At 60.0% G+C, this 114,623-nt stretch carries 105 protein-coding genes and 1 pseudogene (1 of these 106 cut by a window edge); 81 read left to right on the top strand and 25 right to left on the bottom strand.

The window, feature by feature from the left end; genetic code table 11:
- Positions 1-117, top strand: partial view of a methionine synthase gene (gene metH / locus ACFO3S_RS06825; RefSeq protein ID WP_378093678.1) — the 3' portion only. The gene continues 3,339 nt to the left of window position 1, outside the view; the window shows 117 of its 3,456 coding nt (coding positions 3,340-3,456); the start codon falls outside the window, past its left edge; its stop codon occupies positions 115-117.
- 102 nt (positions 118-219) lie between these two features.
- Here the strand turns inward: metH and tlp are convergent, their stop codons facing one another.
- Positions 220-441: a small acid-soluble spore protein Tlp gene (gene tlp, locus ACFO3S_RS06820; RefSeq protein WP_378093676.1), complete on the bottom strand. Its 222-nt coding sequence runs from the start codon at positions 439-441 to the stop codon at positions 220-222.
- Between the two features lie 189 nt (positions 442-630).
- Between tlp and ACFO3S_RS06815 the strand changes: the two genes are divergently transcribed.
- From ACFO3S_RS06815 to ACFO3S_RS06755, 13 genes are all read left to right on the top strand, one after another.
- Positions 631-1,599, top strand: a complete 969-nt coding sequence (locus tag ACFO3S_RS06815; RefSeq protein WP_378093674.1) for a metal-dependent hydrolase — start codon at positions 631-633, stop codon at positions 1,597-1,599.
- 303 nt (positions 1,600-1,902) lie between these two features.
- Positions 1,903-4,182 (top strand): DEAD/DEAH box helicase, encoded by a 2,280-nt coding sequence (locus tag ACFO3S_RS06810; protein WP_378093672.1) that lies wholly within the window; start codon positions 1,903-1,905, stop codon positions 4,180-4,182.
- A complete protein-coding gene (locus ACFO3S_RS06805) occupies positions 4,179-5,486 on the top strand; it encodes a ribonuclease H-like domain-containing protein (protein WP_378093670.1) in 1,308 nt (435 codons plus the stop codon). The genes ACFO3S_RS06810 and ACFO3S_RS06805 overlap by 4 nt, the downstream gene beginning before the upstream one ends.
- Entirely contained in the window at positions 5,470-6,306 is an 837-nt protein-coding gene (locus tag ACFO3S_RS06800) for an HAD-IIA family hydrolase (RefSeq protein ID WP_378093668.1), read from the top strand. The genes ACFO3S_RS06805 and ACFO3S_RS06800 overlap by 17 nt, the downstream gene beginning before the upstream one ends.
- Before the next feature lie 134 nt (positions 6,307-6,440).
- Positions 6,441-7,259, top strand: coding sequence for a bifunctional DNA-formamidopyrimidine glycosylase/DNA-(apurinic or apyrimidinic site) lyase (mutM, locus tag ACFO3S_RS06795; RefSeq protein ID WP_378093666.1), 819 nt, complete (start codon positions 6,441-6,443; stop codon positions 7,257-7,259).
- Positions 7,260-8,108 (top strand): deoxyribonuclease IV, encoded by an 849-nt coding sequence (locus ACFO3S_RS06790; RefSeq protein WP_378093664.1) that lies wholly within the window; start codon positions 7,260-7,262, stop codon positions 8,106-8,108.
- Positions 8,101-8,445, top strand: a complete 345-nt coding sequence (locus ACFO3S_RS06785) for a cyclic-phosphate processing receiver domain-containing protein (RefSeq protein WP_378093662.1) — start codon at positions 8,101-8,103, stop codon at positions 8,443-8,445. Before ACFO3S_RS06790 ends, ACFO3S_RS06785 begins: the two co-directional genes overlap by 8 nt.
- Complete coding sequence (locus ACFO3S_RS06780; protein WP_378093660.1) at positions 8,438-8,758, top strand: thioredoxin family protein; 321 nt, start codon at positions 8,438-8,440, stop codon at positions 8,756-8,758. The genes ACFO3S_RS06785 and ACFO3S_RS06780 overlap by 8 nt, the downstream gene beginning before the upstream one ends.
- Positions 8,755-9,534 carry an ABC transporter ATP-binding protein gene (locus ACFO3S_RS06775; protein WP_378093658.1) on the top strand — a complete coding sequence of 260 codons (780 nt, stop codon included), beginning with the start codon at positions 8,755-8,757 and terminating at the stop codon, positions 9,532-9,534. Before ACFO3S_RS06780 ends, ACFO3S_RS06775 begins: the two co-directional genes overlap by 4 nt.
- Positions 9,531-10,553, top strand: coding sequence for an SAM-dependent methyltransferase (locus ACFO3S_RS06770; protein WP_378093656.1), 1,023 nt, complete (start codon positions 9,531-9,533; stop codon positions 10,551-10,553). The genes ACFO3S_RS06775 and ACFO3S_RS06770 overlap by 4 nt, the downstream gene beginning before the upstream one ends.
- Before the next feature lie 108 nt (positions 10,554-10,661).
- Positions 10,662-12,269, top strand: coding sequence for a serine/threonine protein kinase (locus ACFO3S_RS06765; protein WP_378093654.1), 1,608 nt, complete (start codon positions 10,662-10,664; stop codon positions 12,267-12,269).
- 79 nt (positions 12,270-12,348) lie between these two features.
- Positions 12,349-13,047 (top strand): response regulator transcription factor, encoded by a 699-nt coding sequence (locus ACFO3S_RS06760; protein WP_378093916.1) that lies wholly within the window; start codon positions 12,349-12,351, stop codon positions 13,045-13,047.
- Positions 13,044-14,396 (top strand): sensor histidine kinase, encoded by a 1,353-nt coding sequence (locus tag ACFO3S_RS06755; protein WP_378093652.1) that lies wholly within the window; start codon positions 13,044-13,046, stop codon positions 14,394-14,396. Before ACFO3S_RS06760 ends, ACFO3S_RS06755 begins: the two co-directional genes overlap by 4 nt.
- Before the next feature lie 73 nt (positions 14,397-14,469).
- Here ACFO3S_RS06755 and ACFO3S_RS06750 read toward each other — a convergent pair whose 3' ends face one another.
- A complete protein-coding gene (locus tag ACFO3S_RS06750; RefSeq protein ID WP_378093650.1) occupies positions 14,470-14,955 on the bottom strand; it encodes a C40 family peptidase in 486 nt (161 codons plus the stop codon).
- Between the two features lie 289 nt (positions 14,956-15,244).
- On the opposite strand from ACFO3S_RS06750, the gene ACFO3S_RS06745 reads away from it, so the two are divergent.
- Genes ACFO3S_RS06745 through ACFO3S_RS06735 form a run of 3 tightly spaced genes read left to right on the top strand, consistent with a single transcriptional unit; the run spans position 15,245 to position 17,385 of the window.
- A complete protein-coding gene (locus ACFO3S_RS06745; RefSeq protein WP_378093648.1) occupies positions 15,245-15,910 on the top strand; it encodes a GNAT family N-acetyltransferase in 666 nt (221 codons plus the stop codon).
- A 3-nt stretch (positions 15,911-15,913) separates the two neighbouring features.
- Positions 15,914-16,585: a GNAT family N-acetyltransferase gene (locus ACFO3S_RS06740; protein ID WP_378093646.1), complete on the top strand. Its 672-nt coding sequence runs from the start codon at positions 15,914-15,916 to the stop codon at positions 16,583-16,585.
- A 26-nt stretch (positions 16,586-16,611) separates the two neighbouring features.
- Positions 16,612-17,385 carry an MBL fold metallo-hydrolase gene (locus ACFO3S_RS06735; protein ID WP_378093644.1) on the top strand — a complete coding sequence of 258 codons (774 nt, stop codon included), beginning with the start codon at positions 16,612-16,614 and terminating at the stop codon, positions 17,383-17,385.
- On the opposite strand, the gene ACFO3S_RS06730 is transcribed toward ACFO3S_RS06735, so the two are convergent.
- Positions 17,382-18,035, bottom strand: a complete 654-nt coding sequence (locus tag ACFO3S_RS06730; RefSeq protein WP_378093642.1) for a thiamine diphosphokinase — start codon at positions 18,033-18,035, stop codon at positions 17,382-17,384. The genes ACFO3S_RS06735 and ACFO3S_RS06730 overlap by 4 nt on opposite strands.
- 167 nt (positions 18,036-18,202) lie before the next feature.
- Between ACFO3S_RS06730 and ACFO3S_RS06725 the strand changes: the two genes are divergently transcribed.
- Positions 18,203-18,841, top strand: coding sequence for a trimeric intracellular cation channel family protein (locus tag ACFO3S_RS06725; protein WP_378093640.1), 639 nt, complete (start codon positions 18,203-18,205; stop codon positions 18,839-18,841).
- Positions 18,831-19,307, top strand: coding sequence for a low molecular weight protein-tyrosine-phosphatase (locus ACFO3S_RS06720; protein WP_378093638.1), 477 nt, complete (start codon positions 18,831-18,833; stop codon positions 19,305-19,307). Before ACFO3S_RS06725 ends, ACFO3S_RS06720 begins: the two co-directional genes overlap by 11 nt.
- Before the next feature lies 1 nt (position 19,308).
- Here ACFO3S_RS06720 and ACFO3S_RS06715 read toward each other — a convergent pair whose 3' ends face one another.
- Positions 19,309-20,061 carry an alpha/beta hydrolase gene (locus tag ACFO3S_RS06715; RefSeq protein ID WP_378093636.1) on the bottom strand — a complete coding sequence of 251 codons (753 nt, stop codon included), beginning with the start codon at positions 20,059-20,061 and terminating at the stop codon, positions 19,309-19,311.
- Between the two features lie 244 nt (positions 20,062-20,305).
- On the opposite strand from ACFO3S_RS06715, the gene pdhA reads away from it, so the two are divergent.
- From pdhA to ACFO3S_RS06665, 10 genes are all read left to right on the top strand, one after another.
- The gene (pdhA, locus tag ACFO3S_RS06710) at positions 20,306-21,409 is read left to right on the top strand and encodes a pyruvate dehydrogenase (acetyl-transferring) E1 component subunit alpha (RefSeq protein WP_378093634.1); all 1,104 of its coding nucleotides are present in this window, start codon (positions 20,306-20,308) and stop codon (positions 21,407-21,409) included.
- Positions 21,410-21,470: 61 nt separating this feature from the next.
- Positions 21,471-22,448 carry an alpha-ketoacid dehydrogenase subunit beta gene (locus ACFO3S_RS06705; RefSeq protein ID WP_378093632.1) on the top strand — a complete coding sequence of 326 codons (978 nt, stop codon included), beginning with the start codon at positions 21,471-21,473 and terminating at the stop codon, positions 22,446-22,448.
- Between the two features lie 89 nt (positions 22,449-22,537).
- Entirely contained in the window at positions 22,538-23,851 is a 1,314-nt protein-coding gene (locus tag ACFO3S_RS06700; RefSeq protein WP_378093630.1) for a dihydrolipoamide acetyltransferase family protein, read from the top strand.
- 3 nt (positions 23,852-23,854) lie between these two features.
- Positions 23,855-25,276 carry a dihydrolipoyl dehydrogenase gene (gene lpdA, locus ACFO3S_RS06695; protein ID WP_378093628.1) on the top strand — a complete coding sequence of 474 codons (1,422 nt, stop codon included), beginning with the start codon at positions 23,855-23,857 and terminating at the stop codon, positions 25,274-25,276.
- A gap of 146 nt (positions 25,277-25,422) precedes the next feature.
- The gene (locus ACFO3S_RS06690; protein WP_378093626.1) at positions 25,423-25,914 is read left to right on the top strand and encodes an acyl-CoA thioesterase; all 492 of its coding nucleotides are present in this window, start codon (positions 25,423-25,425) and stop codon (positions 25,912-25,914) included.
- An 85-nt stretch (positions 25,915-25,999) separates the two neighbouring features.
- Positions 26,000-26,794: a thymidylate synthase gene (thyA, locus tag ACFO3S_RS06685; RefSeq protein ID WP_378093624.1), complete on the top strand. Its 795-nt coding sequence runs from the start codon at positions 26,000-26,002 to the stop codon at positions 26,792-26,794.
- A 47-nt stretch (positions 26,795-26,841) separates the two neighbouring features.
- A complete protein-coding gene (locus ACFO3S_RS06680; protein WP_378093622.1) occupies positions 26,842-27,333 on the top strand; it encodes a dihydrofolate reductase in 492 nt (163 codons plus the stop codon).
- A 128-nt stretch (positions 27,334-27,461) separates the two neighbouring features.
- Positions 27,462-28,952, top strand: a complete 1,491-nt coding sequence (locus ACFO3S_RS06675) for a glutamate synthase subunit beta (protein ID WP_378093620.1) — start codon at positions 27,462-27,464, stop codon at positions 28,950-28,952.
- A gap of 80 nt (positions 28,953-29,032) precedes the next feature.
- Positions 29,033-29,359, top strand: coding sequence for a hypothetical protein (locus ACFO3S_RS06670; protein WP_378093618.1), 327 nt, complete (start codon positions 29,033-29,035; stop codon positions 29,357-29,359).
- A gap of 119 nt (positions 29,360-29,478) precedes the next feature.
- Positions 29,479-30,570, top strand: coding sequence for a hypothetical protein (locus ACFO3S_RS06665; protein WP_378093616.1), 1,092 nt, complete (start codon positions 29,479-29,481; stop codon positions 30,568-30,570).
- Between the two features lie 204 nt (positions 30,571-30,774).
- Here the strand turns inward: ACFO3S_RS06665 and ACFO3S_RS06660 are convergent, their stop codons facing one another.
- A complete protein-coding gene (locus ACFO3S_RS06660) occupies positions 30,775-31,527 on the bottom strand; it encodes an HAD family hydrolase (protein ID WP_378093613.1) in 753 nt (250 codons plus the stop codon).
- A gap of 134 nt (positions 31,528-31,661) precedes the next feature.
- On the opposite strand from ACFO3S_RS06660, the gene ACFO3S_RS06655 reads away from it, so the two are divergent.
- Positions 31,662-31,799 (top strand): hypothetical protein, encoded by a 138-nt coding sequence (locus tag ACFO3S_RS06655; protein WP_378093611.1) that lies wholly within the window; start codon positions 31,662-31,664, stop codon positions 31,797-31,799.
- Between the two features lie 32 nt (positions 31,800-31,831).
- On the opposite strand, the gene ACFO3S_RS06650 is transcribed toward ACFO3S_RS06655, so the two are convergent.
- On the bottom strand, positions 31,832-32,062 hold the full coding sequence (locus ACFO3S_RS06650; RefSeq protein WP_378093609.1) for a hypothetical protein: 231 nt from the start codon (positions 32,060-32,062) through the stop codon (positions 31,832-31,834).
- Between the two features lie 134 nt (positions 32,063-32,196).
- Here ACFO3S_RS06650 and ACFO3S_RS06645 point away from each other — a divergent pair, with 134 nt between their 5' ends.
- Positions 32,197-32,925, top strand: coding sequence for a phosphonate ABC transporter ATP-binding protein (locus ACFO3S_RS06645; RefSeq protein WP_378093607.1), 729 nt, complete (start codon positions 32,197-32,199; stop codon positions 32,923-32,925).
- Positions 32,926-33,017: 92 nt separating this feature from the next.
- Here ACFO3S_RS06645 and ACFO3S_RS06640 read toward each other — a convergent pair whose 3' ends face one another.
- Positions 33,018-33,155 (bottom strand): DUF6254 family protein, encoded by a 138-nt coding sequence (locus ACFO3S_RS06640; protein WP_378093605.1) that lies wholly within the window; start codon positions 33,153-33,155, stop codon positions 33,018-33,020.
- A 107-nt stretch (positions 33,156-33,262) separates the two neighbouring features.
- Here ACFO3S_RS06640 and ACFO3S_RS06635 point away from each other — a divergent pair, with 107 nt between their 5' ends.
- The 4 genes from ACFO3S_RS06635 to ACFO3S_RS06620 all read left to right on the top strand — a co-directional run bounded on the left by ACFO3S_RS06635 (position 33,263) and on the right by ACFO3S_RS06620 (position 38,136).
- Positions 33,263-33,934: an MOSC domain-containing protein gene (locus ACFO3S_RS06635; protein WP_378093603.1), complete on the top strand. Its 672-nt coding sequence runs from the start codon at positions 33,263-33,265 to the stop codon at positions 33,932-33,934.
- A 496-nt stretch (positions 33,935-34,430) separates the two neighbouring features.
- Positions 34,431-35,435, top strand: a complete 1,005-nt coding sequence (locus ACFO3S_RS06630) for a 2-oxoacid:acceptor oxidoreductase family protein (protein ID WP_378093601.1) — start codon at positions 34,431-34,433, stop codon at positions 35,433-35,435.
- 67 nt (positions 35,436-35,502) lie between these two features.
- A complete protein-coding gene (locus tag ACFO3S_RS06625; RefSeq protein WP_378093599.1) occupies positions 35,503-37,809 on the top strand; it encodes a thiamine pyrophosphate-dependent enzyme in 2,307 nt (768 codons plus the stop codon).
- A gap of 18 nt (positions 37,810-37,827) precedes the next feature.
- Positions 37,828-38,136, top strand: a complete 309-nt coding sequence (locus tag ACFO3S_RS06620) for a hypothetical protein (RefSeq protein WP_378093597.1) — start codon at positions 37,828-37,830, stop codon at positions 38,134-38,136.
- Between the two features lie 97 nt (positions 38,137-38,233).
- On the opposite strand, the gene ACFO3S_RS06615 is transcribed toward ACFO3S_RS06620, so the two are convergent.
- Positions 38,234-38,746, bottom strand: a complete 513-nt coding sequence (locus tag ACFO3S_RS06615) for a hypothetical protein (protein WP_378093595.1) — start codon at positions 38,744-38,746, stop codon at positions 38,234-38,236.
- Between the two features lie 160 nt (positions 38,747-38,906).
- Here ACFO3S_RS06615 and ACFO3S_RS06610 point away from each other — a divergent pair, with 160 nt between their 5' ends.
- From ACFO3S_RS06610 to ACFO3S_RS06600, 3 genes are read left to right on the top strand one after another with little or no spacing between them, the layout of a single operon-like run.
- Positions 38,907-39,431, top strand: coding sequence for an ADP-heptose synthase (locus tag ACFO3S_RS06610; protein ID WP_378093593.1), 525 nt, complete (start codon positions 38,907-38,909; stop codon positions 39,429-39,431).
- A 57-nt stretch (positions 39,432-39,488) separates the two neighbouring features.
- The gene (locus ACFO3S_RS06605; RefSeq protein ID WP_378093591.1) at positions 39,489-41,453 is read left to right on the top strand and encodes a tetratricopeptide repeat protein; all 1,965 of its coding nucleotides are present in this window, start codon (positions 39,489-39,491) and stop codon (positions 41,451-41,453) included.
- A gap of 25 nt (positions 41,454-41,478) precedes the next feature.
- A complete protein-coding gene (locus tag ACFO3S_RS06600) occupies positions 41,479-42,483 on the top strand; it encodes a CobW family GTP-binding protein (protein WP_378093589.1) in 1,005 nt (334 codons plus the stop codon).
- A gap of 36 nt (positions 42,484-42,519) precedes the next feature.
- Here ACFO3S_RS06600 and ACFO3S_RS06595 read toward each other — a convergent pair whose 3' ends face one another.
- The 3 genes from ACFO3S_RS06595 to ACFO3S_RS06585 are packed head-to-tail and all read right to left on the bottom strand — an operon-like array spanning position 42,520 to position 46,313.
- Positions 42,520-43,680, bottom strand: a complete 1,161-nt coding sequence (locus ACFO3S_RS06595) for a Ger(x)C family spore germination protein (protein ID WP_378093587.1) — start codon at positions 43,678-43,680, stop codon at positions 42,520-42,522.
- A 1-nt stretch (position 43,681) separates the two neighbouring features.
- Positions 43,682-45,238, bottom strand: a complete 1,557-nt coding sequence (locus ACFO3S_RS06590) for a spore germination protein (RefSeq protein WP_378093585.1) — start codon at positions 45,236-45,238, stop codon at positions 43,682-43,684.
- Positions 45,213-46,313: a GerAB/ArcD/ProY family transporter gene (locus ACFO3S_RS06585; protein ID WP_378093582.1), complete on the bottom strand. Its 1,101-nt coding sequence runs from the start codon at positions 46,311-46,313 to the stop codon at positions 45,213-45,215. The genes ACFO3S_RS06590 and ACFO3S_RS06585 overlap by 26 nt, the downstream gene beginning before the upstream one ends.
- A 186-nt stretch (positions 46,314-46,499) precedes the next feature.
- Between ACFO3S_RS06585 and ACFO3S_RS06580 the strand changes: the two genes are divergently transcribed.
- From ACFO3S_RS06580 to ACFO3S_RS06570, 3 genes are all read left to right on the top strand, one after another.
- The gene (locus tag ACFO3S_RS06580; protein WP_378093580.1) at positions 46,500-46,943 is read left to right on the top strand and encodes a GNAT family N-acetyltransferase; all 444 of its coding nucleotides are present in this window, start codon (positions 46,500-46,502) and stop codon (positions 46,941-46,943) included.
- Positions 46,944-47,067: 124 nt separating this feature from the next.
- Positions 47,068-49,029: a copper amine oxidase N-terminal domain-containing protein gene (locus ACFO3S_RS06575; RefSeq protein WP_378093578.1), complete on the top strand. Its 1,962-nt coding sequence runs from the start codon at positions 47,068-47,070 to the stop codon at positions 49,027-49,029.
- 168 nt (positions 49,030-49,197) lie between these two features.
- Positions 49,198-49,998 carry a hypothetical protein gene (locus ACFO3S_RS06570; RefSeq protein WP_378093576.1) on the top strand — a complete coding sequence of 267 codons (801 nt, stop codon included), beginning with the start codon at positions 49,198-49,200 and terminating at the stop codon, positions 49,996-49,998.
- Here the strand turns inward: ACFO3S_RS06570 and ACFO3S_RS06565 are convergent.
- Together ACFO3S_RS06565 and ACFO3S_RS06560 are read right to left on the bottom strand one after the other, a co-directional pair.
- Positions 49,995-51,494 carry a sensor histidine kinase gene (locus tag ACFO3S_RS06565; protein WP_378093574.1) on the bottom strand — a complete coding sequence of 500 codons (1,500 nt, stop codon included), beginning with the start codon at positions 51,492-51,494 and terminating at the stop codon, positions 49,995-49,997. The two genes, ACFO3S_RS06570 and ACFO3S_RS06565, sit on opposite strands and share 4 nt — an antisense overlap.
- A complete protein-coding gene (locus ACFO3S_RS06560; protein ID WP_378093572.1) occupies positions 51,491-52,177 on the bottom strand; it encodes a response regulator transcription factor in 687 nt (228 codons plus the stop codon). Before ACFO3S_RS06560 ends, ACFO3S_RS06565 begins: the two co-directional genes overlap by 4 nt.
- A 204-nt stretch (positions 52,178-52,381) precedes the next feature.
- Between ACFO3S_RS06560 and ACFO3S_RS06555 the strand changes: the two genes are divergently transcribed.
- The 22 genes from ACFO3S_RS06555 to ACFO3S_RS06450 all read left to right on the top strand — a co-directional run bounded on the left by ACFO3S_RS06555 (position 52,382) and on the right by ACFO3S_RS06450 (position 80,057).
- Complete coding sequence (locus ACFO3S_RS06555; protein ID WP_378093570.1) at positions 52,382-53,785, top strand: efflux RND transporter periplasmic adaptor subunit; 1,404 nt, start codon at positions 52,382-52,384, stop codon at positions 53,783-53,785.
- On the top strand, positions 53,785-54,498 hold the full coding sequence (locus tag ACFO3S_RS06550; RefSeq protein WP_378093568.1) for an ABC transporter ATP-binding protein: 714 nt from the start codon (positions 53,785-53,787) through the stop codon (positions 54,496-54,498). Before ACFO3S_RS06555 ends, ACFO3S_RS06550 begins: the two co-directional genes overlap by 1 nt.
- Positions 54,495-55,670 carry an ABC transporter permease gene (locus ACFO3S_RS06545; protein WP_378093566.1) on the top strand — a complete coding sequence of 392 codons (1,176 nt, stop codon included), beginning with the start codon at positions 54,495-54,497 and terminating at the stop codon, positions 55,668-55,670. The genes ACFO3S_RS06550 and ACFO3S_RS06545 overlap by 4 nt, the downstream gene beginning before the upstream one ends.
- Before the next feature lie 154 nt (positions 55,671-55,824).
- Positions 55,825-56,511, top strand: coding sequence for a response regulator transcription factor (locus ACFO3S_RS06540; protein ID WP_378093564.1), 687 nt, complete (start codon positions 55,825-55,827; stop codon positions 56,509-56,511).
- A complete protein-coding gene (locus tag ACFO3S_RS06535; RefSeq protein ID WP_378093562.1) occupies positions 56,508-57,884 on the top strand; it encodes a sensor histidine kinase in 1,377 nt (458 codons plus the stop codon). Before ACFO3S_RS06540 ends, ACFO3S_RS06535 begins: the two co-directional genes overlap by 4 nt.
- 169 nt (positions 57,885-58,053) lie before the next feature.
- A complete protein-coding gene (locus tag ACFO3S_RS06530; RefSeq protein WP_378093560.1) occupies positions 58,054-61,146 on the top strand; it encodes an efflux RND transporter permease subunit in 3,093 nt (1,030 codons plus the stop codon).
- A 28-nt stretch (positions 61,147-61,174) separates the two neighbouring features.
- Positions 61,175-62,368 (top strand): efflux RND transporter periplasmic adaptor subunit, encoded by a 1,194-nt coding sequence (locus ACFO3S_RS06525; protein ID WP_378093558.1) that lies wholly within the window; start codon positions 61,175-61,177, stop codon positions 62,366-62,368.
- Positions 62,365-63,015, top strand: a complete 651-nt coding sequence (locus ACFO3S_RS06520; protein ID WP_378093556.1) for an RNA polymerase sigma factor — start codon at positions 62,365-62,367, stop codon at positions 63,013-63,015. Before ACFO3S_RS06525 ends, ACFO3S_RS06520 begins: the two co-directional genes overlap by 4 nt.
- Before the next feature lie 76 nt (positions 63,016-63,091).
- Positions 63,092-64,249, top strand: a complete 1,158-nt coding sequence (locus ACFO3S_RS06515) for a metallophosphoesterase (protein ID WP_378093554.1) — start codon at positions 63,092-63,094, stop codon at positions 64,247-64,249.
- Positions 64,250-64,710: 461 nt separating this feature from the next.
- The gene (glpX, locus tag ACFO3S_RS06510) at positions 64,711-65,676 is read left to right on the top strand and encodes a class II fructose-bisphosphatase (RefSeq protein WP_378093551.1); all 966 of its coding nucleotides are present in this window, start codon (positions 64,711-64,713) and stop codon (positions 65,674-65,676) included.
- A gap of 462 nt (positions 65,677-66,138) precedes the next feature.
- Positions 66,139-68,208 (top strand): bifunctional aldolase/short-chain dehydrogenase, encoded by a 2,070-nt coding sequence (locus ACFO3S_RS06505; protein ID WP_378093549.1) that lies wholly within the window; start codon positions 66,139-66,141, stop codon positions 68,206-68,208.
- A gap of 20 nt (positions 68,209-68,228) precedes the next feature.
- Positions 68,229-68,600 (top strand): sensory rhodopsin transducer, encoded by a 372-nt coding sequence (locus tag ACFO3S_RS06500; protein WP_378093547.1) that lies wholly within the window; start codon positions 68,229-68,231, stop codon positions 68,598-68,600.
- A 25-nt stretch (positions 68,601-68,625) separates the two neighbouring features.
- Positions 68,626-69,888 (top strand): L-rhamnose isomerase, encoded by a 1,263-nt coding sequence (rhaA, locus tag ACFO3S_RS06495; protein ID WP_378093545.1) that lies wholly within the window; start codon positions 68,626-68,628, stop codon positions 69,886-69,888.
- Positions 69,889-69,910: 22 nt separating this feature from the next.
- Positions 69,911-71,386 (top strand): rhamnulokinase, encoded by a 1,476-nt coding sequence (locus ACFO3S_RS06490; protein ID WP_378093543.1) that lies wholly within the window; start codon positions 69,911-69,913, stop codon positions 71,384-71,386.
- Positions 71,387-71,412: 26 nt separating this feature from the next.
- Complete coding sequence (locus ACFO3S_RS06485; protein ID WP_378093541.1) at positions 71,413-72,177, top strand: DeoR/GlpR family DNA-binding transcription regulator; 765 nt, start codon at positions 71,413-71,415, stop codon at positions 72,175-72,177.
- 257 nt (positions 72,178-72,434) lie between these two features.
- On the top strand, positions 72,435-73,157 hold the full coding sequence (locus ACFO3S_RS06480; RefSeq protein ID WP_378093539.1) for a (Fe-S)-binding protein: 723 nt from the start codon (positions 72,435-72,437) through the stop codon (positions 73,155-73,157).
- Position 73,158: 1 nt separating this feature from the next.
- Complete coding sequence (locus ACFO3S_RS06475) at positions 73,159-74,688, top strand: LutB/LldF family L-lactate oxidation iron-sulfur protein (protein WP_378093537.1); 1,530 nt, start codon at positions 73,159-73,161, stop codon at positions 74,686-74,688.
- On the top strand, positions 74,675-75,406 hold the full coding sequence (locus ACFO3S_RS06470; RefSeq protein WP_378093535.1) for a LutC/YkgG family protein: 732 nt from the start codon (positions 74,675-74,677) through the stop codon (positions 75,404-75,406). Before ACFO3S_RS06475 ends, ACFO3S_RS06470 begins: the two co-directional genes overlap by 14 nt.
- 19 nt (positions 75,407-75,425) lie before the next feature.
- On the top strand, positions 75,426-76,133 hold the full coding sequence (locus ACFO3S_RS06465) for a FadR/GntR family transcriptional regulator (protein WP_378093533.1): 708 nt from the start codon (positions 75,426-75,428) through the stop codon (positions 76,131-76,133).
- 245 nt (positions 76,134-76,378) lie between these two features.
- Entirely contained in the window at positions 76,379-77,389 is a 1,011-nt protein-coding gene (locus ACFO3S_RS06460; protein WP_378093914.1) for an ABC transporter substrate-binding protein, read from the top strand.
- Between the two features lie 3 nt (positions 77,390-77,392).
- Entirely contained in the window at positions 77,393-78,142 is a 750-nt protein-coding gene (locus tag ACFO3S_RS06455; RefSeq protein WP_378093531.1) for an IucA/IucC family C-terminal-domain containing protein, read from the top strand.
- Between the two features lie 178 nt (positions 78,143-78,320).
- On the top strand, positions 78,321-80,057 hold the full coding sequence (locus ACFO3S_RS06450; RefSeq protein ID WP_378093529.1) for a helix-turn-helix domain-containing protein: 1,737 nt from the start codon (positions 78,321-78,323) through the stop codon (positions 80,055-80,057).
- A gap of 54 nt (positions 80,058-80,111) precedes the next feature.
- Here ACFO3S_RS06450 and ACFO3S_RS06445 read toward each other — a convergent pair whose 3' ends face one another.
- Positions 80,112-82,181 carry a bacterio-opsin activator gene (locus tag ACFO3S_RS06445; protein ID WP_378093527.1) on the bottom strand — a complete coding sequence of 690 codons (2,070 nt, stop codon included), beginning with the start codon at positions 82,179-82,181 and terminating at the stop codon, positions 80,112-80,114.
- Between the two features lie 141 nt (positions 82,182-82,322).
- Here ACFO3S_RS06445 and ACFO3S_RS06440 point away from each other — a divergent pair, with 141 nt between their 5' ends.
- Complete coding sequence (locus ACFO3S_RS06440) at positions 82,323-85,676, top strand: S-layer homology domain-containing protein (RefSeq protein WP_378093525.1); 3,354 nt, start codon at positions 82,323-82,325, stop codon at positions 85,674-85,676.
- Here the strand turns inward: ACFO3S_RS06440 and ACFO3S_RS06435 are convergent.
- Together ACFO3S_RS06435 and ACFO3S_RS06430 are read right to left on the bottom strand one after the other, a co-directional pair.
- Entirely contained in the window at positions 85,666-86,037 is a 372-nt protein-coding gene (locus ACFO3S_RS06435) for a DUF4180 domain-containing protein (protein WP_378093522.1), read from the bottom strand. The two genes, ACFO3S_RS06440 and ACFO3S_RS06435, sit on opposite strands and share 11 nt — an antisense overlap.
- On the bottom strand, positions 86,034-86,594 hold the full coding sequence (locus ACFO3S_RS06430; RefSeq protein ID WP_378093520.1) for a PadR family transcriptional regulator: 561 nt from the start codon (positions 86,592-86,594) through the stop codon (positions 86,034-86,036). The genes ACFO3S_RS06435 and ACFO3S_RS06430 overlap by 4 nt, the downstream gene beginning before the upstream one ends.
- Positions 86,595-86,809: 215 nt before the next feature.
- On the opposite strand from ACFO3S_RS06430, the gene ACFO3S_RS06425 reads away from it, so the two are divergent.
- The 6 genes from ACFO3S_RS06425 (at position 86,810) to ACFO3S_RS06400 (ending at position 93,715) form a co-directional block, all read left to right on the top strand.
- A complete protein-coding gene (locus ACFO3S_RS06425) occupies positions 86,810-87,442 on the top strand; it encodes a TetR/AcrR family transcriptional regulator (RefSeq protein ID WP_378093518.1) in 633 nt (210 codons plus the stop codon).
- On the top strand, positions 87,432-88,523 hold the full coding sequence (locus ACFO3S_RS06420; protein WP_378093516.1) for a serine hydrolase domain-containing protein: 1,092 nt from the start codon (positions 87,432-87,434) through the stop codon (positions 88,521-88,523). The genes ACFO3S_RS06425 and ACFO3S_RS06420 overlap by 11 nt, the downstream gene beginning before the upstream one ends.
- 153 nt (positions 88,524-88,676) lie before the next feature.
- The gene (locus tag ACFO3S_RS06415; RefSeq protein ID WP_378093514.1) at positions 88,677-89,159 is read left to right on the top strand and encodes a hypothetical protein; all 483 of its coding nucleotides are present in this window, start codon (positions 88,677-88,679) and stop codon (positions 89,157-89,159) included.
- Positions 89,160-89,306: 147 nt separating this feature from the next.
- Positions 89,307-89,849, top strand: coding sequence for an AIM24 family protein (locus ACFO3S_RS06410; protein ID WP_378093512.1), 543 nt, complete (start codon positions 89,307-89,309; stop codon positions 89,847-89,849).
- A 289-nt stretch (positions 89,850-90,138) separates the two neighbouring features.
- Positions 90,139-92,370 (top strand): accessory Sec system translocase SecA2, encoded by a 2,232-nt coding sequence (secA2, locus tag ACFO3S_RS06405; RefSeq protein WP_378093510.1) that lies wholly within the window; start codon positions 90,139-90,141, stop codon positions 92,368-92,370.
- Positions 92,371-92,398: 28 nt separating this feature from the next.
- Positions 92,399-93,715 carry a deoxyguanosinetriphosphate triphosphohydrolase family protein gene (locus ACFO3S_RS06400; RefSeq protein ID WP_378093508.1) on the top strand — a complete coding sequence of 439 codons (1,317 nt, stop codon included), beginning with the start codon at positions 92,399-92,401 and terminating at the stop codon, positions 93,713-93,715.
- A gap of 38 nt (positions 93,716-93,753) precedes the next feature.
- Here the strand turns inward: ACFO3S_RS06400 and ACFO3S_RS06395 are convergent, their stop codons facing one another.
- Together ACFO3S_RS06395 and cdaS are read right to left on the bottom strand one after the other, a co-directional pair.
- Positions 93,754-94,980: an MFS transporter gene (locus tag ACFO3S_RS06395; RefSeq protein WP_378093506.1), complete on the bottom strand. Its 1,227-nt coding sequence runs from the start codon at positions 94,978-94,980 to the stop codon at positions 93,754-93,756.
- Positions 94,981-95,097: 117 nt separating this feature from the next.
- Positions 95,098-95,715: a sporulation-specific diadenylate cyclase CdaS gene (cdaS, locus tag ACFO3S_RS06390; protein ID WP_378093504.1), complete on the bottom strand. Its 618-nt coding sequence runs from the start codon at positions 95,713-95,715 to the stop codon at positions 95,098-95,100.
- Positions 95,716-95,813: 98 nt separating this feature from the next.
- On the opposite strand from cdaS, the gene ACFO3S_RS06385 reads away from it, so the two are divergent.
- The 3 genes from ACFO3S_RS06385 (at position 95,814) to ACFO3S_RS06375 (ending at position 97,359) form a co-directional block, all read left to right on the top strand.
- Positions 95,814-96,455, top strand: a complete 642-nt coding sequence (locus tag ACFO3S_RS06385; RefSeq protein WP_378093502.1) for an HAD family hydrolase — start codon at positions 95,814-95,816, stop codon at positions 96,453-96,455.
- 228 nt (positions 96,456-96,683) lie between these two features.
- The gene (locus ACFO3S_RS06380) at positions 96,684-97,193 is read left to right on the top strand and encodes a GNAT family N-acetyltransferase (RefSeq protein ID WP_378093500.1); all 510 of its coding nucleotides are present in this window, start codon (positions 96,684-96,686) and stop codon (positions 97,191-97,193) included.
- 22 nt (positions 97,194-97,215) lie between these two features.
- The gene (locus ACFO3S_RS06375; RefSeq protein ID WP_378093498.1) at positions 97,216-97,359 is read left to right on the top strand and encodes a hypothetical protein; all 144 of its coding nucleotides are present in this window, start codon (positions 97,216-97,218) and stop codon (positions 97,357-97,359) included.
- Positions 97,360-97,454: 95 nt separating this feature from the next.
- On the opposite strand, the gene ACFO3S_RS06370 is transcribed toward ACFO3S_RS06375, so the two are convergent.
- On the bottom strand, positions 97,455-99,011 hold the full coding sequence (locus ACFO3S_RS06370) for an ABC-F family ATP-binding cassette domain-containing protein (RefSeq protein ID WP_378093496.1): 1,557 nt from the start codon (positions 99,009-99,011) through the stop codon (positions 97,455-97,457).
- A gap of 136 nt (positions 99,012-99,147) precedes the next feature.
- Here ACFO3S_RS06370 and ACFO3S_RS06365 point away from each other — a divergent pair, with 136 nt between their 5' ends.
- Positions 99,148-100,089 (top strand): hypothetical protein, encoded by a 942-nt coding sequence (locus ACFO3S_RS06365; RefSeq protein ID WP_378093494.1) that lies wholly within the window; start codon positions 99,148-99,150, stop codon positions 100,087-100,089.
- On the opposite strand, the gene ACFO3S_RS06360 is transcribed toward ACFO3S_RS06365, so the two are convergent.
- Positions 100,082-100,447 (bottom strand): GIY-YIG nuclease family protein, encoded by a 366-nt coding sequence (locus ACFO3S_RS06360; RefSeq protein ID WP_378093492.1) that lies wholly within the window; start codon positions 100,445-100,447, stop codon positions 100,082-100,084. The two genes, ACFO3S_RS06365 and ACFO3S_RS06360, sit on opposite strands and share 8 nt — an antisense overlap.
- Before the next feature lie 18 nt (positions 100,448-100,465).
- Positions 100,466-101,221 (bottom strand): DUF2087 domain-containing protein, encoded by a 756-nt coding sequence (locus tag ACFO3S_RS06355; RefSeq protein WP_378093490.1) that lies wholly within the window; start codon positions 101,219-101,221, stop codon positions 100,466-100,468.
- A gap of 170 nt (positions 101,222-101,391) precedes the next feature.
- Here ACFO3S_RS06355 and hisC point away from each other — a divergent pair, with 170 nt between their 5' ends.
- On the top strand, positions 101,392-102,450 hold the full coding sequence (gene hisC / locus ACFO3S_RS06350) for a histidinol-phosphate transaminase (protein WP_378093488.1): 1,059 nt from the start codon (positions 101,392-101,394) through the stop codon (positions 102,448-102,450).
- Between the two features lie 53 nt (positions 102,451-102,503).
- Here the strand turns inward: hisC and ACFO3S_RS06345 are convergent, their stop codons facing one another.
- Together ACFO3S_RS06345 and ACFO3S_RS06340 are read right to left on the bottom strand one after the other, a co-directional pair.
- Positions 102,504-103,241, bottom strand: a complete 738-nt coding sequence (locus tag ACFO3S_RS06345) for a response regulator transcription factor (protein ID WP_378093912.1) — start codon at positions 103,239-103,241, stop codon at positions 102,504-102,506.
- A 98-nt stretch (positions 103,242-103,339) separates the two neighbouring features.
- Positions 103,340-107,116 (bottom strand): response regulator, encoded by a 3,777-nt coding sequence (locus tag ACFO3S_RS06340; protein WP_378093486.1) that lies wholly within the window; start codon positions 107,114-107,116, stop codon positions 103,340-103,342.
- Positions 107,117-107,358: 242 nt separating this feature from the next.
- Between ACFO3S_RS06340 and ACFO3S_RS06335 the strand changes: the two genes are divergently transcribed.
- Positions 107,359-107,649 (top strand): hypothetical protein, encoded by a 291-nt coding sequence (locus ACFO3S_RS06335; RefSeq protein WP_378093484.1) that lies wholly within the window; start codon positions 107,359-107,361, stop codon positions 107,647-107,649.
- Between the two features lie 65 nt (positions 107,650-107,714).
- Here the strand turns inward: ACFO3S_RS06335 and ACFO3S_RS06330 are convergent, their stop codons facing one another.
- Both ACFO3S_RS06330 and ACFO3S_RS06325 read right to left on the bottom strand, forming a co-directional pair.
- On the bottom strand, positions 107,715-108,788 hold the full coding sequence (locus ACFO3S_RS06330) for a HAMP domain-containing sensor histidine kinase (protein WP_378093482.1): 1,074 nt from the start codon (positions 108,786-108,788) through the stop codon (positions 107,715-107,717).
- Positions 108,789-108,892: 104 nt separating this feature from the next.
- Complete coding sequence (locus tag ACFO3S_RS06325; protein WP_378093480.1) at positions 108,893-109,567, bottom strand: response regulator transcription factor; 675 nt, start codon at positions 109,565-109,567, stop codon at positions 108,893-108,895.
- Positions 109,568-109,808: 241 nt separating this feature from the next.
- Between ACFO3S_RS06325 and ACFO3S_RS06320 the strand changes: the two are divergent.
- The 5 genes and pseudogenes from ACFO3S_RS06320 to ACFO3S_RS06300 all read left to right on the top strand — a co-directional run bounded on the left by ACFO3S_RS06320 (position 109,809) and on the right by ACFO3S_RS06300 (position 114,616).
- A pseudogene (locus ACFO3S_RS06320) lies at positions 109,809-110,477 on the top strand (HD domain-containing protein).
- Positions 110,478-110,479: 2 nt separating this feature from the next.
- Positions 110,480-111,034, top strand: coding sequence for a GNAT family N-acetyltransferase (locus ACFO3S_RS06315; protein ID WP_378093478.1), 555 nt, complete (start codon positions 110,480-110,482; stop codon positions 111,032-111,034).
- Complete coding sequence (locus ACFO3S_RS06310) at positions 111,031-111,870, top strand: VanW family protein (protein WP_378093476.1); 840 nt, start codon at positions 111,031-111,033, stop codon at positions 111,868-111,870. The genes ACFO3S_RS06315 and ACFO3S_RS06310 overlap by 4 nt, the downstream gene beginning before the upstream one ends.
- Positions 111,871-111,997: 127 nt before the next feature.
- Entirely contained in the window at positions 111,998-113,005 is a 1,008-nt protein-coding gene (locus tag ACFO3S_RS06305) for a phosphotransferase (RefSeq protein ID WP_378093474.1), read from the top strand.
- A 33-nt stretch (positions 113,006-113,038) separates the two neighbouring features.
- Entirely contained in the window at positions 113,039-114,616 is a 1,578-nt protein-coding gene (locus ACFO3S_RS06300; protein WP_378093472.1) for an NAD(P)H-hydrate dehydratase, read from the top strand.
- Positions 114,617-114,623 lie beyond the last annotated feature (7 nt).

The raw sequence follows: 114,623 nt of genomic DNA, 5'->3' as shown, positions 1-114,623 counted from the left end.
CCGGAGGATATCGGCGTTCATCTCACCGATGGGTTCATGATGGACCCCGAGGCCAGCGTGTCGGCGATGGTGTTCGCTCACCCGGAAGCGCAATATTTCAACGTCGAGAAGGCTTGACCGAACGACCGAACGACCGAACGAACAAGCCGAACGACTGAACGATAGAACCCCGATACGGTTTTGCCGCTGCCGGCTCGTATCGGGGTTCTTCGTCCTGCATTATTCCGCGTATTCCTGTTCGTCCTTAATTTCGCTGCGCAGGCTGTCAAGCGCCTCGCGGCGATTTTCGTTTTTCTGTCTGAGCGTCTCGGACTCCTCCGGAGACAGCTCGACGGCATGCTCGTCCAGGTAATGCTCCGATTCCTCCAAATTCCGAACGGTGTTCTGTACTGCCTCTTTCAGTTTCTCCGCGTTATCCGAGCGGTCGTCGGGCTTGGCCATGTCATCTTCGCTCCCTTATCGATACGATGCGGGCGTGACGCCCGTCGAATAGTATGGTTGACCGGCAGAAGCGTTATTCGCAGCCGTCTGAAAATAATACGTTCCTTACGCCGCGCTGACCTCTCGTTAACATAGCTGCTGTACGCTGGAGCCGTAGTTCAGTAAAGCATTCGAGAGGAGACGTTCGTCTTGGATACGGGCTCGCATCTTTTATTCGGGGTTACGCTGGCAGGCACTTCGCTGTTCTGGCCTTCCGTCGCCGCGGACGCGCAACTGGCGGCTGCGGTGCTGACCGCCTCGGTGGCGGGCTCGCTGGCCCCCGATTTCGACGCGGTCGTGCGGCTCAAAGGCAAGGACGCTTATTTGAAGCATCATCGCGGAATTAGCCATGCCCTGCCGGTATGGCCGGTCTGGGCCGGGATGGTCGCAGCGCTGTCTTCGTGGCTATGGGGAGCGGGCGAGCATGCGCTTCTGCTGCTCGGGTTCGCCCTGGCGGCCGTCGCGCTTCATGTGCTGTTCGATTGGACGAACGCGTACGGAGTTCAATTTCTGCTGCCTTTTCGCCGGGAATGGCTTCATCTGGACGCGGTATGTCTCACCGATCCGTTCCTCCTCGCCGTCCACGCCGCTGCCGTCGCAACCGCGCTGTTCGGCGGAGCCTTCCCGGCTCCGTGGGCGTTCGCGGGCGCCTGGGCGGTTACGGCGGCTTATGTCGCATGGCGAATCGTCCATCATGCGATCGTCGTCCGGAGAGTGAGAAGAAGGTATCGCCGGGCGCTGGCCGTCCACGTGCTGCCCGGGCTGTGGTGGTTCCGCTGGCAGTTTCTCGTTCAGACCGGCGAGGGCTACGAGATGGGCAGCATCGACGGGAGGCGGTGGCTGCCCTGCAAGCATCTGCCGCCCGGCGCTTCCCACGAGTGCATCGAAGCGAGCCAGCGCTCTTCCTCGGTCCAGACGCTTAGAGGGTTTGCCAAGCGCGCTTATGCGAGCTGGAGGGAAGCGGAGAACGGGGACTACCTCGTCACCTGGACCGATCTGCGCTTCTGGCGGCCGAAGGATTGGCCTTATCGCGCCGAGGTCCGGCTGGACCGGCAGCTGAACGTCGTCGCCGAAGAGATCGGCTGGCATAAGAAAGCCTGGGAAGCTCCATACGTATAGCGGCTTTCCGGCACACCGCACCGCAAGCTCCCCGCACGCAGCCTGAAGGCTCGTCGGGGAGCTTGCGCGCTTGCGGGGCGGGAAATGATACTTTCCCGGGAAAGCGCAGGAGCCGACACGAAATGTCGCAACAAGCCTGATCGTTGCGAATCGGGAGACCTCGTTCGGGCCCAGGGCCCGATTTGTCGAATGTTGGCCGCATTCGGCCATTGCCGTGCGAACATGTATTCTGTACAATGGAGCTATTAGCGGCATGGATTAGAAAAGCGCTGCAAGCAATCGATACATAATGGGAGAATGGCTATGAATCCGTATACGCAAAAGGCGGAGTCCGTAGAGGAATGGCTGACGCTGCTGAGAAGCCGTCCGGAGCTGATGGAGAATGTGACGTTCTGGCATACCGAGCCTGCGAAGCCCGCCCGGTCCGTCGATCTGCCGGCATCGGTTCATCCGAAGCTGGCCGAGGCGCTGGGCCGGAAAGGCATTCATCGGCTCTACACGCACCAGGCCGCATCCTTCCGCGCCGCGGCGGACGGTCGTCACGTCGTGACCGTGACGCCGACTGCGTCGGGCAAGACGCTCTGCTACAATCTTCCCGTCGTCCAGCGGCTGCTCGAGGACGACAGCGCCAGGGCGCTGTATCTGTTCCCGACCAAGGCGCTGGCGCAGGATCAGGTGGCGGAGCTGCAGGTGCTGGCCGATCTGATGGAAGCGGACCTCAAGACGCATACTTACGACGGCGACACGCCGCCGACGGTTCGGCAGGCGATTCGCAACGCCGGCCATATCGTCGTGACGAATCCGGATATGCTGCATTCGGCGATCTTGCCCCATCATACGAAATGGGTTAAGCTATTCGAAAATATCAAATACATCGTAATCGACGAAGTGCATGCCTATCGCGGCGTGTTCGGCAGCCATGTGGCGAATGTAATCCGCCGGTTGAAACGGATATGCCGGTTCTACGGCAGCGATCCGCAGTTTCTGTGCGCCTCCGCGACGATCCGCAATCCCCGCGAGCATACGGAGCGGCTGATCGGCGAGGAAGTCGCTCTCGTCGACGACAACGGGGCGCCTAGCGGCGACAAGCATATGGTGTTCTACAATCCGCCCGTCGTCAACAAGCAGCTCGGCATTCGCAGAAGCAGCGTGCTCGAATCGCAGAAGCTGGCGGCGTTGCTGCTGAAGAGCGGCATCCAGACGATCGTGTTTGCGCGCAGCCGCGTACGCGTCGAAATTTTGCTCACCTACCTGCAGGAGACGGTCAAGCGCGAGCTGGGCCCGAAGACGATCCGCGGCTATCGCGGCGGTTATCTGCCCAAGCTGCGCCGCGAGATCGAGCGCGGCTTGCGCAGCGGGGAAATTCGCGGCGTCGTCAGCACGAACGCGCTGGAGCTCGGCATCGACATCGGTCAGCTGCAGGCGTGCGTGCTGAACGGCTATCCCGGCACGATCGCCAGCACATGGCAGCAGTCCGGACGCGCCGGCCGCAGGCAGAGCAGCTCGGTCACGTTTCTCGTCGCCAGCAGCAATCCGCTCGATCAGTATTTGATTCAGAATCCCGATTATTTTCTCGGCCGCCCGCCCGAAGAAGCCCGGATTCATCCTGACAATCTGCTCATTCTGCTCGACCATCTGAAGTGCGCCGCCTACGAGCTTCCGTTCGAGGAAGGGGATACGTTCGGAGGCGAGAAGCTGGTCGATCTGCTGGAGTTTCTGGTCGAGGAGAAGGTGCTGCACAAGGTCGGAACCCGCTGGTATTGGATGGAGCAGGCGTTCCCGGCCCATAACATCTCGCTCCGTTCGGCGGCTCAGGAGAACTTCGTCATCATCGATCAGACGGAGGGGCAGCGCGTCATTGGAGAGGTCGACCGCTTCAGCGCTCCGACGCTGATCCACGAGGAAGCGATCTATATTCACGAAGGGGTGCAGTACCAGGTCGAGAAGCTCGATTATCCGGAGAAAAAAGCGTACGTGCGGGAAGTGAACGTCGACTATTTTACCGATGCCAGCATGGCGGTGGAGCTGAAGGTGCTGCATGTCGACATGGAAACGACCTCGGGCGCGCTGCAGCGGCAGTTCGGCGAAGTGACGGTGATGGCCAAGCCGACGATCTTTAAGAAGATCCGGCTGCGGACGCACGAGAACATCGGCTCCGGGCCGATTCATCTGCCCGAGGAAATTTTGCACACGAGCGGTTACTGGTTCGCGTTCTCGGAGGAGGAGTCGGCCAAGCGCAGCGCCAACGACATGCAGACGGCGCTGCTCGGGCTGGCGAACGTGCTGATCCACCTGGCGCCGCTCCATCTGATGTGCGATCCGCTCGATATTCGCGTCGTGCCTCAAGTGAAGGCGACGCATACGAAGCGGCCGACGATCTATTTCTACGACCGTTATCCCGGCGGCATCGGGCTTAGCCGGAGATTGTACGAGATCCACGGCGAGCTGCTGCAGGAAGCGGAGCGGCTCATTCGCGGCTGCGGCTGCTTAAGCGGCTGCCCGGCTTGCGTGGGGCCGATCGAGGAAGTCGGGCTGCTGGGCAAGGAGCTGGCGCTGGCGCTCCTGCAGGGGACGAAAGCATGAGCGGGCTGCGGGACAGGCTGAACCGGCTGCGCGGGACGCCGGAGGCCGTCGCTCCGAAGAGCGAGCCGGCTCCGCCGGGCGGGACGGAAGAGGGCGCCCTGCCCGCCGGCTTCGGCGCCATCGGCGTCGGTCTGGAGCAGAACGAAGCCGGTCCGTTCCTGCTTCGCCGGATCGTCTATCCGCTGCCTTATCGGCACGGAAAGCACGAGCTGGGCGAGCTGATGTCCCGGGCGGGAAGCCTGCATCCGATCGCCGCGCGCCAGAACGGCGGCAGCGGGCCGATCGAACCGCACCGGCTGCTGTTTCTCGACACGGAGACGACGGGGCTTGGCGTCGGCGCCGGCAACGTGCCGTTTATGGTCGGCATCGGCTGCTATGAGGGCAGCGCCTTTGTCGTCGAGCAAGCGTTGATCCGGCATCCGGGCGAGGAGAGGGCAATGCTGACCTATCTGCTCGGAAGAATGCAGGACAAGACGCACATCGTCTCCTATAACGGCCGCACGTTCGATTGGCCGGTGCTGGCCAACCGGTTTATTCTGAACGGCTGGCGCAGCAGCGGCCGGCAGCCCGGACATCTCGATTTTTTGCATCCCTCCCGGGCTTTGTGGCGCAACACGCTGCCTTCCTGCAAGCTGGGCACCGTCGAGGAAGCGAGACTGGGGGTACTCAGAGAGGAGGACGTGCCGGGCTCGCTCGCGCCGACGCTCTACTTTCAATATTTGAGCGACGGCAACCCGGCGCATCTGCACGGCGTATACGCTCATAACGAGAAGGATATTTTAACGCTCGCATCGCTCGCCGTCCATTTCGGCCGTCTGCTGGACGGAGAGGGCGAAGAGGCGGCAGCGCTGGGGAGCGAGGAGCTGTTCCGAACGGCCGGATGGCTGGAGCAGCACGGGTTGACGGAGCTCGCCGAACAATTGTTCGAACGGCTGTCGGAAAGGGAGGAAGCGGGGGAGGCGGACTGGACTTTGCCGCTTGCTGCCAGATACAAAAAAGCCGGAAGGTTCGATCGGGCGCGGGCGCTGTGGCTGAAATTCGCCGAGACGGCGGAGAGATCCGCCGCGCCGAGATACGAAGCGCACGTCGAGCTGGCGATGTATTACGAGCATCGGGCCAAGGAATTATTAATGGCGTTAACTTATGCCGAGCGAGCGCAGGAGCTGATCTTCCGGCGCGGAGAGCTGACCCGCGACAAGGCGAAACGCGACGCGGAGAGAGCGGCATTGCAGCATAGAATAGCGAGACTGAGGAACAAGGTGTCGCGCGAAAGGAAGACGGCTGGCATTGATACGGATACTTAAACCGATAGAGGGGCGCCCGGTCCCCGAAGCGCTTCTGTTCGATCTGGACGGAACGCTGTACCGCGGCCACGAGCCGATTCCGGGTGCGGGTCGGCTGATCTCCGGATTGCGAAGTCGGGGCATGCTAAGCATGTTCGTGACGAACAATTCGACGCGCACGCCTCGCGAAGTGGCGGAGCACTTGCGAGAGATGGGCGTCGACGCGCCGGAGGAGGCGATCGTCACCTCGGCGATGGCGGCCGCGGATTACGCCGGGAAGCATTATCCCGGAGCGGCCGTGTACGCAATCGGCGAGAAGGGGTTGAAGCAGGCGCTCGCCGCCGCCGGCCTTCGTCTGGCGGAGAGCGGCGAACCGGCGCAGCTGGTCGTGCAGGGGCTGGATCGCGGACTCGAATACGGGCGCTTGGCCGAGGCTGTCCGGCATTTGCTGAACGGAGCGGGCTTCGTGCAGACGAATCCCGACCGGCTGCTGCCGATCGAGGGCGGCTTCCTTCCGGGGGCGGGCAGCCTCGGGGCGGCGCTGCAGGCGGCGACCGGCATCGAGCCTGTCGTAATCGGCAAGCCTTCCGGCATTTTGATGGATTATTCGCTGCGCATTTCGGGCACGTCGCCCGGCGGCTCCTGGGTCATCGGAGACAATCCGCATACGGATCTGGCCGCCGCCCGCGATGCCGGCTGTCCGGCGATTCTCGTGCTGACCGGACTTTGTACGGCGGACGATTGGGAAGCCCGCTGCGCCAAAGCCGGCGTCGTTCCCGATATCGTCTGCTCGGGACCGGAGCAGCTGGAGGAGATCTTGTATACGATTCTGAAAGGATAAATATCCATTCTCCTGATCCGAATCGCCTTCGGCCACCATGCCTTCACCGTCCTAAATACGCCGAAGGCATTGGTGCTTGGGCAGATGAGGATACGGATCTCACAGCGTCAACTCAAGGAAAGGATGTCGACATCATGCCGGAATACCCGGAAATGGAGCATTACCGCACACAGCTTTCGTCGCTGATCGGCGGTCGCAAAATCTCGGGAGCGGCCGTTAACCGGGCCGCGACGATCAACGAGCCGGAGGAGGAGTTCGCCGCGGCGCTTGCCGGACGCACCGTTCTGTTCGTAGAGCGGAGAGGCAAGCACCTGCTCTTTCATTTGGACGACGGCAACCGCCTTTTGCTTCACCTTATGCTGGGGGGGTGGCTTGCCTACGGAGAGAAAGGGCCGAAGCCGGACAGTCATTTTCAGGTCATTCTGACCTTCGAGGGCGGAGATTCGCTCTACTTCGGAGGACTGCGCCTCGGCTACCTGCACCGCATCTCGGCCAAGACGGCGCTGGAGCTGATGAAGGAGCTCGGTCCCGAGCCGTTCGACCCGCGGCTGACGCCGGAAGCGTTCCGCAAGCGGCTCGCCTCCAAGAGAGGCAGGCTGAAGCCGGCGCTGACCGATCAGAAATTCATCGCCGGCATCGGCAACTGCTACAGCGACGAAATCTGCTTCGAAGCGAAGCTACACCCGGCTGCGGCGGCGAACGCCCTGAGCGACGAAGAAGCGGAGCGGCTGTACCGAGCCATGCACAAGGTGCTTGCCGAGGCGAAGGAGGCGGGCGGCTATATGGACCACCCGCTGACCGAGGACGATCGGCTGACCGGCGGCTACAACGAGCGCTGTCTCGTGTACGACCGGCCGAACGAGCCGTGCCTCGCGTGCGGAACGCCGATTCGGCAGGAGACGCTCGGCGGGCGCAAAATGTTTTACTGCCCGAACTGTCAGCGGGAAGCTTGAATGGTCCGGGTCGGAAGTCATGTCAGCACGCGCGGGGGCTACCGCGCAGCGGCGGAGCATGCGGCGGCGACCGGGAGCGCCAGCTTTCAGTATTTTCCGAAAAACCCGAGAACGCTGCAGCCGAAGGCGTTCGATCGCAGCGACGCCGAGAGGTGCGCCGCCTGGTGCCGGGAGCGCGGCATCGCGTCGATCGCTCACGGTCCCTACCCCGTCAACCCCGCGTCGGAAGGCGAGGCGGCTCGCCGGATGGCGCTCTGCACGCTTAACGATCTGCAAATCGCGGAAGCTTGCGGCTCGGTCGGCGTCGTCGTTCATTTCGGCGCTTACAAGGGGGCGGATCCGCTTCAAGGCTACCGGAACATTTTGCAGTGGGTGAACAGCGTAACGGCGCTGTGGTCGGGCAAAGCCCAAATCTTGCTGGAAAATCAGGCCGGCGATCACGGCCCGATGGGGACGACGCCGGAGGAGCTGGCGCAAATTCGCTCCCTCGCCGCGCATCCCGAGAAAATCGGCTTCTGCCTCGATACCTGCCATCTGTTCGCCAGCGGCGAATGGCGGCCGGGACAGTGGGAGGCCTACGCCGAACGGGCAAGGCGGCTGGGGCTGTGGGAACATGTGCGCGCGATCCACCTGAACGATTCGCGTTATCCGTCCGGCTCTCGCAAGGACCGGCATGCGGCGATCGGCGAAGGCTGCATCGGGCGGGAGCAGTTCGAGGAGCTGCTCGGCACGCCTGAGCTGAAAGCCGTTCCGCTTATCTTGGAAACGCCTGTCGGCGCGGACGGCACGCACCGCGAGCAAATCGAGCGGGTCAGACGATGGTCCGGGGAGGAAGATTGCGATGATTAACGTTTATTTGGACGATGTGCGGCCGTGCCCGCGCGGCTTCGTCGCGGCGAGAACGGCGCAGGAATGCCTGCTGCTGCTGTCGGAGTGCGACATCGACATTCTGTCGCTCGACTACGAGCTCGGCTTCGGGCAGCCGAACGGGCTGGCCGTCGTGCACGGCATGATCGCCGCGGATAAATATCCGAGGCGCATCTACGTTCATTCCTCCAGCATGCTGGGCCGGGCGAACATGGTGCGGGACTTGCGGGCGGCCGGTCCGGCCGGCGTAGAAATTCACGACGGACCGATGCCGCAGGCCGTGCTGAGGGAAGCGGCGGAGGGACGCCGAAATGCGTGAGTGGCAGCCGGAGCATTGGAAGCGGGAGTGGACGTTCTCGCCGGCTCCTTACGCCCTGTTCGTGCATACGCCGCTCTGCGGCACCTGCCAGGCGGCCGGCCGCATGCTGGCGGTCGCGGAGGAGCTCGTGCCGGAGCTCCCGCTCGCCAGCGCGAACCTGAATCTGATGCCGGAGCTGGCGCAGCTGCTGAAGATCGAGAGCGTTCCGTGTCTCGTCTTGAAGCGCAGGAACGGCACATGGAGCAAACATTATCGTTTCCCCTCCGTCGTGGAACTGGTGGAACGGCTTAGAAAGGCGAGAGAGAACTTATGATACATCTGCAAGGTTTGACATTCAGGCGCGACGGACGCGACATCCTCCGGGGTGTCGATCTGAACGTAAACGCTGGCGAGCACTGGGCGATACTCGGGCGCAACGGCTGCGGAAAATCGACGATTCTGGAGCTGGTGACCGCTTATCAATTCCCGACGTCGGGAACCGTCGACGTGCTCGGCTACCGCTACGGAACGGTGGACGTACGCGAAGTGCGCAGGCAGATCGGCTATATCAGTCCCGCGCTGATCGAGAAGATGGAATTGGGAGATCCGCTGTGGGAGATCGTCGCCAGCGGGGCGTTCGCCTATCTTCGCTTCTATGAGGAAGTGCCCCCGGAAGTGAAAGAGCGCGCGAACGAAGAGCTGAAGCGCGTCGGGCTCGGCGCGTACGCCGAGCAGCCGTTCGGCACGCTGTCTCAGGGCGAACGCAAGAAAGCGCTGCTGGCCCGCACGATGATGGCTTCGCCGAAGCTGCTTATTCTGGACGAGCCCTGCGCGGGGCTCGATCTGTACGAGCGGGAGAAGTTTCTGCAGACGCTGACGGAGCTGGCCGAGAACAAGATCTCGCTGCTGTACGTTACGCATCATATCGAGGAGATCATTCCGGTGATGACGCATGTGGCGTTAATGGCCGAAGGCCGATTCGTCTCGGCCGGCCTGAAGGAAGACGTGCTGACGCCGGACAAGCTGAAGGAAGCCTACGGTCTTCCGATCGACGTCCGTTGGACGCACGGCCGCCCCTGGATTGAAGTCCGGAAGGAGAGCGGAGAATGATTTCCTTCGTCTGCACGGCCAATCCGGGCTTTGCTCCGTATGCGATGGAGGAGCTGAGAAGGCGGTTTCCGGGCTCCAAGGTGTCCGGCCTCGCGCCGGGAGAGACGTTTCTGATCGCGTTCGCGGAGCAGGATCCGGAGCGGGCTCTGAAGGAGCTGCGCCGCAAGGAGCCGGTCTTCCTGCGCCATCTGTTCCCGATCGAAGCGGAATGCGAGGCGACGAACGATCCGAACGCAACGGCCGAGCGGATGATCGCGTTTGCCTCCTCGCTCGGAGAGCGGCTGAGAGGGGGCCGGGCGGCGATCCAGGTTCGCAAGGAGCAGAACAGCCCGTTCCCGTTCTCGTCGGCGGAAGGCCGGGACGTCATCGCTCCTGCGGTGACCGGGCTTGGCGCCGAGGTAGCGGCGCGCGATTCGGACTGGATCGTCTCGATCTATGCGTCGAAGAAAAAGCTGTACATGGGCTGCTCCCGGCCCCGGGACAATTTGTCCGACTGGCCAGGCGGGGCGGTTCGCTTTCGCAAGGACGACAGCCTCATCTCGCGCGCGGCTTTTAAGCTGCTGGAGGCGGAACGGGCGTTCGACCTGCCGCTCGACCGGTTCTCGAACGCGCTGGATCTCGGCGCCGCTCCCGGCGGATGGACGTCCGTGCTGCTTGAACGCGGGCTGAAGGTGACCGCCGTCGATCCTGCCGAGATGGACGCGTCGCTCGTCGGCAATTCCAATCTGCGCCACATTCGGCGCAACGCGGCCGACGTTTCGTTCGCGCCGGGGACGTTCGACCTGTTGGTGTGCGATATGAGCTGGGATCCGTATCATACGTGCCGAATCGTCTCGGAGCTGGCTCCTTCGATGGCGGCCGGCGGCTCCGGACTGATTACGCTGAAGCTGATGTACCGCAAGCCGCTGCAGACGATCGACGATCTGACCGAGGAATACGGCCGCCTGTTCGACATTCGGCAAGTGAAGCAGTTGTTTCATAACCGGGAAGAAGTTACAATATGGGTGAAAAGAAAATAAGCGGCCGCGCAGGGAAAGCATCCCGCATCCGGACGGAGCGATCGAGAGAGTCTCGAAGCTCCGAATTCAGGTGCGGGTTTTTTGCGCGCAATGAGGAGTGGGACACGGGTGGAGCATCCGCATATGCAAGACCTGGAGCTGGCGCCGGGACAGCTGTTCGGCGATCGCTACCGAATCGCGAGGCCGATCGGCAAAGGCGGCATGGGCCGGGTCTACATGGCCGAGGATACGCGGCTGGGAGGAAAGGCCAGGGCGCTGAAGATGACCCGCCCGCTTCCGGAGGAGCGTCGAACGTTCCTGCCCGAGGCGCAGCTGCTCAGCGAGCTGGACCATCCCCATCTTCCGGCTATCGTCGATTATTACCCTCCGGATGCGAACGGAGTCGCCTGCATCGTTATGGAATACATCGCCGGGGATACGCTGGCCGAGCGCTTCGAGCGATACGGTCTTCGGCTCGGGTTTCCGTTCGTGCTCGACGTTCTGATCGATCTGACGAATGTGCTGACCTATCTGCACGCGCAGACGCCCGCCGTCGTCTTCCGCGACCTGAAGCCCGCGAACGTGCTGCTGGGTCACGACGACAAGGCGATTCTCGTCGACTTCGGCATCGCCAGAAGATACCGGGAGAACAAGCCGAGCGATACGCTTCAGCTCGGCACGCCGGGGTTCGCGGCGCCGGAGCAGCTGCGCGGCGAGCAATCCGACGAGCGCACCGATCTGTACGGCTTGGGGGCGCTGGCCTACTTTCTTCTATCCGGAGGACAGTTCGCCATGCGCCGCCGGGGCGCCGTCGATTCCGCGCTTCAGGAGGACGTTCCCGCCGATTTTGCCCGGCTGCTCGGCCGCTTGCTGGCCGGCGACCCGGCGGACCGGCCGCGTTCTGCGGACGAGCTGCTGGAGGAGCTTCACCTCGTCAAGCTGGAGCTTGTCGGCCGGGATCGCGCTCCGCTGTCGCCGATGCATGCGCCGGAGCCGACCCGGTCCGACACGAGGATCGTCGCGCTGGTTTCCGCCTATCCCGGAGCGGGGGCGACGTTCGCAGCGCTCGCTCTGTCGGCGGTGCTCGGCCGGCAAAATCGGCCCCATGCGCTGGTCGAATGCCCCGGGGGAGAAGCCGAGCTGTACGCTTTGCTGAACGGGGGAAGAAAAATGCCGAAGGGAGCCGTATTCGTCCGCGCGGACGGACGGCAGGGAGCCGCTCCCGCATGGCGCGAAGGCGCCGCAGCGTATTATCCGCTTCGACCGGACGAGGAGTCGGCCGTCCACCGGGTGCCGGGCAAGGAGCTGACCCGGTGGCTGAGAAGGCTGGGCGTCCCGCTCGTTCTGCTCGACGTCTCCAGCCGCTGGGAGCACCCCGAGACGACGGATTTCGTGCTCCGCGCCGCCGACCTGATCGCCATCGTGGCGGACTGTTATCCGGCCAAGTGGTCCGCCCGCAGGCAGGCGGCCTGTACGGAGCTGCACCGGCAGGCCGAGCGCCGGGCGATCCGCACGCTATGGATCGCCAATCGGGACCAGCCGTTCCGCGATCGCGGCAGCTGGCTCTCCTTGTTTCCCGAAGCTCCGGAGGCGTACTTGCCGGAGCTGGCCTCCTCCGTCATGCTGAACGCGCTGTGGCGGGGCGAAGGCTTCCCCCGGGACGACCGGAGCGCGCAGGCGCTGGAGCGGGCGTGCCGCTCGCTGACTCGCGCGACGGCTTTGCGGAATCGGGCATGAGCTTCCCGCGGCCGGGAGATTTTTCATCGCTTTGACAGGCGTGGTACAATAGAGGAGGTAAAACAGTGAGGTGATCACGATGAATAATGAAAATATATTGATTATCGAAGACGAAGACTCGATCGCGAGAATTTTGCAGCTGGAGCTGGAGCACGAGGGCTATAACGTCGGCATGGCGGCGGACGGACGCAAGGGGCTGGAAATGGCCGTCTCCGGAGAGTGGGATCTCGTGCTGCTGGACGTCATGCTGCCCGAGCTTAACGGCATCGAGGTGCTTCGCCGGCTGCGCCAGAACGACGCCGCCGTTCCGGTCATTCTGCTGACGGCCAGAGACACCGTTCCCGACAAGGTCAGCGGGTTCGAGCACGGGGCCAACGACTACATTACGAAGCCGTTCGCGATGGAGGAGCTGCTCGCGCGGGTCCGCAACCTGCTCCGCATTTTCAAAGCCTCCAGAGAGGGAGAGAGCGAGGACGTCATCAAGATCGGCGATCTGTCGATCGAGCTTCTGACGCGCAAGGTGTACCGGAAGGATCATTCGATCGATCTGACGCCCCGCGAGTTCGAGCTTCTGCTCTACTTGGCCCGCAACAAAAACGAGGAGAAAACCCGCGACGAAATTTTGTCCGACGTATGGGGATACGAATATATCGGCGACACGAACGTCGTCGATGTCTACATTCGTTATTTGCGGCAGAAGATGGACAAGGGGTACCGCCATAAGCTGCTGCACACGGTGCGTGGAGTCGGATACATGTTGAAGGAGCCCGATGCATGACCCTGAGATCCAGATTTACCCTGTTCACGGTTTTCTGGTTAATTTTTATTTTGATCTTGTACAACATTTTCGTTTATTTCTTCGTCATCCGAGTGACGACCCGGGGCGAGCAGCAGCTGCTTACGAACAAGGCGGACCTGGTCATCGAATCCTTGCGCAAGCGAGGCATGCAGGGGCTCGACGAGCCGAAGCTGCTCAGCGACATGTATAATTATAACGAGATGATGAGAATCGTCGTCGGAGAGCAGGTCGTCAACAAAGTCGGAACCGACCAGGAGCTTCTCTCCATCGCCACCCAGACGCAGGTGTACAACTATTCGGAAACGATGCAGATCAACGGACAGCGCGTCCTTTTTCTGTCCAAGCCGATATTCGACCAAGGGCGGATGGTCGGCACGATGGAGGCCGCGCGGCGGCTGACCGTGCTGGACAGCTATTTGCAGATTCTGGTCGGCGCGCTCACGGTTACGAGCATCGGTGCGGTCGTGTTCGCCATTTTCGGCACGTATTGGTTTACGTCGCGATTGACGGGGCCGATCGGGCAGATGGTGCAGACGATGCGCGAGATCGATCGCAGCGGCAAGCTGTACCGTGTCAAGCTGAACGGGCGGGAGGAGTCGGTCGAGCTTCAGCAGATGGTTCGGGCGTTTAACCAGATGATCGACCGGCTGGACCGGACGATCGAAAGCCAGAAGCACTTCGTTGCGGACGCCTCGCATGAACTGAAGACGCCGCTGACCGTCATCTCGAGCTATGCGGACATGCTCAAGCGATGGGGGCGGGATAACGCCGCGGTCCGGGACGAGGCGATCGAAGCGATCTCCAAGGAAACCGAACGTCTGCAAAACCTGATCCGCTCGATGCTGACGCTGGCGGAGGCGGAGCAGGACAATTGGCTGAACGTGACCCGCTTCGACGTCATCAGCGTCGTCAGGGAGCTGTCCGAGGTGCTGGGCAAGACGTTCCAGCGCGACATTCGCGTGCATTCCGACAGTCACTTTGTCTACATGCGCGGAGATAAGGATAAAATCCGCCAGCTGCTGCTCATTCTGATCGACAATGCGCTCAAGTACAGCAAGGAGCCGATCGACGTTCGCATCCGCAACCAGAAAAGCGGCATCAAGCTGGAGGTTACCGATTACGGCATCGGCATTCCCGAGAGCGAGATACCGAACATGTTCCAGCGCTTCTACCGCGTAGATACGGCTCGCCATCGCTCGACGGGCGGCAGCGGTCTCGGACTGTCCATCGCCAAAAAAATCATCGACGTGCACGAAGGCAACGTAGAGGTCTACAGCAAGCCGGGCAACGGCACGACGATCTCGATCCAGCTTCCCCGCAAAATTTAAAAAAAAGCAGGCAGCCCCGCAGATCATCCGAAAGATGATCTCCAGGGCTGCCTTTTTCCCGCGCAGCGGGAAGTTAGATGACCCGGCGCGCCGTGACGTACGTTTTTTTCCAATGACTGGAGCTTAGAGAGGAGTAAGTGACTCCCGGTTTGCCATAGGTGTGCAAAATTTTGTTGTTGCCCACGTATACGGCGACATGGCCGATTTTCTTCCCGGTTCTTGCCGTCGAGAAGAAGACGAGATCTCCGCGCTTCAGCTTGCTTTTCGACACCTTGACTCCCTTTTTGGCCTGAGAGCTCGATACGCGAGGCAGCTTGACGCCGTATTTGCCGTATATATATTGCGTAAAGCTGGAGCAGTCGAACGCCGACGTCGAACCGGACGGAGCTCCGAAGCGATATTTCACGCCCATATATTTCTTTCCGAGAGATATGATTTTGTCCGCTTTCGTCGCGGCCGACGCCTGCGGGGCTTGTCCGACGGCGAGACCGGCGAACCCGATCGCCGCGCACAGGCTGATGCCGACGACTTTGCGAACGAATGTTGTTTTAAATTTCATGATGTTTCCTCCCATACTTCCATTTCATTTTGCTACGAGAACGAGTATAGCAGATGCCGTTTGGCCTAAGGTTTTCCAAGGAGAGCGGAACAACGGGCAAGAGAACGGTTTGAATCCGTTTCTTAGAATAGCATGAGAATTTTCTAAGCTCCGCCTCCCGCGATCGGGCGCGATCGCTCGAATGTCGAAAATGGCTTGCTCCTCCTCGCCGCCATCCTATACTATAGGGAGTGGGAAGGTTGGATGGCTTTATCATCCGGCGAGCAACACGGCAACGGGAGGCGACCACATGCTTAAACGATTAAAAGTGTCCGACGAAGGCCGAATGCTGGCGCTGACGATCCGCAACTATGGAAGGGGGGATTTCGCGAGTTTAATCGCACTGCAGGAACGGTGTTTTCCGCCTCCTTTTCCGTCCGAGCTGTGGTGGAAGGAGGAGCAGCTAGCCGAGCACGTCGCCCGCTTTCCCGAAGGGGCGCTGTGCGCCGAGGCGGAAGGGACGATCGTAGGCTCGATGACGGCTTTGCGGGTAACGGTCCGGCCGAACGAGCCGCACGACTGGGCTACGATAACGGATAACGGATACATCCGCAATCACGAGCCCGACGGAGACACGATCTATGTCGTCGATCTGTGCATAGATCCGCGCTATCGCAAAATGGGGTTGGGAAAATGGCTGATGCAGTCCATGTACGAGACGGTCGTTCATCTGGGCTGCCTGAGATTGCTCGGAGGGGGCCGCATGCCCGGCTACCATGCCCATGCCGACCGGCTGGCGCCCGAGGAGTACGTTCGCAAGGTGTGCGAAGGGGAGCTGCGCGATCCGGTCATTTCCTTCATGCTGCGCTGCGGACGGCTGCCGATCGGCGTTGCGGCCCAGTACTTGGAAGACGAACAATCGCTGAACTATGCGGCATTAATGGAATGGCGAAATCCCTTTAAGATGGAGAGATAACAGATGGAATACGTTCGCGTTCGTTCAATAGAAGATTCTAGGTTTGCGGAGATGCACCGTCTGATGGGAACGATCTTCCCGCCGGAAGAGGTGCTCGCGTTCGATCTGTGGAAGGAGCCGATCGAGGATCCGGACATTCACGTGTATGTGGCCGTTCATGAAGGCGCGGTCGTAGGCGCGACGGAATACCGGTATTACCCGGAGCTGCGGGTGGCGATGACCGACTTTACGATTATCGGAGCGATGGGGCTCGGCATCGGCCGCTTCCTCTATGTGCAGAGGGCGCGGGACCTCGAACGCATGCAGCGGGAAAGCGGAACCGAGTCGATCGGCATGTTCGCCGAGATCTACCGTCCGCATGCGGTGTCTTCCTTTAAATTCGGCAACATTCTGCCGATGCATCCGGCCGTCCGGCGAGAAGTGCTGTCCCATATCGGCTATCAGAAGCTCGACCTGACCTACGTGCATCCGTCGTGGGATCATGAGGGCAAGGCGGTGACCGAGCTCGATCTCGGCTTTTTCCCGACGGACGAGACGCTCGAATCGCTGCCTGCCGAGCTGATCGTTCGTTTCCTCCGACAATACTATTCCGCGCTCCCGAACAAGCCGAAGGAGTGGGAGGAGATGATTCGCGGGCTGGAAGCCCGCGACGACGTGAAGCTGCTTCCGCTGTAAGCGGAGCTTAAGTAGGGAGATGCGTGATGCGTTTAACGTTTCTGGGAACCGGCGATTCGATGGGAACGCCGAGAGTGTATTGCGATTGCGGAGTGTGCGGGGAAGCGAGAACCGGCGGTCTGAACCGCCGGTTCCGTTCTTCGCTTCTGCTGGAAGAAGAGGGGGAACCGCCTCTGCTGCTCGACTGCGGTCCGGACTGGCGCGCGCAGATGGAGCGGATCGGCCGTCGGGGCATCGGGGAGGCGCTGATCACCCACGCCCACTTCGATCATATCGGAGGCTTGACGGAATGGGCCGACGCTTGCCGCTGGCGGGAGGAGCGAGGTCGTCTGCACGCGCCTAAGGAAGTCATCGTCGAGATCGTCTCCCGCTTCCCGTGGATTGGCGCGCAGCTGTCGATGCAGGCCAACGACGGCGGCATGAGCTACGGGGAGTGGCGGATTACTCCCTGGCGGGTTCATCACGGGAAGAACGGGTACGCGTACGCGTACCGCTTCGAGAGCCGGAAGGACGGTCGCGCCTGGGCCTACTGCTCGGACGCGATCCATCTGGACGGGAACGAGAAGGCTCCCCTGGCCGGCCTGATCTTGCTCGTGCTGGGCACGAGCTTTGTCGTGGAACATTATCCGGTCGCGACGCGGTCGGTGTACGATATGAAAGAAGGGCTCGAGCTTGTTCGCGAATTGGGGCCGGAGCGGGCCGTCTTCACCCATCTGTCCCATGACGTCGACATGCGCTCGGATTACGGATTGCCGGCCCATGTCGCGCTGGCGGCCACCGGCATGACGATCGCCGTTTAGTCGCGGCTGCGGATGACGAGCAGCAGTCCGTCGGCGATGTCGATCGTGCCGTGCTCCTCTTCCAGCACGTTGCTGATGCCGAGCGACCAGCCCAGCTTCAGCGTGGCGTTGCTCAGCGGGTAGCGAAACCCGCTCAGCGTTACGCCGGTCACTTCCAGGGTAAGGGGCAGCAGCGAGACGTAAGGGTACGGCTCGCTCGCTTCCAGCCGGAGCCGGCCGGCGCACAGCCGGATTTCGTTATGCTCGTCGACGAGGGTCAGCGCCGCGCCCCTCTCATGCGCCTGGCGGAGCAGGTGGACGTTGCCGAGAGTATGGTCGAACCGCGTGCCGAGCGCTCCGGTGGCGACGATGCGGGTATAGCCGCGGTCCAGCGCTTCGCGAAGCGCCAGCTCGGTGTCGGTCCAATCTTTGTCGTAGGGATCGCAGTCGAGCATCTGCTTGGCTTGCCGGGCGATCCGGCTCTTCTCGTCCGCGGTCACCGAGTCGAAGTCGCCGAGGGCGAGATCCGGCTTCAGTCCGTGCCGGACGAGAAACTCGGCGCCGCGGTCGGCCCCGATCAGATAATCTCCGGGAGCCGGCAAGTCCAGAGCCCACCGGCCCAGGCGCCCGCCGGCAAATATGAGTGCGCGTTCGTGATCGGAACGGGACATGTTCAGGCTCCTCCATGTAACCGATTAACGGTCGTATTTTCCCATTTTAGCACAGACCGTTGCGGAACTGCAGACCTACCCGCTACAATGGGTAACGTAGAGCGTCAGCCGCGCGGGATCAAGCGGCCTGATCGCATTGAACCGGCGAGTGCGAAGGAGAGTTCGAGTTGGAATTGGACGACGTGTTTCAAATCTTCAGCTGGATCGGAACGATTGCGTTCGCGGTCAGCGGAGCGATCGTGGCGATGGAAGAGGAGTACGACATTCTGGGCGTGTTCGTGCTTGGGCTGGTCACCGCGTTCGGAGGCGGGGTCATCCGGAATTTGCTCATCGGCGTTCCGGTGACGACGCTATGGAGCCAGGGGCTGTTTCTGAAGACGGCGGGCGTCGCGATATTGATCGTGTTCGTGCTGCCGGTCGCCTGGATTCATCATTGGAAAAGAAGCGAGGCGTTCTTCGACGCCATCGGGCTGTCGGCCTTCGCGATCCAGGGCGCGCTGTACGCGATCAAGGCGAACCTGCCGCTCAGCGCGGTTATGGTTGCCGCCATGCTGACCGGAATCGGCGGGGGGATGGTGCGGGACATTATGGCGGGAAGGAAGCCGCTGGTGCTCCGCGACGAGATTTATGCGGTGTGGGCGCTCGCTGCGGGGCTGGTCATCGGCTTGTCCAAGCTGCAGGCGCCCTGGTTCCTGTTCGCTCTGTTCCTGCTCGTCGTCGCGTTCAGAATGCTGTCCGTACATTACAAGTGGAAGCTGCCGCGCCGTTCGCTGCGCGCAGCGACAGGGGGCCGTCATGAGCTATAACATCCTGTTTGTCTGCCTGGGAAATATATGCCGATCTCCGATGGCGGAAGCCGTCATGCGCCATCTCGTCGAACGGGAAGGGCTGAGCGGGGAAGTGACTGTCGATTCGGCCGGCACCGGCGATTGGCATGTCGGCCGCCCGCCTCACGAAGGGACGCGCAGCTTGCTGGACCGCTACGGCATCTCCTGGGAAGGAATGAAGGCCCGGCAGCTCTCCGTCCGGGACGGAGGGGCGTTCGATCTGATCGTGGCGATGGATACGAATAACGAGAGGGACATTCGGGAGAAGCTGGGCGCCTCTCCCCGGGCCGAGATCATCCGCTTCCTGAGCCTGCTCCCGGAGAGCGGCATGGACGATGTGCCCGATCCGTATTATTCCGGCAATTTCGACGAGGTATACGAGTTGGTCAGCAAAGGCTGCGAGAGGCTTCTGACGCGCGTCAGAGAGAAGCTCCCGCAGCGATGAATCAGCCGAGCGGCCGAGGCTCGGGTCCGAGAAAAGCGGACAGGGCCTCGGGCAGCTCGCGCTGCCAAAACCCCCATTTATGTTCCCCTTCTTTCTCCGAGTACAGCACTTGAGCCCCTTTATCACGCAGCAGCTTCTCCGCTTGACGATTGAGATCGACGAAGTCGAAGGTGCCGCGATCGGTGGCGTAGGCGGTCTCCTGCAAGCCCACGACCATCCAGACGCGGAGACGCTCCAGAGACTGTGCGGCGCGTATTTGCTCCATGTACGCGTCATAGAAGGCGCCGGACAAGGACAAAATTCGGCAGAACAGGTTCGGATAGGCGAGCGCCAGCGACACCGACACGGCGCCTCCGAGAGAATCTCCGGCCAGCAGCCTCTGCTCGGGCTCGTCGCGAACCGGGTATTGCGATTCCACCCAGGGAACGAGCTCTTCCGCGAAAAAGCGGGTATAGGCATCGTATCGTTCCCCGTCCGGCACGTATTCCGACGTTCGGACTTGGACGTTCACGTCGACGCCAACGACGACAAAAGGCTCCCAGGACTCCTCCAGAATGAGTCTCTGGGCATGGGTCGCGATTCTTCCGAAATTGAAAAATTCCTCGCCGTCCTGACAATAGACGACAGGGTAGCTGATCCAGGGCTGAAAGCCCGGCGGCAAATAGACCCGGACCGAACGGCTGCCCTCCGGGAGCCATCGACTGGGGACGTCATGCTTGTGTATCGTTCTTCTGAACAGCGGATTGTCGCTCATCAGTTAACCTCCTTGACAGGTATGGGATTTGACGGGCATGGGCAAACCAATTGAAGGTATGATCCCGGAAATTGTACTACATTGTAATACAATAATTTCAATCCTGTTATATAAACATGAATAGGAGAAAAGCTTTATAAAATAAGGATTTCGCGACATTTTCTTTGACCAATTCACTTAAACAGGGATATAATAATTCTATAACAGAAAGCCCTCTTCCACAATCAAAGATGAGGTGAACCTAATGAGCAAAGTATCCACGGAAGCTCCGGAGGTCAAATCCGGCGCTCAGCCGCACGTAGTCAAGTCCGAAGATGTGAAGCCGCTGCAAGTATTGTCTCCGGAAGGCGAAGTCATACATCCGGAGTACATGCCCCAGCTATCGGACGAACAGTTAAAAGAAATTATGTACCGCATGGTGTTCACGCGCACGTGGGACGACCGCGCCGTCAATCTGGGCCGCCAGGGCCGCCTGGGCTTCTACGCGCCGGTATCCGGACAGGAAGCGACGATGGTCGGAAGCGAATACGCGCTTACGAAGGAAGATTTCATCTGCCCGGGGTACCGGGATATGCCGCAGCTCGTCTGGCACGGACTGCCGCTTTATCAAGCGTTTCTGTATTCCCGCGGCCATCAGCACGGCGGCCAGATTCCGGAAGGCGTGAACGTGCTGATGCCCCAAATCATTATCGGCGCGCAGATTCTGCATGCGACGGGAATCGCAATGGGCTTCAAGCTGAAGGGCGAGAAGCGCGTGGCGATTACGTACACCGGCGACGGCGGCTCCTCCGAGGGCGATTTCTACGAAGGGCTGAACTTCGCGGGCAGCTTTAAGCTGCCGGTCATCTACTTCGTGCAGAACAACGGCTACGCGATTACGACTCCTTACTCGAAGCAGACGGGGGCGCAGTCGATCGCGCATAAAGCGCTGGCAGCCGGCATCCGCGGCGTTCAGGTCGACGGAATGGACGTGCTGGCCGTCATCTCCGCCGTGCAGGAGGCCGCCGAGATCGGCCGCAACGGAGGAGGCGCGACGCTGATCGAAGGCTTGACCTACCGTTTCCGTCCTCACTCGATGGCGGACGATGCGACGAAGTACCGCACGAAGGAAGAGGAGCAGGAGTGGAGCGAGAAGGATCCGATCGTTCGCTTCGGCAAGTTTCTGGCCAAGAAGGGACTGTGGACGGAAGAGGACACGGCCCGCGTGAAGGAAGAAGCTAAAGCCGCGGTAAACGAGCACATCAAGAAAGCCGAGCAAACCGAGAAAATGACGGTCGCCGGCCTGATCGACTCGATGTTCGAACAGACGCCGCCGCACCTCGAAGAGCAGAAGGCGGATTTCCAATAATCGCAACCATTTTAGAACGGCCGCAGCCGATCTTAACTTAGATGACGGGGGAGTAAACAGCATGGCGCAAATGACAATGATTGACGCGATTCGCGACGCGATGCGGGTAGAGCTTGCGCGCGATCCGAACGTGCTTGTTTTCGGGGAAGACGTCGGCCACGTCGGCGGCGTATTCCGCGCGACGGAAGGACTGCAGAAGGAATTCGGCGAGCAGCGCGTATTCGACACGCCGCTGGCAGAGTCCGCAATCGGCGGACTGGCGGTCGGCCTGGGCATTCAGGGCTTCCGCCCGATTGCGGAAATTCAATTCGTAGGCTTCATCTTCGAGGCGCTCGACCAGATGTTCGTGCAAGCCGCGCGCATGCGTTATCGTTCGGGCGGACGCTATCACGCTCCGATCGTCTTCCGCACGCCGTTCGGCGGCGGCGTCAAGGCAGCCGAGCTGCACACCGATTCGCTGGAAGGGCTGGCGATTCAGACGCCGGGCATCAAAGTCATCGTTCCTTCCAATCCTTACGACGCGAAAGGCCTGCTCATCTCGGCGATTCGCGACAACGATCCGGTCTTTTTTATGGAGCATCTTAACCTGTATCGCGCATTCCGCGCGGAAGTGCCGGAAGGAGAATACACCGTTCCGATCGGCAAGGCGAACGTCGTTCGCGAGGGCAAGGATATTACGATCATCGCTTACGGCTTGATGGTTCATACGGCGGTGAAGGCGGCGGAGGAGCTGGAGAAGAACGGCGTATCGGCGGAAGTTATCGACTTGCGCACGCTGCTGCCGCTCGACATCGACACGATCGTCGCTTCCATCCAGAAGACGAACCGCGCGATCGTCGTTCAGGAAGCCCAGAAGACTTCCGGCGCGGCCGCGGAGATTATCGCCCAGATCAACGAGAAAGCGATTCTGCACCTGGAAGCTCCGGTGCTGCGCTGCGCGGGTCCGGACACGGTATACCCGTTCGCGCAGATCGAGGACGTATGGCTGCCGACTCCGGCTCGTATTGTGAAAACCGCCAATCAAGTGCTGCAGTTCTAATTTAGAAAAAATCGGGGTCCCCAAAAAGACATCGGAACGGGCTGCGCTGCATCGCGTCGCTTTTTGGGGGGAGACGAGGAGGGTTCCAGGTGACGAGATTCGAATATCGGTTCCCGGAGCTCGGCGAAGGGATGCATGAAGGCGAAATCGTCAAAGTGCTTATCTCGCCGGGACAGACGGTAACGGACGAAGATATAATTATGGAAGTGCAAAACGACAAAGCGGTCGTCGAAGTGCCTTGCCCGGTGAACGGCAAAGTGCTCGAAGTGCTGGCCAAGGATGGACAAGTTATGCATATCGGCGAGCTTGTCGCCGTCATCGAAGCCGAGGGCGACGTGCCGGAGCAGGCACCGGCGGCGGACGGCCACGCTTCCGGCGACAACAGCGCGACCGGCGGCGCGGATACGAAGGGCGAGCCGGCGCAGCAGCCGGCGGCGGAGGCCGCATCTGCAGCGGCTGCTGCGCCGAAGCCGGCGTCGAACGCGCCTGTGCTGGCCACACCAAGCGTACGCAAGCTTGCTCGCGAGAAGGGCGTCGCCATCGCGGAAGTGAGCGGCAGCGGCAAGAACGGACGCATTACGCGGGAGGACGTGCTGGCGTACGCCTCCGGCGGCGCGCCGAAAGCGGCGGCCGCTGAGACGGCGGAAGCGCCTGCGGCGGCATCGGCCGCTCCGAAAGCGGCATCCGCCGTCAGCGGTCCGGGCGTCGAAGAGCGCGTGCCGTTCAAGGGCATTCGCAAGGCGATCGCCAACGCGATGGTCAAATCGGTCTACACGGCGCCTCATGTGACGCTGATGGATGAGGTCGACGTGTCCGCCCTTGTGGCGCTCCGCGCCAAGGCAAAGCCGGTCGCCGAGAAGAAGGGCGTCAAGCTGACGTACCTGCCGTTTATCGTGAAGGCGCTCGTCGCCGCGTGCCGCGAGTTCCCGGCGCTGAACGCGATGATCGACGAAGCGGCCAACGAAATCGTCTACAAGAAGTACTACAACATCGGCATCGCAACGGACACGGATAACGGCTTGCTCGTTCCTGTCGTGTTCGACGCCGATCGCAAGAACATCTGGACGATCGCGAACGAAATCCGCGATCTGGCCGCTCGCGGCCGCGACGGCAAGCTGGCTCCGAACGAGCTGAAGGGAAGCACGATCTCGATCACGAACATCGGCTCCGCCGGCGGCATGTTCTTCACGCCGGTCATCAATTTCCCTGAAGTCGCGATTCTCGGCACGGGACGCATCTCCGAGAAAGCCGTCGTCAAGAACGGCGAGATTGTCGCGGCTCCGGTCATGGCTCTGTCGCTCAGCTTCGATCACCGCATTATCGACGGCGCTACGGCGCAAAATTTCTTAAATTACATCAAGCAGCTGCTTAACGATCCGGAACTGCTTGTCATGGAGGTGTAATTCATGGTCGTAGGGGATGCTTCTCTTGACATTGATTTGCTCGTTATCGGTGCGGGCCCCGGCGGGTACGTCGCGGCGATCCGCGCCGCTCAACTGGGCCAGAAGGTCATTATCGCGGACAAAGCGAAATTCGGCGGCGTCTGCCTGAACGTCGGCTGCATTCCGTCCAAGGCGCTGATCAATTCCGCTCATCACTACGAGTCGATGCAGCACGCGGCGAGCTACGGGCTGTCCGCAGACAACGTCAGCGTCGACTTCGGTAAAGTGCAGGAGTACAAAAACTCGGTCGTGAACAAAATGACCGGCGGCGTGGAGATGCTGCTGAAAGCGAACAAGGTGCAAATGTTTAACGGCGAAGTCATGTTCATCAACGAACATGAAGCCCGCCTGTTCAACGACCAGGAGGCGCCCCGCTACCGGTTCAAAAACTGCATCATCGCGACCGGCTCCCGTCCGATCGAGCTGAAGCCGTTCCCGTTCGGCGGACGTATTCTGTCCTCGACCGAAGCGCTGTCCCTGCCGGAGCTGCCGAAGAGCCTCGTCGTGATCGGCGGCGGCTACATCGGCATCGAGCTCGGCCAAATGTATTCCAAGTTCGGCACGAAGGTGACCGTGCTCGAGGGCGCGGATACGATTCTTCCGGGCTTCGACAAGGACATGAGCCAGCTCGTCGTCAAGAAGCTGAAGAAGTCCGGCGTCGAGATCGTGAACGGCGCGCTGGCCAAAGGCGCGGAGCAGACCGACAAGGACGTTACGGTAACGTACGAGGTTGGCGGAGAGCAGAAGACGGTAACGGCCGAATACTTGCTCGTCACCGTAGGACGCCGTCCGAACACCGACGGCGAGCTGGGTCTGGATCTGATCGGCGTGAAGGTCGGCGAGCGCGGCCTTATTGAAGTCGACGAGCAATGCCGCACGAACATTCCGCACATCTACGCGATCGGCGACATCGTCCCGGGCGCGGCGCTGGCGCACAAAGCCTCCTACGAAGCGAAGGTGGCCGCGGAAGCGATCGCCGGCCTGCCGTCGAAGGTCGACTACAAGTGCATTCCCGCCGTCGCGTTCTCCGATCCCGAGTGCGCCAGCGTCGGCTATACGGAGAAGGAAGCGAAGGAGAAGGGCTACAATGCGAAGTCCAGCAAATTCCCGTTCGGCGGCAACGGACGCGCGGTTACGCTGAACGGCGCGGACGGCTTCATGAAGCTCGTTCACGACGCGGATACGGGTCTGGTGCTCGGCGCGCAAATTGCCGGAGTCGAAGCCTCCAACATGATTGCCGAGCTGGGTCTGGCGATCGAGATGGGCGCGACGATCGAGGATATCGCGCTGACGATTCACGCGCATCCGACGCTGGCCGAAATTACGATGGATACGGCGGAGCTCGCCATGGGTCATCCGATCCACACGCTGGCGCCTAAATCCTGATTCGACATGCCGAATAACCTTTATGAAGGCTGGGCGACATGCTGTCGCCGCAGTCTTCATAAAGGTTTTCTTGTTTTCCCGGAAGGGCGTGGAGCGCCCCCGTTCCGGCATAGACTAAGGGAAAGACGGATGAAGGGATGAGCGCGATGAGCGAGGAAGCAAGGCCGGTCGGAAGGTCCAGGTCGGTGATGACGGAGCTGGTCTTTCCGACGGACACCAACCATAACGGAACGATGTTCGGCGGCGCGCTGATGAAATCTATCGATAAAATATCGGCGATCTCGGCGATGCGCCATTGCGGCAGGACGGTGGTCACCGCTTCGACCGACAGCCTCGACTTCCTGGCGCCGATCCGGATGGGCGAGGCGGTCGAACTGGAGGCGTTCGTCACATGGACGCACCGCAGCTCGATGGAGGTCTACGTCGTCGTGCGGGCGGAAAATCTGTTCACCGGAGAACGGAAGATTACCTGCACCGCCTTCTCGACATTCGTCGCGCTCGGGGAGGACGGCAGACCGGTGCCCGTGCCTCCCGTGGCGCCTGAGAACGAAGCCGAGCGCAGACTGCACGAGAGCGCGCCGGAGCGCTACGAGCAGCGCCGCAGGAGGCGCGCTCAGCGCTTCTCCCCGACGGAGTGACCGCGCGGCGCCGACAGCGAGGAGTGACAAGTCGCGGAGGCGGATGGTACAATAAAACACAAATTTGGTGTCGAGGTGTGTAGCGTTGCGCAACTATTTGGATTTGCTTCAAGACGTTCTGGATCATGGGGTGAAGAAGGAGGATCGGACCGGCACGGGCACGCTGTCCGTATTCGGCCGGCAGCTTCGCTTCGATCTGTCGCAGGGCTTCCCCCTCGTGACAACGAAACGCATTCATCTGAAATCCGTCGTTCACGAGCTTCTGTGGTTTCTCAGAGGCGATACGAATATCCGCTATTTGAAAGAGAACGGGGTCAGCATCTGGGACGAATGGGCGGACGAGAACGGTGATCTCGGCCCGGTCTACGGCTCGCAGTGGCGCGCCTGGGAAGGTCCGGACGGCCGCAAGATCGATCAGATCCAACAGGTCGTCGAGTCGATCAAGCGCAATCCCGACTCGCGCAGACATCTCGTCAGCGCCTGGAACGCGGCCGTCATCGACGAGATGAAGCTGCCGCCGTGCCATTTCGTTTTTCAATTTTACGTCGCCGGAGGCAAGCTGAGCTGCATGCTGACGATGCGTTCGGTCGATACGTTTCTCGGTCTTCCGTTCAATATTGCTTCCTATGCGCTGCTCACGCATATGATCGCACAGCAGTGCGACCTGGACGTCGGAGAGTTCATCTGGTCGGGCGGAGACGTTCATATTTACAGCAATCATCTGGAGCAGGTGAAGCTTCAGCTCGGCAGAGAGCCTCTGCCGCTTCCGAAGCTCAACATTTTGCGCAAGCCGGACTCGATCTTCGATTACAAGTTCGAGGATTTCGAATTCGTCGGCTACGAGCATCATCCGGGCATTAAAGCTCCCGTAGCGATCTAGCGCTGCGGCGGATGCCGACACAGTACGAACAGTAGGGGGAGTCTCCAATGACGGTCACGCTAATAGCCGCCGTCGCCGCCAACGGAGCGATCGGCCGCAACAACGAGCTGCCGTGGCGGCTTCCGGCAGATCTGCGCTATTTTAAGAATCATACGGTAGGCAAGCCGGTCTTAATGGGACGCAAGACGTTCGAATCGCTGGGCCGCCCGCTGAAGGACAGGAAGAACGTCGTCTTGTCGAGGACGCTTGAGCGGGCTCCGGAAGGCTGCGAGCTGGTCCGGTCGGTCGAAGAAGCGCTGGAGAAATATCGCGACGACGAGTTGATGGTGATCGGCGGAGCGGAGATCTATCGGGAGACGCTGGGCGCAGCCGACCGGCTGCTGCTGACAGAGCTGGCGCAGCCTTTTGACGGAGACGCTTTTTTTCCCGAATTCGACCGGACGGAGTGGCGGCTCGTGTCGCGCGAGGAGGGCGTCGTGGACGAACGGAACGTTTTTTCCCACGCTTTTTGCGTCTATGAGCGGGTCTGCGACAAATAATGCAAACAATAAGTTGGATAATCCATTGTGAGATAAAGCTCCATTTGTTAGGATGATCTATCATCGACAGACAAATGCTGCAAGGAGACGAAGCCACAAAGATACCGACGGATATGGAGGTTTGCACGATGTCGACACCTACGGGATTTATGGAATATAAGCGAGAGCTGCCGGGCGACCGCGATCCGCTGGAGCGCATCAAGGATTGGAACGAGTTTCACCGGATGTTCTCCGAGGAGCAGCTTCGCACGCAGGGCGCGCGCTGCATGGACTGCGGCACGCCGTACTGCCATACCGGCATCGAGCTGGCCGGGAGCGCTTCGGGCTGCCCGATCAACAATCTGATACCGGAATGGAACAGCCTGGTTTATCGCGGACTGTGGAGAGAAGCGTACGAGCGGCTGGCCAAGACGAATAATTTTCCGGAGTTCACCGGCCGCGTATGTCCCGCCCCGTGCGAAGGCTCTTGCACGGTCGGCCTGATCGGAGAGCCGGTCACGATCAAGACGATCGAACAGGCCATCATCGACAAAGCCTTCGAGGAAGGCTGGGTCGTGCCGCAGCCGCCGAAGACGCGCACCGGCAAGAAGGTGGCCGTCGTCGGCTCCGGCCCGGCGGGGCTTGCCGCAGCCGCCCAATTGAACAAGGCCGGCCACACGGTGACCGTATACGAGCGGGCGGATCGCGCGGGAGGGCTGCTGACGTACGGCATCCCGACGATGAAGCTGGAGAAGTCTATCGTGCAGCGGAGAGTGGATCTGCTGGCCGAGGAAGGCGTGCAGTTCGTTCTGAACACCGAGATAGGCAAGGAACTTCCCGCATCGGAGCTGCTGGCGCAGTTCGACGCCGTCGTCCTGTGCGGCGGCGCAACGAAGGCGCGTCCGATCGGGAACGTCGAAGGACATGATCTGAAAGGCATTTATCAGGCGATGGATTATTTGAACAGCACGATCAAGAGCTATCTCGATCACGACCTGCAGGAAGGCACTTATATTTCCGGCAAGGGCAAAAACGTGATCGTCATCGGCGGGGGAGACACCGGTACGGACTGCGTGGCGACGGCGCTGCGTCACGGCTGCTCGAGCGTCACCCAATTCGGCACCCATGCGAAGGCTCCGCTGGAGCGCGACACGGCGAACAACCCTTGGCCGGAGTATCCGAACGTATATACGCTCGATTATGCGCACGAGGAAGCGAAAGCTCTGTACGGAGAAGACCCGCGGGCGTTCTCCGTTCTGACGAAGAAGTTCGTAGGCGACGAGAACGGTCACGTCAAAGAGCTGCACACGGTGCAGATTCGCCGTTACGTAGACGAGCAAGGCCGCAAAATATACGAGGAAATTCCCGGCACGGAGAAAGTCTGGCCGGCGGATCTCGTCCTGGTCGCCGTCGGCTTCGAAGGTCCCGAGCGCACGCTGATCGACCAGCTTGAGCTGGAGACGGACCGCCGCACGAACGTCAAAGCGCCGTACGGCCGATATACGACGAACGTGAACAAGGTGTTCGCGGCGGGAGATATGAGACGCGGTCAGAGTCTGATCGTCTGGGCGATCAACGAAGGCCGCGAAGCGGCTCGCGAGGTCGACAAATTTTTGATGGGCAGCACGTTGCTCCCTTAACCGATTTCCGTTATCGTAAAGAGGTCGTCCCCTGCGCGGGGAGGCCTCTTTTTATGGATCCAAAGGAGGAGGGAAGCCGAATGATTCGGTACGGAGACGAGTTGTGGACCGAGCTGCGGTTCACGGGCTTTCAGTATCAAGCGGAACGCCGGGACGGGCAGTGGGTGGACGTTGTCCTGCGGCCCGAGACGGCGGGAGAGACGCCGCTGCCGAAGGAACTGGCCGACTTTGCCATTATCGCGGTGTGCACCCACGACGGGCACCCGATCCAGCTCATAACGCAGGACGGAGGCTGCGACTGCGAATATCAGCTGACGGAAGCGGAGCAGGAGCAGATCAACGCGTTTATCCGCACCGACGAGGTGCGGCGGGCGATTGTCGAAGCGGCGTCATCTTCCGGCGATTGAGGCCGATTCGGATCGAACGGCGTCCGAAGCTGGTTCGGAAGACAGGGCTTCCCCCAAAACTTTCCTCTATGGTACACTTGTGACTGGCGAGGAACGAGATCGGACGGGGGAGGCTTACGATGGAGAGCGCCGCATTGCTGTCGCCTACGGACATTCATACGATCCGCAGATATGTGCAGACCAAATACGCGCCGCTTCCGGACGGACGCCGCGCCGAGATCGTCGCCGACGCGATTCGCCGGGCGCTCGCGCAGAGATTGCCGAACGTGCCGGAGGAGATCAAGCTTCGCATGATCGATCAACTGATTTCCCGCTGTCTGGTCGGGGAGAGGCGCGACATTCTCCCTGACGACGTTCTCGATCTGTTCGCAGAGATCGGGACCGACGACGAGCTGCTGACGGAGCGTCTGCTGGAGCCGATTCTGGAATGGGCGAACGAGCGCACGCAGCGCAGATGGAGCCCGGAGCAGCTCGCTTCCCGGCTGGAGAGACGGAGACGGCCTGCGCCGGAGCCGTCGGCGGAGTCCGTTGCCGCGCCGGAGGTCCGGGCGCGCGACCGGAGCGGCTGGCGGGAAGGGATCGGTAAGGCCGTCAGGGGCTGGGTCAGGCCTGGCCGGGCCCTCGCTTTGGCCTCGGTCCTCTTGGTCGGAGCGGCGGGAACGATCGCCGCGCTGAGCGGGGACCGTCCCGCGCCCGTCGCGGAGCCTGTCGAAACGGCGTCTCCCGCTCCTGCGGCAGCTCCGGAGCCGACCCCCGATATCGGCATGCCGCAAACGCTGCAATATACGGAGATTGACGAGGCGGCTCTCGTCGACTACTTGAACAGCCGGGATTCCCTGCTGTCCGAGGAGCCTTATTTCGGAACGATTATGGCGACGGCGCGCGAGTACGATCTTCATCCGCACCTTCTGTTCGCCATTACCGGCCAGGAACAGGGCTTCGTGCCCAGGTCGGCCAAGCACGCGCTGAAGATCGCCAATAATCCGTTTAATGTCGGACATAGCTGGATGGAATACAATACGGACATCGAGAACTCCGCCGGCATAGCCGCCCGGCTGCTTGTAAAGCTGGGCAAGAGCCGACCCGAGGGCCACGATCCGTTCGAATGGTTCAACCGGACTTACGCAGAGGATCCGCTTTGGTCGGTCGGCGTCCGCAAACTATTCGACAAGCTGAACAGCTTAAGCGCCGACGAACCGACAAGCCGTTAACAGGCGCAGCGCGGCTGCGGACGGTGGAAATTCACGGCCCGTCCGGCCGCATAATAAAGGGGCGTGCATCTCCCGAAGGAGGCGCATGCCCCTTTGTTGGGGATTCAGAAAGGATCAAATTCGCTATCCTGATCTGAATTCCCTCCGACAATAACGCGATTCCGCGTCTAGAGGACGACGAAGGCGTTTTTGCTTGAGCGCAGCTCAACCCGATTCCTTCATCCGATGATCGTCCAAATACCGGTGAATCGCAGGCGGAACTTGCGGCAGCTCGGTGAGAGTGAGCAGCGCTCCGCGCGGCTTGGCGTCGATCGGGATGACGTTGTAGGCCCATTCGGCCTCCTGCTTCAAGTATACGGCGTTAATGCCGCAGCGTACGGCAGGCAGCACGTCGGTTCGGACCGAGTTGCCGATCATCCAAGTGTTCTCCCGGTCGAAGCCGCCCCCGGACAAAATGTGCTCCAGCGCCTCCGTGTTCTTATGCTGGCGGATGTAAATCCGGTTTTCGAAGTAGCGCTCCAGGCGCATGCTTTCGATCTTGCGCAGTTGAATGGCGGCATCTCCGCCGGTGTACAGATGGAGCTCGTGACCTTTCCCGGCAAGCTTCTCAAGCGTTTCGTCCATCATCGGGTACGGCTCGATCTCCAGATCGTAAACGCTGTTGCCGAGCTTCCACAGCTGCTCCTCTTCGAGCGCGGATCTGGTCCGTCCGGTGACGGACTGGAAGTGGCGGTAGGTGTCGACCATCGATTGGGGGAAATGCTCGCTCTTGAAGCCGAGCACCTGAACGCCGGCGATGTCGATCTCCGTCTGCTTGGCCGCGATCTCCTCGCGGCCGATGCCGGCCGGGCCGAACCATTCGGCCATCCGGTCGGCGAAGCGATCCAGGATGGCGTGAAAATACTTGTTGCAGTAGACTAGCGTATCGTCAAGGTCGAATAAAATTTGTTGGCTCATCGGATGCGGTTCTCCTTCAAGTCTTTCATTCCATTATTCTCATTATGGCCTGCCGTGCCGGGTTTGTAAATGAGCGAAAAGAGGAAAACTACAAAGTAACCGCTCGGAAAACGAAGGGCAGGGGGTGAGACGCAGTGGCCAAAAAAATATCCCGGAGCTTGAACGAACCGATGAAGCCGTCCGGATTAAAGGAGCATAAGGAAGATCCGGACGTCAGGAAAATGAGGCGCTTCCCGCCCAGCTTAAACGGAATCAACAAAAATCTGCCCTGATTCAGCCGGGGCGGGAAGCGCGCCGCTTGCCGTCATGCGTACTTGATCATCTTCTCCATCAGGTCGCGCTTGATCAGGCGAATGCGCTGACGGACATAGAAGTCGTAGCTGCCCCCGCTAAGCTCGCGGGGGCTTATCGTGCTGCCCGTGTCGTTATCGATGATGACGAGCTTGCCGTTGTCGTAAAATTTGAAAGTCAGGTCTCTAGACGGTCTGGCGCCTCTCGGAGGTTCCAAGTAACGGAGATGTTCGCATTTCATCATCCCTGATCCCACCTTCGAAACAGTATCGGGAACATTTGTTCCTGTTTTGATTATAGCAAACATTTGTTCGTATGGCAAGGGATGGGATTATGCCGTACACTAGATTTATTAAGGATTGAAGGGATAGGACAGCCATGATCGTAATTTCAGGATTGACCCGCACGATACCCGATGGAAAAACGATACTGAAAGAGATCGACGCGCGCCTCGAGCCCGGAACGTTCATCGCTGTCGTAGGCTCGAGCGGCAGCGGCAAAACGGCGCTGCTGAGAGCGCTTGCTCTGAAGGAAGTGTGGACTTCCGGAGAATACAAGATTGACGGCAAAGACTTGATGGAGGCCGGTTTCCTGGCGAAAATGCGCTATAAGCGGCAAATCGCCTACTTAGAGCAGAAGCCGCTCCTGTACGAAAGAAAGACCGCGCTGAAAAACGTGCTGATCGGAGCGTCCGAGCAGACGCCTCTCTGGCGCAGAATAACCGGCATGGTGCGCAGCGACGATTACATGGGCGCCATGGACATGCTGGAGCACGTCGGACTGATGGAGCGGTCGAAGCAGATCGTGGAGCGGATGAGCGGCGGCGAACGCCAGCGGATTGCCATAGCCCGGGCGCTCGTTCACGGCGCGCGCCTCGTGCTGGCGGACGAGCCGGTCTCCGGCTTGGATCCCCATACGTCCGAAGAGATGATGGGCACGCTTAAGAAGCTGTGCCGCGAGAAGGGGACGACGATCGTGGCGGCGCTGCACCGGATCGAGCTGGCGGAGAAATTCGCGGACGAAATCTGGGGCATGCAGGACGGCCGATTGGTGATGACGGTGCGCGGCCGCCGCTTGACGGCTGCCGAGAAGCTTCGGTTGACCTAGCAAGCCGGACGCCCGAGCAGCCGGCGCCGCCCGGCTCGCCGGCAGACGCGGCGTCCGGGCGGCTTGGACTTCTGCCGGCAGCAGCCGGCCGATCAGGTCGGGGACTCGGGCTTTCTTCCTTCGCCCGGTTCGTCGGCCAGCTCGTGCAGCGAGGAAATTTTGCCGTGGGGATGCTGGTTTTGTTTGCGGCTTTTCCAGGCGCTTTCTCTTCGTCGTTTGGAAGTGGTCATCCGATTTCCGCCTTTCGTTGAGTGGTGGATACATGAATTAGCGTGGCGGAAGGAGCCGGACGTTATTCACGGCTTGTCCGCAGCGGGCGAGAAGGTGAGGTTATCTTATGAGCAGCGCTGTACGCGCGTCGGTCTATCCGCTGCTGTCTCTCAACATCGGCCGGGTGCAGACCTCGATATATAAAGGCAAAGAAGCGAAGTCCGGCATCTCGAAGAGCTCCGTCCAGAGCGCCTTGCGGTTAACCGGTCTCGGGTTTGAAGGAGACGAGCAGGCCGATCTGGAGCATCACGGAGGACCGGACAAGGCGATATGCGTATACAGCTACGAGCATTATCCGCACTGGGAGCAGGTGCTGGGCCGTACGCTCGGCTACGGAGCGTTCGGGGAAAATTTCACGGTCGGACGACTGATCGAGCATGAAGTGAGCGTCGGGGACGTATTCCGGATCGGGAGCGCCGTCGTGCAAATCAGCCAGCCGAGACAGCCTTGCTGGAAGCTGGCCATGAAATGGGGCTTGGACGAGCTGCCTCTGCTAGTGACGAGCAGCGGAGCGACCGGCTTCTATTTCCGCGTGCTGGAGACGGGAGAGGTGCGAGCGGGCGATGAGCTGTCGCTGCTGGAGGCCCATCCGGATCGCGTGACGGTAGCCGAGGCCAACCGCGTCATGCATCGGGATCGGAACGATACGGAAGGCATGCGCCGTCTGCTCGCCGTCGACGCGTTATCGGCAAGCTGGTCGAAGACGCTGACTCAGCGTCTGGCTCGGCTGAGCGAATAGGCCTTCTGCCGACTCGGCGTTCCCCAAGCCTCCATTCCCCCCCTGACATCCCCCGTCCCGAAAGCCTAACGCATCAAGCGGCTTCATGCGTTAGGCCTCCCTGCCGCGCGACTCGAAGGATGACAACCCGTACCGCTTTCGCATGCCGCTCCCGCTCCGCCCCCCGTTCCGGACGGCCGGGAGCTGCGAGCCGGGAGGCGGAAAGACACCGCAAGCAATGAGCGAAGGACATCGACATATAATGGAGGGAAGGGAGGAAACGGGGGAAGAACGAGGCGGCGATCAGGGACGGCAGGAACGACCGGAGCAACCGACAGAGAAAGAAAGCCTTCCGGGGGAAATTTCGCTGCGGCGCTGTCCGGGTCTGACTATATTTGGCGTTTTTCCACAACGGAGGAAGGAATTCATCCTTTTAAGGCGAAATAATTAATATTTCGTATATTATTAATTTTCTGAATGTTCCTTCACTTCATGCGAAAGGGGTTTACAGAAAATCATGGTGATGCTGCCCAAGGTCAACGAACTCGGATTTTTTGAAATTCGGCTGGAGTCTATCGGCGGGCTGGGCGCCAACCTGGCCGGCAAAATGCTGGCGGAAGCCGGAGTCATGGGCGTCGGACTGAACGGCGTCAGCTTCAGCTCTTACGGCTCGGAGAAGAAAGGATCGCCCGTCAAGGCTCACATCCGGTTCTGCGACATCGATACGCAGATTCGGGATACGTCCCCGGTCGAGCGGCCGCACGTGATCGGGGTATTCCACGAGAACCTGTCGAAGACGATCAACGTCATTTCCGGCATGCACGAAGACAGCATCGTGCTGGTCAATTCCAAGAAATCGCCGGAGCAGCTCAAGAGTCAGCTGAAGCTGAAGGCCGGCATTATCGCGGTCGTGGACGCCACCGGAATCGCGATGGAGGAGAACAACCGGGTGAACATGGCGATGCTCGGAGGGCTGTTCAGGCTTTGCGATTTTCTGGACGCGGAATTCATGAAGGGCGTCATTCGCAAGTCGCTGGAGAAGAAGTACCCCGCCGCCGTCCAGCCCGCACTGAATACGTTCCAGCGCGGCTACGACGAAGTGAGCTTTCAGACGTTCCGGCTGGAGGAGGGGGACCAGATGCCGTCCTTCGTTCGCATGGACACGCCGGTGCTCGGTTACGAGACCCAGCCGATCGGCGGCCTGATTACGAATCCGGGCAACAGCATTCTGAAGGATCTGAGCATTTCCCGCGCCGGCAGGATGCCGCATTTCGCTGACGACAAGTGCATCCATTGCGCGGCGTGCGACAACGTCTGTCCCGATTTCTGCTTCGTGTGGGAGGAGCAGCCGGACAAAAAAGGACGTCCGCAGATGTTTCTGCAGGGCATCGATTATCAGTATTGCAAAGGCTGTCTGAAATGCGTGCAGGCCTGTCCGACCGAGGCGCTGTCCTCCGAGCTGGAGGCGGACGGCTATGCGGACGCTCATCGGGTCGCGCACAAGTTTCAGTTGGCTCTGTAAGTCTGTACGAGAGATAGAGCGCCGAACCTTCAAGAACAGAACCCGATAGGAAAGGTGGAGTCTGAAAATGTCGATCGATATTCGCAAGGAAACGGTTGGTCAGGGCACCGTCGAGCAAAGGATCGTCTATGAATCAGGCAACGAGATGGCCGCATACGCCGCACACCAGATTAACTATCACGTCATGGGTTATTTCCCGATCTCCCCGTCTACGGAGGTCGCGCAGTTCCTCGATCTGATGAAGGCGAACGGACAGCACGACATCGTGCTTATTCCCGCGGACGGCGAGCACGGCTCGGCGGGCGTATGCTACGGAGCGTCGGCCGCGGGCGGACGGGTGTTCAACGCGACGTCCGCCAACGGTTACTTGTATATGCTCGAGCAGATGCCCGTGCAGTCGGGGACGAGGTTCCCGATGGTTCTCAATCTCGTGTGCCGGTCGGTCTCCGGACCGCTCGACATTCACGGGGACCACTCGGACTTGTATTTTGCGCTCAACACGGGCTGGCCGATTCTGCTGTGCCGGGATCCGCAGGCCGTATACGATATGAATATTATGGCGCTGAAGCTGGCTGAGGATCCCGAGGTGCGCCTGCCGGTCATCGTCGCATCGGACGGCTACTTCACCAGCCATCAGAAGCGCCGGGTGATGACGTTCACGCACCGCGAGGACGTGCAGAAGTTCGTCGGCGAGCATCCGCCCGAATTCCAGCATGTGCTGGACCGCGACAACCCGATCACCGTCGGACCGTACATGAACGAGCCCGATTATATCAACAACTGCTACCAGCAGAGTATGGCGATGTACCGGGCCGAAGCGGTCTTCGATCGCATTCAGAAGGAATACGCGGAGCTGACCGGCCGGGAATATCCGATTCTGGAGCTGTACCGGATGGAGGACGCCGACGTCGCCGTCTTCCTGCTGAATTCGTCGGCGGAGATCATTAAGGACGTCGTCGATCAGCTGCGCAGCCGGGGAATTCGGGCCGGATCGATCTCCCCGAACCTCATACGGCCGTTCCCGGCGAAGCAGATCGCCGAGGCGCTCAGGAACGTCAAGGCGGTCACTGTCGGCGACCGCGCTGACTCGTACGGCGGCCACGGCGGCAATATGGTGATGGAGGTTCGCGCCGCGCTGCAGCAGTACGGCAATTCGACCACGCTCGTCATCAGCCGCATCTACGGGTTGGGCGGCAAGGACTTCTACGCCGAGGACGGGCTGGCGCTGTTCGAGTTCGCAATCGAGGCGATGAACAAGGGCTATGTGGAGAAGCCGTTCGACTATCACGGCGCGACGCCGGGAGACCCGGCCAAGGCGCCCAAGCGCGTGCTGGAGCCGATGAAATACGAGGATCTGAAAACCGGGCTCATTACCGTAACGCCCGACGAGGCGACGGGCAAGGTCAACGTGCGCATTCCGCCGCTGCGCTCCCTGACGAAGAAGCCGAAGCGGATCGCACCGGGGCACGGAGCGTGTCCGGGCTGCGGCATCTTCTCCGGGCTGGAGCTGTTCTTCAAAGGGATCGAAGGCGACATCGTCGCTTTGTTCCATACCGGTTGCGCGATGGTCGTCACGACCGGGTACCCGTATTCGGCCCATAAGGCGACTTACATTCACAACCTGTTCCAGAACGGAGCGGCCACGCTGTCCGGGGTCGTCGAGATGTTCCACGAGCGCAAGCGCCGGGGCGAGCTGGACCAGTACGGCCTCAAAGACGATTTTACGTTCGTCATGATTACGGGAGACGGAGGCATGGACATCGGCATGGGGCCGGCGATCGGCGCCGCGCTTCGCAACCATCGAATGATCATTCTCGAATACGATAACGAAGGCTATATGAACACGGGAGCCCAGCTCTCGTATTCGACGCCGATGGGACATCGGACGTCGACGTCCAACGTCGGCAAGTTCCAGGGCGGCAAAGTGTTCCACCATAAGGACACGGCCCAGATTATGGCCGCGACGAACATTCCCTACGTCTTCACCGGAAGCGAGGCGTTCCCTCAGGATCTCGTGCGGAAGGGGGCGAAGGCGCAGTGGTACGCCCAGAACGTCGGCCTCGTGTACGGCAAAATTCTCATTACTTGTCCGCTGAACTGGCTGTCCGACGACAAGGACGGCTCCGACATTATCGACTACGCGGTGAACAGCTGCTTCTTCCCGCTCTACGAGGTCGAGCGCGGCGTGACGACGATTACCTACAATCCCGAAGAGAAGGGGAAGAGGGTTCCCGTCGGCGATTGGCTGAAAATGATGGGCAAAACCAGGCATCTGAACAAGCCGGAATATGCGGAGACGCTGAGGGAGTTCGAATCGGAGATCGAGCGGCGGTGGAACGTGCTGAAGGCGAAGCACGAGCATCCGGATCTCTGACGGCCGGGGGCGGAGAGCATGCCTTACGCGCTGCGTCATTCGGCTACGGGAACGCTGCTCGCCCGCGTGCAGCGGAACAGCTATAAGCTGGAGTACTACGGAATCGTGCAGTGGGAGAGCGCGCCGGCGGCTCCGGCGGTGGCGGAAGCTCTGGCGCTGGCCGGAGTTCCGCCGGAGCACGAGGCCGGCAGGCTCGACGCTTGGGAGACGATCCTTCTGAGCGAGCGCGAAGCGAAGTTGGCCAACGTCAAGCTGCGCAACGATCCGCGAAGAACCGTCCATTATCGGGACGGCGTCATTGGCGCAACCGCCGCATCGAATGCTTAACGTCATTAAACAAGCGTCTTCCGACATTCGGAGGACGCTTGTTCAGGCTCAAGCCGCAGCGGAGGACGAGGGATCTCTCCCCTCCGGGACGAGCGCGTCACGCTTCGGGCAGCAGGGAAGCCGAGCGGCTGCCGCGAACGGACAGGAGGCTCGCCACATGCTGCAGGCGCAGCAGCTCGTTGGGCTTCAGCTCCCGCTGAAAATAGCCGTACAAATAAGCCGCTTCGAGGAACGGCAGGCCGGGATAGCAGACGACCGGCTGATGGGAATACGGGTTGTCGAGCACGATCTGCCATTCCCCTTCCCGCTGCAGGGGAGGAATCGAGGCCAATACGTCGTTCTTGACGCCGAAGATAAGCTCGAACTCGTCCCAGACGCCGCCCCAGGACGGGCTGAACCGCTGCGGATTCGGGAACAGCTCGCGGGCGCGCGTCAGCTTGCGGCGATACAGCGGAATATCGTCGTCCGAATACGTTTTCAAGCCTTCGCGGAAATCCTCGATAAACCGGTAGAAGGAAAAATAACCTTTGCTCGCGATCTCTTCGCTATGCGTTTGCTCTAATTCCTCCGGCTCGGCCTGCATATACTGATGGAAGGCTGACTCCGACATCCCGACACCCCCTTAACCGTAATAATGAAGGCATAACTTCTTGAAATATTATACCTCAGCCTTGTCTCCAGTCAAAGAACGGCGACAGCCGTTTGGGCTTGTGTTATAATGTAAAACAATGCGCAAGACGCGGTAAGATTTGTGGGAGGGAAAGCAAAAGATGAGTCGGCGTTTTGTCATCGAGGCCGTCATGATCGCGATATACGGTCAACTGCTTCTGCCGAAACGTCCTGTCGAGTACAGGATACCTTACACCTCGGTCATGGAGCTCTACGATATGAAAGACAGTCCGGAGCCGGTCATGCCGGAAGCGGACGACGACGCTTACGTGAAGACGAAGATCGGAGAGATGATTGCCTACTTCGAGGATTCGTTCAATAAAAAGAAGATCGAACGCGCGCTGATGGCGCCTTGGCGGGAGAGCCCGCCTCTGCCGATCAACGACAACGTGTCGCTCGTCATCGTGAACGCGGCGGAGAACATGCAGTACGGCGAAGCTTTCGATCCGATCGAGACGGAGATCATCCTGATGGCGATCAAGCTGCAATGTCCGGTTCTGACCGATCAAATCGAGTTTCAAGACAAGGTCGTTCAGAACGGGGTGCCTGTGCAGCTGTTCGATATCGACGATTTCGAGTACGCTGTCGAGGAGCATGCGGAGACCGCGGAAGAGTACAGAGAGTAACCAAGCTGCCGAGCCGCTCGGCAGCTTTTGCGTCAAGCCGGAGGGAGGACGAAACCGATGCTGTACGCCATTGCCCGCTGGATGGCCCGAAGGCTGAGAAAGCAGCAGAAGCTGCAGAAGTCGGTCCGCTGGCACGAGCGTTGGGGGGTCGAACGGATGACCTTGGCGGAGCGGATCGACTATGCGGGATTGCTTCACGAATGCGGGAGATCCGAGCAGGCTGTCGAACTGCTGACCTCTCTCCTGAAGCGGAACCGTCATGCCCAGGCCTATGAAAGACGAGCCCACATCTACAATGAAATGGGCAAGGAGCAGGAAGCGATCGCGGATTTGGACGCGGCGATCGAGCTGAAACCGGACTCGTACCTGGTCTGGTATACAAGAGCGATTTCCCGCAACAACCGGGGCGAATTCGAGCTGGCGGTGAGCGATTTTCTCGAGGTGCTCAGGCGGCGAGAGGATTCCAAGGCTTCTACGTATTACGAGCTCGGCAACGTCTACATGAAGATGGGGCGTTACGAGGAAGCGGAAGCCAGCTATGCCAGCGCCTGCTCGGATGAAGACTGGACGATTCCCCATTATTGGTTCCGGCGCGCTCAGGCGCTGGAGATGCTGGGTCGGCTCGACGAAGCCCGCAGCTCGCTGACCGAGGCGATTCGGATGCAGAAGGAGTGGAGCGCTCAGATCGACCGGGGGGAGGCGAACTACAAGGCGAGAACGAGATATTCTCCGGCGGCGATCGACACGTTCCTGCAAGACGCGGAGGAAGAGCACGGCTTCCTGCTGTACGAGTCGAAGCTTCGGGAAGCCGAAGGCGATCTGGAGGGCTCGCTGGCTTCCCTTCGCGACGCTCTCGAGCGCTTTCCGCACGCCCCGGACCTGCAGCTTCGCCTAGGGCAATTGCTGAGACGGCTCGATCGGCCGCAGGAAGCGGAGGAAGCGCTGAAGCGGCTCGTCTCCGAGAATTCGCTCTGGCTGCCCGGGTATATGGAGCTCTGCGCGCTGTATCGCTCGCTCGAACGGCAGGAAGATGCGGTGGACGTCCTGCTGGAGGCCAAGCGGCGTTTTCCGGAGCACCCGGTCGTTCGCTATTGGCTGGCGGACACCTATCGAGAGTGGGGGCGGGGAGACGAAGCGCTCAAGGAGAGCGACGAGCTGACGGAATTGGAGCCGTACGATCCGCTGAACTGGAGGCAGAGGGCCGAGATTCTGATCGACGCCGCCGAGTACGGCGACGCGGATGCAGCCTACACCCGGGCGCTGACGCTGAGGCCGACGGCGGAAGGCTACATGAGGCGGAGCTACTCGCGCTATATGGAGGATCGCTACGAAGAGGCGATGCTGGACATTCTCGAAGCGACCCGGCTGGACGAAAACGTGCAGAAGGAAAGCAAAACGGCGTACGCGATGGCGGAGCTGTATATGGGAATGGGCAATTACGAGCTGGCGGATGACGAGTATTCCCGCGCGTTGGGCATGGAGCCGGACAATCCGCAGATTTACGATCGGCGCGCCCGCTGCCGCTATGCGGCGGAACGGTGGGAGGATGCGCTGGCGGATTGCAACCGCGGGCTTCAACTGGCCGGCACGAACGTCCGTTTGTTATGGCTTCGCGGACTGATTCATTATCGGATGGAGGAGCTGGACGGCGCGCTGCTGGATATGACCTCTTATACGGAGCTCGTTCCGGACGATGCCCAAGGCTATTACAACTTGGGACAGCTGTACAACCGTCTGAATCGGCCCGACGAAGCGATTGCCTCGTTCACGAAAGTGATTGAGCTGAAGCCGTTCGACGCATCTGCCTATCTCGAACGGGCGTCCTTATGGTATCACCACGACTTCGACCGGATACGCGCCGTCGACGATCTGGCGCAATGGCTGCTGTACGCGGAGGCGCGTCCCCATGACGGCGACCGGTTCGAACTGCTGAGCGAAATCAGAGGCTTCGACGACGAGATGAGGGAGCGGGCCAAGGAGCAATTCCTGAGCAAGTACGGCAGCTCGCGGTACTTATCCTAGCGAATGGCAAAGGAGTTTTGGCCGAATGGATCGACTGGTTCCCGTATACGTATTGACCGGATTTCTCGGAAGCGGCAAAACGACGCTGCTGAACCGCATTCTGGACGAGGCCCGTACCGACGGGCAAAAGGTGGCCGTTCTGCTCAACGAGGTCGGCGACGCGAACGTCGAGGGCGCCTTGCTGGGCAAAGACGTTCCGATGGCGGAAATGCTGGGCGGCTGCATCTGCTGTACGATTCGCGCGGACCTCGGCATGGAGCTGGCGAAGCTTGCCCGCGACCACCGTCCCGACGCGATCTGGATCGAGACGACCGGCATCGCCCAGCCGCTCGAAGTGATGGACTCGGTAACGGAGGCCTCCCTGTACGAGAAGCTTGAGCTGAAAGGCGTCGTCGCGGTGGCGGACGCCCGGCATTTGCTCGACCGCGTCAGAGTGGGGGCGGGCAAAACCTATCGCCTCATGAGGGAACAGCTGACGGCGGCCAGCTTCGTCATCCTTAACAAAGCCGATCTTGTAGGCGCCGCCGAGCTTGACGAATTGAAGCGGCTGATCGGCGGCTGGAATCCGTCGGCCTCGCTTGTCGTCACCGTGAGAGCGCAGCTGGAGCCCGACTTGATCTATGCCGGCGTTCGGGGCGCTGAGCCGGCCGCCGGGCGAAGCCGACCGGCTTGTTCCCCCGGCTGCGCCCATGATCATGAGCATGAGCATGAACACGACGCCGATCCGGGCGGCCAGATCGGCGCCGGTCACGAACAGGTCGGCGTTCTGACGCATTACCTGTCGGGGCCGGTCGACAGCGCAGCCTTCGAGCAGTGGGTGGCCGGTTTGCCGGAAAGCGTCTATCGAAGCAAAGGAATCGTCACTTTCCGAGACACGGGCAGCCGCTTTCTGTTTCAGTACGCCTACCGGGAAAGCGACTTCTTAAAGATCAGTCCCCAAGGGACGGTGCACGACGTTCTGGTGCTGATCGGGGAGCAAATTCCGCGCGACCTTCTGGTACGGCAGCTGGAGCGATTAACCGATGCGTGAGGCGGAGTACGAAGCTCGCTCTCTCCTTGCAGCCGCTCAGCTCTCCGGCACGGAGCGCTTCAATTTGTACATGCCGCTGTGCGCGATCCGGACCGTTGTTTTAATCTCGCCGAGCACGGGATTCGCCAGCGGCGAGCTTCCGTTCGACGTCAACCGTTTCCATACCGGGTAGTGGAAGCGGTAGAGATGGTGTTCCAGACCGAGAACGTCGGCGTTCGCCTTCTGGCCCATGAGGTGGCTCGTCTTGATTTGTCGGGTGACTTCCTCCGCCGCCATGGTCTCCAGCTCCGCCTCGGTATTCCCCTTCCACAGCTCCAGAATGGTGGCTGCAGCCTCCACCTCGACGCGAAACGTCGGCTCGCCGTTGTGCAGCGACACGCGGATTTTCGACTTCGGCTTCGACAGTTGCAGGGCGGCGACTCTTTCTCCCCGATCCTTCAGCATGACCCGAGCGCCCTGCGAGCGGTTCACGACCCACCTCGTCCCGAGAAGCTTCCCGGCAGGCATCCATTTCAAGTACCGGGTGTTGCGCATGGCATAGACGCCGTTAAGCTCCAGCTGCGAATCGGGCTTGAGGTTTTCCGTCCACGTATGGCTCGTCACGGCCAGGGAGGGGAGCAGCGTCGTGAGTCCGGGCTCCCGAATTTCCCGGACGAATCGGGACAGCCGCATCGGAGCGACCATCGGGCGCTGTTCATAGTTTTTCTCGGGCGCCTGAAGAATGGAGTTCATCGGAGACAGGTTAAAGAAAGGCCGGGTGGAGAACAGCTTCCTCAGCTCGACTTCCGTTCCGAAAACCCATGGCGTGTACCGGAATTCCGGAAATCGGATGATGGAGTCGATGACGCCGAGCAAGCCCCCCTGCTTCAACGCCTTTTTCGAAAGAACGATCGCATTGAGATGTCCCCAGAACACCGTTTGCTGAGTCGTCTGGTACAGCTCGATAATCGCTTCCGTGGTCGTCTCTCCGGACGCTTTGCCCACCCAGATATTAGCCGGCCGATCGCTCTTGCCGGTCTCGGATTTGGCGACGCTGGAAAAATCGAGCTGCTGCACGTACACCTGGTAGCGTCCGTTCTCATAGTCGATGCCGATGGCGGTGAAATAGTTCACGTCCTGTATCGATTTGATGTCCCAGCACCCGGCGATCGCGAAGCAGACGGCGATCGCCCACGCGCAGCGCAGCCATTTTCTCATCTTACGTTTTCTCTCCTTGGCGGTTCGCGTCATTCGGATAGTACGAGCTTGGCCTTTTGTTATACTTGTTCCTCGGGAGCGCTATCAGCGCCATGAACGTTTCCCTATAACGAAACGGCGATAGCGGAGAGAGATAGGGAAGGCCAAACGAGGTGAGCGAGGCCAGGTAGACGACAATGAGGAAAACCGATAAAAAAAAGCCGAGCATTCCGAACAGGCAGCTCATGGAGAGCACGAACAGGCGAATAAACGTGACCGCTCCGCTTAACGACTGGTTAACGATCGTAAAATTCGCCACGGCCGTGACGGCGGAGACGACCAGCGTCGTCGGTCCGGTCAACCCGGCATTGATCGCGGCTTCCCCGACGATCAGCCCGCCGACGACCGCCACGGTCTGGCCGATCGCCTTCGGCAAGCGCATGCCCGCTTCGCGGAACAATTCGAACATTCCGATCATCAGAAACAGATCGATCGGTCCCGACAGAGGCAGCCCCAGTCTGGACACGACGATCGTGGCCAGAAGCGGGAACGGGATTTGATCGAGATTAAAGGCGGAGATCGCCACCCAGAAGCCGGGAAAGAACAGCGCGACATTCAGCCCCAAGATCCGGAGCAGACGCTCCAGAGCGACATAGTAGAAGGGAAGGTGCAAATCCTCCGGCGATTTCAGCAGCGTCATTAAGTTCGAGGGCGCCATAAGCACCATCGGAGAACCGTCGACGATTATGGCGAAGCGGCCGCGCAGCAGACCGGCGGCGATGTAGTCCGGCCTGCCCATATACTCGATCAGCGGAAAAAGAGAATAGGAGCTGTCGGACAGCGCTTCCTCCAGCAGCTGGCTCGATAACACGCCGTCGATATCGATGTTGCGGAGGCGTCTTCTCGCCTCGTCTACCAGATCGCGGTTGGCGATATCCGTGATGTACAAGAGGGCGACGGAGGTGACGCTGCGCGTCCCCAGATGAAAGTATTCCACCCCGAGGGTGGTCGTTTTCAGCCTTTTGCGGACGAGGGCGATATTCGCTTCGATCGCTTCCGTAAAGCCGTCTCGAGGCCCTTTGACGGAAATTTCGGTGTTCGATTCGCTCGTTTCGCGTTGGGGCGGGGCGGCCATCTGTACCGCTTGTATGTTTTTGCTGTCCTCGAAAAACAGCACGAGATTGCCGGAGAACACCTGCTGGACAAGATTCTCGACGGCGTCTTGTCCTTCAATGGCCAACAGCTTGTGCGTGTGAACGGGCAGCTTCGCTCCGACCGGCATTCCTTCCTCGGATTCGTGATCGAGCAGCCGTCTAAGCTGGACGTACAGAAAGTCGTTGAGCTGACGGGAATCGATCATGCCGTCGCAATAAATGAGCAGCGGATTTAAGGCGCGCGGAGCTTCTCCCTCCTCGTAATACCAGTGAACGTTAACGTCTCTTGAAGCTTCGAACAGCTTCGTCAACGTCTTATAATTCAGCTCTTCCGAAGTGAGCCGAGAAGCATGCGCGGTTTCTTCGCGTTCGTCCTTCCGACGGCTTGAACCCGAACCGTTATGCGGAGCTCGCTGGCGCGTCATGGGCTTTCCCTCGTTTCGGAGCGATCATCATCAGCAGCAGGAACGGAAACAAGTAGAAGAACGACATCATGATCGGAAAATAGGCGCCGAGGAAATCCAGGAAGTTCGCGTCGCTGATTCGGGCGTCCGAAGCCAGAAACACGATCAGGATGCCGACCAGAGGCATCAGAATTCGCCGGCTCTTGCTTCCGGTCAGCTGAAGCAGGTCGAATAGGAGATAGAAGGCGAGCGCGACGCGGATCAGCGTTCCGGACATCCATTGGTAGATGGACAGGAAGTCGAGGTGGGAGATGAATTTGCCGATCATGACCATTCTCCATTGCTCGAACGCCGGGTAGCGCTGATCGGCGGCCTCGAATGGACCGAAGATCGTAATCGCGGCCAGAAGCGGGCCGAAGACCAGGCCGGTGACGGCGAGCGTAAGCGCCAGAAGCGGAAGCCGCCGGAATTTATTGCTCAGATGCTGCTGCATGCCGAGCAGAAGGGTGAACTCGGCAAGCCCTCCCAACGTATACTGGGTTCCGCGCAGAATCGATGCCGCGCTGTTGCTGAGCAAGGGAAACATATAGCTGTAATCCTTGAATTGAAAGTTGACGCTCATGACAAACAGGCCGAAAACGATGACCATAGGCAGCAGAATGCCGGCGGCGATCGAGATCGCGCGCAGCCCGGCGAACGCCGCGGACACGGCCGAGAACACGACCAGGGCGATCGTTAGCGGGAACGGCGTCTTGGGCAGGTAGGTCACTTTGGTCCAGACGGTCGTGTCTCGGACGGTGATGTACAGAATCATCATGCAGAGCGCAGCGATCGGAAGAACGACGCACCAGGCGACAGCTGCGTTATAGTTCTGCTGAAACCACCGGAAGAGCGACTGCTGTTCGGTCAGCTTCATAATCTGGTAGATGACGATCGTCCACAGGATCAGAGGCGGTATGGCCAGAAGCGCGCTGACCCAGGAATCCCGATAGGCGGATTGCAGGATGAGCGGGACAACAATGACGTGATTCGTAATGCCGATAGCCAGATTAAACAGCAGCATGGTTTGGATAACGCTGATTTTCGTCCTTTTCATAGCCGAACAGGTTCCCTCCTCCATGTTCTGGTTAGTATGATCGGATCGTCATGGGCGTATGCAATTAATGGAATCCCAAATCCGTTGAACATTCCGCCGGGCTCGGTTATGCTGTTAATTGCGGGCCGCTCGGATGCGGCTTCGGGGAGTCGGACAGTTGGATAACGGATCGGCGGGAGGAATCGGATGGATTGGATTCGTGTGGAAACGATGGAGCAGCTGAAGGAAGCTTTCGCCGTACGGATGGAAGTGTTCGTGAAGGAACAGGGCGTACCCGCCGACGTCGAGCTGGACGAGTACGACGACTCTCCGGATGCCTGCCGCCACTATATTGTGAGATCGGGCGGCGATACGATCGCGGCCGGAAGATACCGGACTTACGAGCCCGGAGTCGCCAAAATGCAGCGGATTGCCGTGCGGAAGCGACACCGCGGAAAGGGAGTGGGGGCGTTTCTGCTGAAGGCGATGGAGGAGGAGGCGGGGAGAGAGGGCTATCGCGCCTCGATTCTCGATGCCCAATGCTCGGCGGAAGCCTTTTATCTCAAGCAAGGGTACGCGACCGTATCGAAAGAGCCTTTCCTCGACGCGGGGATTCCGCACGTACGAATGAGCAAAAGGCTGGATTTGTAAGTTAATGCGCGAAAAATCGTTAATTTTTCGTTAAATGGAGAAACCTTTGTCCCTTTTTGGCGTTATATCCTATGATCGTCAAGCGAGTGGAACCCACCATCTTAGATTTTAGAAGGAGCACAGTATGAAGAAGAGGTTTACGCTGTTATTGCTTTCGGCACTTATGATGTTATCCTTCCCATGGCCTTCGACCGCGCTGGCCGAGACGAGCGCGGTCGGTCTGGAAAAGCTGATTCTCACCAGAGAGTCCAATGAAATCCTGCATAACGGCGTCTCGGTCACAGCTCCGCAGCCGCTGACCGAGGTCAAAGGCGTCACCTATGTGGCGGCCAGAACGTTCATGAACGAAATCTACGGAACGATTGTTTACGATTCCAAGAGCAAGAGGTATACGCTGTCCAGCGGAGATCAAGTTCTCGTCCTGACCGCGGACAAATCGACCTATACGTTGAACGGAGCTTCGAAGAGAATGACCGGAGCGCCCTACGTTCTGAAGGGAACGCTTATGCTGCCGGTCCGGGTGGCCGCCCAGAGCTTCGGCCTGACGATGAGATCGCTGCCCGCGACGAAGCAGATTGAATTGACGTGGTCGAACGCGCCGATCGCCAAGTTTTCCGTATCGGATCTGAATCCGTACGCCCAGCAGACGGAAGTCCGGTATGTGGACGAAGCCTATCATCCCAGCGGAATGGCCATCGTCGAGGAGCGTTGGGAGAATAAATACGATGTTTTCGAACAACCGGGAACCTACGTCGTCACGCGCTGGGTCAAGGACCAAAACGGCAGGTGGAGCGAGCCTTACTCGGTTACGATTACGGTCAAACCGCCCAATCAGCCTCCGGTAGCGCAATTCACGACCGATAAGACGACGTATAAGATGGGCGAATTGATTACGTACACCGATCTGAGCACCGACGACGAGAATGCGATCGCCAGCACCGTATGGACGAACGCGGAGCGCGGCTTTTTCGAGCCGGGACAGCAGACGATCACGCTCAAAGTGACCGACGTTCACGGCGAGGCGGACGAAATCTCCAAGACGCTCACGATTCTCGACGAAATGCTGTATACGAAGGAAGAGTTTAACCTTCTGTACACGGATATCGGAGAGAAATTCGATATGGACGGGGCCAAGGTGCTTCAGTGGCCGACGGTTCCTTACAACATCAACGATCGTCAGCAGACGCTCATTCGCGCCAACAGCCCGGAGACGATCCGCGAAGAGGGCATCTACTATGAAGACATGGTGTCCGGCGACGTCCGGTTCCTGCTTCACAATCAGAACGGCCGCGCCAAGCCGGTCAAAATCTACATCATCCTGACGAACAACAACCTCGAGCCGGCCACCGTACGCATGGGCGCCAAGGGGATGGCCGGTCCGAACCCGATCGTATCGACGGTAGGACGAGCGGTCACGGGAAGATTCCTGGAGTCGCTGCTTTCGCCGCAGTATACGTACTTGCAGGTCCCACCGGGAGAGAGTCGAATGATCTTCCAGGAGTACAGCGACAAGCCGGTTAAGCCGGGCGACGTATACTCGATGTTCGCGGACGTATGGATGAGCGCTTCGCTCGATTTCAAGGTCGTCGTCGTGGACGCGGACCGCGACGTCATGAGCGCGCTCCCGGACTTGACCATTTTGCCGAGCAACGACCGGCACGTTCGCGGCACGTTCGACAACGCCAACCGCATCATGTACGTGAATCAGACGCTCGGCGCGGAGAATAGCCGAATGGTGCTGGCCGACAACGTGATCGACACGAGAATATCCGGCATCGACAAGACGACTTTGACGCCTGTTCTGAACGCCGGCAACTACGGCGTACTGTATACGATCCAGCTGAACAACGTGCTGCCTCGTACGGCGATCGTGCTCAGCCCTCGCGGCGGGCATTATGCCGGAGCGTTCACGGTAAACGGAGAGGTCGTCTACACGACGAACACGAGCATTCTGCGCAATACGAACGAGCTTGGCATGCTGTACAAGACAGGAGACGCGTCGGAGTCGGTGACCATCACGTTCACGCCGGCCAACGGAAGCATGCTGCCTATCAATCTCTTATTTATGCCGCTGCCGACTCACTAGATTGGCAGAGTCGCAGAGGATCGAAGCGGCCTTGGGGAAATCCCGAGGCCGCTTTTGTCGCGTTTGAAGGCGAAGCCCGCTTGTTCCGGCTAAATGTCCAAATGTTGACACTGATAATCATTATCAATTAAACTGAAGGAAGATGGGAAAAGGAGCTGTGAATCTGCGATGCGAATATCGACCAACCCGGGGGAGCTGGCGTTTCATTTCTCTTCCGTCAAGAGATTGTCGGACGACGAACTGGTGGCGGCTCCGCTGGGAAAGGGAATTGTGTATAAGAAAGAAGCGGCCGAGGAATGGGTGGAGCTCAGCGACGGGCTGACGGAGCAAACGCACATCAACCGGCTTCAAGTCTACGAGGATCGACTGTACGCCTGCGCCAACAAAGGGCTGTTCGCTTGCGAGGAAGGGACATGGAGCCCCGCCGGACTGTCGCTGGGCTGCTACCAGTACAGGCGATTCGGGGCGGTCGGCTTGGCGGCGACGGTGTGCGGCCTCTGGTATACAGAGGGGGAAGAATGGCGGATGATGATGCGATCGGATGTCACCGTATACGATTTTCTGTACTTGCCTCATTACGTCGTGCTCGGAACGAACGAAGGCGTGTCGATCCTGGACCGGCTCACGACAAGCTGGATTCATTGCAAGCTGGATACGGCCGTCACGAGCCTGGCCGTGCATCGCGGCGTCATCATCGGCGCAACGGAGCACGGCGAGCTGCTGATCGGCAATCAGCGCGGCGGCTTCGATCGTTATCGGATGTCCGGCGCCTTTATTTTTTCGATCGTTGACCGGGGATCGGAAATTTTCGCCTGCACCGATCGCGGCTTGTATCGGGTCGGCACGATCGGCGGCCGGGTTTCATTAATGGCATTAAAGATAGGCTGCCAGGTGACGGATGTCGATGCGGACGACCGGCGCTATTATATGGCGACGCTATTCGAAGGCATTCAGTGCATGGCCCGTTAATCGTCGGCAGATGAAGATCGAGAACGGTCCGGGGCAAGAGGAAAATCGACGATAAACGCGCTGCCCGCCCCGAGGCTGCTCTTGACGCGGATCGATCCGCCGTGAAGCTCGGCCAGCGAACGGCTGATCGAGAGACCGAGGCCGGCCCCGCCGTTCTTACGGACACGGGAACCGTCGACGCGGTAGAAGCGCTCGAACAGGCGGGGCAAATGCTCGGGAGCAATGCCCGGTCCGTTGTCCTCGACCGTCAGTTCGATTCCGCGCGGGCAGGGCCGTACGGCGATCGAAATGACGCCGGCCGACGGATCGGTATGCTGCACCGCATTATGGAACAGGTTCAGGGCGATCTGCTTCGCCTTGTCGACGTCCAGCGGGATCCGGGCGGTCTGCTGCAGATCGAACTTGATCAAGCGCTGGCCGGCCAACAGCTTGAATTGAGGCTCCATCTCGCGCAGGATGGAGCTTAAGTCCGTGGGCACGAGCTGCGCCTCCCAGTCCCGGTCCGCCTTGGCGAGAAGGAGCAGGTCCCGAACGAGCTTGTTGATCCGTTCGGACTCCCCGTGCATGCTTCGCAGCGCCTTGTCTAGCTGCTCGGGATCCGTCGCGGCTCCCCGCAGCAGCACTTCAAGGAAGCCGTGAATCGACGTGAGCGGCGTCCTCAGCTCGTGCGAGGCGTCCGAGACGAACCGGCGCATGCGCTCCCGGCCTTCCTGTTCGGCGCGAAATGAATGTTCGAGCCGCTCCAGCATCCGGTTGAACGAGTGCGACAGCCGATCGATCTCCGTCGGACCGGCAGGCGTCGGCAGACGCTCGTTCAGCTTGCCGGAATCGATCCGCTCCACGGTATCCACCATGCGGGAGAGCGGCGTCAGCGTTCGGCGGATGGCAGGCAGGAACAGCAGCAGTGCTCCGACGAGAGCAGCGAACGCGATCGCCAGATACAGCTTCAACTGGCGGCGGAGTTCGGCCTTCAACGGTCCCGTTCCGGTGGCGACCTGCACGACCCCGATATTTCCCTGGAACGATCGGACCGGCTGCAGGACGACCAGCTGCTGGCCGCCCGCCCCGTTAACGATGCGGAACAGCGGCCCGTTTCTGCGCGATCTTTCGGCCGCGAGCCGGTAATCGGCGTCCGTCATTCGGGGAACGTCGCTCTCGCTCTCGGCTCCGTTCGTCGTTAGAACGGTAAGCTTGCCCTGCTTGTTCAGGTAGGCGACGGACGAGGAAGGGAAGAAGACGAACGGCTCCAATGGACTTCGACGGCCGGAGGAAGTCAGACGCTCCCATATCTCGCCGGGCACCGAAATCACTTGCCGCTGAATGGCGGCGGCCCGGTTCTGGTAAATGAAACGCTCCATATACCAATACTGCGACAATCCGATGACGAGCAGCAGCCCCGCAAGGATGAGCAGAATGCGGGACAGCAGCTGGTCGCGAAGCGAGCGGGGGAACAGCAGGGGACGAAGCTCGCTGAGCCAGGACGACCGCCGGTTCATCCTAGATCCACCCGATAGCCCGCGCCCCGGATCGTCCGGATAACCCGATGCTCGCGATCCTGCAGCTTGTCCCGAAGAGAGCGGATATAGACCTCCACGATGTTGTCCTCGCCGCCGAAGTCGTATCCCCATACCCGATCGAGAATCGCGCTTTTGCTCAGCACATGTCCGTGGTGGAATACGAGATGCTTAAGCAGCTCGAACTCCGTCGGAGACAGCTCCAGCGTGCGGTCGCGATAGCGGAATTCCTTGCGAACGGCGTCCACCGTGAACGGTCCGACCGATACTTCCTCCAGCAGCTGGGGAAATTGATTGCGCACCCTCGCCTGAATTCGCGCCAGAAGCTCCGCAAAGCTGAACGGCTTGGGCATATAGTCGTCCGCGCCGATCGACAGCCCCTTCACGCGATCCTCCACCACTTCTCTTGCTGTGAGCATAATGACGGCTACAGGCCTGGCGTTCTTCAGCGCACGGCAAACCTCGAATCCGTCCATCCCCGGCATCATGACGTCGAGAATGACGACGTGAGGGGCGAAGCGATCCGCGACGGAAAGTGCCTCCAGACCGTCCTGAGCGGTCTCCACCTTAAAGCCTTCATTCACGAGCCCCAGCTCCAGAAACTGCAAAATATTCGGCTCGTCGTCAACGAGCATCACTTTGATTCCTTTCCCTTGCAAGGCCATTTCATATCCTCCTGCGGCATCTCTTCGTCATTTTCATTATGAAGGATTCAGCTTAACCTGCGCTGAGAGAAAACTGAAAGAATGCTGAAAGGCATGCTCAGCAAACATTCAGCGCGGCCTCATCTGAAGCTAAGGTTCTGCTCTCATAATAGGCGGCAAGATTAAGCAAAGCGATGGTGAACGAGACGGATGAAGAGGAAAATTGTGGGATGGACAGTATCGGTCGCCGTCATCGCGGCAGGAGCATGGGGCGGCTACCGGTACTTCGACGGCAAGGAGGAGCCGCCTCTCGCGTCCGCGATGGCGACGGCGCCGGTACGCAAAGGAACGATCGAGGTCAAGGTGGGCGGAACCGGCCAGATTCAGCCAGCCGACAGGCAGACGGTTACGGCCGGCAAGGGCGGCACGGTCCGCAAGGTGCACGTCAAGAAGGGAGATACGGTCAAAAAAGGGGATCTGCTCGTTACCTACGAGGAAGAGGACGTCTCCGGTCAGCTGCGGAGCAAGGAGATCGAATTGAAGAAAAAAAAGCTCGAGCTTCAGGACTTGCAGACGAAGTTCAAGTCGGCTCCCGACGACGAGAGCCGCGAGGAGGTAGCGCTCAGCATTCAGAAACAGGAGCTGGACATCGAGAGCGTGCAGGCGGACATCGCCTCGCTGCAGACCGATAAGGGCGTCGATCCGATCGTGGCTCCGATCGACGGCATGCTGACGTCGTTCGAAGTGAAGGAGGGGGATTCCCTGAATCCGAATTCGACGGTCGGGGAGATCGTCGATTATGCGCAGCTGCAGATGGTCGTCGGTATCGACGAGCTCGATATTCCGAAGGTCGAACTGGAGCAGGAGGCAGCCATTCTGGTCGAGGCTCTGCCCGACCAAAGCTTCGCCGGCAAGGTCGTGGCTATCGCCGACGAAGGGACGTCGAGCAACGGGGTCGCTTCCTTCGACGTGACGATCGCTCTGTCGGAAGCCGCCAACCTGAAAGTCGGCATGTCGGCCGAAGCGAGCATTCTGACGGCGCAGAAGACGGACGCCCTATACGTGCCTGTCGAAGCGGTACAGTCGTCGCAGGGCAAATATTTCGTGCTCGTCCCCGCCACCGCGGCCGAGGCGCCTTCCGCCGCTCCTTCCGCGGAGGCGGAAGCTTCGCAGAGCGGGGCGGAAAGGCAGACCGGAGAAGCCGGGCAAGAGCGGAGCCGGAACGGACAAGCGCCGGCCGGCGCTTCCGGGGAGCTCTCCCCGAGAGGAGCCGCTCCGGGAGAGGGCATGCCCGGAAATCTGTCTGAGGAGGAGAGGGCGGCCATGCGGGAGCGGTTGGCGTCCGGACAGGGGCCAGACGGTACAGCCGCCGGAGCGACCCAGACGGCTAGGGTGGAGGTCGCAGTCGGCGTCAACAACGAGGATCGCATCGAAATCGTGTCAGGTTTGAAGGAAGGGGATCTCGTCGTTCTCCCGACGGCGACAGCGGCAAGCGCTTCGCGAACGAACATGCAGAGCGGCTTCCCCGGCCTAGGGGCCGGGGGCGGCATCCCCGGGGCGGGGGGAGCCGGCTTCAGCGGCGGAGGCGGAATGGCCGGCGGCCGGCCGGGCGCGGGCGGTGGACGCTGATGAACGAACAGAAGTCCGCTTCGGCGGATGCGCTGATCCGCATCCGTCGTCTGACGAAAATTTATCGCATGGGCGGAGAAACGCTGAAAGCGCTGGACGATGCCAGCTTGACGGTGAACGAGGGAGATTTCCTGGCGATCGTCGGCCCTTCGGGCTCCGGCAAGTCGACGCTGATGAACGTCATCGGCTGTCTGGACACGCCCTCCTCCGGGGAATACTGGCTGGCCGGCGAGGAAGTCAGCCGGCTGGGAGAGAACAAGCTTGCGGAAATTCGCAACCGCAAAATCGGTTTTATTTTTCAAGGCTTTAATCTGCTGCCCCGGCTAACCGCGGTCGAGAACGTGGAGCTGCCGCTGATCTACCGCGGCGTTCCCGCCAGGCAGCGCCGGCAGCATGCCGTGGAGGCGCTCGGCAAGGTCGGCCTGGCGGACCGTCTGCACCATCGGCCGGTCGAGCTGTCCGGCGGCCAGCAGCAGCGCGTAGCGATCGCCAGGGCGCTAGCCGGCAACCCGCCGATTCTGCTGGCGGATGAGCCGACCGGGGCGCTCGATACGAAAACGGGCATCGAGGTGATGGGCTTCATCCGGGAGCTGAACGCACTGGGCCATACGATCGTGCTGATCACGCACGATCCGGGCGTATCCCGGCAGGCCAGAAGAATCGTCCGCATTCAGGACGGCCGGCTGCAGGAAGAGGAGGCGGGACCGGTATGAGCGTGACGCAAGCCTTCAAGATGGCGATCAAGAGCATTCTGTCCAACAAGCTGAGATCGCTGCTGACGATGCTCGGCATCATTATCGGAGTGACGGCGGTCATCTCGCTCGTCGCTCTGGGACAGGGTGCGACGAAATCCGTCACCGAGCAGGTGCAGAGCCTCGGCACGAATCTGCTGACCGTCAACATATTGGGACGCGGTTCGACGAATTCGCTGGACGTCGCGGAGGCGACCGCGATCGGCGAAGAGGTCGAAGGCGTTCAATATATCGCTCCGGCGAATACGCAGAACGCAACGGTTAAATTCGGGTCGTTGAGCGCAAGCGTCAACGTGGTCGGAACGAATGCCGACTATCTCTTCGTTCGGGAATATCAGCTGGCGGACGGGCGCTTTCTCGCCCAGATCGATCTGGACGTGTACCAGAAGGTGGCCGTTCTCGGCTCTGCGACGGCCGAAGAGCTGTTCGGCTTCGCCGACCCGGTGGGCGAGTACGTCCGGATTCAAGGCACCCGCTACAAGGTGGTCGGCGTGCTTGCGGAGAAGGGCAGCTCGATGACGGGGTCGAACGACGAGGTCGTCCTCATTCCGGAGACGTCCTTCGAGCGATTGTTCAAGACGAGGGGCGTGCGCACGATCTATGTGCAGGTCGAAACGACCGAACAGATGGATTCGGTCGTCGCGAGTCTGGAGCAGGCGCTGAGCGAGCGCTTTAGGGGCGACACCGACAGCTATCGGGTGTTTAACCAGAGCGAGGCGCTGTCCGCGCTGACCTCCGTATCCGACACGCTCACGCTCGCGCTGGCCGGCATTGCCGGCATCTCCCTGCTCGTCGGGGGGATCGGCATTATGAACATTATGCTCGTGTCGGTGACCGAGAGGACGCGGGAGATCGGCATTCGCAAAGCGATCGGCGCCAAAAAGCGGGACATTCTGATTCAGTTTCTGATCGAATCGATGGCGCTCAGCGGGCTGGGCGGGCTGCTCGGCATCGCCATCGGCGTCGGAGCGGCGAGAGGCGCATCGTCCGCCTTGAATATGGAGACCGTGTTCTCCGCGAACGTCATTCTGATCGCATTCGCGTTCTCGGTCGGAATCGGCGTCGTGTTCGGCATGTTTCCGGCGAACAAGGCCGCCAGACTGAAGCCGATCGACGCGCTTCGATTCGAGTGACGGCCGCCCGGCTCTTCGGCTGGATGTCGAGCGTTGGTCGCGGGCCGTCATGCAGGAAAGGCCGCAAAGTCTGCTGTCGGAACGCTGATTTTGGAACCGATCGTCGCGCCTTCCCGTATTAGAAGGGAACATCGGATACGGGAGGCTGTCGAATATGGCTGCTAACATCTTGATCGTCGACGACGATCCGGATATCGTGGAGTTAATGCGTTTCTATCTGCAAAGAGAGGGAATGAACGTCGAGGCCGCCGTCGACGGTTGCGAGGCGATCGAGGCAGCCTCGGAGCGGCTGCCGGATCTGACCATCGTCGACATTATGATGCCGGAGATGGACGGGTGGACGCTCTGTCAGAGATTTAAAGCCGATTATCCGGATATGCCGGTCATGATGGTAACGGCCAAGGGGGAGACCGGCCACAAGCTGAAGGGCTTCCATCTCGGAGCGGACGACTATCTGGTCAAGCCTTTCGAGCCGCTGGAGCTGGCCGCCCGCGTGAAATCTCTGCTAAGGCGCTATCGCATTCAGTCCCAGATGAAGGTCCAGATCGGCAGATTGCTGCTGGACAAGCACCGTTACGTCGCCGTCCTCGGGCAAGAGGGCCAGGCTCTGCCGCTGCCGCTTCGGGAGTTCGATCTGCTGTTTAAGCTGGCCAGCTACCCGGGGCAGATTTTCACGCGCAACGATCTGATCGAGCAAGTGTGGGGCGCGGATTTCGAGGGCGACGACCGTACGGTGGACGTCCATGTCAAGCGGATCCGGGATCGCTTCGCCGGACTGGACTGCGGCTTCGTCATCGAGACGAAGCGAGGGCTCGGCTACAAGCTCGAGGTTGCGGAATGATCAAGTCGCTGTACGTGAGAGTCGTCCTCTCCTACATGATTGCCGTCCTCATCGGACTGGTGTCCACTTATTTTTTGACTCTGCTGCTGCTATCGTCCGTTGGAGACCGGTATGCCGCCAAACTTCAAAGCGAGCTGACGAAGGACAGCGAGGACATTCGCGAGCTGTATCGGGCGAACGGGCTGGAGCGGGCGCGGGCGGAGCTGAGCGAAAGCCGTCTGGAGGACAAATACGAAGTTCTGATCTACGACCCGTCCGGCCGAATGGTGGCGGACACCGACGGCAATGCGCCTGCCGAGCTTTACAGCATTTCCAATCAGGCGATTCGCGCCGTTCTGAACGGGGAAACCTTCCTCGGATCGGACATCTCCACGGAGGAGATGTTCATAGGCCTGCCGTACGAGCATAACGGAGAACGCTACGCGCTGTTCGTTCAGGTTTCCGAGCAAAGAGCTTTGTCGCTGGCCTCGCAGCTGCTTCTGTTCGCCCTGGCGATCAACCTCCTTGTCGGGGGGCTGATTATTCTGGTCGCCGCCCGCTACATCGTGAAGCCGCTGCTCGGTATGAAAGCGGCAGCGGAGCGGATGGCCAAGGGAGAATTCAACATCAAGCTGAAGTGGGCCAAGCGCAAGGACGAGCTCGGCCAGCTGGCGAACAGCATTAACGGCATGGCCAGTCAAGTCGGCCAGCTGGAGACGATGAGACAGAACTTCGTGTCGAACGTCTCTCACGAAATCCAGTCTCCGCTGACCTCGATCTCCGGGTTCTCCAAGGCGCTTCAGCAGAGCGGCTTGACGGAGGAGGAAAGAAGCCGCTACTTGACGATCATCCAGAACGAGAGCGAGAGGCTGTCCCGCCTGTGCGACAATCTGCTGAAGCTGGCGTCCCTGGACAGCCAGCATCATCCGTTCGAGCCGCGCGTCTACGATCTGGACGAGCAGCTGCGCAAAGCCGTCGTCGCCTCCGAGCCGCAGTGGTCGGCCAAATCGCTCGAATGGCAGCTCCATCTCCCGAAGACGAAAATCGAAGCCGACGAGGACCAACTGAGCCAAGTGTGGGTCAACCTGCTCGGCAACGCGATCAAGTTCACCCCCGAGGGCGGGCGGATCGGCGTCCGGATCGTTCAGCACGCCAGTCTCGTCGAGGTGCTCGTATCGGATACCGGAATCGGCGTTCCGATCGCGGAGCGAACCAAGGTGTTCGAGAGATTTTACAAGGCGGATCCGTCCCATAACAAAAAGAAGACCGGAAGCGGTCTTGGTCTGGCCATCGTCAAAAAGATCGTTATAAGGCATAAAGGCTCCGTCGTCTTAAGCGGAAACGGAGATGGGGGAACGACTGTCAAGGTCGTTCTGCCTCACCGGATCGATTAATCGCCGCCCGAAGCTTTCCCGTCGCTTGACGCCGGGAAGGCTTTTTTTTCGTTTTCTCTCCTTATGTCATAGTTTGTTCATATTGGCGGGTTACAGTAGAGGACGAGCAGGAATGTTTTCCCAAGCATAGAAGGGAAACACGGCATTCGACAGGCGGGAGGACCATTCGTTGAAATCGTTAATCCAATTTTCCATGAACAAAGCGGCGGCCATGATGATCATGATCGCGATCGTATTCGGGGCGGGCAGCTACGCGGGCAGCTCCTTAAAAGTCGAGAACATGCCCGACGTCTCGTTCCCGGTTCTCATCATATCGACGATGTACCAGGCCTCCCCGCAGGACGTGATGAGCCTGGTGACGAAGCCGATCGAGGACAAAATCGCCAACGTGGAGGACTTGAACCTGCTGTCTTCCACTTCCGGTGAAGGCTCGTCAATGATTATCGCTCAGTTCAAGGACGGCGTGAACATCGACAAGAAAAAGCAGGAGCTCGAAAGCCTCGTGCAGGACGTCGGAATTCCGCGTGATGCGGGCAGGCCCCGCGTGTCGACGGTCGGCTACGCTTCGATACCCGCCTACTACCTGACGGTATACGCCGACGAGTCGATCTCCCAGTCGGAGCTTGACCAGCTCTACGACAAGCAGTTCAAGGCCGGATTCGAGTCGATCCCCGGCATCGACCATATCGACACGATCGGGGCGCGCACGACATCGCTCGACATTCAGCTCAACGCCGATACGCTCCACGCGTACGGGCTGTCGCCGGCAGCGGTGAGCGCCTCGATCCAGTCAGCGCTGTCGAACGGCTCGGTCGGCGTCGTCCAGATCGAGGGCAACACGCAGATTGCTCGGGTCAAAGGTCAACTGGACAGTCTGTACGAGCTGGAGAATCTGGAAATCGCGTCCCCCTACGGGCAAGTGCTGCTGCTGCGGGAGATGGCTGACGTCGTGGCCGTCAACGAGTCGGAGTTTGTCGCCAGAATGAACGGAATGCCGGCTATCGGCATCCATCTGTACAAGACGGGCGCGATGAACGCCGTCGACTTCTCCAACCAGACGAACGAACTGATCGACGAGTGGGAAGCGCAGCATCCCGGCGTCACGTTCAATAAAATATACGACAGCGCAGACGAGGTTAGAGAGTCCATCAGCGGGCTGCTGCGCGAAGGCATGCTCGGCATCGCGCTCGCCTCGCTCATGATTTTGCTGTTCCTGAAAAACGTCAGAATGACGCTGATCGTCGTCGTCTCGATACCGCTCTCGATTTTGATGACGCTGATCCTTATGAATATGATGGATATCTCGCTTAATATTATGTCGCTCGGGGGCATGTTCATCGCCGTCGGACGGGTCGTGGACGACAGCATCGTCGTGATCGAGAGCATCTACGCCAACCTGCAGAAGGCGCAGAAAAGAAACGAATCCGTCATCCTGACGGCGGTCCGGCAGGTCGCCATGGCGATCAGCTCGTCGACGTTCGTCACCATTGGCGTGTTCCTGCCGATCGGATTCGTCACCGGCATCGTCGGCGGATTTTTCCGGCCCTTCGCGATTACGGTCGCCTGCGCTTTGCTCGCTTCTCTGCTTGTCGCGCTGACCGTCATTCCGATGATGACGAAGCTGATGGTGCTCCGTGACCATAAGGCGGGGCATGCCGAGCATGCGGAGGGGAGAACGGTCAAGCTCTACGAGCGCGTGCTCGTCTGGAGCCTCAACCATCGCTGGAAAACGCTGCTGATGTCCGGCGCGATGCTGATCGGGACGATCGTCTTTACGCTCCCGAATCTGCCGACCGCCTTCCTTCCGGAAGGCGAACCGGACAAGCAGATGAACTTCTCGGTCCGTCTTCCGTATCAGACGTCGTTCGACAGTACGAACGAGCAGGCGATGCAGATCGAGGCGCTGCTGAAAGAGGCGAAGAACGAGGCGGGAGAGCCGCTGTTCACCTTCGTCGAAGCGTTGGTCGGCTACGGCTGGGGAGACAAGCGAGTGCCCTACATGCTGGAGATCATCACCGAGACGAGAGAGGCGGACTCCGAGGCGGTGAAGGAGCGGTTTCAGCAAATCATCTCCGCCGGGCTGCCCCGGGATTCCGAGGTTGTGACGGGCTCGCTGGCGGGCGGAAGCGGATATTCGCCGATCGACTTCACTTATGTCATCTTCGGGGAAGACCAGCAGGTGCTCGAGCAAGCGGCTGCGGCGATTAAAGGCAAGCTGAGAGAGTTCCCGGAAATGAAGGAAATCAAGGACAACCTGGGGGATGCCCAGAAGGAAGTGCAGATTACGGTGTTCCCGTCCAAAGCGCGACAATTCGGGCTGGACGTCTCGCGCGTGCAGGAGATGACCGCGATGTGGATCGCCCGACAGGAGCTCGGCAGCATTCGGCTGGACAACACCGTCTACACGGCGGCCGTCGAGCTGGCTCCGAAGCATAAGGATTCTCTCGAACAGCTTGGCCGAATGCCCATTCCGACCGGCGACGGAGGCATCGTGCTGCTGAACGAGGTGGCCAAGCTGGAGGAGGTCGACGCACCGATGGCGCTTCAGCGGGACAGCCAGAAGCTGATGCTCCAGGTGACGGCCAAGATTGACGCGCCGGACAAGGCGTCCGTCAGCGCAAGGGTGAACGCCGAGCTGGAGCAGTTGGAGCTGCCGGAAGGCGTAACGACGACGCTTCGCGGGGTGACGGCCGAGATGGACGAGAGCTTCCGGCAATTGTTCTTCGCGATGGGAGCGGCTGTCGCTATCGTCTACTTGATCATGGTGCTGTGCTTCGGCAATGCGGGCACGCCGTTCGCGATTCTGTTCTCGCTGCCTCTTGCCGTCATCGGCGGGCTGCTGGGGCTGTGGATTGCCCGCGAGTCGATCAATGTCACCTCCCTGATCGGATTCATGATGCTGATCGGGATCGTCGTCACGAACGCCATCGTGCTGCTCGATCGAACGCAGCAGCTGCGCAAGGAGGGCTACGTCGCCCGCAGAGCGCTGATCGAGTCGGGCAAAGTGCGGCTGCGGCCGATCGTGATGACGGCCGGAGCGACGATCGCGGCGATGGTGCCGCTGGCGCTCGGCCTGTCCCACGGCACGCTGATCTCCAAGGGGCTGGCGGTCGTCGTCATCGGCGGTCTGATCACGTCCACCGTGCTGACGCTCGTTGTCGTTCCGATCGCATACGAGATGGTGGAGTCTTTCAAGGCGAGAATGGGCCGCTTATTTCGCAAAAAAACGAGCCCTCAGGTGAACCAAGAGATCGGCTTGTAACAGAACAGTCGGGAAGGAGCTACAGCATATGAAAAAACGGAACATTCTCCGGAGCGTCCGCGTGAAGGCGACGGCGATCGGGCTGCTCGCGGTATGCGCGTCCTTGATGGCAGGCTGTGCGGCGTCGTCGCCCCAAGCCGCGGATACGGAGGGGGACGCGGCGCCCCGGATCAAGGTGGAAACGGTCGGCAGAGCGGTCATCGGCGAGCCGCGCGAGCAGATTGCGGAGGTGAGCGCTTCGATGAGATCGGACGTCTTCGCCGAGTCCGGCGGCATCCTGGTCAAGCTGCTGAAGCGCAGCGGAGAACGGGTGGAGGCCGGAGACGCCATCGCGGAATTCGAGAGCAAGAACGGACGCATCGAGCGGGAGCGCGCCCGGGCGGCGCTTAAGAACGCTGAATCGTCGCTCAGCCTGTCGACGGCCGAGCTGAGCGCCAATCGGCTGCAGCTCGCCAATACGGTGGAGAAGCTGCAAAATTTGCTAAAGCAGCAGACGATCGACGGGGTCGAAGGAGAAGCGCTCAACGAGACGAAGCGCAGCCTCCAAGCGGCGATGAAGCAGCTGGACGCGTTGAACGGCGACGCCTCCATCTCCGCGCTGGAATCCCAGGTGGAAGCCGCTAGATTGGCGCTGGAGCAGGCGGAGTCGGCCTGGAACGGAGGCCGGCTGATCGCCCCGGCCAGCGGCGTGCTGACCGACGTTAAGGCGGAGGAAGGGATGACCGTTCAGCCGGGCAGCCTGTTCGGCATCGTGCAGAATACGGATAAAGTCAGGCTGAAGGCGCAATTAACCGAAGCGTCCGCGCAGCTCGTTCAGGGCAAGAAGGAGCTGGCGTTCATGCCTACCGGCGGCGAGGGCTCTCCGCGCAAGGCGACGGTGATCCACCTTGCCGAGGTGCCGGACGCGGCGACCCGGCTGTACGCGCTCGAGCTGGAAGCCGACAATAGCGACGGCTCGCTCAAGCCCGCCTCGCGGGCCCACCTGCAGCTGACGACGCCCGAGGAGGAGAACGTCCTGGTCGTTCCGTCGCTCGGCGTCGTGAGAGAAGGCCGGGATACGTTCGTCTTCGTGGCGAACGGCAGCCAGGCGGAGAAAAGGGAAGTTCGGCTGGGGCGGATTAACGGCACGGTACAGGAGGTGCTGTCGGGACTTCAGGAAGGCGAACGGCTGATCGTGTCCGGACAGCACGCGCTGGAAGACGGTCAATCGATCCAGCCATGAACGCGCTCCATATCCAGACGCTCCCGCCGACTCGCGAGTCCGAAGAAGCCGGACCGCGGGACATCAATGCCGCCTATGAAGCCTGGATCAAGCCTCACCTGCCGGATCTGGCCAAATACTGCCGCTACTTGGCCGGCTCCGGGTGGGACGCCGAGGATTTGCTGCAGGATACGCTGCTGAAATCCTATGTCTATTTCGGTCAGGCGAACCCTGCCGGAGATATGAAGCCTTATATTTTCCGCATGGCTCGGAACCTGTGGATTGACGTTTGCCGCAAGCGCCAAAGACGGCGGACGGCGGAGACGGAACTGCCCGATGCGGTCTGGACCGATCTTGATTATGCCGAAATTCGCGGTTCGCTGGAGTGGCTTGCCGAACGCCTGCCCCGGCGGAGCATCGAGATGCTGCTGCTGTTCGATTATTTCGGGTATTCGATGCGCGAGGTGGCCGATGCGACGGGAACGTCCGTCTCGAGCGTCAAATCCTTGCTGTTCCGGACGAGAAGCGTTCTGCGCGGCAGACGAGAGCTCCGAGCCGGCCGGAAGCCGAGTTATCCGGAGGTGGAGCGTTGGTCGGTAGCGGTGATGCGGGACCGTCCACGCTGCCTGTTCGCCAGCCAGCCGGAAATTGCCGTCGACAAGCCTTGAGCCGTTTCGGTTCAGGGCTTCGTCTGTGTTATAATCTCTTCATACTTGATAGGGAAAGTAGGGAGTCGGCTCTCAAATGAATATTCAGCCGCGTTTCATCGTTCTCGTTGCTTTGCTGCTCACGGTTTATTCGGGGATTAACTACTACATCGGCTGGCATCTTCTGGAGTGGGCCGACGCCGCCGGCATCGGGCTGTCGCCGTACGGATTCTGGATTCCGTTCGCGCTGATCGCTTACGGTTTCGTGATCGGCCGTATTCCGCTTCCGATTCCGCTGAAACCGGTCGGCCGCCTGTTGAAGGTGACGGGATCGGTATACATTTTCGTGATGGAGATCGGATTGCTGCTGTTTCTCTTGGCGGATGCCGTCCGTCTGATCCTCTGGCTGACGGGAGGCGTGCCCGACGCGTACACGCTTTACTCGGGCGGCGGCGTGCTGGGAGCGATCGCCGCGCTGCTGCTGTTCGGCTCCCGGAACGCCTGGAGTCCGGTCGTCCGCTCTCACGAGCTGCGGGTCGACAAGCGCGGACTCGAAGGCCGGACGGAATGGACGATCGCCGTCGCATCGGACATTCATCTCGGCAATCTGGTCGGCCGCAGGCATCTGCGCCGGCTGGTCGAACGGATCAATGCGATGAAGCCGGATCTGATTCTGCTTCCGGGCGACGTGATCGACGATTCGATCGAGCCGTTTCTGCGCAACCGCATGGGCGAGGTTCTCGGACAGCTCCGGGCCGAACACGGCATCTATGCCGTTCTCGGAAACCACGAATATTACGGCGGGCATACGGAACATTACGTGGAGGAGATGAAGGGGCTCGGCATACGGGTGCTGCAGGACGAAACGGCGGAAGTGGACGGCAGGCTGTACGTCGTCGGACGCAAGGACAAAACCGCAGAGGCGTCGGGTCCGGACGGACGTCTCTCCGTTCGGGAGCTGCTTCGGGAGCTGGATCTGCGCAAGCCGGTTCTGCTGATGGACCATCAGCCTACGCAGTTCGCGAAAGCGGAGGAGGCCGGGGCCGACGTGCTGCTCAGCGGACATACGCACCGGGGCCAATTCTGGCCGAATCATCTGTTCACGAAGCGGCTGTTCGAGCTGGACTGGGGTTACATGCGCAAAGGCGCGATGCACGTCGTCGTCTCTTCCGGCTTCGGCTCGTGGGGACCTCCAGTGCGGCTGGGGAGCAGGAGCGAGATTATTCGGCTGAAGCTGATCCTGCAGGCTCCCTGACGTCGAAGCCGGACGAGGGCGCGGTACCTCGCCCGCCTTCGTCCGGCCTCCGAAGAGGGACGAACGCCGCTCCGCCGCCAATCACCCCGGCGCTGATCTACATAGTTTCGCCGCCTCCGCTTCGATCGTATCGTTAACCCCAGACTATGCAACCCATCAACGTGACCCCGCCAATGTAACCATACCTGCGTAATCCCGCCAACTTGCCCCTATCAACGTGACCCACTAACGACTCCGTCTGCGTAATCTCTGCCTCAGTAAAGACGGGAGCTTCCTTGACTCGGCGACAAGGTCGGATTCAGAGATTGCAAATGGATAGTAATGGATAACAATGTGTCACAATACAACTCTTTTTATTTTAATGATATGTAAATTTAGAAAAAAATACAGTTTATATTGTGTCATAATTAACAATATGATATACATTATAAGAGAATGGAAGCGTATTGGGAGGGTTCGATATGGAGAGGGAATTGGCACTGGAAATCGTTCGGGTGACGGAATTGGCGGCGCTTGCCTCCGCTCCTTGGATGGGACGGGGAGACAAGATCAATGCGGACGGGGCGGCGACATCGGCGATGAGGGCGATGTTCGACTCGATCTCGGTCAGCGGAACGGTCGTTATCGGAGAAGGGGAGATGGACGAAGCGCCGATGCTCTATATCGGGGAGCAAGTAGGCAGCATGAACGGGCCGGAGGTCGACGTGGCCGTGGATCCGCTTGAAGGCACGGAGATCGTGGCCAAGGGGCTGAATAACGCGATGTCGGTCATCGCTATCGCGAACAAGGGCAATCTGCTTCATGCGCCTGACATGTATATGGAGAAGCTGGCAGTCGGGCCGCAGCTCGTCGGCAAGCTGAAGCTGACGGATCCGCTGGAGCTGACGCTCAAGAAGGCGGCGGAAGCGCTGAACAAGAACGTCTCCGAGCTGACCGTCATGATTCTGGACCGCGTCCGCCACGAGTCCACGATCAAGACGCTGCGCAAAGTCGGCGTCCGCATCAAGTTCCTGACGGACGGGGATGTCGCCGGAGCGATGGCGCCAGCCTTCCCAGAGGCGGGTATCGATCTGTACGTCGGATCCGGAGGAGCGCCCGAAGGGGTGCTGGCGGCGGCGGCGCTGAAATGTCTCGGGGGCGAGATTCTGGGACGCTTGATGCCGTCGGACGCCAACGAATATTCCCGCTGCATCCAGATGGGCATCGAAGATCCTTACCGCGTGCTGACGATGGAGGATATGGTCGGGACGGAGGATGTCATCTTCGCCGCGACGGGCGTCACTCCGGGCGAATTTCTCGGCGGCGTGCGCTACTTGCCGGACGATCGCGCGGAGACGCATTCGATCGTCATGCGGGCCAAAACCAGAACCGTTCGCTTCATCAAGGCTTTGCACTACTTGCCGAACAAAAAATTCATCTCTTCCTGAACGGTTGAACGACTAAACAACTGAACGACTGAACAACAGAACGACGCATGAGGCTGTCCCGCAGCCGACCCTGACGTCCCGGCTGCCCGTCGGTCCGCGCGCGATGCGCAGCTCCGACGACGGTCGGGGCGTCTTCTTGCTCAGGGATTGCGAGTCCCCGCGTGCCTCTAGCCCGGATCGTGCGTGCGCAACGAGAAGGCAATGCGTCACGAAAGCGGCGTGGGCGAGTCCGCGTGCCGCGAGCCCGGATCGAGCGGGCATCCACCTCGACGGAGGCGCACGAATCGGTACAATGCGCGCGGCGATCGGCGGTCTTCGGAGAAGCTTTTCCATCGAGCCTTTAACGTAGTTGTCTGTCCGGCTGTTATTTTTGTTTGTGTTTGATTTTAAAGTATTCAAAAACAAACGGATATGATAAAATACATTCAAAACAATCAAAAACCAACATCCGGAGGTAATTTCATGGTACAAAGCTTGTGGGAAGCATCGAAAGCGGCAGAGCTGCAGTCCGGTCTGGATCAGCTTGTCTATCGTTCCAACATTATCGGCGCCGATCGTCGAGTCTGCAATTACGGAGGAGGAAATACGTCCTCGAAGACGATCGTGAAGGATTTCCGCGGCCGCGACGTCGAAGTGATGTATGTGAAGGGCAGCGGGTCCGATCTGGCGACGATGAAGGCCGGCAACTTCACCGGCCTGCGCATGGACGACATCCGCCCGCTGTTCGAAAAAGCGGAGATGTCCGACGAGGACATGGTCGCCTATCTGGCGAACTGCATGATCGACCCGAAGCATCCGCGCGCCTCGATCGAGACGCTGCTGCATGCGTTTCTGCCGTTCAAGCATGTGGACCATACGCATCCGGATTCGATTATCAGCCTGTGCTGCGCCGATAACGGCAAGGAGCTGGCCCAACAAGTTTTCGGCGACCGCTTCGTTTGGGTACCGTACATTCGTCCGGGCTTCACGCTGTCGAAGATGATCGCCGAAGGCGTGCTGAACAACCCGAAAGCCGAACTCGTGCTGATGGAGAAGCACGGTCTCGTCACTTGGGGAGAGACGTCCGAGGAGTGCTACGCGCAGACGATCAAGATCATCAGCGAGGCCGAAGCGTTCATCGAAGCCCGCATCGACGAGGCGAAAGTGTTCGGCGGCGCGAAATACGAGACGCTGCCGGCCGACGTTCGCCGAAACATCGCGGCCAAAGTGATGCCGACGATCCGCGGCGCGGTCAGCGACGCCAAGAAAATGATTCTCAGCTTCGACGACGCCGACGACGTGCTGCAATTCGTCTCCGGCCGCGATTCCGCGAAGCTGTCCCAAGTGGGCGCAGCCTGCCCGGATCACCTCGTTCACACGAAGGTCGTGCCGCTGTTCATCGACTGGACGCCTAACGCGGACGATATCGACGGCCTGATCGCGAAGCTGAAGGAAGGCGTCGCAGCTTATAAGGAGCAATATACGGCCTATTTCGAGCGCAACAAGAACGAAGGCGACGTCATGTTCGAAGCCGCGCCTCGCGTTATCCTCATCCCGGGCGTGGGCATGATCAATACCGGCAAGAGCTGGGCGATGTCCCAGGTGAGCGGCGCGCTCTATCACCGCGCGATTGCCGTTATGAGAGGGGCGACCGCTCTCGGCAACTTCGTCTCGCTGTCGGAGAACGAGTCCTATAACGTCGAGTACTGGCCGCTGGAGCTGTACAAGCTGTCGCTGGCTCCGCCGGAAGCCGAGTTCTCCCGCCAGATCGCCTTCATTACAGGCGGCGCGGGCGGCATCGGCAGCGAAACGGCCCGCCGTCTCGTATCGGAAGGCGCTCATGTCGTGCTGGCCGACCTGAATCTCGAAGGCGCGCAGAAGGTCGCGGACGAGATTAATGCCAAATGGGGGGAAAACCGCGCGCTGGCCGTCAAAGTCGACGTGACGAGCGAAGAGCTGGTGCAAGCGGCGTACGACGCTACGGCGCTGGCGTACGGAGGCGTCGACATCATCGTCAACAACGCGGGTCTGGCGACTTCCAGCCCGTTCGACGAAACGTCTCTCAAAGAATGGAACCTGAACATGAACGTCCTGGGCACGGGCTACTTCCTCGTCGCCCGCGAAGCGTTCAAGGTGATGAAGACGCAAAGCATCGGCGGCAGCATGGTATTCATCGCTTCCAAAAACTCGGTCTACGCCGGCAAGAACGCCACCGCCTACAGCGCAGCCAAGGCGCTTGAAGCTCATCTGGCCCGCTGCATCGCGGCCGAAGGCGGAGAGTTCGGCATTCGCGTCAACACGATTTTGCCCGACGCGATTCTGCAAGGCTCGGCGATCTGGAACGGCAACTGGCGCAACGAGCGCGCCGCCGCTTACGGCATCGAGCCGGATCAGCTGGAAGAGTACTACCGCAAGCGCACGACTCTGCTTGTAAATATCTATCCGAGGGACATCGCGGAAGGCGTCGCGTTCTTCGCTTCGTCCAAGTCCGCCAAGACGACGGGCTGCATGCTGACGATCGACGGCGGCGTACCTGCGGCGTTCACTCGGTAATTATCGGAGGGATCGTTCCTATGCATAGGCCGCAAGGCGAGAAAGTCTGGTATATTCCGGACGGCTACATTCCCGAGATCAGTTCCGGACAGCTGACAAGCCACGAATCCATCTGCGTGCTCAATACGGCGTCGGAGGACGCCCTGCTGAAAATAACCATTTTCTTCGAAGACCGCGAACCGATGGAAGACATTATGGTTGTTGTCGGGGCCAGACGGACGAAGCATATTCGAACGAGCTCGCTGCACAAGGATGGGGCGCCGATTCCGGTCGGCGTTCCTTACGCGATCGAGGTTGTAAGCGATATCCCGGTCATCGTGCAATACAGCCGGCTCGATTCGACGCAAGCCGAGAACGCGCTCATGTCCGTCATTGCTTATCCTATCAAATAAACCGAAGTCAAGGAGGAAACGGCGCATGCAACAGACAACCGTGAATAATTACGAGGCGGCCAAGCAGCTGTACGCGAAGCATGGCATCGACGTCGACCGAGTGCTGGAACGGCTGGCGCAAATCAAAATTTCGATGCATTGCTGGCAAGGGGACGACGTCAGAGGGTTTCTGAACCGGGAACAGGACTTGACCGGCGGCATCTCCGTCACGGGCAACTATCCGGGGGCGGCAAGAACGCCCGACGAGCTGCGCGCGGATCTGGAGAAAGCCTTCTCGCTCATTCCGGGCAAGCACAAGGTTAATCTTCACGCCATCTACGTCGACACCGACGAGAAGGTCGAGCTGGACCAGCTGGAGCCGAAGCATTTTCAGAAATGGGTCGATTGGGCCGCGGAGCAAGGTCTGGGCTTGGACTTCAACCCGACCTGCTTCTCCCATGAGAAATCCTCAGACGGCTTTACGCTGAGTCATCCGGATCCGGAAATCCGCCGCTTCTGGATCGACCACTGCAAGGCGTCGCGCAAAATCGGCGCCTACTTCGGAGAGCAGCTCGGCCAGACCTGCGTCACGAACGTATGGGTGCCGGACGGCTTCAAGGACGTGCCGGCCGATCGTCTCGCTCCCAGACAGCGCTTGAAGGACGCTTTGGACGAAGTGTTCGCCGAGGAGCTGAACCCGGCGCACAACCTGGACGCCGTCGAGAGCAAGCTGTTCGGTCTCGGCTCGGAAGCGTACGTCGTCGGCTCCCACGAGTTCTACATGGGTTACGGCCTGCGCAACAACAAGCTGATCTGTCTCGACGCCGGCCACTTCCATCCGACGGAAGTGATCTCGAACAAGCTGAGCTCGCTGTCGCTGTTCTCCGAAGGCATTCTGCTTCACGTCAGCCGTCCGATGCGCTGGGACAGCGATCACGTCGTGACGATGGACGACGAGCTCATCGACATCGGGCGAGAGCTCGTGCGCGGCGACTTGCTCGGCAAGACGCACATCGGCCTGGACTTCTTCGACGCCAGCATTAACCGCATCGCGGCCTGGGTCGTCGGCACGCGCAACACGGTCAAGTCGCTGCTCCGCGCCATGCTCGATCCGATCGATGCGCTGAAGAAAGCCGAGCTGGAAGGCGACTACACGACGCGGCTGGCGCTCACCGAAGAGTTCAAATCGTATCCGTTCGGGGCGGTCTGGGATTATTACTGCGAGAAGCACGGCGTTCCCGTGCGCGAAGAGTGGCTGAGCGAAGTGAAGGCATACGAACGAGACGTGCTGCTTAAGCGCGGCAATTAAACTCAATCGAGGATGATGAGAGATGTCGAGCATACTCGCGTTCGATCTGGGCGCCAGCAGCGGAAGAGCGCTGCTCGGACGGCTGACGGACGGCAGGATCGAGATCGAGGAGCTGCATCGCTTTCCCAATGACCCCGTGCAGGTGGGCGACCGCCTGTACTGGGACATTTTGCGGCTCTATCACGAAATCAAGCAAGGCTTGCTGAAAGCCAAGCACCGGGGCATCGAGCTCAGAAGCATGGGGATCGATTCCTGGGCGGTCGATTTCGGTTTTATCGGCAAGAACGGAGAGCTGATCGGCAATCCGTACCACTACCGCGACCGTCATACCGAAGGGGCGATGGAACGATTGATGGGCGAGATTCCGGCTTCGGTCATTTTTGCCCGGACCGGCATCCAATTTCTGCCGTTCAATACGATCTATCAGCTCTACGCGTTGAAGCAGGCGAAATCCCCGCTGCTGCAGGAAGACAGCCGGCTGCTGATGATTCCCGATCTGCTTCGCTACTTCCTGACGGGAGAAATGCACAACGAGTTTACGAACGCGACGACGACGCAGCTGTACAATCCGGTCGAGGATTCGTGGGATTCGGAGCTGCTGAGGCTGCTCGAGCTGCCGAAGAGCTGGTTTGGCAGCGTGCTGAAGCCCGGGGAGCTTGCGGGCAAGCTGAAGCCCTCGGTGTGCGAGGAGCTGGGCGTCGGATCGATTCCCGTCTACACGGTGGCCGAGCACGATACGGGCTCTGCGGTGGTCGCCGTTCCGGCCACGGAGAAGTCGTTCGCGTACTTGAGCTGCGGAACGTGGTCGCTGATGGGGACGGAAGTCGACAAGCCGGTCCTTCACGATCTGGCGCAGAAGCTGAACTTCACGAACGAGGGCGGCTTCGGCAATACGTTCCGGCTTCTGAAAAACATTATGGGCTTGTGGATTTTGCAGGAGTGCCGGAGAGAATGGGAACGGGAAGGCCGATCTTATTCGTTCCCGGAGCTCGTTCGCCTCGCCTCGGAAGCGAAGCCGCTGGCGACGTTCATCGATCCGGACGACGACCTGTTCCTGCCTACGGGAGACATGCCGGAGAGGATCGCGGAATACTGCGCGCGCACGGGGCAATCGGCTCCGGACGGCGTAGGCGCAACGGTCCGCTGCATTCTGGAAAGCCTCGCGTTAAAATATCGCTACGTGTTCGAGATGACCGAGCGGCTGTCGGGGCAAAGCTTCGGAGGCTTGCATATGGTCGGCGGCGGCATTCATAATACGCTGCTCTGCCAGTGGACGGCCAATGCGATCGGCAAGCCGGTATGGGCCGGACCTTCCGAGGGCAGCGCGATCGGCAACTTGGCCGTGCAGTGGATCGCCCAAGGCGAGTTCGCCGACATCTGGCAAGCGCGCCAGGCGATTCGCGAATCGTTCCCTGTCGAGACGTATGAGCCGAACGATCGGGAATCGTGGGCCGAGGCTTACGAAAGCTTCTTGTCGCTCACGGGGCTGACGGACTAAATTCGGGTTGCGAAAAGAGGGTGCACATGCTGGTTGCGGAGCGCTATGAGAAAATCGTAAGCTTGGTTAACGAAAGAGGAAGCATCCGGGTAACCGAGCTGAGCGAGCTTTGCCAGGTGACGGAGGAGACGATCCGCCGCGATCTGGACCGGCTCGAGCGCGCGGGCCGGCTGCGCCGCTCCCACGGCGGCGCGATCAGCGTCAAGGAGACGGCGCTGCACCCGGAAATTCCGTACGCCGAGCGCGAAATTACGAATGCGGAGGAGAAGAAGCGGATCGCTCTGGAGGCGATCAAGCGAATCTCGCCGAAGGACCGCATTTTGCTGGACGCCAGCTCGACCGCCTGGTATATGGCGGCCGACGTGCCCGACATCGACTTAACCGTGCTTACCAATTCGATCAAGGTTGCGACGGAGCTCAGCAGCAAGGAGAAGATCCAGGTTATCTCGACGGGCGGCATCCTCGCCCAGCGATCGCTGTCATTCGTCGGCCCGCTGGCGGAACGGTCGCTCGACGCCTATCACGTCGATAAAGTGTTTCTGTCCTGCAAGGGCGTGCATCTGGAGCGCGGCATCAGCGAGTCCAACGAGCTGCAGGCCCGGATCAAGGAACGGATGATCGGCATAGCGGACGAGGTCGTTCTGCTTGCCGATTCGAGCAAGTTCGGCGTGCAGGCGTTCACGCATGTAGCCGACTTGTCGGAGGTCGACACGATCATTACCGACCGTCGCATGCCGAGAGAAACGATCGAGCAGTTGGAAGGCCGGGGCATCTTTGTGATTACGGTATAGCGGCGAAGAACGCGGTTCCCGGGAGGAACCGCGCTGCGGAATGCCGCTGACAGCAGCGGGAAGAGGCGGCGCGGGGCCCCCGGGCCCTTATTTTTTAGTGATTCCTTATCTGAATCACCTCCGACAAAAACGCGCTTCAGCGTCTAGAGGACGCCGAAGGCGATTTTGCATGGGCAGGAAGCATTAATCGGTTGTCAACATGTCTGATAACCTGATAATATGAAAAGAGCAAAGTCACGATAAAGGGGTGCGGCAGCATGAAGGTTTCCTTATTTATCACTTGTCTAAGCGATACGATGTTTCCCCGGGTAGGGGAGGCGATGGCTCGATTGCTGGCCAGGTACGGCGTCACGCTCGAGTTTCCCCCGATCCAGACCTGCTGCGGGCAACCGGCTTTTAACAGCGGGTACTGGAAGGAAGCGAGGGCGACCGCCGCAACGATCATCGAAGCGTTCGAGGACAGCGACTTCGTCATCGCGCCGTCGGGCTCCTGCACGGGCATGATTCACCATTATCCGAAGCTGTTCGAGAACGAGCCAGCGATGCTGGACAAAGCGAAGGCGCTGCAAAGCAAAACGTACGAATTCACCCAGTTTCTCGTCAACGTGCTCGGCGTGACGGACGTCGGCGCGACGTTCCGGCATAAAGTGACGTACCATCCTTCCTGCCACGGCAGCCGTTTGATGGGAATCAAGGACGAGCCGATGGCGCTCATGAACAAGGTGAAGGGGCTGGAGTTCGTTCCGCTTCCTTATGCCGAGGATTGCTGCGGCTTCGGCGGCACGTTCGCGGTCAAAATGTCGGACATTTCCGGCGCGATGGTGAACGAGAAGAGCGATCACGTCAAAGAAACGGAAGCGGAAGTGCTGGTCGGCCTGGATATGGCCTGTCTGCTGAATATCGCCGGCAATCTGCGTTACCGCAACGAGCCGGTCAAAGTGATGCACCTGGCCGAGCTGCTGTATGAAGGGGTGAAGTAAGATGAGCCACGGACATGCGCCCAAGGGCGGAGCAACGGTGAAGGAGCGCGCCGGTCTTGCGCTGAATAACGACTTTCTGCGCAAGGCGGTCAAGTTCACGACGGAGCGGCTGAAGAACGGCAAGCTGAAAGCGATGGAGGAGCACGGCAACTGGGAGGAATGGCGCGAGAGAGGCCGCCAGATCCGGCTTCATACGATCGCGCATCTGGACTATTACTTGAACCTGTTCGTCGAGAACGCCCGGGCGAACGGCGTTCACGTGCATTTTGCGGAAACCGCCCAGGAAGCGGTCGACATCTCCATGGCGATCGCCGAAAGGAAAAGCGCCAAAACCGTCGTCAAATCGAAGTCGATGGTGTCCGAGGAGCTTCATCTCAACGCCGCCCTCGAGAAGATCGGCGTGGAAGCGATCGAGACGGACCTTGGCGAGTACATTATTCAGCTGGCCGACGAAGCGCCATCGCATATTATTATTCCGGCCATTCACAAGAACCGGTTTCAGATTGCCGATCTGCTGTCGGAAGATGCGGGCGAGAAGCTGGAGGCGGACACGAAAATATTGGCCGGTTACGTGCGCAGAAGGCTGCGGTCGAAGTTTCTTGAAGCCGACATCGGCATGACGGGCTGCAATTTCGCGATTGCCGAGACCGGTTCGATGGTGCTGTTCGAGAACGAGGGCAACGCCCGGATGGTGACAACGCTGCCGAAAACGCAAATTACGCTGATGGGCATGGAGCGCATCATCCCTTCGTGGGCCGACCTGGAGGTGATGGCGACGCTCCTGCCCCGTTCGGCGACCGGCCAGAAGCTGACGATGTACATGTCGGGCATAACGGGGCCGCGCCGCGCCGAGGACGCCGACGGACCGGACGAGATGCACATCATTATCGTCGACAACGGCCGTTCCCTGCAGCTGGGCGATCCCGAGTTCCAGGAGCTGCTGAACTGCATTCGCTGCGGCGCCTGCCTTAACGCCTGCCCGGTCTACCGTCATATCGGCGGACACGCGTACGGCGGAACGTACAGCGGCCCGATCGGCGCGGTGCTGACCCCGTCCCTGAACAAAAATATTGCCGAATGGGACGACATCGCCAACGCCTCCAGCTTGTGCGGGGCGTGCTACGAGGCTTGTCCGGTCAAAATTCCGCTCCACGACATGCTCGTGTACTTGCGCAGGCGCAAGGTGGAGGCGGGACACGGGAACAAGCTGGAGGACGCCGGAATGAAGGGCTTCGCCGCGCTGTTCTCCAAGCCCGGACGGGTAAGCACAATGCTTAAGCTCGGCAAGATCGGCCAGAAGTTCGTGGCCAGAGACGGCGGAATCCGGCTGAAGGTCGGACCGCTGAAGGGCTGGAATTCGTACCGCGTGCTGCCGACGCTGCCGAAGAAGAGCTTCCGCCAGCAATGGCCGACGCTCGACGCGGAAATCCGCGAGGGGCTGAAGGAAATGTCGCCGGACATTAAGCAGCGGATGGAGCAGGCGCTCCGCAATCGCAAGAACGGAGGGACTCACGGGCATGGACACGGCTAAATCTCACGAGCAGTGGCTGCAAGAGATGGAAGAGAAGTCTCGCGCCAAGCAGCTCAAATTCATCGGCGGCATTTCTTCCAAGCTGAGAAGGCCTATGGTCGCGGAAGCGCCGAAGCATCCGTACCGCGGAGCGCCGGATTTCTGGAACGCCTATGAATGGAGCGAGCAGGAGCGCGTCGACAGGTTCACGGAAAATTTTAAGAGCGTGGGCGGGCATGTCGAGCGGCTTGCGACGATGGAGGAGGTTCAGCGCTTCATCGCCGGCAAGGCTGACGAGCTCGGCGCAAAATATATCGTTCGCCAGAACGAGCCGGAGCTTGCCGACCTGGGGCTGGAAGAGCGTCTGCCGGAGGCGAAAATCTCGGTCTGGAACACCGACGCCGAAGAAAACTGGAAGGCGCGTTCGGCGGAAGCCGACATCGGCGTCGTGCTCGTCGACCACGCGGCGGCGTACACGAGCTCGATGGTCGTGCTGTCCTCGAAGGACAAGGGGCGCTCGGTGAGCTTGCTGCCGACCGTGCTGATCGCGATTATTCCGATCGATCGCCTGAAGACGAGGCTGGGCGAAGTGATGGCGATTTTCGACGGGAGCGGACGAGAGAGCTTGCCCGCGGGCATCCATTTTATTTCGGGTCCGAGCCGGTCCTCGGATATCGAGAACGACTTGACGATCGGCGTGCACGGTCCGGGCATCGTATACGCTTTGCTCGTCGGATAGGCTGGAGGTAAGCGAGCGAATGGAAATGACCCGGTTAACGAAAAGGAATCATTACGAGGAGATCAAGGACCAGCTCATGCGGATGATCCTCGACGGCAAGTTCAAGGTCGGCGACAAGCTGCCTTCGACGAAGGAGATGTCGGAGAGCTTCGGCGTAGGCCGCTCGACGACCCGCGAAGCGCTAAGCGCGCTGAAGGCGATGGGTCTGATCGAGATTCGCCAGGGCGGCGGCTGCCGGGTCATCCATAACGTTCCTGCGGAGGTGGCCGTGCCGGAGCTGGATTCGCTCAGGCTGAACCGCAGCGTGCTGCTTGAGCTGCTCGAGGCAAGACAGTCGCTGGAGGTGTCCAACGCGGCAATTGCCGCCGAGAAGCGCACCGAGGCCGATCTGGTCGAATTCGAAGCGCTCATGCACGCGATGAAGCAATCGGTCGGTCAGGAGCTGGAAGGTGAGCGGACGGACGTGCTGTTCCATCTCACGCTGGCCAAGGCGACGCATAATTCGATCATGGTTCGGCTGTTCGAATCGATCGTCGGACAGCTGGAGACGGCGATTCGCGATATCCGCAGAGTGGAGATCTACTCCAACCAGCGGGTCGCCGAGCAGCTCTACCGGGAGCATTCCGCGATCTTCGAGGCGGTTCGCCTTCGCGACCCCGAGCTGGCCGCGCAGACGATGAAGAGCCACTTGGAGCATGTGGAGAACATTTTGACGAAGTATATTTAGCGTTAGGGGGGGCGGGTCCTTCCTCGTCGGAAGACGAGAGGATCGGCCCCGTTATGTATTCAGATGGTTCAACATCGGGTTTCACTCCTTGCTCTCTGTCTTGGCTTCATTGCTCGTCGATTGTCGCAAAATTACAAGCGGTATGTCGCGAACCTTTATTCGAATGACCCCGAAAAACAAGTACAATTAAACTCGATAATGAGAATCATTATCATAATTGAAATGAAGGGGTTCTGAGAGTGAAAATGGCTAAATCGATTCAACACGCAACGTGGTTCATCTGTTTCGCGCTTCTGCTGGCGGCATGCGGCTCCGGAAACAGCGGCGGCCAAAGCGAAAGCCCGCCAAGCGGCACGCCCGAGCCGTCTCCGTCGGTGACCGAGAGCGCTTCTCCGACGTCCGAAGATAAAGCTCCTTTTCCGGTGACCATTACGCATATGAAGGGCGAGTATACGCTGGAGAAAAAGCCCGAGGTGATCGCGGTTCTGGATACGAAGTTCGTCGATCAGCTGATCGCGCTTGACGAGCAGCCTGCGGGAAGCGTGACGGCAGCCGGCTCCGACACCGATTTTCCGGAGTATTTGAGCGACCGGTTAGGGAATGTCCAGGTATTGGGCACGCGCGACGAGCCCAATATAGAAGCGGTTCTGGCGTTGAACCCGGATTTGATTCTGATGACGGACTTCCAGGAGAAGGCTTACGACAGCATCAGCAAAATCGCGCCGACCGTTGTGCTTGACTTCTACGAGGACTGGCGCGCAACATTGGAGACGATGGGTCAAATGACCGGCAAGCAGGCGGAAGCGCAGGCCGTGCGGCAAGCGTATGAAGACAAAACCGCCGCACTGAGGCAGCAGATTGCCGAAAAGCTGAAAGAGGAAACGGTCGCGCTGATTCGTCCAAGAACGGAAGGCATTCGCATCCATACGCCTGATCATCGTACAGGGTCGATCCTCTATACGGACTTGGGCTTGAACGTTCCTGAATCGGTAGCCGCGGTAGACGACAGCGCCTACGAGATTTCCCTGGAAGCCGTCCCCGACATTGGCGCCGATCATTACTTCTTGCTGTCGGATGCGATGTTTGCGGAATCGGTCAAAGAGCTCGAGAGCACGACAATATGGAGCTCCCTGGAGCCGGTGAAGAACAATCGCGTCTACCCCGTCGACACGACCTTGTGGATTGCCTATTACGGGCCGATCGCGAACGGCCTAATCGTCGATCAGGCCGCGGCGGCATTGCTGGGTCAGCCCTGACGAATGGATCCCTTCTTGACGTCCGACGCCTGGAAGGAGCTTTCCGGCGATTACGGCTTGTCTGCCGGAGAGGCTTCCTCGCACAGCATCAAGTCGCTGGCTTTGAGCGAGCTCCTGAAGGAAGAGGCCTGCAAAACGTACATCGAGTGGCTTAGGGGACATATCGGCTCTCCGAACCTCAGCGTGGCGTCGTCCATGCTGGTAAAAAGAGTGGCCCACCTGCTCGTCGCTCCGGTTCTCTCGGCCATGACCTACTATGACCGGGGGATCGGGGCGGAGTTGGAGCGTTGCCGGCTTTTTCATCCGGAAGCTTCGGCTGCCGGCACCGCTTTTCCGTTTTTGGCTTTGTCCGGCGCAAGGGTAACGGCGCCGGAAGCCGGAAATCGGGAAGCGTGGCGGGCGGAGGTGGTCGGGCAATTGTTCGCCGAACGTCTGACTCCGCTCATGAAAACGATAGCCGCGGCGGGCTCGGTGCCGATGGCGACGTTGTGGGAGAACGTCATGGCGCGCATCGCTCCCGTGTACGCCTGCCGCGAGGGAGAAGACGGGGAGCGGAGCCGGAGAGCTCGGGACGACTTCTTCTTTATGGCGAAAGGCTCTTCCGGGGAGCTGTTCGGCATGAGGAAAAATCCGCTCAGCTCCTTCACGGAGCTGGACGAAAGCCGCAGACTTACGGGGCGGAGCAGACGGCTGACTTGCTGTCTTTACTATCAGATGGCGCCCGAATATTGCTTGAAGTGTCCCAAGCTCTAGACTGTTCGAAGCCGTCCGGCCGCTGCGGAACGCAGCGGCCGGACTTCTTTCTGTGCGGATTGGCGGCAGATGCGGCGCCTGAAATTGACTGTGAGAATCGTTATCAATTAAAATGGCAGAAGGGAAAAGAAGCGGAGCAATAGGCTTCCTAATGAAATCAGGTTTGGAGATGTGGGTGATGCCGCTGCAAACACAGTTGTCGCAATGGAACGATACGGTGGTCAGGCTGCTGGACGTTCGGCGCCTCAGACTGCTTCCCGGCCACGACCTGCGCCATTTCGACATGCCGGCAAATCTGCTGTTATTGGCGAGAAGCGGGCACGGAAGGCTGCTTGTGGACGGGGTGACTTATCCGATCTGCCCCTTCTTCGTATGCCATGCGGGCGAAGACGCCGCTGTCGATCTGGCGGCCGTTACGGAGCCGATCGAATGTATCGCCGTATATTACAAAACCGGAGTGCTGCGCATTGCGGAAAGTGAACTCGCTTCTTCGCCTGAGGGGCGCGAGCTTTTGCAGCTTTCGTTCGGGTTCGTTCCGGCCAAGCGGTTGGCGCTCCATCAGCTTGTGGAGCAAATCGAGCAGAAGTGGAACGCACGGCAGGGACTTGAAAGCTTTCATGCCAGCGCGCTTCTGCAGAGCTTGCTCTACGAGCTGCTGAAGCAGCTGGAGGCGGAAGGGTATCAAACGCCTTCGGAAGCGGTTAACCTCGTGAAGAAGCATATTGACGCCCACTATAACAAGCCTTTGCAGCTGAAATCGATGGCGGAGCTTGTCCACTGCAGCTCGAGGCAGCTGCAGAGATGGTTTAAGCAGCAGATGGAGCTGGGCCCGATGGAGTACGCGATCAAGGTGAGAATGAGCCATGCGGCCCGCCTGCTGCAGCATACCTCGGCCACCGTTCAGGAAATCGCCCAAAGCATCGGATATCGCGATATCTATTATTTCAGCAGCGCCTTCAAGAAATATTACGGGACGGCTCCATTGGACTTCCGCCGCTCCGCCTCAGCCGAAGATAACCTCGCGTCGGCTGCGGTCCCGCCCGGCACAGCCGTATTCAGCTATAGGGCGAATGACGGTATCGTCGTCAAGCACGCCAGGGGAGAGCTTCGCTTGCAGCATTCGCCCAAGCGTATTGCCGTGCTGGACGTTCAGTATGCGGACCAGCTGATTACGCTTAATGAGCTGCCGGCCGGCAGCGTCGGCATCGGAACTTCGGCGATCTGCTGTTTTCCCGACTATTTGCAGGATAAGCTGGGGCAGTTCACCGCGATTGGAACGTGCGAGCAGCCGGATCTCGAGGCCATCGCCTCGCTGCGTCCCGATCTCATCGTATGCACCCAACTGCACGAGGGAATCTACGAGAGCTTAAGCCGGATGGCTCCGACCGTTATGTTTCATCGAAACGAGGACTGGCGCACGGTGCTGGGCATTTTCGGGGAAATGACGGGCAAGCGCCGAGAGGCGGATCGGGTGCTGTCGGAATATCGCGACAAGACGGCCCAATTGTCGAACAGGCTTGCGGATAAGCTGCAAGGCCAGCGCGTGGCTTTGATTCGCCCCCGGGATACGTTTATTCGCGTTCATACGTCGAACCATCGCACAGGGGCCATTCTATACGAGGATTTGGGGTTGCCGGCGCCGTTTTTTATTTCAGGGAATTTCGTCTCGGACAGCGCGTACCATATTTCCCTTGACGAGCTGCCCGAGGTCAACGCCAACCATTATTTTCTGCTTTCCAACGAGCTGTTCAAGCAACGGGTGACCGACATGCAGAGGAGCGCGGTATGGCAATCGCTGGGCGCGGTGAAGAAACGGCATGTGTACACGGTGGACGCTTCGACTTGGATCGGGTCCTACGGTCCTCTGGGAATTAGCCGCATTGTCGAGGACGTAGCCCAATCTTTGCTTGCGTGACGGCGATGGATATGGATCGAAAGGCGAGCTTATTCGGACTAGCGTTTTCGTTTCTTACAGACGGCTGTTCAGCACCTGCGTCAGATGGCTCATGGCCTGGCGCGAATGGCGATAGAACGTCGTCCGGCTCATATGGAACGTCTCGGCGAGCTGATTTTTGTTCAGATCGCCGCGAAGGAAGCTTTCCTGCAGAATGCGCTGCTCAAGCCGAGTCAGGGGAAAGGGAGGCGTCTCCGCGCTCAGAATGGACCGGATTCGGGCTTGAAGGTCCGTCCCCGACAGTCCCAGCCGCTGCAGTTCGTCGGGATCGAGCCGACTGCGCAGCGCAGCTCGAATGTCGTCTTCGCTGAGCGGATCGCCGCCGATCGTATGCCGCCCGTGATCGGCCAGCTCCGGATGCATCTGACGAATGACGAGCCGTACCCATTGTTCGAACGTCGTATGGCGGAAATCGAGCTCCCATCGAGTCAATTCGGTTTCGTCCGCGGAGTCCCGGCGAAAGCGGCCCTGATCCTGAAAGCCCATCAGCGCAAGCAGACTGTTCAACTGCGGATCGGCCGACACCATCATTCCCCGCCAGCCGGCGGTCATGTGGATCAGCCACTGCTGCATGAGCAGCGCGCCAAGCTCCTCCGGGCGATAGAGGGACTGCCCGGTATCGACGGCAGCAAGCAGCACGCACAGGGTGTCCGACGCCTCGGAAGAGGCGTCGGGCACCCTGTTCCGTTCTTCTCCCAGCATCGGCAGAAAGGATGGAGCGTACCGTTCCAGCAGAGGCGCGGCCGACGCATCCAGGCGAAAGCCCGCGCAGAATGCGATAGGCTTCCCGTCGTCGAGGCGCAAGACGCAGATCCCTTCCGGACTGTGGCGCGCGATTTCGTCCAGCACGGCGTGGCAGTCCTCTGCCCGAACCAGCTCGGAATGCCAATTGGACTGCGCCAGCGAGTCCGCCAGAAACCGGTGCAGGCTGGGCAAATCCTCCGGCCGGTACAACGGGAGCTCGCCCGGCCGGAGAGAGGCCGTGAAGTCGGCATAAGCATGGGAGGAAGGCAAATATTCGCGGTAAAGCTCCAGCACGTGCGCGGCGACGTGCATTTGCGTCCGCCGGTCGGCATCATGAAATCCGTCGGCCATCCGCTTGAAGGCCGTATGGCGCAGCGTCTGGAATTGGGCCGGATGGCGGTGCGCATAATCCAGCCGAAGCAGACGGGACACGACCGGATGCAAGGCGAGGCCCTGCGGCGTGCTGCGGATGAAAGACAGCCTGCCCAGCTCGTAATAGGCCGCTGCGTCGAGCGGTTCGTCCAGCAAATCGTTTAACGTCGACTGATCGGCTGCCGGGAGCAGCGACAGCGCGGTCAGCGCCCGATGCAGCGCCGGAGAAGCGGCCTCCCGCAGCCAATCGCCGCTAAGCATCGCCGGGATATCGCTCAACCGGCTCCAGGCGTCCCTTCCCCCGGAGAGCAGCAAATCGACGGTCAGGGCGAGGAGAAGAGGATGCCCTTCCGTTCGCTGGGCGACTTCCAACTGCACGCCGTTCTCCAGGCCGCTGCCGCGCAAGTAGTCTAGCGACTGCTCTCGGGTGAACAGCTGCAGCGGGAAGGATTCGATCCGGCTGCCCCAATACGGATTCACGTGCCACTTGGGAGGCAGTCCGTTGCGCGACGCGACGACAACAAGCACGCCCGCAGATTGAAGCCTCGGCAGGAAGCTGGACAGCAGCCAGCTTTCCAGCCGTTCAATCGTCTCGCCGTTGTCCAGCAGCAGCACGGTCCGCTGCTTCGCCAGCTCGGCAACGATATAGGGAAGAAGAGCGGCGTCCGGCGCTCTTCGTCTTCCATATTCGCTCTCCAGGCTCGACTCGAGGCTGGAGAGGAAGGAGCCGGACGAAGCCAGCTCGCCCCGTCCGTCCACCCACAGCGTAAGCGCGGAGGAGGTTCTGCACAGGCGGGCCATCTCCACAAGCAGCGTCGTTTTGCCGATTCCCCCGATGCCCGTTATCGAAAAGAGCCGCGTTTCGGCGAGCGGGTCCGTCAGCCAGCGCTCCAACCGGCGCAGCTCCCGATCCATGCCGACGATGCGCCGGCGGGGCTCCAAGGTGTCTGCTCTCCTTTGATCGTCCATTCGGCACCCGCTCTCCCCAGGATGAAAACATTAAAAATGAAACAAAAGTGAAACACGGCTTGTCCGCTCTTTATTTTACACTATGGAATACGCACGAATAAACTCATTTCCGATTGAACGACGCAAAGGAGCAATCCCGACATGAAACGTCTTCCTCTTCCCTTTCACGCGCTGCTAGCCGTTTCGATTCTGATCGGCCTGCTGGCGCCCGCGGCGCCTGCCGCGCAAGGCTCCGCCGATTCTGCGCCCTCCGAGGAATCCGGATGGGTGCTCGTCTCGACGGCCGGCGAACTGGCTTATATTAACCGGAACCAGGCGCTGTATATGGATCGACAGATCCGTTTGACGAACGATATCGATATGTCCGGCTACGAATGGATCCCGCTCGGCGGGAATGACTACGAGGCGTTCAGCGGCGTCTTCGACGGCAGGGGACACCGGATTGAAGGCGTGTCGATCGAAGGCGGCGCGCTGCAGGAAGTCGGCTTCTTCGGCCGGGTAACGGGGACCGTGCGGGACGTTGGCGTCGCGGTGCAGGCGACGGGCGGAAGCTATGCGGGAGGCTTGGCCGGTTACCTGGAAGGGGGCACGATCGAACGCGTCCATACGCGAGGCGCCGTGACGGGAGGCGCCAGCGGTCCGGCAGAAGTCAGCGTCGTTGGCGGAATCGCGGGTGCCGCGGCCGGCCACTCGACGATCAGCCGCGCGTACTCGTCCGTTGCCGTCCGGAGCGGAGCAAGCGGCAACCAATTTGCCGGCGGGCTGGTCGGCTCGCAGGGAGCCGGAGAGATCCGCGACGCTTATGCGATCGGCCCGGTGACTAATTCGGACGGTCTCTATTATACGGCCGGCGGGCTGACGGGCCATCTGATCTACGCATCGGTGAAAAACAGCTATTCGGCAGGGCCGATCACCGCAGCCGGCGACTCTCCCCATCTGTCGATCGGCGCATTCTCCGGCCATATCGCAGACGGCGTCTCGATTGCCGCTTCCTATTTCGACTACGCTGCGGCGGGGGTCTCGAACGGCACGGGAAATTCGCCGAACGACCCGATTCAGCTCACGGGCCGATCGACGGCCGATATGAAGGTCGAAGCCCACTTCGGCGAGCCGGGCAGCGAATGGGATTTCTCAACGATATGGGCCGTTCATCCCGACGTGAACGGCGGCTATCCTTACTTGCGTCCTTACGTGCTGACGTCCGAGCTGCCGCAAGCGGTGAGGGACGCACCGTATTCGTTGACGCTCGAGGCGTTCGACGGCGCGGGAGGGGGACTGAGCTGGAGCGCCTCCGGTCTTCCGGCAGGCATGCAGTTGACCGCGGACGGCGTGCTGCAGGGCGCTCCTTCGGTTGCCGGAGCGTTCACGGTGACGGTCATGGCGACCGACGCCGGGCAGAGAACGGCGAGCGCCGATCTCCAGCTGCGCGTCGAGGCCGCGGCGCCGGACATCGCCGGCTTCCGAATCGGTCCGGGACAGGCGTACGGCACGGCGGCGGTGACGGCGAGCCCAAGCGCGCCGGAACACCGGTTCGCTTATCTTCTTGACGGCTCGGCGGGCGCAAGACCGCTGCGGGGCGCTCCGCTGCCCGACGAGGCGATCCTGTACCCGCTCGGCTCCGACATTCCCGTAAGCGAAGATCAGATTCTCCGCATCTACGAGACGGATGAGCATCTGCGCATAGCCGCATGGACCAGCGTGCGGATCGAAGCGTCTCACCGCCAGGATCAGATTCGCGTTACCGGCGTAAGTCTGGATGCAGCGGAGCTGACGATGACGGCAGACCAGCCTCCGCAGAGGCTGACGGCCGTCGTCGAACCGGGGAATGCGACGAACCGGAAGACATCCTGGAGCTCCGGCAACCCGGCTGTGGCCGAAGTGGACGAGAACGGCAACGTGACCCCGGTCGCCGAAGGAACGGCGGTCATTACCGTGACGACGGAAGACGGGTTCTATACGGCCAGCGCGACGGTGACGGTGCGGCCGATCGAGCCGACCGCAGCCAGCGTGACCGGCTCGGTATACGGCACAGGGGGCGTCCCTCTTGCCGGTGCGGCTGTATCGGCGGACGGGAAGATCGGAAGGACGAATGAAGAAGGCCGGTTTACGCTGACGAACGTTACCGCAGGTGTCCATACGCTCTCCGTCACGGCGCCCGGCTATGTCGCCTACTCTGCGGCGGTGACGGCTGTCGCGGGGGAAACGGCCGATGTAGGACGAATCGATCTGGTCGCAGCCTCCGCCTCCGGCCCGTCGGGCGGGTCGGGGGGAGGGGCAAGCGCTCATCCGGCCCCAACGGCCCCCGAGCCGGATGAAATGACTCTGACCGTTAACGGTCGGGAGGTGCGGTTAACCGTCATAAGAGAGCGCGAGAACGACGGCCGGACGGTCATACGCTTCGCACTCGATGCCGAGCTGCTAAGATCGCTGTACGCCTCCGGCGGGGAAGCCGTCGTTGACATCGACAACGGGGACCCGGTCGTGAAGGTGGATCTTCCGGCGGGGGCGCTGCAAGACATTTCCGCGCTCCGGTCGGAAGCCTTCCTTCGGATCGGGGTGAACGGCGCCAGCTACCGTCTGCCGCTCCGCCTGGCGAACGGCGTCCCGCACGATAGCGTCGTCACGGTAGCGATCTCAAGATTGACGGAAGACGCGAGGCGCGCGTTGAATCGCACGCTGACCGGGCAAGGCTACGGCATGCTGGCGGAGCCGGCGGACTTCACTCTCTATCGAGACGGGGAAGAGTGGGACGGGAACGAAGGGGTGTACACCCGGCGGACGCTTGCGCTTCATACCGAGGCCGAATCCGATCGCTCGACCGTCGTATGGGTGGATTCGGCGGGGCGGCTGCATTTCGTCCCGGCGGTGTTCCGGCGGAAGGAGGCGATTTTCTATGCGCCCCACAACAGCCTGTTCGCCGCGATTCGGTCCGAGCGGGCGTTCGCCGACGCGTCGGGTCATTGGGGGCAAGCGGACATAGAGCTTCTGGCGAGCAAGCTCATCGTCGACGGCACGTCGAAGCGGACGTTCGATCCCGACCGCACCGTGACCCGCGCCGAATTCGCCGCGATGCTCGTGCGCGCGCTGGGACTCGTCGAGATGACCGGACGCGCCGCCTATTCGGACGTAAGGCCGGGAATCGACTGGTACGCGGGAGCGGTGGAAGCCGCAACCAAACGGGGGCTGATCGAGGGCTATGAAGACGGCACGTTCCGTCCGAACGCCTTCGTCACGCGCGAGCAGATGGCCGTCATGCTGGCCCGCGCCATTCGCTTCGCCGGAGAGCTGCCGCAGGCGGACTCTGGCGCGCTGGAACGCTTCGCCGATCATACCGCCGTCGCCGGCTGGGCCAAGGAGGCTGCGGCTCAGCTGCTGGCGGCGGGCGTCGTCGAAGGCGTCGGTAGAACGGCGTTCGCGCCGAAGCAGCCGGCTACCCGAGCCCAGAGCGCGGTCATGCTGACGAGAACGCTGCGCTACTTGACATTTATCGATTAGCGGAGCTCAGAAGCCAGCCTTCCGCTTCTTCCTGATCTTCGTACATTCTAAAGTGGCGGCCCTTGTTCGTCTCCAGAGCCATCTCCCGGAAGCGGCCCTTTTCCATGATCGCTTGCGGGACGAGCACAACCGTCTTGATTCCGTAGTTGACCAGCTTTTGGACGATATCGCCCGCGATACGGGTTTTCAGATTGAAGAAATCCGGCGACAAAGCGGCATAGCGGATCATCAGCAGGCTCGTCTCCTGCTCGCCGCACAGCGCGATCAGGTCAAGCGCCTCGCTCTCGGTGCTCAAGGGGGGAGAGGCCGAGAGGAGTTCGACATATTTTGCCTTGGGCAGTTCCTTGACTTGATAATTCATGGCAAGTTCTCCTCTACAGGTTCGGTTTCGGTCAGCTTGCGGCGGGTTTCTCGAATCCAGTTCAGCTCGTTCCGACAGGTCGATAGAACGTTCTCCGAAATCATCTCCCAAATCCAGCTTTCGCGGGCGCTTCGATTCGGCGAATGCAGCGCCCGCTTCCTTTTCTCCCGATGCATCGCCAGCTGAGCCTCGACCTCGCTCTCGTACTTCGCAAGCAGCTCCTGCAATTCCTGACCGCTTAGCAGATCCGACCAGGCGAGCTGCACGAGAAACGGCTTTTTGAGCTCGGGTGCCTCAGGCTGAGACATCACCCACTCCTTCAGAGCGGTCACGCCATGCCCGGTCGCGGTATAGACCTTCTTGGAGGGCGAACTCGTCTGATGAATCACTTCGCTGACGACGAGCCCTTCCTGTTGCAGTTCAATCAGCGCCTTGTAAATTTGATTGTTGTTGCCGGACCAGTAAAGGAACGACGAATCCTCGAACATCTTCTTCAGCTCGTATCCTGTGGCCGATTTCCAGCTCAGAATGCCCAGAATGGCATATTTGATCGACATCTTCTCACCTCATTCCGCTACGAACATAGGTTAACTGTAACATATGTTATCGTTGGAAGTCAAAACGAAGGTTCAGCTCGATAGCGGCATAAAGGGCTCCGGCGTTCATGGAGCTTTCTTGCGCGAACTCCGAAAATCGCTTTACAGGATGCCGATTTATGAATATCATGTGATATATAACATATGATCTATTAAGAAGGAGAGCAGGAATTCGTATGCCGCCTAAGAAGAAGTTTTCGGCCGAACAAATCGTGGAGGCTGCCTTTCACATTGCGAAATCGAAAGGACTCGACAGCGTTACGATTCGAAATGTGGCGGATCAGCTGGGAAGCTCGATTGCGCCGATTTATGTGAATTTCACCGACGTGGAGGAGCTGAAGCGCGCCGTGATGAAGAAGATCAACCAATTGGGCTTGGACATCCTGAAGGAGCAGAATACGGGGAGTCCCTTCGGCGATATCGGCGCCGCGAGCCTTCAGTTCGCCTTCGAGCATCCGGTACTGATCCGCGATCTGGTCATGAAACCGAACGATTATTTACAGGATTTTGATCGGGAGATGGGCGCAGAGCTCGTCCAACAGATGAAAACCGATCCGGAGCTGGCCGGGTTCGGAGAAGAGGAGCTGACGGCGATTCTCTTCAAGATGCGAGCGTTCCAGACGGGCTTGACCGTCTTGGCTGTCAACGGGCAGCTTCCGTCAGCTTGCGACTTGAAGGGGATGAAGGACATTCTGAACAGCGCCGCCGAAGACGTCGTGCTGGCCGCCCGATGGCGCAGGCAGCGGGACTCGGAAGGGAGCGGACATACGCAAAATGAAAAAAGCGGAGGGAAGCGCCATGAGAGCTGAAGCGACGGGGAAGGAAATCGAGCGGCGGCTGGCAAGTCAGGTAAACTCGGATCCGAAGCTGCATAACGTCTATCTGCTGGCGCATTCGGATCGGCTGAACATCCATTGGCCGATGGCGGCAGGAAGCACGAACGGGGTGCCGGCGCATCCGAACCAGCCCTTCCATACGGCGAGCGTCGGCAAAACGTTTACCTCCGTCATCATGGCGGCTCTGGTCGAAAGAGGTCTCGCCAAGTACGAGGATCGCATCGCCGAATATTTGCCGTCGTCGCTGGTCGAAGGTCTGCATATCTACAAAGGCAGAGACTATTCCTTCGATATTCGAATCAAGCACCTGGTCAGCCAGACATCGGGTTTGCCCGATTTTTTTGAAGAGAAGCCGAAGCGGAACAAGCCTCTGCTGCAAGAGCTGCTGGATCAGCCGTCCCGCTTCTGGACGGCCGAGGAAACGGTTCGATGGTCCAAGGAGAATCTGAAGCCGCGCTTTCCTCCGGGAGAAGGAGTTTATTATACGGACACGGGCTACAATGTGCTCGGATTGGTCATTGAGTCGATCGCTTCCAAGCCTTACGAACGGGTACTGCACGAGATGATCTTCGAGCCGCTGCGAATGGAAAATTCCTATTTGTCGCAATATTCCGAGCCTGCCGTACGGAGCGAGCATCCGGTGGCGAATCTATATTTGGACCGAATCCGAATCGACGTCGAGGAATACCGCAGCTTCAGCAGCTTCTACTCCGGCGGACAGACGGTGAGCACCCTGGAGGATTTGCTGCTGTTCATGAAAGCGTTGACCCGCGGCCGGCTGCTGCAAGAGGACAGCTTGCGCGCGCTGCAATCATGGAGAAAAATGGCGATGGGCATGGAATACGGATACGGCCTCATGAAGCTGCAGTTTCTTCCGTTCACGCAGAAATATACCGTATGGGGGCATCTGGGGGCCAGCGGCTCCTTCATGCTGTACGCTCCGGAGATGGATCTCTATCTCACCGGGACCTTTAACCAAACGGCCTACCGGAGGAAAAGCATGAACTATATCTTCTTTCATGTGCTTCGTCGACTCGCGAAGATCGCCCCATAGCTTCGGGGATTGGAAGGAGTTCCTCGCGATCCCGAGCGGAGAGAAGAAAAATGAAACCAATCCGCCGCCCGTTCCGTCATATGGTATAGTAAGAAGATCGTTGAAATACGTCGAAATTATGCATCGAGACGCGTCTGCAGAGGAGGAGGAGAGATGAGAGAACGCGGAATGCCCATACTATGGCTTGTTCTGGCGCTGCTGCTGTTCGTCGCGCTGCCGCCGCTTCCGGCGGAGGCGAACATGCTGAATCGGATCAGGGATATCTATAAAGCTCCGGACCAAGTGGACGAGCTTCGCGAGCAGTACGAGGAGACGGCCCGAACGCTGGAGGAGCAGCGCCGAAAGCTGATGGAGGCCGAAACCTCTCTGGATTCCTACGCCTCCGAGCAGCGCAAAATACGGGAGGAGAACGAGCTGTACCGGCAGCAGAACGAAGAGCTGATGGCGCAGAACCGCCTGTTAACGGAGAGGCTCGAGCAGCTGGAGAAAGACAAATCGGACAAGCAGGCTCTGTACCGCAAGTGGATGACGGCGGTCGGGGCCGCGGTCGCGCTGATCGCCGGTTACGTGCTGTCGATCCGGTTATGGCGGTATTCGGTATGGCGCAGCAGAAAACAACCGGACGGAGGAATATGAGATGCGGGTGGAGGCGCCGCCGAATACCGGGCACGTGAGGATCGAGCTGGAAGGGGAGGACGCGCTGCATCTGCTGCATCCGAAACGCTGCTGGCTTTTCAAGGGAACCCGGGACTGCGCGACGACAGATGGATGGATCTGTCGGGGATGTACCGGAAGAGGAAGCTGATCCGTTCCTGTCTTCGCGGGCCGTCCCGGCTCATCCTCGGCATGCCTCCCAACTGCATGCTGGAGATCGTCGACGTGCCGGAGAACAACCATTTGCTGTTCGATTTTCGCCACGTGCTTTTTTACACGGACGGGATGACGATGAAGAGCAAGCTGCAGACGTTCAAGAACGCTTGGATTACGCGCGAATGGGTGCGAATGAGATTCTCGGGACCGGGGCGGATCGGTCTGCTGTCTTCCGGCTCGATTGCGACGCTGCAGCTCGACCCGGAAGTTCCGCTGTTCGTGGAAGCCGGCGCTCTCGTCGCTTATCCGGAGAATGCGAGCATTAAGCTGTCCGTCTACGGCAACCCGCTTGCCACCCAGCATATGAACGTGCAGTGGGAAATGAAAGGAGCCGGTCCGATCCTGATGCAGACGGGCTTCCGGGACGGCCACCTCGAGGACCAACTGCACAAGGACAGCCTCGTCAGGCGCACGCTCAGGGAGCTGCTCCCGTTCGGGGGCGTCTACATCCGGTAAGGGGGCGCTGCGCGGCACAGCGGGGAACGAGCGGAGCCGCGCCTTATCGGGCGCGGTTTGTTCGTGATCCAGAAAGGATCAAATTCGCTATCCTGATCTGAATCACCTCCGACATAAACGTTATCCCGCCGATCCTAAGGACGGCGTAAGCCGTTTATGCTTGGCATGCGGCGAGGCGGCCGCTGTTATCCTTGCTATTCCCCCTCGTTTTCTTTATGCTGAAGTGAAAAAAGAACCGATTTCGAACGGAGAGCGTTAGCGGAACCGATTCGCGGAGGGGGCTTATTCGATGAATTTTGCCAGCAGGCTGGTGCAGAAAGTGAAGGATCGATTCGTTCAACATAAATTGAAGGCTTACGCGGACAAGCTGAAGGCGATCGCCGCGCTGGACATGACGGGATGGGACGACGGACGGTTAAAGGCCGAGGCCGCCGCCCTGCAGGAGAGAGTGAGGGCCGGAACGCCGTTAAACGACGTCATGGCGGAGGCGTTCGCCATTGCCGGGGAAGCTGCAAGCCGCGTGCTCGGCATGCGTCCGTACGATGTGCAGCAGATGGCCGGAGCGGCCCTGCACGACGGCTGCATGGTCGAGATGCAGACCGGGGAAGGGAAGACGCTGGCCGCGGTCATGCCCGCTTATTTGAATGCGCTGCAAGGCAAAGGCGTGCACGTGCTGACCTTCAACGACTATTTGGCTGGCCGGGACGCGCAGTGGATGGGGCCCGTCTACCGCTTCCTGGGTCTTACGGTAGCGGCGGTGAAGGAGGAGATGACGACGGAGGAGCGTCAGAGAGCCTATGCCGCGGACATTACGTACGTGACGGCGAAGCAGGCCGGATTCGACTATTTGCGGGACACGATCGCGATGACGGAGGGCGATATCGTGCATCGGCCCTTTCACTATGCGATTGTGGACGAGGCCGATTCGCTGCTTATTGACGAAGCTCGCGTTCCGCTCGTCATCGCGGGAGAAGTCGCCTCCGGCGGCAACGACGGCGGTCGAATGGCGAAGCTGGCGAAGGAGCTTACGCTCGGCGAGGATTACGACTTCGACGAGAACAAGCGCAACGTTTTCCTGACCGAGTCGGGCTCGGAGAAAGCGGAGAAGCGGTTGGGCTCGGGCAACTTGTACGAAGCTCGCAACAGCCATTTGTTAACGGCGTTAAATTGTGCCTTGCACGCCGAATCCCTGCTCAAGGTAGACGTCGATTACGTCATTCGGGACGGCAAGCTGGAGATTATCGACCCCTACACTGGACGAGTGGCCCAGAACCGGCACTGGCCGGACGGTCTCCAGGCGGCGGTCGAGGCGAAGGAAGGCATCGAGACGCAATCATCCGGCAAAATTCTCGGTACGATTACGCTCCAGCATCTGCTCAGCCTCTACCCGAAGATCAGCGGCATGACGGCCACGGCGCAGGATTCCGCGGACGAATTCGAGGAGACGTACGGCTTAAGCGTCGTACAGATTCCGCCCAATCGGCCGCGCATCCGCATCGATCATGAGAGCCGGATCTATACCCATAAGGAAGCGAAGCTTAAGGCGCTTGTAAAGGAAATCGCGGAGGTGCACGGGACGGGTCGCCCGATTCTGATCGGAACGAGCAGCGTCGAGGAGTCCGACATGCTGGCCGAAGAGCTGCGTAAGGCCGGCGTGGCCTGCCACGTGCTGAACGCGAGGAACGACGAGAAGGAAGCCGAGATCATCGCCCGGGCAGGGGAGCTCGGCGCGGTGACCGTGTCCACGAACATGGCCGGCCGCGGCGTCGATATCCGGCTCGGAGCGGGCGACGCCGCGCAAGCGGAGAAGGTGGCCGGGCTTGGAGGCTTGTACGTCATCGGCACGCATATGAACGAGAGCTCGCGCATCGACAATCAGCTCAGAGGCCGCGCAGGCAGACAAGGCGATCCCGGCTCTTCCCGGTTCTACGTCTGTCTGGAGGACGAGCTGATCCACCGCTTCGGCATCGAGAAGGCGATTCCCGCCGCCTATCGAACGGGACGGCAGGAGGACGAGCTGTCGGCATCCGTCTTCAGCAAGAAGATCGAGCACATTCAGCGCGTCGTCATGGGCCAAAATTTCGAGCTGCGCAAGACGCTCAACAAATATTCGGACATGGTGGAGGAGCAGCGGCGCATTCACCACGAGCAGCGAGAGGCGGTACTGCGCGACCGCAGCGGAATGAGCGAGCGAGAGAAGCATATCCGGCTCTACTTGATGGATAAGGCATGGGCGGACCATCTGGCCTACGTGTCCTATATTCGCGAAGGCATTCACCTGGAAAGCCTCGCGAACCGCAACCCGGTCGACGAATTTCATCATCGGATCATTCACGCCTTCGAGCAGCTGCCGGATAAACTGGAGAAGGAGACGGCCAAGGCGCTCGGAAGGCTGGAGGCGGCCGGCTCCTCGGACCGGGAGGAATGGGAGCGGCTGGGCTTCAAGCCCCCTTCGAGAACTTGGACTTATCTGATTCAGGATCAATTTATGGAGAAAAAGACGAGCATCTTCAACTTCTGAACGAATTTGTCGCGACGGAGGCTTGCGCATGAATGTGCGAAAGATGAGATTGTACGATACGGAGAACGTCCATTCCGGGGACGACCGAGACGAGTTCGAGAAGGATTACGCGAGGCTGATCCAGTCTCCGGCCTTTCGCAGATTGCAGGGGAAGTCGCAAGTATTCGGGGCCGGCTCGGGAGACTATTACCGGACGCGGTTGACCCATTCCCTGGAAGTGTCCCAGATCGCCAGGGAGGTCGCCAGAAGGCTGGGCAAGCTGTACCCGTTCCTCGTGTTGAAGGAGCACCCGGGCCTCACGATCGACCCCGAAGTGGTGGAATGCGCCTCGCTCGCCCACGATCTCGGACATCCGCCGTTCGGTCACAAGGGCGAAGAGGTGCTGGACCGACTGCTTCGGGAGGCCCACGGTCTGAAGTACGAGGGCAATGCCCAGAACTTCCGGATTCTGATGTTCCTCGAGAAGCGCGCGGGCAGCGACAGCGGCCTGGATCTGACGGCCTCGGTGCTGCTGGCGATCAACAAGTACCCGTTCTGCATCGACGATCCCGGAAGGCATAAAGGCGTATACCGCAAGGAGTGGGAGGGCATCGAGTTTCTCCGCCAGACTTGGGAGATGCCCGATGGCTGCGCCACGCTGGAAGCCCAACTGATGGATCTGTGCGACGATATCGCGTATTCGACGCACGATCTCGAGGACGGCATTCGCGCCGGGAAGATTCAGATGGATCGCGCCTTCTTCGAGGACGACCGGGTCGTCGCCCACGTGCTGCAGGAGATTACGGAGGATCCGAGCTATTCCGCGGCCAACTGGGAGGGCGTCGATCAGGCGGCGATGGTCAAGCGCGTGCTGCTCGAATTTTTCGAGCAGTGGGCCGAGATCTACGTGGAGTGCGACCGCGAGCCTTCGCGGACCCGCCGGGAGATGAAAGCCCGCTGGGTCCGGAAGTTCGCCAGCGAGGTCGGCATCATCGACGATCCGGCGACGGGCTGGAAGAAGGTGACGCTCGTGCAGGACAACTGTCAAAACTCGGACCTGCTGCGAACGATGGAAATTTTGAAGAAGCTCGCCTGGGTAACGCTGATTAAAGACTTCCGCGTACAGCGGCTCCACAAGCGGAGCGAGGTGATGATCGAACGGCTGTGGGGCAGCTTCAAGACGTACGAGACCGGACGCCTCATCATTCCGCCGGACTGGCTGGAGAGCTACGAGTCGCAGAAGGCCCACTGGCCGTGGGAGCGGCTGGCGGCCGACTATATCTCGGGGATGACCGATGCGTACGCGGAGAAGGTGTACGCCGAATTTTTCGCCAGCCGTTCCGGATCGATCTACGAGCGGGACTAGACGGTGAAGAGAGAGGGCTGAGATCTGGCTATCGGCCGTTATCCCTTAGCGTCGTCTTTCTTCTCCGGGCGGATGGCGAACAGGTTCAGCAGCGAAGCGACCAGTCCCGCCGCCGCTGCGGTCAGGAACAAGGCGCTCGACGAGACGCCCATCAGCAGGGCGCTGACGGGAGGTCCGGCGGCAACGCCGATAAACCGCATGCTGCTGTACAGCGAAGTGACGGTGCCTCGCTGGCTTTTGTCGATGCCCTCGGTAATGAGCGCATCCAGACTGGGCAGCGCCGCCCCGATGCCCGAGGAAGACAGCGTCAGCATCGACACGGTCCACCAGATGCCGTCCCGGTTCGTCAGTCCGAGCGCGAGCAGGGCGGCGGTCGAGATCGTCAATCCGGCCAGGCTCGTCCATTTCATCTTCGCTTTGTTTTTCCCGATCCATTTGCCGCTCAGGAAGGCGACGAGACAGAGCCCTCCGAGGGGGATGGCAAGCACCAGCCCTTTATTGACGGACTTCAGCCCGTGCTGCTCCAATGTCTCGGACAAGTAGAAGAGGCTTCCGAATATGGCGAACATGCTGATGCCGCCGATGGCGAAGATGCCGTACAGCCACTTGCCCTCGGTCCGAATCAGCTTCGCCACCGATCGCAGGAACTCGCCCAGTCCGGTACGTTCGGGCTTTTCGCTGCCGGAGCCTTTCGGCGGCTTAACGAACAGAAGCACGAGCAGGAAGGAAATGACGCCGAAAGCCGGGATCGCGAAAAACGGTGCGTACCATGTCCACATCGCAAGCGCGGAGCCGAGGATCGGGCTGACCACTTTGCCGAACGTGTTGGACGTCTCGATCAGGCCCAGACCCTGACTGACGTCGTCGTCTTTCTTGAACAGGTCCCCGACTAGAGGAAGGACGACCGGGAAGCATCCGGCGGAGCCGAGCCCCTGCAGAAGCCTCGCCCCCAGAATGAAGCCGTAGGCGTTGGGCGAGCCGCTAATCGCGGCGAAACCGGCCGCGGCTCCGGCTGCGCATACGAGCAGCAGCGAAGGAAGAATTACCGCTTTCCGGCCGTATCGGTCGGACAAGTAGCCGGCTAGCGGAATGAACAATATGGCCACGGCCGCATATGCCGTTATGATCCAGCTGGCCTGCAGGGAGCTGATGCGAAGCGCTCTCTGCATGGCGGGTAGAACGGGAATCAGCATTGAGTTGGCCAAAGTCATCGTCAGCGGGACCGTGGCGATGGAGAGGATGTCCCTTTTTTTACGGGTTTCCATGCAGTCCTCCTGATCAAGATCAGTTCTAATCGGTCGAGCAGCTGTATTCCGTCAATTCCGCCCAACAAAGTGGGTTCCGTTCTAGTATAGGCTACCGAAAGGACCGCTAATCGTCGGTTACGGCGTAATGACGGGAAAGAGCTGGCCGCCGCTGGCGAACGAGGCTTTCCCGGTTTCTTCGGACACGACTAGAACGATCGCGTCGCATCTTTCCGACAGGCCGACCGCAGCGCGATGGCGAGTGCCGGTTATTCGCTCGTTCTCTTGCGCCGAGGCGAGCGGAAGAACATGCTTGGCCGATACGATCTGATCCGCCCGGATAAGCACCGCGCCGTCGTGCAGCGGGCTTCCGGGATAGAAAATCGCTTCCAGCAGCGCATGGCTGACCGGAGCGCCGACCGGAATGCCCGGCTGGAGAAGAGAATCGAGCGGATCGCCGCGTTCGACGGCGATCAGGGCGCCGTGGCGTCTGTCGGACAAGCTGCGGATCGTCAGCGACAAATCCATATATCGATCCATGAACGGAGAGAGATAGCAGTTCAAATAAAAGGTCGCCGCATTGGACTCGATCTGGAAAAATCGTTGTTTGATCTGCTCCAGCTCGCCAAGCAAGCAATTCCCTTCATGATCCAACGACTGCGCCAGCTCGCCGAGCTTGGCGATCACATGCCGGATGTCGGCAGCGATTCTCCTCTTTATGGGGGAGAAATCGCAATTCGGAGAAGCGTTCGTCATTTGGGCTCACGGCTCCTTGAACGTACTCCTGTTAGCATGCAGATTCACGCGCTTATGTATGCAGCGACGACCAAAGATGACCAACGGAGGAACCGCACATGAAACAAGCTTTTATCTTCGATATGGACGGCGTGATCATCGACAGCGAACCGCTGCACTTCGAGGTCGACATCGAAACGATGCGGCACCTGGGGGCAGCGATTACTCAGGAGGAGCTGGAACGGTTCGTCGGGATGACCAATCCGGAGATGTGGAAAATCATTCGCGAAGAGCGTTCTCTTCCTCAGACGGTGGACGAAATAATTGCCTATCAGCTCGCGGCCAAAATCAAGGCGCTGCGGGAATCGGCTTACACGCCGATCGACGGGATCTTGGAGCTGCTGAACGGCTTGAAATCGCGGGGCATTCCCGCCGGAATCGCTTCCTCCTCGCCCCGATCGTTTATATTGGAGGTGCTGGCCAAGTTCGATATCGCGTCTTTCTTCTCCTGCGTGGTGAGCGGGGAAGAGGTGCATCGAGGCAAGCCCGCGCCGGACGTCTATCTCGAAGCCGCCCGCCAGCTCGGCGTCGACCCCAGGCGCTGCGTCGTGCTGGAGGATTCTCGCCACGGCATCGCCGCGGCGAAAGCCGCGGGCATGGCGTGCATCGGGTACGTGAACGAAAATTCGGGCAACCAGGATTTGTCCGCAGCGGACCGCATCGTGCGCTCTATCCGCGAGATCTCGGTTGACGAGCTGTAAATCTTCTAATCATGTATCGGCAATCGTGTTGGCCGGATACGGGGTATACAACCTGATTCAAGCGGGAGCGCATTGGATGTAGCGGAAGAACGGGAGGATTGGCTTGCATTTGTTGGCGCGATATAATGAAATCAGCTGCCTGAATACGCGATTCTGCGTCTAGAGGACGCCGAAGCGGTTTTTGCCTGTCTCATTGGTTGGACCTACAAAGCATTGGAGGCCGTCCTCGTGAACCACACTTATGAAATCGCCGTTGCCGTTCGGGAAGATCTCGATCGAATTGTCGACATCTACAATACGACGATCGCCAGCCGCAGCGTGACGGCCGATCTAGACCCGGTCACGGTGCAGGACAGAATCCAGTGGTTCGAGGAGCATTCGCCCGATCGTCGGCCGATCTGGGTCATGAAGGACGGGGAAACGATTATCGCGTGGCTCAGCTTCTCCAGGTTTCACAGCCGAGCCGCTTACGACGCGACCGCCGAGATCAGCGTCTATATCGATCCCGATTACCGCTCCAAAGGAATCGGCAGTCTGTTTTTCCGGAAAGCGATCGCGGAGTGTCCGCGACTGGGCATCCGCAACGTCATCGCGCTCGTATTCGGACATAACAAAGCGAGTCTGGCGCTGCTGCGAAAATTCGGCTTCGAGCAATGGGGGCTGCTGCCCGGAGTGGCGACGTTGGACGGGATCGACCGGGACGTCGTCTACATGGGGCTAAAAGTTCCGTCACAGTAAAAAAGCAAAGGGGAGAGAGCGATTGACTCTGTTTATCGCGATCGTGCTCGTCATCGGCTTGGCGGGCATCATCGGCAACCAGTATTCCGGTCTGCAAAGGATGAGCAAAATGCAGCAGACGCTGGAGGAAATCCGGGTCGCTATCCGCGCGAAAGATGGCCGCTGAACAGGAGCGCGAGGGAGCGCAGCGCGCGCACGAATAAAGGACCGATGCGATCGGAGGGGGCGGTGGTTTCCCTCGGCGCACCGGTCCTTGTCGGCTTAAAACACCTTTGTCGTCCAGGTCTCGCAGTTCCAGACGTCCGTCGCCACTTCGCGGTAAAATTCCGGTTCATGGCTAATCAGCAGGACGCTGCCTTTATACGCTTTAAGCGCGCGCTTGAGCTCCTCCTTGGCGTCGACGTCGAGGTGGTTGGTCGGCTCGTCGAGCACGAGCAGGTTCGTCTGCTTGTTGATCAGGTTGCACAATCGGACTTTCGCTTTCTCGCCTCCGCTGAGCACGGCCACCTTGCTTTCGATGTGCTTTGTCGTTAACCCGCACTTGGCCAGCGCGGCCCGGACCTCGAACTGGGTCATGGCGGGGAAGTTTTTCCATACCGCTTCGATGCAGGTTTCGTCGGCAAGCTCCTTAACCTCCTGCTCGAAGTAGCCGATAAACAGATTGTCGCCTTGCTTCGCTTCTCCCGCCAGAGGAGGGAGTTCGCCGAGCAGACTGCGCAGCAGCGTCGTCTTGCCGATGCCGTTGGCGCCGACAAGGGCGACTTTCTGGCCGCGCTCCATGAGCAGGTCGATCGGGCGGCAGAGCGGCTCGTCGTAGCCGATGACGAGGCTTTTCGCCTCGAAGATCAAGCGTCCGGAGGTGCGGGCTTCCTTGAAGTTGAACTCCGGCTTCGGCTTCTCGCGCGCCAGCTCGATAATCTCCATACTGTCGAGCTTCTTCTGCCGCGACATCGCCATATTGCGGGTCGATACGCGCGCCTTGTTGCGGGCGACGAAGTCCTTCAAATCCTCGATCTCCTGCTGCTGGCGCTTGTACGCCGACTCGAGCTGCTGCTTCTTCGCTTCGTACTGCTGGACGAAGTTGTCGTAATCCCCGACGTAGCGATTCAGCTCCTGATTGCCCATATGGTACACCAGGTTGATGACGCTGTTCAGAAACGGAATGTCGTGGGAGACGAGAATAAAGGCGTTCTCGTAGTTTTGCAGGTAGCGCTGAAGCCAGGTAATATGCTGCTCGTCCAAGTAGTTCGTCGGCTCGTCGAGCAGCAGAATGTCGGGCTTCTCGAGCAGCAGCTTGGCGAGCAGCACCTTCGTGCGCTGACCGCCGCTCAGATCGTGAACGTCGCGGTCGAGGCCGATGTCGCCGAGCCCGAGGCCGCGGGCAATTTCCTCCACCTTGGCGTCGATCAGATAAAAGTCGTTGTTCGTCAATATGTCCTGGATCGTTCCGACTTCCTCCAGCAGCCGCTCCAGCTCTTCCGGCTCTGCGGAGCCCATTTTCTCGTACATGCCGTTCATCTCGGCTTCGAGGTCGACCAGGTAGCGGAACGCGCCGCGCAGCACGTCTCGTATCGTCATGCCTTTCTGCAGGACGGAATGCTGATCGAGATAGCCGACGCGGACCTTTTTCGCCCATTCGATTTTGCCGGCGTCCGGCTCAAGGCTGCCGGTAATGATGTTCATGAAGGTCGATTTGCCTTCGCCGTTGGCGCCGACGAGACCGACATGCTCGCCTTTAAGCAGGCGGAAGCTGACGTCGTTGAAGATGGCCCGGTCTCCGAAGCCATGCGAAAGATTCGTAACGGTTAATATGCTCATGAAATAGACACCTTTTTTCCTTTATTGGCACGCTAACGTCCATTATAAGCGGTGAACGGGGAAAAACTCAACGCTTTCGAAGCTCCGGCTCGAAGCGGCCGCCGATAAGAAGATCAAGCATAAGGGAGCGTTTCTATTGAAGCTGAAATGGTTCATCGTAGGATTGGCCTTTGCGGTTGCAGGATGCGCGGGACAGAACGGCGCCGGCGCGCCGTCCGCAAGTCCGGACGTTCCGCCGTCGGCTGCCTCTCCGAGCGCGCTGCCGTCCCGGGAGCCGGGCGAAAGCGCCGAAGCGCCTGTGCCTTCAGAACGCGTGCTGGATACGGAGCGATTGTCTCCGCTGTTCGGATTCGCAGACGAGCAGGGGGGAAGGCTGATGGCCTTGACAGCCGGGATAGAGCATTCGGGGACGACGGACGAAGCCTCCTTGAACGGATACCGGCTGGCGATCGGAGAAGGCGGCCAAGTGCTGCGCATCCGTTACGACAAGCATCAAGCCCGTTCGGAGCAGGATAACGGAAGGCAGGCCGCGCATAACTTCGATCAGATGGAAGGGGACGTCTACACGATCGAGGAGGGAAAGGCGAAGCCGAACGAGAGTTACTATCTGGTCGGCGAGGAGCAGTTCGACGTCCGGGCGTTGATTCCGCTCCAAGCGACGGCCGATCGCAAGCTGCCGGAGGAGGCGGCCAAGAGGATCGCCGAGGCGAAAGGACGAGAGATCGAGCAGGGCTGGCTGCTCGCGCGCGGCGAAGAAGGCCAGCGCCTCTATGCCGTTCAGTTCCAGCGGCAGGGAGAGGAGATGCTGGCCAGTCTCGTATGGCAGGACGAGGAGCGCTTCGTGTTTATGGACTACCCGGCCGTCTATGACGAATATTCGACCTGGAGGGTCGACGACGGGGGGCAAATCTCGCCCGACATGTTCCGCTTTCTGTTCGCCGCCCGTAGCGAAGACGGCGTCGTCCTGGGCGTGCAGTGGATGGGCGCCGAGGGAGAGAATCTCGACATTCTGACCTCGTCCGGCGATCGTTTCGAGGAGACCGGCCTGTCGGCCAGCCGTTATCTGTCTCCTATTTGAGCTTATGATAGCCTCTGTCTCCGAACGGCTGCAGCTTGTCGATCCATTTTTCCTCAAGCTGCTTTAATTCGTCCTTGACGTTCACAAAAGGATTGTCGCTCGGCTTCAGCACTTCGAGCACTTCCATCGCGAACGCGTCTTCCCCGAATTCGTCCCATTCCCGCTGAAGCTCCTTGTTTGGATAAGTGCCGAGGTTCAGGCTTCCGGCTCTTCCGTTCAAGGACTTCAGATTCGGGGTCGTATCGACCAGCACTTTGCCGTTCACTTTGTTGCGAATCTGATAGACGCCCGCTTCGATCGGAATCTCCTTGTACTGCGCGATCAGCCGCGCGCGTTCCTCTTTGCTTATCGTTTTCATTGCGAATCCACTCCGTTCCTAAGTTTTAAGCCAGTACTGACTGCCGTCCGGCAGCCGTTCCATGAAGCCGTATTCGATCAAATATCGTCGGAGCACGGCGTAATCCTCGTAGGCCGTAAGCAAAATTTCGTTAACTTCCTTTTCCTTGTACGTGCGGCCGCTCTCGAACCGCTTGGCGATCTCGGCCAGAACGATCAGCTTGTGCTTTTCCTTCAGGTCGAACTTGGCCAGCCTGCCGCTTCGGCCGTCGGGGAACTGCTTGGCCAGCACGCTTTCAACTTCGTCGGCCGTAATCCGGTACCTGTCGTCGATCATGCGCGCCGTCTTGTGCAGGTTGACGATTTCCGGCGCATGCTTGTCCTTCTCCTTCAGCAGCTCCATCAGAACGAGACAGACTTTGGCCTGACGCTCCTTCTCCTTCAGAACGAAGCGGTGATTGCGGATGGTCGACGCGCTCCCGATCTCCAGCTCCCGGCGAATCTCTTCGTCCGTTTTCCCTTGGTAGAACAGGCGAAGCAGGCTGTTCTGATGGTCCGTCAGCCCGGTCAGCTTCTTATCCAGGCCGATCAAATATTCGAATACCGAGCCGTGGCTCTTCGCAATATGGACGCGCATCGCCTTCTCCGCATCGTAGTATCGGTCGTCCTCCGGATAGACGACGCCGAGCTCCGTCCGGCTGCCGCACAATAAACAGACGTAATGCTCCCCTTCGCGAACATAGCCCTGCTTTAGCTCCTCCACGGAACTGCTCCAGAACACATCCGTATGATCCACAAATAAACACATCCCATAAATGTTTGTATTATGATAGACAATATACACGATCGTCTTTATTCGGTCAACTTTTGAATGGAGAATGCGGAGGGGGAAGCGGACAAGCGATCTAGACCCGAGAAGCGCGGGCAGGTATAATCAGGAGAAAAAACAGTGGAGGGGTCCGACTTGTGAGCCAGTATTGGAGCGAATTGACGGCGTCTTTGGAGCCTTACGTTCCGGGAGAACAGCCGAAGGACCGGCGATACATCAAGCTGAATACGAACGAAAACCCGTACCCGCCTTCTCCGAAGGCGCTTGAAGCCATTAAGGAGGCGGCGGGGGCCGATCTGCGATTGTATCCCGACCCGACGTGCGACGCCTTGCGGGAAACGATCGCCGCCCGTTACGGCGTCACGAAGGAGCAGGTCTTCGTCGGCAACGGCTCGGACGAGATTCTGGGGTTCGCTTTTCCGGCGTTCTTCGCGGGGAAAAGGCCGATTCTCTTCCCCGACGTCACCTATTCTTTTTATCCGGTCTATGCCCGCCTGTACGGAGTCCGGTACGAAACGGTGCCAACGGACGTGCAGTTCCGAATCGATCCCCGCTCGTACGCGATTCCGAACGGCGGCGTCATTGTAGCCAATCCGAACGCGCCGACAGCTCGCTATTTAATGCTTAATGGCATTAAAGAGATACTCGACGCCAACCGGGAGCAGGTCGTCGTCGTCGATGAAGCGTATATCGATTTCGGCGGGGAGTCGGCCGTCTCGCTCCTGCCCGACTATCCGAATCTGCTGGTCGTTCAGACGCTGTCGAAGTCGAGATCGCTGGCCGGTCTGCGGGTCGGCATGGCGCTGGGCCATCCCGATCTGATCGAAGGGCTGAACCGGATCAAAAACAGTTTCAATTCCTATACGCTGGATCGGCTCGCATTGGCGGGGGCGCTCGCTTCGCTGGAAGACACGGCGTACTTCGAAGAGACGAACCGGAAAGTGACGGAGACGAGGGAGAGAACGACCGACGCCCTCCGAGAGCTGGGCTTCGAGGTCGTCGATTCGCTGGCGAACTTCGTCTTCGTCACCCATCCCGCCAAGGAAGCGCGCGAGCTGTTCGCGGCCTTGAAGAGCAGGGGGATTCTCGTTCGCTACTTCAATAAGCCGAGGATCGACAACTACCTGCGCATCACGATCGGCACCGACGACGAGATGGAGGCGCTGCTGAACGCCTTGCGGGACATTCTGCCTTAACGGCGACAGCCTCCCGCCGGCCGCATGTCCGGCTGACGGGAGGCTGTCGCTTTCTAGGCGCTGCTGCTTCCGGGGTTCATAAACTTGTAGCCGACGCCCCAGACGGTTTTAATATATTGCGGCTCCTTCGGATTTTTCTCCAGCTTGCGCCGCAGATTGGTGACGTGAACGTCGATCGCCCGGTCGTTAATGAACGAATCGATGCCGCGGACGGCGTTGATCAGTTCCTCTCTGCTGAAGACGCGGTTCGGATGCTGGTAGAAGAGCTTCATAATCTCGTACTCGGAGAACGTCATCTCGATATGTACTCCGTCCAGAACGATCGTTCGCCGCTCCAGATCCAAGGTCAAGCCTTCGGAGGAGGCGGAACCGCCCGGCGCCGGACCGTGACCGATCGGCTCCGCAACCGGTCTGACGCCGGGGCTCGAGCTTAACGTTCGGCGAAGCACGGCCTCCATGCGCACTTTAAGCTCCTGCATGCTGAAGGGCTTCACGAGAAAATCGTCCGCGCCGTTGCTGATCGCCTGGATGCGGACGGTAACGGACGGCTTCATGGAAATGACGATGATCGGCACGGCGGTCAGCCGTCTGAACTCGGCGCAGAGCTCGGTACCGCTGGAGTCGGGAAGCATCAGATCGAGCAAGATCATGTCCGGGCTGAACGTATGAAGGGCAAGCTTCCCGTCACGAGCGGTCTCTACCCGTTGAACGTCGAAATTTTCTTCAGAAAGGTAGAGGGTGAGCATCTCTCCGATGATGGGATCGTCTTCAATGACAAGCACTCTCGTCAACGTCAAGGTCACACCCTTTTAGTAAAGTGTTAGGAATGCTCATATTTTGCTAACATTTGCCCATGCATGTCTATTATATAATGACCCTTGTCGTTCGTCTAACTCCTTTTTTCCTTCAGCACATTCCTCATCGCCTCGATGCCTTGCTCCAGCGAGCGGCAAAGCCGCTTTGCCGCTTCCTCGACCTGTTCGTTGCCGCGAAGCGACCGTTCAAGCGCCGCCGCGGACTCCTGGATCGCCCGCGCCCCCAGATGTCCGGCCGCCCCGCCGAGGGAATGGGCGAGACGGATGGCGTCGTTCGTCTTGCCTTCGGTGCGGAGCCGCTCCAGCTGATCCGGGAACCCCGCATACTGCGCCATAAATTTGTCCAGCAGCCGCAAGTACAGCTTTTCCTTGCCGCCGATCCGCCGCAGCGCTTCCGCCGTCTCCAGCTCGGGAAGACGGGGCCGCTGCCCGGGCTTCGCCTGGGCGGAAGCGATTGGCGCGGGCGCGGACGTGCGGTCGGAGGGCAGCCATTGGCCGATGCAGTCGTACAGAGCGTTCGGCTCGATCGGCTTGGTAAGAATATCGTTCATGCCTGCGCTTCGGCAGCGCTCATGCATTTCGCTCGTCACGTCCGCCGTGACGGCGACGATCGGCAGCCGTTCCCGGCCGAGCTGCTGGCGGATGCGAATCGTCGCCTCGATGCCGTCCATGTCCGGCATATGAAGATCCATTAAAATCAAATCCGCTTCGGCCTGGTTCGATTCGATCAGCGAGACCGCTTCGGTTCCGCTTTCCAGCAGCCGCACCATATAGCCTTGCGAATCGAGCAGCTGCTTCAGGACGATCCGATTAATCGCCTGATCGTCGACGACCCAGATGCTCGAACGGACGTGATCGCCGTTCCGAGCGGGCGCCGGGCCGCCGACTTCGGGCGGCTGGGAGGAGGCGCGGGAGGCCGCCGTCCGAGAAGAATCGTTCAGCACTTGCAGCGCTTGACGGATTTGCAGGGCGGAAGAGGGCTTGACCAGCACGATCTCCGGACGGTAAACGTCGGGAAGCTGGTAGAGCGCGTCGCGGCCGGAGAGCGTAGTCGACGCGATCGCTTTGACGCCGGCGGCGTCCAGCTCCGATTTCCATTCCTTCCAGGTATCTTCTCCGTGCATGTCTCCGCACTCCATATCGACGACAAGCGCGTCCCATTCGGACTCGCGCAGCAGCGCCTGAGCCTGACGCCACGTGGAGAGGGCCACCGCCTCGCAGCCGAAGGAGGTGAGCGTCATGCGCCAATGCTCGGCCACCGCATGCTGATCCTCCAGCACGACGACTTTCAATCCGGGAAACTGCGGCTTGAAGGCCGGCGCCCGATCCGCGCACACCGGGAACGTCAGCTCGAAGGAAAACTCGCTGCCGACCTGGTACCGGCTCGCGACGGCTATCTCGCCGCCCATCCGTTCGACCAACGTGCGGGAAATGACAAGCCCGAGTCCCGTTCCCCCGTATTTGCGGCTCGTCTTCTCGTCGGCCTGCACGAACGGTTTGAACAGACGCTGCGTCTGTTCCTCGGTCATGCCGATACCGGTATCCTTCACGGAGAATTTGAGCCTGGCCTGGCGATCGCTCATCTCCGAGACGGCCACCGAGAGTTCAATCAGGCCGATGTTCGTGAATTTGATCGCATTGCTGCCCAGATTAAGCAAAATTTGCTTGAGCCGGGTAGGGTCGCCGATCAGCCAGTCGGGAAGACGGGGGTCGGAGCGAATAATGAAGTCGACCGGCTTCGGACCGATGAGCACGGAGAATAAGCCGCTCAGCTTCTGCAGCAGATCTTCAGGCTCGAACGGCACGTTCTCGATCGTCAGCTTGTCCGCCTCCAGCTTGGAATAATCCAGAATATCGTTCAGCAGCCGAAGCAGATTGTCGGAAGAGAGCGAAATCTGCTTCAAGTAGTTCGCCTGGAGCTCGGTATGGTCCAGCCGCAGAAGAAGATGAGTGAGGCCGATGATTCCGTTTAAGGGAGTGCGGATTTCATGGCTCATACGCGCGAGGAAGGAGCTTTTCGCTTCGTTCGCCCGATCGGCTTCTTCTTTCGCGTGCAGCAGCTGAAGCTGAATTTCCTTCTGTTGGGAAATGTCCCGCACGATCGAGGAGTAGTAGATTTCCTTCTCGTCGCCCGTCCGGTGGGCTACGACGGTGATGGAGGTCGTCTGCAGACGACCGCCGGCGGTCGTGAAATCGATCTCTCCTTGCCAGTAGCCGTGGCTCCGCGCCTCTTCCAGCCCCTCGGCGAAGCGGACCGACATCGAAGGAGACAAATATCGGTCCAGTCCGCTGTTGTCCGAATTCAACGCTTCAATATCGAGGAATTCCAGCCCGGCCTTGTTCAAGTAGAAGATTCGCCCTCGCGCGTCGAAGGAGGCGATCATGTCGTGAGCGCTGTCCATAATCTCGAACAGTCTCGTGTTGGTGGCGGCCGCTTGTTTAATCTCGCTAATATCTCTGGCGATCAGAACGTATCCTTTGGGGCTGCCGTCCGGAAGGCGGATGATGCTCGTGTTCAGCGACACGAGCATCCGCGCGCCTTTCCGGTCGATCCAGGTCCACTCCCAGTTGGGCAGAAAGCCTTTGCGCGGCATCAGGAACAGCACGGATTCGTTCGGCTCCACCCGAGTCTCCAGCTTGCGGGAGTAATAGGCCGCCCGGTCTCGCAGCTGTTCCGGGTCATGCCACAGAAGCAGCGCCTGCCTGCCGAGAACTTCCCGCTCGGCGTAGCCGAGCATTTCTTCCGCTCGCTGGTTAAAGGAGGTGACTGCGAAGCTCGAATCCGTCACGATCATCGCGTATTGGTTGTGGCGAATGAACGCCTGATAAGGCTCGAACAGCTCCTGCAAATTGTCGATCATGCCGTTGACCGAGCTCGCCAGCGTTCCCATCTCGTCCCGGCTCTTAATCGAAAGCGGGCGAGGGTAGAAGTCGCCTGCGGCCACTTTCTGGGTCACCGCAACGACCTGCTTCAGCTTGCTCAGAATCGACCGGTGCGTCACGCCGTAGAGGAACAAACTCAAGAGGAGCTCCGTGGCGCCGATCAGGCCGATGTTCATCCAGAGGGAGCGCAGCAGCGGCGCTTCGAATTCGCTTTTGGAGACGGAGTATACGGCATACCAGTCCGTGTTCGGCACCTTCACGTAGAAGAGCTTCAGCACGCGGCCGAACAGCATTGTTTCGCCATAGCCCTGTCCGCTGCTCTGAAGCTGCTTGGCAAACTCGCTGACGGCCGGGTCCTCCGCCAAATAGTTCCGTTTCAGAATTAGCGACGTGTCCGAATAATGAAGCAGATTCGTATCCCGGTCGATCAGCACCGTCGCGCTGTCCTCGAATTCGCCGTCGCGCGAGTTCAGATGGCGGCCGAACAACAGGGGAGCGTCGAGGGCAAAGCCGACGACGCCCGTCAGCCGATTGTCCGGGTTCAAGTAGGGCACCATCAGCCAGAGCACGGGATAGTCCTCCGAATCCCGCCTCATCTCGGCGTAAGCGCTGCTGCCCCGGACCGCCTGGCGAAAGGCGGACATATCGGAGACAGAAAGGGACTCTCCCGTCGTCAGCGTAAGGTTGCCCGCGAGCGAAGCGATGCCGATGTGCCTGACCGGCAGATCGGTCTGGCGCACCGCATTATTCAAATAGACCAGCCGTTCCTCCGTCGTGCGCAGACGCATCGGAACGGAGTGGCTGATCAGCTCGGCTTCCTTCATGCGAAGCGAGAGCATCGAGCTCAAATGGGTTACGGTGCTGTTTAAGCTGGACAGGCTGTGGCGAACGAGCTGTTCGTTCATCTGCTTGTTGGAGGTTTCGTAGTTGATGTAGCTGATCGCGAAAAAAGAGAGAGAGTTAAGCAAGAGGAGAGCGACGACGATCTTAAAGCGAAGTGAACGGAAGATGGAAATTCCCCTCCACATATTAGGATGAAGTATTAGGCTTTTTCATACAAAACAAATACAACCTGCTTAAATCTGCTAATACATTGATTCTATCATAATCGATAGAGAGTAAAACGGAAGACATCGTCGGGAGGACCCGGCGCAACTAGAGGCACCGCATTCAACAAGCTTGACTTCCGGCAGGAGAGGAGATTCGGCAAGTGGCAACGATGATGGCGGATTGGGAGATCGTGATCGCGGACGATTCCCGATCCGCTCGAATGTGCGAGGCGTTCGGAGAGCGGTACGGATTGACGGAGGAAGAGGCGGCGGCGCTTAAGCTGTGCCTGTTATACGGATTGTCGGACGAGGAGATCGCCGGCCACTTGAAGATCGAGCCGACTGTGCTGGCCAACCGCTTCGCCTGCATGCTCGGCAAGACGAGAGCCCGTTCCTTGCGCGAGCTGCAGGCTTTATTTTTCCGCTTCCTGATGAACAGACTTTTGGTCTGACCGCAAGAAGCCGGCCGGGACAATCGCCTCGATAGCTGGCCAGCGGCGTACCTGACGGCGAAGCTTTACGAGGACGGCAGCTCGACGGTAAAGGCGGCGCCGGTAGGTCTTCGGTTGCTCGCAAACACGGTTCCACCGTGCATATCGACGATTTTTTTGACGATCGACAGGCCCAAGCCGCTGCCGCCTCCCGCGCGCGTCCGGGCTTTATCCTCTTTGTAGAACCTTTCGAAAATATGAGGGAGTGCCGCCTCGGAAATGCCCGGACCGTTGTCGGTAATGAGCACGCGAATTCGGTCGTTGAGCTTCGACAAGCGAACGCCGATCGTTCCGCCTTCGGGAGCGAACTTGATGCCGTTATGAAGCAGGTTGACCCATACTTGGCTCAGCAGGTCTTCGTCCGCGGTGACGGCGCATTCCGGCAAGTCGACGTCCATTTCCACATTTTTTTCCCGCCACAGAGGCTCGCAGCTCAGAATAAGATGGCGAAGCTGCCTGTCCAGCCGATAGGCTTTTCGGTCGAACGGATGCTGCCGGGATTCGAGCGACGTCAGCTTCAGCAGGTTGTCGCTCATGCGGGACAGCCGCTTGCTCTCCGTCTCGATAATGTTCTGATAATGCTTGCGCGTCTCGGGAGCCAGATCGTCGCGCTGCAGCGCCCGGGCGAAGCCGGAGATTGACGTTAACGGAGACTGGATCTCGTGAGAGACGTTGGAGATGAACTCCTGCCGCATCTGCTCCATCCGGTTCAGCTGGCTGGCCATCTCGTTAAAGCTGGTAATCAAAGGACCGAATTGGCCCATGAAGCGCGGATTCGCGTCGAGGTTCACGTTAAAATTGCCCTTGGACAGCTGTTTCATCGCATGGATCATTTGCATGAACCATTCCATCTGGCGGCGAAGAGGCGCGAAGAACAGCCGAATCAGATTCGCGCTAACGAACAGGAAGATCAGGGTCAGCACGAACGTAAAATACTGGCGAAGAAGCGTATCCTCATATTGCGGAAACCACTTGGCGTAGACGGCGTCAAGCACGAGATGGGAGAGCAGCCAACAAACCGCCAGTCCGACATGGAGCTGCGCGAAAATGAAGATCAGCCATTTCCGGGAAGGCCGAAAATCCTTCCCCAGCTCCTTCATTCGCTTCCTGTGCTCCAGGTTTTCCCGGAATACGTTGAAATACCGTCGTCCCCGCCCGCGCCCGGAAAATTCGGGCCTGCCCCTGGGAGGAGCGCCTCGCCGGGTCATGGCGATACCTCCAAGCGATAGCCCAAGCCCCGGATCGTTGCGATGCGGAAGCCGTGCCGGCCGTCTGGAAATTTCTCGCGCAGCCTCTTGATATGGACGTCCACCGTCCGCTCGTCCCCTTCGTAATCGAACCCCCAGATTTGCTCGATCAGCTGCTCCCTGGAGAACGTTTTGCCCGGATAGCTGGCCAGCTTGAACAGCAGCTCGAATTCTTTAAGAGGAAGCGTGAGCGCTTGGTCGCCGGCTTGCAGCGTATAGGTGTGCCGATTCAGACAGACGGTTCCGACCGTTACGTTCTGCGAGATCGCTATCCGGTAACGCTTGAGCAGCGCTTTGACCCGCGCGACCAGCTCGACGGGCTCGAACGGCTTGACCATGTAGTCGTCCGTCCCGAGCTGGAAGCCTTTGACCTTCTGCATCGTTTCTCCTTTGGCGGTCAGCATGAGCAGCGGCAGATCGTAATGCTCGCGCAGCTCCTTGCACAGCTCCCAGCCGTCAATGCGCGGCATCATAATGTCGAGAATGACCAGATCGACCGCTGTCGACTCCAGCACCTCCAGCGCATGCATGCCGTCGACAGCGGCAGCGACCTCGAAGCCTTCCTGAACGAGGAACAGCTCGACCAGCTCGCGAATGTGAGGATCGTCGTCGACGACGAGTATTCGGGTCATCGCAGCGGCTCCCTTCTCATGCGTTTATTTTATCCATTATCCGATGTTGGAGGCCGAAATGCCAGCTAGCGCTCGACCAGCGTCGCGGTTCGCGTCGAGGCTGCGCAACAGGTTCGGCCGACCCTTCTATTGTGCGATCGGAATATGAACGGAATATGAACGGAGCGGCAGCTGCGGGCAGACGGGGTAGGGAAGGGGAAACAAGGAACTGAAGGCAGGCGTAGGAACTGCGCACTCGTCCATGGTACAATGGGCGTATCAGGAGCGGAGGGAACAGATGACGATGGATAGTTGGAACGGCAACGACCGGTTAAGCGCGCAGCTCGCCTTTCTGGTGGAGATCGACAAGCTGAAATCGGTGCTTCGCAAAACGTATCTGATTGACAAGAGCCGGCTCGAAAATTCGGCCGAGCACAGCTGGCATGTCGCGCTGGCGTCCTTTCTTCTGCTGGAGCACGCCAACGAGCCGTCCCTGGACTCGGCGCGCGTCGTCCGAATGCTGCTGCTGCACGACCTCGTGGAGATCGACGCGGGCGACACGTTTGCCTACGACTCGGAGGGCTATCAGGATTAGGAAGCGCGCGAAAAAGCGGCGGCGGACAGGCTGTTCGGCCTGCTGCCGGACGATCAGCGGGAAGAATGGATGGCGCTGTGGCGGGAGTTCGAGGAAGGGGGGACGCCGGAGGCCAAATACGCCGCCGCGCTCGATCGGCTTCAGCCGGTCGTCCATAATTATTACACGGGCGGGGTCAGCTGGAGGAACAACCGCATCGTCCGCTCGCAGGTGCTGAAACGGCTCGAGCCCGTCCGGGAAACTTCCGACACGCTGTGGCGCTATGCGCAGGAAATGCTGCAGAAGGCGGTCAAACAGGGCCTTCTGCTGGACGACTCGAATACTGGGGAGGGCTGAGGATGCCTCGTCTGTTGGGAACGAGCATTATGTTAAGGGAATACCGCAGGGAAGATCTTCCCTGGATTCGCCAGTGGGTGAACGATCCGGACATCGTCGTTCACCTGTCCGACATTTTTCTGTACCCGCATGCGGAGCAATCGACGGAAAGCTATGTGGAGTCCATGCTGGAGGGCCGTTCGGACAGCAAAGGCTTCGTCATCGCCGATCTGGCCACGGAAGCTTACATCGGACAGATCAGTCTGGACGCGATCGATTGGAAAAACCGCGTCGGCAAAATCGGCATCGTCATCGGCTCTCAGGAGCATATGGGCCGCGGCTTCGGCACGGAGGCGATGAAGCTGCTCGTCGACTTCGCGTTTCGGGAGATGAATCTGAATCGGCTGGAGCTCGAGGTGTACGATTTTAACGAGCGGGCTATTCGAAGCTACCTTAGCTGCGGGTTCGTCCAGGAAGGAAGACTGAGGGAGCGCCAGTACAAAAAAGGCCGCTATTGGGACGTCATTCAGATGGGATTGCTCAAGTCCGATTGGAAAAAGGGGACGGACAGGCCATGAATCCGCAGCTTCGGCCCATCGCGCGTTCGCCGCTGAGGCTTAAGGCCGGCAAATGGTATTATACGGTTCGCCGCTATGGGGAATGGATGTTCGGAGGGGTCAGGTTCGCCAAGAAAAGAAGCCCGGATCCGCTGCCGTTCATCGTCGCGAAGCACCGGACCCCGCTCATCCGGAAGCTCGCCGACGCCGACATGCAGCTGCAGATCAACAAGGTCGCGAACTTGAAAACGGCCTTGCCCCGGCTGCACGGGCTGCTGCTGCATCCGGGAGAGACGCTGTCCTACTGGCGTTCGATCGGCAGGCCGACGCGGCGCAAAGGTTACGTGGACGGCATGATTCTGTTCTGCGGCCAGGTGAGGTCGGGGTTGGCGGGCGGCTTGTGCCAGCTGTCCAACCTGATTTACTGGATGACGCTCCATACGGAGCTTACCGTGACGGAGAGACATCGGCACAGCTACGACGTTTTCCCCGACGATCGGCGGACTCAGCCTTTCGGGAGCGGCGCTACTTGCTCTTATAACTATTTGGACTTGCGGATCGCGAACCGCACGTCGTCGACCTATCAGCTTCAGTTAAGCCTGGACGGGGAATATTTGTACGGGGCATGGCATGCGGAGAGGCCCGAGCGTTACCGCTACGAGGTGCGTGAGCGGAACCACCGCATTACGCTGGAGTCTTGGGGCGGCTACGTCCGGCACAACGAGCTTTACCGCGACGTTTATACGGCCGACGGGGAATGGCTGATGGAGGAAGACATCGCCGAGAACCATGCGCTGATGATGTACTCGCCGCTGCTTCGCGAGCCTTCGGGCGGAGCCCCGGATGCGGCGGAGTGAGTTCGGGGCGGCCGCGTGCGGCGCGGGAGCTTTGAACATTTCGCCGAGGAAGCGACGGAACGAAGCTGGCCAAAACCAAGAGAGGCCGCGCCCGAAACGATGAAAACGCAGGAAAGTGGGAACAAGCTTGTCATTTGATTCAATCTTGCAGCGGTATTTCCCCGACGAACGCTGGGACGTCGAGCAGGGTCACTCCGGCTGGAACAATACGACCCGTTTCGTGCGAGCGGACGGGCGCAGATGGGTGCTCAGAATTTACGAGACGCACAAGGACGAGGAGAAAATCCGCTTCGAGCATCGGCTGTTAAAGAAACTTAATGAGGTTAATCTTTCGTTTCGGGTACCGAGGCCGATTGCGTCCGGCGACGGAAGCACGATCGTGCGGCTGGAGGACGGGACGGAGCGTCTGGCCTGTCTGTTTGCCTATATCGAGGGAGAGAGGCCGGCGGAGGGAGAGGTCGCCGCGGCGGAAAGCTTGGGCGGCGCGACCGGGGAGCTGGTGCATGCCTTGGCCGCTCTGGAATTGCCCGGAGCGCCCGCCTACGCCCCATACTACGAGATGGAGTCGTCATACGCTTGGTGCACGCCGGTCAAGGTGGCAGAATTTTGCGAGGAGCCGCCTGCGGAGCTGCGGGAAGAAGCGGCCGCGCTGAGGCTGATCGGGGAGGAGTTGACCGCTTTCCGCGCGTATTTGCCGCGTTTTCGTTCGCTTCCTCATCAACTGATCCACGGGGATATCAACTTCTCCAACTGTCTCACCAGGGAGGACGGCGCGGGAGCGATCGGGGCGATTCTCGACTTCGAGTTTTGCACGCGGGATCTTCGGGCGATGGAGATCGCCGTCGTCGTCTCCGGATTTTTGGACGCGCACAACGGCCCGGAGCTGATCGAGGCGTTTCTGCGCGGCGCGGGAAGGCGGCTGCGTCTAAGCCGGGAAGAAGCGGAGGCGATTCCGGGCTTAATCCGGCTGCGGACTCTTGACGTGTTTTTACACTTCCTGAATCGTTATTTCGACGGCGTCGACGGCATGGGAACGCTTCGGGAGCAGACGGCTTCGGCAGCGCGAAATTTGTTGAAGCTAAGCGAGGAGAGCGAACGGTTGGCGAGTAAAGTCGAGAAGTATTTAATGTCGTAAATTGTTGCTCGTCAGGAAGGAGGAGGAACCGTCATGTATCTGGTTACTGCGGCAGAGATGCGGAAGATCGACCGCTGCGCGATCGATGCGATCGGCATTCCCGCCATCGCGCTGATGGAGAACGCGGGAAGAGCCGTGGCGGATGAGGTCGAGAGACTGCAGGCGGGGGCGGGAAAAACGGCGCAAGCGCATGCGGGCATTCCCGGCGTCCGACAGCCGAGGTGGCTCGTTCTGGCCGGCAAAGGAAACAACGGCGGAGATGGACTCGTCTGCGCGAGACATCTGGCCGACCGGGGCTTCGAGGTTCGGATCGTATACGCGGTGCCGAGAGACTCGCTGACCGGAGAGGCGGCGCTGCAGCGGGACATCGCGTCTCGCATCGGACTGCCTCAAGAGGAGTATTCGCCCGGCTCGATCGATTGGACGCGGTGGGACGGCGTCGTCGACGCGCTGTTGGGCACGGGAACGGCAGGCGCTCCGCGCGAGCCGATGGCTTCTCTGATCCGGGAGGCGAACGGCAGCGGTCGGCCGATCGTGGCGATCGACGTGCCGAGCGGAATCGACTCCGATACGGGAGAGACCGCGGAGCCTTGCATACGGGCCTGCGTGACGGTTGCGCTTGCCCTGCCTAAAGTCGGCCTGCTCGCTTATCCCGGAGCGGACGCGGCGGGTGAGGTAGTCGTGCGGCCGATCGGCATTCCGGAGGCGGCTATGAAATCGGAGAAAGTGCGCACCTTCGTACTCGATAAGGCGTCTCTTGCCGTCCGTTGGGGGATTGCGCTGCCGCTTGCAAGGAAAGCGAATTCGCACAAAGGCACATACGGCCATACGTTCGTCGTCGCCGGTTCTCGCGGCATGAGCGGAGCCGGGCTGCTGTGCGCCAAAGCGGCGCTTCGGGCCGGCTGCGGACTGGTCAGCAGGGCGGTGCCGAGTGCGTTGGTCGGTTCGCTGACGGGCCACCTACCCGAAGCGATGCTTGTCGGCGTTGCCGACGGCGGGCTTGGGGAGTGGCGCGGAACGAGCGGCAAGGAGGTGGCGGCGAACGCGTCGGGCAAGCAAGCTGTCGTTGTCGGCCCGGGCCTCGGCCGCTGGGCGGGAGACGCGCTGTGGCTGCGGGAGCTGTGGAGCGGTGTGGCCGCACCGCTTGTTCTCGACGCGGACGCGTTGAACATGGCAGCCGAGGCGGTCTCCTCCGGAGAGTTCGCGTCATGGGGCCCTCGACAGGGCGAAACGATCGTAACGCCGCATCCGGGGGAAATGGCGAGACTGTGCGGAGTGTCCGTTCCGGAGATCGAACGAGATCGGCTCGGGGCGGCGCGTCGTCTTGCGGAACGATACGGCGTCCACGTTGTGCTGAAGGGAGCGCGCACCGTCGTCGCCTCCCCGCGCGGAGACGCGTGGGTAAACACGACGGGCAACGCCGGCATGGCGACCGGCGGCTCGGGCGACGTGCTCGCGGGCATGATCGGCAGCTTGCTCGCCCAAGGATTCGCAGCCGAGAAGGCCGCGGCGATCGGCGTCTACTGGCATGGAGCGGCCGGCGATCTCGCCGCCGCGAACCGCAGCTCGCTCGGTTCCCTCGTTGCCGGCGATATCGTCGAAGCGCTGTAGTGACGGA

Source organism: Cohnella hongkongensis (assembly GCF_042654645.1).
Lineage (GTDB): Bacteria > Bacillota > Bacilli > Paenibacillales > Paenibacillaceae > Cohnella > Cohnella hongkongensis.
Note: the sequence above shows the minus strand (reverse complement) of the source record. Positions and strands in the feature narration are given on the sequence as shown.

Bases quoted from the DNA above. Each gene is read 5' to 3' on its own strand.
- tlp (WP_378093676.1), bottom strand. From the start codon at position 441: ATGGCCAAGCCCGACGACCGCTCGGATAACGCGGAGAAACTGAAAGAG.
- ACFO3S_RS06810 (WP_378093672.1), top strand. From the start codon at position 1,903: ATGAATCCGTATACGCAAAAGGCGGAGTCCGTAGAGGAATGGCTGACG.
- ACFO3S_RS06805 (WP_378093670.1), top strand. From the start codon at position 4,179: ATGAGCGGGCTGCGGGACAGGCTGAACCGGCTGCGCGGGACGCCGGAG.
- mutM (WP_378093666.1), top strand. From the start codon at position 6,441: ATGCCGGAATACCCGGAAATGGAGCATTACCGCACACAGCTTTCGTCG.
- ACFO3S_RS06790 (WP_378093664.1), top strand. From the start codon at position 7,260: ATGGTCCGGGTCGGAAGTCATGTCAGCACGCGCGGGGGCTACCGCGCA.
- ACFO3S_RS06785 (WP_378093662.1), top strand. From the start codon at position 8,101: ATGATTAACGTTTATTTGGACGATGTGCGGCCGTGCCCGCGCGGCTTC.
- ACFO3S_RS06780 (WP_378093660.1), top strand. From the start codon at position 8,438: ATGCGTGAGTGGCAGCCGGAGCATTGGAAGCGGGAGTGGACGTTCTCG.
- ACFO3S_RS06775 (WP_378093658.1), top strand. From the start codon at position 8,755: ATGATACATCTGCAAGGTTTGACATTCAGGCGCGACGGACGCGACATC.
- ACFO3S_RS06770 (WP_378093656.1), top strand. From the start codon at position 9,531: ATGATTTCCTTCGTCTGCACGGCCAATCCGGGCTTTGCTCCGTATGCG.
- ACFO3S_RS06760 (WP_378093916.1), top strand. From the start codon at position 12,349: ATGAATAATGAAAATATATTGATTATCGAAGACGAAGACTCGATCGCG.
- ACFO3S_RS06755 (WP_378093652.1), top strand. From the start codon at position 13,044: ATGACCCTGAGATCCAGATTTACCCTGTTCACGGTTTTCTGGTTAATT.
- ACFO3S_RS06750 (WP_378093650.1), bottom strand. From the start codon at position 14,955: ATGAAATTTAAAACAACATTCGTTCGCAAAGTCGTCGGCATCAGCCTG.
- ACFO3S_RS06745 (WP_378093648.1), top strand. From the start codon at position 15,245: ATGCTTAAACGATTAAAAGTGTCCGACGAAGGCCGAATGCTGGCGCTG.
- ACFO3S_RS06740 (WP_378093646.1), top strand. From the start codon at position 15,914: ATGGAATACGTTCGCGTTCGTTCAATAGAAGATTCTAGGTTTGCGGAG.
- ACFO3S_RS06735 (WP_378093644.1), top strand. From the start codon at position 16,612: ATGCGTTTAACGTTTCTGGGAACCGGCGATTCGATGGGAACGCCGAGA.
- ACFO3S_RS06730 (WP_378093642.1), bottom strand. From the start codon at position 18,035: ATGTCCCGTTCCGATCACGAACGCGCACTCATATTTGCCGGCGGGCGC.
- ACFO3S_RS06720 (WP_378093638.1), top strand. From the start codon at position 18,831: ATGAGCTATAACATCCTGTTTGTCTGCCTGGGAAATATATGCCGATCT.
- ACFO3S_RS06715 (WP_378093636.1), bottom strand. From the start codon at position 20,061: ATGAGCGACAATCCGCTGTTCAGAAGAACGATACACAAGCATGACGTC.
- pdhA (WP_378093634.1), top strand. From the start codon at position 20,306: ATGAGCAAAGTATCCACGGAAGCTCCGGAGGTCAAATCCGGCGCTCAG.
- ACFO3S_RS06705 (WP_378093632.1), top strand. From the start codon at position 21,471: ATGGCGCAAATGACAATGATTGACGCGATTCGCGACGCGATGCGGGTA.
- lpdA (WP_378093628.1), top strand. From the start codon at position 23,855: ATGGTCGTAGGGGATGCTTCTCTTGACATTGATTTGCTCGTTATCGGT.
- ACFO3S_RS06690 (WP_378093626.1), top strand. From the start codon at position 25,423: ATGAGCGAGGAAGCAAGGCCGGTCGGAAGGTCCAGGTCGGTGATGACG.
- ACFO3S_RS06680 (WP_378093622.1), top strand. From the start codon at position 26,842: ATGACGGTCACGCTAATAGCCGCCGTCGCCGCCAACGGAGCGATCGGC.
- ACFO3S_RS06675 (WP_378093620.1), top strand. From the start codon at position 27,462: ATGTCGACACCTACGGGATTTATGGAATATAAGCGAGAGCTGCCGGGC.
- ACFO3S_RS06670 (WP_378093618.1), top strand. From the start codon at position 29,033: ATGATTCGGTACGGAGACGAGTTGTGGACCGAGCTGCGGTTCACGGGC.
- ACFO3S_RS06665 (WP_378093616.1), top strand. From the start codon at position 29,479: ATGGAGAGCGCCGCATTGCTGTCGCCTACGGACATTCATACGATCCGC.
- ACFO3S_RS06660 (WP_378093613.1), bottom strand. From the start codon at position 31,527: ATGAGCCAACAAATTTTATTCGACCTTGACGATACGCTAGTCTACTGC.
- ACFO3S_RS06650 (WP_378093609.1), bottom strand. From the start codon at position 32,062: ATGATGAAATGCGAACATCTCCGTTACTTGGAACCTCCGAGAGGCGCC.
- ACFO3S_RS06645 (WP_378093607.1), top strand. From the start codon at position 32,197: ATGATCGTAATTTCAGGATTGACCCGCACGATACCCGATGGAAAAACG.
- ACFO3S_RS06640 (WP_378093605.1), bottom strand. From the start codon at position 33,155: ATGACCACTTCCAAACGACGAAGAGAAAGCGCCTGGAAAAGCCGCAAA.
- ACFO3S_RS06635 (WP_378093603.1), top strand. From the start codon at position 33,263: ATGAGCAGCGCTGTACGCGCGTCGGTCTATCCGCTGCTGTCTCTCAAC.
- ACFO3S_RS06630 (WP_378093601.1), top strand. From the start codon at position 34,431: ATGGTGATGCTGCCCAAGGTCAACGAACTCGGATTTTTTGAAATTCGG.
- ACFO3S_RS06625 (WP_378093599.1), top strand. From the start codon at position 35,503: ATGTCGATCGATATTCGCAAGGAAACGGTTGGTCAGGGCACCGTCGAG.
- ACFO3S_RS06620 (WP_378093597.1), top strand. From the start codon at position 37,828: ATGCCTTACGCGCTGCGTCATTCGGCTACGGGAACGCTGCTCGCCCGC.
- ACFO3S_RS06615 (WP_378093595.1), bottom strand. From the start codon at position 38,746: ATGTCGGAGTCAGCCTTCCATCAGTATATGCAGGCCGAGCCGGAGGAA.
- ACFO3S_RS06610 (WP_378093593.1), top strand. From the start codon at position 38,907: ATGAGTCGGCGTTTTGTCATCGAGGCCGTCATGATCGCGATATACGGT.
- ACFO3S_RS06605 (WP_378093591.1), top strand. From the start codon at position 39,489: ATGCTGTACGCCATTGCCCGCTGGATGGCCCGAAGGCTGAGAAAGCAG.
- ACFO3S_RS06600 (WP_378093589.1), top strand. From the start codon at position 41,479: ATGGATCGACTGGTTCCCGTATACGTATTGACCGGATTTCTCGGAAGC.
- ACFO3S_RS06595 (WP_378093587.1), bottom strand. From the start codon at position 43,680: ATGAGAAAATGGCTGCGCTGCGCGTGGGCGATCGCCGTCTGCTTCGCG.
- ACFO3S_RS06590 (WP_378093585.1), bottom strand. From the start codon at position 45,238: ATGACGCGCCAGCGAGCTCCGCATAACGGTTCGGGTTCAAGCCGTCGG.
- ACFO3S_RS06585 (WP_378093582.1), bottom strand. From the start codon at position 46,313: ATGAAAAGGACGAAAATCAGCGTTATCCAAACCATGCTGCTGTTTAAT.
- ACFO3S_RS06580 (WP_378093580.1), top strand. From the start codon at position 46,500: ATGGATTGGATTCGTGTGGAAACGATGGAGCAGCTGAAGGAAGCTTTC.
- ACFO3S_RS06575 (WP_378093578.1), top strand. From the start codon at position 47,068: ATGAAGAAGAGGTTTACGCTGTTATTGCTTTCGGCACTTATGATGTTA.
- ACFO3S_RS06570 (WP_378093576.1), top strand. From the start codon at position 49,198: ATGCGAATATCGACCAACCCGGGGGAGCTGGCGTTTCATTTCTCTTCC.
- ACFO3S_RS06565 (WP_378093574.1), bottom strand. From the start codon at position 51,494: ATGAACCGGCGGTCGTCCTGGCTCAGCGAGCTTCGTCCCCTGCTGTTC.
- ACFO3S_RS06560 (WP_378093572.1), bottom strand. From the start codon at position 52,177: ATGGCCTTGCAAGGGAAAGGAATCAAAGTGATGCTCGTTGACGACGAG.
- ACFO3S_RS06550 (WP_378093568.1), top strand. From the start codon at position 53,785: ATGAACGAACAGAAGTCCGCTTCGGCGGATGCGCTGATCCGCATCCGT.
- ACFO3S_RS06545 (WP_378093566.1), top strand. From the start codon at position 54,495: ATGAGCGTGACGCAAGCCTTCAAGATGGCGATCAAGAGCATTCTGTCC.
- ACFO3S_RS06540 (WP_378093564.1), top strand. From the start codon at position 55,825: ATGGCTGCTAACATCTTGATCGTCGACGACGATCCGGATATCGTGGAG.
- ACFO3S_RS06535 (WP_378093562.1), top strand. From the start codon at position 56,508: ATGATCAAGTCGCTGTACGTGAGAGTCGTCCTCTCCTACATGATTGCC.
- ACFO3S_RS06525 (WP_378093558.1), top strand. From the start codon at position 61,175: ATGAAAAAACGGAACATTCTCCGGAGCGTCCGCGTGAAGGCGACGGCG.
- ACFO3S_RS06520 (WP_378093556.1), top strand. From the start codon at position 62,365: ATGAACGCGCTCCATATCCAGACGCTCCCGCCGACTCGCGAGTCCGAA.
- ACFO3S_RS06515 (WP_378093554.1), top strand. From the start codon at position 63,092: ATGAATATTCAGCCGCGTTTCATCGTTCTCGTTGCTTTGCTGCTCACG.
- glpX (WP_378093551.1), top strand. From the start codon at position 64,711: ATGGAGAGGGAATTGGCACTGGAAATCGTTCGGGTGACGGAATTGGCG.
- ACFO3S_RS06505 (WP_378093549.1), top strand. From the start codon at position 66,139: ATGGTACAAAGCTTGTGGGAAGCATCGAAAGCGGCAGAGCTGCAGTCC.
- ACFO3S_RS06500 (WP_378093547.1), top strand. From the start codon at position 68,229: ATGCATAGGCCGCAAGGCGAGAAAGTCTGGTATATTCCGGACGGCTAC.
- rhaA (WP_378093545.1), top strand. From the start codon at position 68,626: ATGCAACAGACAACCGTGAATAATTACGAGGCGGCCAAGCAGCTGTAC.
- ACFO3S_RS06490 (WP_378093543.1), top strand. From the start codon at position 69,911: ATGTCGAGCATACTCGCGTTCGATCTGGGCGCCAGCAGCGGAAGAGCG.
- ACFO3S_RS06485 (WP_378093541.1), top strand. From the start codon at position 71,413: ATGCTGGTTGCGGAGCGCTATGAGAAAATCGTAAGCTTGGTTAACGAA.
- ACFO3S_RS06480 (WP_378093539.1), top strand. From the start codon at position 72,435: ATGAAGGTTTCCTTATTTATCACTTGTCTAAGCGATACGATGTTTCCC.
- ACFO3S_RS06475 (WP_378093537.1), top strand. From the start codon at position 73,159: ATGAGCCACGGACATGCGCCCAAGGGCGGAGCAACGGTGAAGGAGCGC.
- ACFO3S_RS06470 (WP_378093535.1), top strand. From the start codon at position 74,675: ATGGACACGGCTAAATCTCACGAGCAGTGGCTGCAAGAGATGGAAGAG.
- ACFO3S_RS06465 (WP_378093533.1), top strand. From the start codon at position 75,426: ATGGAAATGACCCGGTTAACGAAAAGGAATCATTACGAGGAGATCAAG.
- ACFO3S_RS06460 (WP_378093914.1), top strand. From the start codon at position 76,379: ATGGCTAAATCGATTCAACACGCAACGTGGTTCATCTGTTTCGCGCTT.
- ACFO3S_RS06455 (WP_378093531.1), top strand. From the start codon at position 77,393: ATGGATCCCTTCTTGACGTCCGACGCCTGGAAGGAGCTTTCCGGCGAT.
- ACFO3S_RS06450 (WP_378093529.1), top strand. From the start codon at position 78,321: ATGCCGCTGCAAACACAGTTGTCGCAATGGAACGATACGGTGGTCAGG.
- ACFO3S_RS06445 (WP_378093527.1), bottom strand. From the start codon at position 82,181: ATGGACGATCAAAGGAGAGCAGACACCTTGGAGCCCCGCCGGCGCATC.
- ACFO3S_RS06440 (WP_378093525.1), top strand. From the start codon at position 82,323: ATGAAACGTCTTCCTCTTCCCTTTCACGCGCTGCTAGCCGTTTCGATT.
- ACFO3S_RS06435 (WP_378093522.1), bottom strand. From the start codon at position 86,037: ATGAATTATCAAGTCAAGGAACTGCCCAAGGCAAAATATGTCGAACTC.
- ACFO3S_RS06430 (WP_378093520.1), bottom strand. From the start codon at position 86,594: ATGTCGATCAAATATGCCATTCTGGGCATTCTGAGCTGGAAATCGGCC.
- ACFO3S_RS06425 (WP_378093518.1), top strand. From the start codon at position 86,810: ATGCCGCCTAAGAAGAAGTTTTCGGCCGAACAAATCGTGGAGGCTGCC.
- ACFO3S_RS06420 (WP_378093516.1), top strand. From the start codon at position 87,432: ATGAGAGCTGAAGCGACGGGGAAGGAAATCGAGCGGCGGCTGGCAAGT.
- ACFO3S_RS06415 (WP_378093514.1), top strand. From the start codon at position 88,677: ATGAGAGAACGCGGAATGCCCATACTATGGCTTGTTCTGGCGCTGCTG.
- ACFO3S_RS06410 (WP_378093512.1), top strand. From the start codon at position 89,307: ATGTACCGGAAGAGGAAGCTGATCCGTTCCTGTCTTCGCGGGCCGTCC.
- secA2 (WP_378093510.1), top strand. From the start codon at position 90,139: ATGAATTTTGCCAGCAGGCTGGTGCAGAAAGTGAAGGATCGATTCGTT.
- ACFO3S_RS06400 (WP_378093508.1), top strand. From the start codon at position 92,399: ATGAATGTGCGAAAGATGAGATTGTACGATACGGAGAACGTCCATTCC.
- ACFO3S_RS06395 (WP_378093506.1), bottom strand. From the start codon at position 94,980: ATGGAAACCCGTAAAAAAAGGGACATCCTCTCCATCGCCACGGTCCCG.
- cdaS (WP_378093504.1), bottom strand. From the start codon at position 95,715: ATGACGAACGCTTCTCCGAATTGCGATTTCTCCCCCATAAAGAGGAGA.
- ACFO3S_RS06385 (WP_378093502.1), top strand. From the start codon at position 95,814: ATGAAACAAGCTTTTATCTTCGATATGGACGGCGTGATCATCGACAGC.
- ACFO3S_RS06370 (WP_378093496.1), bottom strand. From the start codon at position 99,011: ATGAGCATATTAACCGTTACGAATCTTTCGCATGGCTTCGGAGACCGG.
- ACFO3S_RS06360 (WP_378093492.1), bottom strand. From the start codon at position 100,447: ATGAAAACGATAAGCAAAGAGGAACGCGCGCGGCTGATCGCGCAGTAC.
- ACFO3S_RS06330 (WP_378093482.1), bottom strand. From the start codon at position 108,788: ATGAAGGAGCTGGGGAAGGATTTTCGGCCTTCCCGGAAATGGCTGATC.
- ACFO3S_RS06325 (WP_378093480.1), bottom strand. From the start codon at position 109,567: ATGACCCGAATACTCGTCGTCGACGACGATCCTCACATTCGCGAGCTG.
- ACFO3S_RS06315 (WP_378093478.1), top strand. From the start codon at position 110,480: ATGCCTCGTCTGTTGGGAACGAGCATTATGTTAAGGGAATACCGCAGG.
- ACFO3S_RS06310 (WP_378093476.1), top strand. From the start codon at position 111,031: ATGAATCCGCAGCTTCGGCCCATCGCGCGTTCGCCGCTGAGGCTTAAG.
- ACFO3S_RS06300 (WP_378093472.1), top strand. From the start codon at position 113,039: ATGTATCTGGTTACTGCGGCAGAGATGCGGAAGATCGACCGCTGCGCG.